This is a genomic window from Coprococcus sp. AM97-35, from assembly GCF_027697525.1.
Lineage (GTDB): Bacteria > Bacillota > Clostridia > Lachnospirales > Lachnospiraceae > Allocoprococcus > Allocoprococcus comes.
In genome coordinates, this window is record NZ_JAQESL010000009.1 from 1 (window position 1) to 88,986 (window position 88,986).

The 88,986-nt window shown below is 40.9% G+C and carries 79 protein-coding genes and 1 other annotated feature; of the genes, 8 read left to right on the top strand and 71 right to left on the bottom strand.

Translation table 11 applies throughout. The features are described 5' to 3' along the window. Positions 1–94 precede the first annotated feature (94 nt). From PG840_RS08650 to PG840_RS08695, 10 genes are all read right to left on the bottom strand, one after another. Complete coding sequence (locus PG840_RS08650) at positions 95–1,150, bottom strand: helix-turn-helix domain-containing protein (protein ID WP_055281939.1); 1,056 nt, start codon at positions 1,148–1,150, stop codon at positions 95–97. Positions 1,151–1,370: 220 nt separating this feature from the next. Further along, the gene (locus PG840_RS08655) at positions 1,371–1,958 is read right to left on the bottom strand and encodes a DUF2812 domain-containing protein (protein ID WP_055056226.1); all 588 of its coding nucleotides are present in this window, start codon (positions 1,956–1,958) and stop codon (positions 1,371–1,373) included. Next, positions 1,955–2,278: a PadR family transcriptional regulator gene (locus tag PG840_RS08660; RefSeq protein ID WP_055056227.1), complete on the bottom strand. Its 324-nt coding sequence runs from the start codon at positions 2,276–2,278 to the stop codon at positions 1,955–1,957. Before PG840_RS08660 ends, PG840_RS08655 begins: the two co-directional genes overlap by 4 nt. A gap of 132 nt (positions 2,279–2,410) precedes the next feature. Then, positions 2,411–2,785, bottom strand: a complete 375-nt coding sequence (locus tag PG840_RS08665; RefSeq protein ID WP_270613520.1) for a TnpV protein — start codon at positions 2,783–2,785, stop codon at positions 2,411–2,413. 4 nt (positions 2,786–2,789) lie between these two features. Further along, entirely contained in the window at positions 2,790–4,208 is a 1,419-nt protein-coding gene (locus tag PG840_RS08670; protein ID WP_117854834.1) for a plasmid recombination protein, read from the bottom strand. A 235-nt stretch (positions 4,209–4,443) separates the two neighbouring features. Continuing rightward, positions 4,444–4,671 (bottom strand): DUF5348 domain-containing protein, encoded by a 228-nt coding sequence (locus PG840_RS08675; protein ID WP_055258605.1) that lies wholly within the window; start codon positions 4,669–4,671, stop codon positions 4,444–4,446. 174 nt (positions 4,672–4,845) lie between these two features. Beyond that, positions 4,846–5,085 carry a hypothetical protein gene (locus PG840_RS08680; protein ID WP_055258607.1) on the bottom strand — a complete coding sequence of 80 codons (240 nt, stop codon included), beginning with the start codon at positions 5,083–5,085 and terminating at the stop codon, positions 4,846–4,848. 67 nt (positions 5,086–5,152) lie between these two features. Next, positions 5,153–6,229, bottom strand: a complete 1,077-nt coding sequence (locus tag PG840_RS08685) for an AAA family ATPase (protein WP_055258609.1) — start codon at positions 6,227–6,229, stop codon at positions 5,153–5,155. A gap of 169 nt (positions 6,230–6,398) precedes the next feature. Further along, positions 6,399–7,484 carry a tyrosine-type recombinase/integrase gene (locus PG840_RS08690; RefSeq protein ID WP_270613521.1) on the bottom strand — a complete coding sequence of 362 codons (1,086 nt, stop codon included), beginning with the start codon at positions 7,482–7,484 and terminating at the stop codon, positions 6,399–6,401. 11 nt (positions 7,485–7,495) lie between these two features. Next, positions 7,496–7,690 (bottom strand): hypothetical protein, encoded by a 195-nt coding sequence (locus tag PG840_RS08695; protein WP_055258613.1) that lies wholly within the window; start codon positions 7,688–7,690, stop codon positions 7,496–7,498. 232 nt (positions 7,691–7,922) lie between these two features. Between PG840_RS08695 and PG840_RS08700 the strand changes: the two genes are divergently transcribed. Next, positions 7,923–8,405 carry a helix-turn-helix domain-containing protein gene (locus PG840_RS08700; RefSeq protein ID WP_015541737.1) on the top strand — a complete coding sequence of 161 codons (483 nt, stop codon included), beginning with the start codon at positions 7,923–7,925 and terminating at the stop codon, positions 8,403–8,405. 258 nt (positions 8,406–8,663) lie between these two features. Here PG840_RS08700 and tuf read toward each other — a convergent pair whose 3' ends face one another. The 24 genes from tuf to PG840_RS08820 form a co-directional block, all read right to left on the bottom strand. Next, positions 8,664–9,857 (bottom strand): elongation factor Tu, encoded by a 1,194-nt coding sequence (gene tuf, locus PG840_RS08705; protein ID WP_044999124.1) that lies wholly within the window; start codon positions 9,855–9,857, stop codon positions 8,664–8,666. 118 nt (positions 9,858–9,975) lie between these two features. Continuing rightward, on the bottom strand, positions 9,976–12,093 hold the full coding sequence (gene fusA / locus PG840_RS08710; protein WP_044999122.1) for an elongation factor G: 2,118 nt from the start codon (positions 12,091–12,093) through the stop codon (positions 9,976–9,978). Between the two features lie 18 nt (positions 12,094–12,111). Beyond that, entirely contained in the window at positions 12,112–12,582 is a 471-nt protein-coding gene (gene rpsG, locus PG840_RS08715; RefSeq protein WP_207642082.1) for a 30S ribosomal protein S7, read from the bottom strand. Positions 12,583–12,793: 211 nt separating this feature from the next. Further along, complete coding sequence (gene rpsL, locus PG840_RS08720; protein ID WP_008373516.1) at positions 12,794–13,216, bottom strand: 30S ribosomal protein S12; 423 nt, start codon at positions 13,214–13,216, stop codon at positions 12,794–12,796. Between the two features lie 178 nt (positions 13,217–13,394). After that, positions 13,395–15,167, bottom strand: a complete 1,773-nt coding sequence (locus PG840_RS08725) for an LCP family protein (protein WP_270613522.1) — start codon at positions 15,165–15,167, stop codon at positions 13,395–13,397. A 273-nt stretch (positions 15,168–15,440) separates the two neighbouring features. Next, on the bottom strand, positions 15,441–16,415 hold the full coding sequence (locus tag PG840_RS08730) for an ABC transporter ATP-binding protein (RefSeq protein WP_008373513.1): 975 nt from the start codon (positions 16,413–16,415) through the stop codon (positions 15,441–15,443). Position 16,416: 1 nt separating this feature from the next. Continuing rightward, positions 16,417–17,439, bottom strand: coding sequence for an ABC transporter ATP-binding protein (locus PG840_RS08735; RefSeq protein ID WP_055155422.1), 1,023 nt, complete (start codon positions 17,437–17,439; stop codon positions 16,417–16,419). A 15-nt stretch (positions 17,440–17,454) separates the two neighbouring features. Then, complete coding sequence (locus tag PG840_RS08740; protein WP_008373509.1) at positions 17,455–18,378, bottom strand: ABC transporter permease; 924 nt, start codon at positions 18,376–18,378, stop codon at positions 17,455–17,457. Between the two features lie 10 nt (positions 18,379–18,388). Beyond that, positions 18,389–19,315, bottom strand: a complete 927-nt coding sequence (locus PG840_RS08745) for an ABC transporter permease (RefSeq protein WP_173689207.1) — start codon at positions 19,313–19,315, stop codon at positions 18,389–18,391. A gap of 173 nt (positions 19,316–19,488) precedes the next feature. Continuing rightward, positions 19,489–21,135 carry a peptide ABC transporter substrate-binding protein gene (locus tag PG840_RS08750; RefSeq protein WP_270613523.1) on the bottom strand — a complete coding sequence of 549 codons (1,647 nt, stop codon included), beginning with the start codon at positions 21,133–21,135 and terminating at the stop codon, positions 19,489–19,491. Between the two features lie 22 nt (positions 21,136–21,157). After that, positions 21,158–22,231, bottom strand: a complete 1,074-nt coding sequence (locus PG840_RS08755) for a M24 family metallopeptidase (RefSeq protein WP_117557420.1) — start codon at positions 22,229–22,231, stop codon at positions 21,158–21,160. 426 nt (positions 22,232–22,657) lie between these two features. Continuing rightward, the gene (locus PG840_RS08760; protein WP_117557418.1) at positions 22,658–23,236 is read right to left on the bottom strand and encodes a helix-turn-helix domain-containing protein; all 579 of its coding nucleotides are present in this window, start codon (positions 23,234–23,236) and stop codon (positions 22,658–22,660) included. A 187-nt stretch (positions 23,237–23,423) separates the two neighbouring features. Then, positions 23,424–27,116, bottom strand: coding sequence for a DNA-directed RNA polymerase subunit beta' (gene rpoC / locus PG840_RS08765; RefSeq protein ID WP_195502227.1), 3,693 nt, complete (start codon positions 27,114–27,116; stop codon positions 23,424–23,426). 13 nt (positions 27,117–27,129) lie between these two features. After that, positions 27,130–30,999 (bottom strand): DNA-directed RNA polymerase subunit beta, encoded by a 3,870-nt coding sequence (rpoB, locus tag PG840_RS08770; protein WP_117824610.1) that lies wholly within the window; start codon positions 30,997–30,999, stop codon positions 27,130–27,132. A gap of 347 nt (positions 31,000–31,346) precedes the next feature. After that, positions 31,347–31,721: a 50S ribosomal protein L7/L12 gene (rplL, locus tag PG840_RS08775; RefSeq protein ID WP_022220337.1), complete on the bottom strand. Its 375-nt coding sequence runs from the start codon at positions 31,719–31,721 to the stop codon at positions 31,347–31,349. 81 nt (positions 31,722–31,802) lie between these two features. Further along, the gene (rplJ, locus tag PG840_RS08780; protein WP_022220338.1) at positions 31,803–32,327 is read right to left on the bottom strand and encodes a 50S ribosomal protein L10; all 525 of its coding nucleotides are present in this window, start codon (positions 32,325–32,327) and stop codon (positions 31,803–31,805) included. A 75-nt stretch (positions 32,328–32,402) separates the two neighbouring features. Then, positions 32,403–32,539, bottom strand: a sequence feature (ribosomal protein L10 leader region). A gap of 66 nt (positions 32,540–32,605) precedes the next feature. Then, on the bottom strand, positions 32,606–33,550 hold the full coding sequence (locus PG840_RS08785) for an L-lactate dehydrogenase (RefSeq protein ID WP_008373488.1): 945 nt from the start codon (positions 33,548–33,550) through the stop codon (positions 32,606–32,608). A gap of 213 nt (positions 33,551–33,763) precedes the next feature. Continuing rightward, a complete protein-coding gene (gene rplA / locus PG840_RS08790) occupies positions 33,764–34,456 on the bottom strand; it encodes a 50S ribosomal protein L1 (RefSeq protein ID WP_008373486.1) in 693 nt (230 codons plus the stop codon). 84 nt (positions 34,457–34,540) lie between these two features. Continuing rightward, positions 34,541–34,969 carry a 50S ribosomal protein L11 gene (gene rplK, locus PG840_RS08795; RefSeq protein WP_055247516.1) on the bottom strand — a complete coding sequence of 143 codons (429 nt, stop codon included), beginning with the start codon at positions 34,967–34,969 and terminating at the stop codon, positions 34,541–34,543. A 70-nt stretch (positions 34,970–35,039) separates the two neighbouring features. Continuing rightward, positions 35,040–35,555, bottom strand: a complete 516-nt coding sequence (gene nusG, locus PG840_RS08800) for a transcription termination/antitermination protein NusG (RefSeq protein ID WP_008373482.1) — start codon at positions 35,553–35,555, stop codon at positions 35,040–35,042. 36 nt (positions 35,556–35,591) lie between these two features. Continuing rightward, positions 35,592–35,804 carry a preprotein translocase subunit SecE gene (gene secE, locus PG840_RS08805; RefSeq protein ID WP_008373480.1) on the bottom strand — a complete coding sequence of 71 codons (213 nt, stop codon included), beginning with the start codon at positions 35,802–35,804 and terminating at the stop codon, positions 35,592–35,594. Between the two features lie 22 nt (positions 35,805–35,826). Next, positions 35,827–35,976: a 50S ribosomal protein L33 gene (gene rpmG / locus PG840_RS08810; RefSeq protein ID WP_081445272.1), complete on the bottom strand. Its 150-nt coding sequence runs from the start codon at positions 35,974–35,976 to the stop codon at positions 35,827–35,829. A 300-nt stretch (positions 35,977–36,276) separates the two neighbouring features. Continuing rightward, the gene (locus tag PG840_RS08815; RefSeq protein ID WP_270613524.1) at positions 36,277–37,527 is read right to left on the bottom strand and encodes a threonine/serine ThrE exporter family protein; all 1,251 of its coding nucleotides are present in this window, start codon (positions 37,525–37,527) and stop codon (positions 36,277–36,279) included. 141 nt (positions 37,528–37,668) lie between these two features. After that, positions 37,669–38,577 carry an AraC family transcriptional regulator gene (locus tag PG840_RS08820; protein WP_270205389.1) on the bottom strand — a complete coding sequence of 303 codons (909 nt, stop codon included), beginning with the start codon at positions 38,575–38,577 and terminating at the stop codon, positions 37,669–37,671. Positions 38,578–38,684: 107 nt separating this feature from the next. Between PG840_RS08820 and PG840_RS08825 the strand changes: the two genes are divergently transcribed. After that, positions 38,685–39,866 carry an MFS transporter gene (locus tag PG840_RS08825; protein ID WP_270205390.1) on the top strand — a complete coding sequence of 394 codons (1,182 nt, stop codon included), beginning with the start codon at positions 38,685–38,687 and terminating at the stop codon, positions 39,864–39,866. Positions 39,867–40,077: 211 nt separating this feature from the next. On the opposite strand, the gene PG840_RS08830 is transcribed toward PG840_RS08825, so the two are convergent. The 24 genes from PG840_RS08830 to PG840_RS08945 form a co-directional block, all read right to left on the bottom strand. Beyond that, positions 40,078–40,431, bottom strand: a complete 354-nt coding sequence (locus PG840_RS08830; protein ID WP_270541035.1) for an arsenate reductase family protein — start codon at positions 40,429–40,431, stop codon at positions 40,078–40,080. Further along, positions 40,432–41,004: a DUF3841 domain-containing protein gene (locus PG840_RS08835; protein ID WP_270541036.1), complete on the bottom strand. Its 573-nt coding sequence runs from the start codon at positions 41,002–41,004 to the stop codon at positions 40,432–40,434. Continuing rightward, positions 40,980–41,537 (bottom strand): DUF3841 domain-containing protein, encoded by a 558-nt coding sequence (locus PG840_RS08840; protein WP_008373458.1) that lies wholly within the window; start codon positions 41,535–41,537, stop codon positions 40,980–40,982. The genes PG840_RS08835 and PG840_RS08840 overlap by 25 nt, the downstream gene beginning before the upstream one ends. Before the next feature lie 121 nt (positions 41,538–41,658). Further along, positions 41,659–42,801, bottom strand: a complete 1,143-nt coding sequence (locus PG840_RS08845) for a YkvI family membrane protein (protein WP_270613525.1) — start codon at positions 42,799–42,801, stop codon at positions 41,659–41,661. Then, entirely contained in the window at positions 42,791–43,903 is a 1,113-nt protein-coding gene (locus tag PG840_RS08850) for an iron-containing alcohol dehydrogenase family protein (RefSeq protein WP_055247576.1), read from the bottom strand. The genes PG840_RS08845 and PG840_RS08850 overlap by 11 nt, the downstream gene beginning before the upstream one ends. 165 nt (positions 43,904–44,068) lie before the next feature. Next, complete coding sequence (locus tag PG840_RS08855) at positions 44,069–45,649, bottom strand: glucose-6-phosphate isomerase (protein WP_008373449.1); 1,581 nt, start codon at positions 45,647–45,649, stop codon at positions 44,069–44,071. A 122-nt stretch (positions 45,650–45,771) separates the two neighbouring features. Next, positions 45,772–47,850 carry an efflux RND transporter permease subunit gene (locus PG840_RS08860; protein WP_270613526.1) on the bottom strand — a complete coding sequence of 693 codons (2,079 nt, stop codon included), beginning with the start codon at positions 47,848–47,850 and terminating at the stop codon, positions 45,772–45,774. Between the two features lie 230 nt (positions 47,851–48,080). Further along, positions 48,081–49,352, bottom strand: a complete 1,272-nt coding sequence (gene codB / locus PG840_RS08865; protein WP_195548864.1) for a cytosine permease — start codon at positions 49,350–49,352, stop codon at positions 48,081–48,083. Positions 49,353–49,396: 44 nt separating this feature from the next. Then, positions 49,397–50,485 carry a hypothetical protein gene (locus tag PG840_RS08870; RefSeq protein WP_270205393.1) on the bottom strand — a complete coding sequence of 363 codons (1,089 nt, stop codon included), beginning with the start codon at positions 50,483–50,485 and terminating at the stop codon, positions 49,397–49,399. 157 nt (positions 50,486–50,642) lie between these two features. Next, on the bottom strand, positions 50,643–52,001 hold the full coding sequence (locus PG840_RS08875; protein WP_117557398.1) for an ATP-binding protein: 1,359 nt from the start codon (positions 51,999–52,001) through the stop codon (positions 50,643–50,645). Positions 52,002–52,188: 187 nt separating this feature from the next. After that, on the bottom strand, positions 52,189–52,917 hold the full coding sequence (locus PG840_RS08880; protein ID WP_270613527.1) for a GntR family transcriptional regulator: 729 nt from the start codon (positions 52,915–52,917) through the stop codon (positions 52,189–52,191). A gap of 47 nt (positions 52,918–52,964) precedes the next feature. Next, the gene (locus PG840_RS08885; protein ID WP_022219924.1) at positions 52,965–53,684 is read right to left on the bottom strand and encodes a tryptophan synthase subunit alpha; all 720 of its coding nucleotides are present in this window, start codon (positions 53,682–53,684) and stop codon (positions 52,965–52,967) included. A gap of 2 nt (positions 53,685–53,686) precedes the next feature. After that, positions 53,687–54,835, bottom strand: a complete 1,149-nt coding sequence (locus PG840_RS08890) for an iron-containing alcohol dehydrogenase (protein ID WP_055247497.1) — start codon at positions 54,833–54,835, stop codon at positions 53,687–53,689. A 20-nt stretch (positions 54,836–54,855) separates the two neighbouring features. Next, positions 54,856–55,644: a BtpA/SgcQ family protein gene (locus tag PG840_RS08895; protein ID WP_022219925.1), complete on the bottom strand. Its 789-nt coding sequence runs from the start codon at positions 55,642–55,644 to the stop codon at positions 54,856–54,858. Next, positions 55,637–56,404 (bottom strand): nucleoside phosphorylase, encoded by a 768-nt coding sequence (locus PG840_RS08900; RefSeq protein ID WP_270205394.1) that lies wholly within the window; start codon positions 56,402–56,404, stop codon positions 55,637–55,639. The genes PG840_RS08895 and PG840_RS08900 overlap by 8 nt, the downstream gene beginning before the upstream one ends. Positions 56,405–56,418: 14 nt before the next feature. Beyond that, positions 56,419–57,357, bottom strand: a complete 939-nt coding sequence (locus tag PG840_RS08905) for a carbohydrate kinase family protein (protein WP_270205395.1) — start codon at positions 57,355–57,357, stop codon at positions 56,419–56,421. Between the two features lie 12 nt (positions 57,358–57,369). Further along, a complete protein-coding gene (locus PG840_RS08910; RefSeq protein ID WP_022219927.1) occupies positions 57,370–57,936 on the bottom strand; it encodes a cysteine hydrolase family protein in 567 nt (188 codons plus the stop codon). Positions 57,937–57,947: 11 nt separating this feature from the next. Continuing rightward, entirely contained in the window at positions 57,948–58,862 is a 915-nt protein-coding gene (locus tag PG840_RS08915) for an ABC transporter permease (protein ID WP_008373427.1), read from the bottom strand. Then, positions 58,862–59,926, bottom strand: a complete 1,065-nt coding sequence (locus PG840_RS08920; protein ID WP_181988907.1) for an ABC transporter permease — start codon at positions 59,924–59,926, stop codon at positions 58,862–58,864. The genes PG840_RS08915 and PG840_RS08920 overlap by 1 nt, the downstream gene beginning before the upstream one ends. Further along, positions 59,910–61,469 carry an ABC transporter ATP-binding protein gene (locus tag PG840_RS08925; protein ID WP_117824478.1) on the bottom strand — a complete coding sequence of 520 codons (1,560 nt, stop codon included), beginning with the start codon at positions 61,467–61,469 and terminating at the stop codon, positions 59,910–59,912. The genes PG840_RS08920 and PG840_RS08925 overlap by 17 nt, the downstream gene beginning before the upstream one ends. Before the next feature lie 27 nt (positions 61,470–61,496). Next, a complete protein-coding gene (locus PG840_RS08930) occupies positions 61,497–62,690 on the bottom strand; it encodes a BMP family lipoprotein (RefSeq protein WP_270205396.1) in 1,194 nt (397 codons plus the stop codon). A gap of 261 nt (positions 62,691–62,951) precedes the next feature. Beyond that, a complete protein-coding gene (locus PG840_RS08935; protein ID WP_195250532.1) occupies positions 62,952–63,884 on the bottom strand; it encodes an AEC family transporter in 933 nt (310 codons plus the stop codon). Positions 63,885–64,071: 187 nt separating this feature from the next. Further along, a complete protein-coding gene (locus PG840_RS08940) occupies positions 64,072–64,605 on the bottom strand; it encodes a hypothetical protein (RefSeq protein ID WP_270205397.1) in 534 nt (177 codons plus the stop codon). Positions 64,606–64,770: 165 nt separating this feature from the next. Further along, complete coding sequence (locus PG840_RS08945) at positions 64,771–65,181, bottom strand: peptide deformylase (RefSeq protein ID WP_270205398.1); 411 nt, start codon at positions 65,179–65,181, stop codon at positions 64,771–64,773. Positions 65,182–65,339: 158 nt separating this feature from the next. Here PG840_RS08945 and PG840_RS08950 point away from each other — a divergent pair, with 158 nt between their 5' ends. Further along, positions 65,340–65,900: a DUF1653 domain-containing protein gene (locus tag PG840_RS08950; protein ID WP_270205399.1), complete on the top strand. Its 561-nt coding sequence runs from the start codon at positions 65,340–65,342 to the stop codon at positions 65,898–65,900. A gap of 98 nt (positions 65,901–65,998) precedes the next feature. On the opposite strand, the gene PG840_RS08955 is transcribed toward PG840_RS08950, so the two are convergent. From PG840_RS08955 to PG840_RS08975, 5 genes are read right to left on the bottom strand one after another with little or no spacing between them, the layout of a single operon-like run. Then, complete coding sequence (locus PG840_RS08955; RefSeq protein WP_195488899.1) at positions 65,999–66,898, bottom strand: dihydrodipicolinate synthase family protein; 900 nt, start codon at positions 66,896–66,898, stop codon at positions 65,999–66,001. A 50-nt stretch (positions 66,899–66,948) separates the two neighbouring features. After that, positions 66,949–67,836, bottom strand: coding sequence for a fumarylacetoacetate hydrolase family protein (locus PG840_RS08960; RefSeq protein ID WP_270613528.1), 888 nt, complete (start codon positions 67,834–67,836; stop codon positions 66,949–66,951). Between the two features lie 17 nt (positions 67,837–67,853). After that, positions 67,854–69,026 carry a UxaA family hydrolase gene (locus PG840_RS08965; RefSeq protein ID WP_330412027.1) on the bottom strand — a complete coding sequence of 391 codons (1,173 nt, stop codon included), beginning with the start codon at positions 69,024–69,026 and terminating at the stop codon, positions 67,854–67,856. 35 nt (positions 69,027–69,061) lie between these two features. Then, positions 69,062–69,352, bottom strand: a complete 291-nt coding sequence (locus PG840_RS08970) for a UxaA family hydrolase (RefSeq protein ID WP_242999954.1) — start codon at positions 69,350–69,352, stop codon at positions 69,062–69,064. 48 nt (positions 69,353–69,400) lie between these two features. Next, positions 69,401–70,372 carry a 2-keto-3-deoxygluconate permease gene (locus tag PG840_RS08975; RefSeq protein ID WP_117834595.1) on the bottom strand — a complete coding sequence of 324 codons (972 nt, stop codon included), beginning with the start codon at positions 70,370–70,372 and terminating at the stop codon, positions 69,401–69,403. A 281-nt stretch (positions 70,373–70,653) separates the two neighbouring features. On the opposite strand from PG840_RS08975, the gene PG840_RS08980 reads away from it, so the two are divergent. Then, positions 70,654–71,427, top strand: a complete 774-nt coding sequence (locus PG840_RS08980; protein ID WP_117557356.1) for an IclR family transcriptional regulator — start codon at positions 70,654–70,656, stop codon at positions 71,425–71,427. Positions 71,428–71,477: 50 nt separating this feature from the next. Here PG840_RS08980 and PG840_RS08985 read toward each other — a convergent pair whose 3' ends face one another. From PG840_RS08985 to PG840_RS08995, 3 genes are all read right to left on the bottom strand, one after another. Beyond that, complete coding sequence (locus PG840_RS08985) at positions 71,478–72,875, bottom strand: alanine/glycine:cation symporter family protein (RefSeq protein WP_173825261.1); 1,398 nt, start codon at positions 72,873–72,875, stop codon at positions 71,478–71,480. Between the two features lie 144 nt (positions 72,876–73,019). After that, positions 73,020–74,951 carry a diguanylate cyclase domain-containing protein gene (locus tag PG840_RS08990; RefSeq protein WP_270613529.1) on the bottom strand — a complete coding sequence of 644 codons (1,932 nt, stop codon included), beginning with the start codon at positions 74,949–74,951 and terminating at the stop codon, positions 73,020–73,022. 222 nt (positions 74,952–75,173) lie between these two features. Further along, the gene (locus tag PG840_RS08995) at positions 75,174–77,297 is read right to left on the bottom strand and encodes a CocE/NonD family hydrolase (protein ID WP_270613530.1); all 2,124 of its coding nucleotides are present in this window, start codon (positions 77,295–77,297) and stop codon (positions 75,174–75,176) included. 258 nt (positions 77,298–77,555) lie between these two features. Here PG840_RS08995 and PG840_RS09000 point away from each other — a divergent pair, with 258 nt between their 5' ends. Further along, positions 77,556–78,656 (top strand): endonuclease/exonuclease/phosphatase family protein, encoded by a 1,101-nt coding sequence (locus tag PG840_RS09000; RefSeq protein ID WP_270613531.1) that lies wholly within the window; start codon positions 77,556–77,558, stop codon positions 78,654–78,656. A 201-nt stretch (positions 78,657–78,857) separates the two neighbouring features. Here PG840_RS09000 and PG840_RS09005 read toward each other — a convergent pair whose 3' ends face one another. From PG840_RS09005 to PG840_RS09025, 5 genes are all read right to left on the bottom strand, one after another. Further along, positions 78,858–80,048 carry a GntR family transcriptional regulator gene (locus PG840_RS09005; protein WP_082438228.1) on the bottom strand — a complete coding sequence of 397 codons (1,191 nt, stop codon included), beginning with the start codon at positions 80,046–80,048 and terminating at the stop codon, positions 78,858–78,860. Positions 80,049–80,101: 53 nt separating this feature from the next. Then, positions 80,102–81,073 (bottom strand): ABC transporter permease, encoded by a 972-nt coding sequence (locus PG840_RS09010; protein WP_117834589.1) that lies wholly within the window; start codon positions 81,071–81,073, stop codon positions 80,102–80,104. 10 nt (positions 81,074–81,083) lie between these two features. After that, positions 81,084–82,583 carry a sugar ABC transporter ATP-binding protein gene (locus PG840_RS09015; protein ID WP_008373376.1) on the bottom strand — a complete coding sequence of 500 codons (1,500 nt, stop codon included), beginning with the start codon at positions 82,581–82,583 and terminating at the stop codon, positions 81,084–81,086. Between the two features lie 19 nt (positions 82,584–82,602). Beyond that, on the bottom strand, positions 82,603–83,553 hold the full coding sequence (locus PG840_RS09020; protein WP_117834588.1) for an ABC transporter permease: 951 nt from the start codon (positions 83,551–83,553) through the stop codon (positions 82,603–82,605). Positions 83,554–83,655: 102 nt separating this feature from the next. Then, the gene (locus tag PG840_RS09025; protein ID WP_195250541.1) at positions 83,656–84,816 is read right to left on the bottom strand and encodes a sugar ABC transporter substrate-binding protein; all 1,161 of its coding nucleotides are present in this window, start codon (positions 84,814–84,816) and stop codon (positions 83,656–83,658) included. Positions 84,817–85,312: 496 nt separating this feature from the next. Here PG840_RS09025 and PG840_RS09030 point away from each other — a divergent pair, with 496 nt between their 5' ends. The 3 genes from PG840_RS09030 (at position 85,313) to PG840_RS09040 (ending at position 88,917) form a co-directional block, all read left to right on the top strand. Then, positions 85,313–85,774 (top strand): MarR family winged helix-turn-helix transcriptional regulator, encoded by a 462-nt coding sequence (locus PG840_RS09030; RefSeq protein WP_008373367.1) that lies wholly within the window; start codon positions 85,313–85,315, stop codon positions 85,772–85,774. Positions 85,775–85,777: 3 nt separating this feature from the next. After that, positions 85,778–87,109, top strand: coding sequence for an MATE family efflux transporter (locus PG840_RS09035; RefSeq protein WP_270613532.1), 1,332 nt, complete (start codon positions 85,778–85,780; stop codon positions 87,107–87,109). Between the two features lie 209 nt (positions 87,110–87,318). Then, positions 87,319–88,917 (top strand): aminotransferase class I/II-fold pyridoxal phosphate-dependent enzyme, encoded by a 1,599-nt coding sequence (locus PG840_RS09040; RefSeq protein ID WP_270613533.1) that lies wholly within the window; start codon positions 87,319–87,321, stop codon positions 88,915–88,917. The last annotated feature ends 69 nt before the right edge of the window (positions 88,918–88,986 follow it).

Below are 88,986 nucleotides of genomic sequence, written 5' to 3' on the forward strand. Positions count from 1 at the left end.
ACTCTTTTTCTATAATCATATTAGCACGCATCTGTGGAAATGTCAAAAATTTTCTTCTTTCTCAACTATATCTATTTCCATACATTTTTACAACCTATTTCAAGTGTTCCTCAAAAATTAATTCGAGTTCCTTATTCCCTCTCAAGAATTCATACTCTTTCTTATTTTCAATTTCCGAATACAATTCACGAACAAAATTTTTTCCAACTCCCGAAAAGGCTTTTCCCTGTGCAGTATCTTCATACCTGTAATACAAAGGGGATTGTGTCATATTCCAAGGCTTCTGTGATTCACTTAATAATTGCTTAATTAACTGAACACATTTTTCTACATCTTTTCGATATCCAGCAATCAGCAGATATGGCACTGTGTTGCCGTAATTCCATAGTCCAAACAACGATATCATGTGATCTGTAATCTCAGCAATTCTCTCTGCTTTATCATGATTTCCTGTTTCTTCTTCCATTTCAATTAACTTATACAAGTAGCTTTGAATATTGACAACTGCCTGTAGCAGTTTCCCTTCCAGGAATAACGCAGCAGTGTCTGTTCCTTCCTGATGTGCTAATACACTTGTTTTCATAATCGTTGCATCAATTACAGTATCAGGAATTTTTTTCAAAAGGGCATTTGCTTCTTCATATTTCTCCATTTGGACATATTTTGTTGCAAGTATAAAAACGCTTGAATTTCTCACTCTTTCATCCTGACTGTCTGCTGTTCGTTCCAGCCACTCAATAATAGCTGTATTATATTCCATTCGTTCTTCGCCATTAAGATCTGACAAAGTCAAAGATCCGTTCAAAACGGTTGCGATCGTATATATTAATAAGTCGCAATGAGGATACTCCTGTATTTTACGAGATGCCATCTCGAAAGCCTCTGTAAAGCTGTCCAATGAAACTTCCGAAAGTTCATTCACAAATTGTCCAATCTCTTTTTCGGTCAATTCTTCACGAAACGAAAACAATTCATTCATATCAATTTTCAATAATCGTGCCAAAGCTGGAAGTAATGAGATATCCGGATATGTATTTCCCTTTTCCCATTTATTTACCGCAGGAGTAGAAACACCCAGATAATTTGCCACCTGTTCTTGTGTTAATCCCTCAGTTTTTCGATAGTTTTTTATCTGCTCACCAATACGCATTGTTCGCACCTCCTGTCCTTATTTCCATTATAGCGTTCCCAATACATGTTTACAATTGAGCCTTTGTTTACTTATTACTTTCTTTTTTTAACTTTCAATTAATTTTCTCTAATATTTATATCATCAGCAACAAACTGCCCACAAATTTAAGAACGGGCTACTAACCCTCAAACGACAGTGCATTACATTGCATCAGCTAAACCAACCTTGTTATCCTGAATCACCACTCCTTCATCTTCGCTTCATGCCTATTTTTCATAATTTGCAACTGGTATATAATGACAGGGATTAGAAAAATCACAGCAACTATGCCTAAAATAACAGACCGATTTACGGTAGCAAATGCCACGAGCATAAGCATTAATAAAAGCCAGGGATTTCGCAAATTACTGTAATAATTTGCCCTATCTTCATAGGACGTATGAAGTTCAAAAGGTTTTCCATCATTTTCTTTTTCTACAATCAGCAATTCCCTGTTAAATGTTGTAGTGTTTGTTGCAATACGACCGCCAATTTCAGCCCACGGACGCCAGCGAACTTTACCAACAGAATAATTAAGATTGATATTTTTATAGAATACGGAATATCCCATTTCTTCCAAGAAATCATGGTAATCTTCAGCATTAGCTTTTGATTTTTGTCCTATAAACTCCACGCAATATTGAACTTGACCTGGCTTACATTTTTCAAATTCATAGAGTAATTTTCCCGTTCGAATAAGGCGATAACCTTTTTCAGCCATCTTATTCAGCCAGTTTTTCTGTACCGTCAATAGCCCGCCAAAAAAACGATAACACTTTTTGCTCATAATGTACCTCCTACAATTCCGCTTGCAATACCTACAAGTTCACGAAGTCTGATAAGTTCTTTTTCAGCTATCTCCTTTCCTTTTACAGTGATAAGATACTCTTTTTTTCTACCTTCACTATCTCCGAAAAGCTCAATCCATCCCTTTTCCTGCATTGAATTTAATGCACCATATAAAGTGCCTGCTCCCAATGAAAGCCGCCCACCTGTTTTTTCTTCAATGAACTGCATGACAGCATATCCGTGTTTAGGTGAATAGAGTGAAAGCAAAATATAGAATGTCACTTCTGTGAGTGCACCACTTTTCACATTATCCCTCATAGCATCCCCTCATTATTACGGTTACTGTAATAACTATATCAGTAACCGTAATAAAAATCAAGAGATGTGAAATAAATCTTAATAAGCCGGATAGTATTATACTTTTCCTGTTCAGTCCTTTACAACCAATACTTATATATAAAGTATTTCTCTCAACACCATTTCTTCTGCACTGGCTTTTATATTATTCATCAGCCTAACCCACTTCGTCTGGTTCTGTACCTTTAATTCTTCAGTTACACCCTGTTTTTCTGCCATCTGTTCCATAAGCATTTCCACCTGTTCTCTGCTCTCCTGATCAATCTGATTCAGGTGTTCCGTCAGCTTTCCAGTCAACAACAAATATTGATATTTTGCTAATCTGTGTTCCTTCAGAAACTGTTTTCGCAGCATTCCATATTTCCCATATATCGGTTTTTCTTCATTCAATACCAAATCCGGCAAATAATAATCTCCATGCAAAGTATAGCTTAATCCGTTCTTTTCATCATAAATGTGTGTTTCCATAATCTTATCTCTCCATTTCTCTGTTTTTTGATTTAGTTTTCTTACGCTGCTGATTCTCCATCTCGCTTTTTTTCATTCCCCATGCCAATCTTTCATGAATATTTCCCTTCGGCATTTGCTCCATCCGTCGCTTTTCTTCCAGGACTTTCTCGTTTTGAATATCCTGCTGTACTGCTGTATCTACAGTTTCTATTCCAAGAACACGCACAACACGATCATACCTATCAGAAACACCTTGTAATATATCTTTTTCTTCTGACAATTTCTGATTGTCTTTACGTATATCATCCAGTTCTCTCTGAATAGCATTATATTTCTGTTTCACCTTTTGATATTTTTTCTTCCACCCTTCCACCTCTTTCGTGAGTTCTTTAACCTGAGCCGCCATTACAGCAACCTTATTCTTTATTTGAAGAAACAGTGGTTTAATTTTTTTGTCTCGATAGGTTACTGCCCGTTCTAGCGTGCCCGCCTCCGGCAGTAACATTTTAACTGTTCCATATTCTTTGATTTCTTTGCTCACACTATCCATAATCGGTTGTAGCTGTTCTCTGCGATCTTCCAGGCTTTTTAGTTCTTTTTCTGCGCTCCCTGCCTTTTGTTCTGCTTCTTGCTTCGCCTTGATTGCCTGTTCCTTATCGTCTTTTAAATTCTGGATATCTGCTCTGGATTCTGCAATTTGTGCTGTTAATTCTTCTTTTTCAGCAGTTAGATGCTCTTTTTCCTGCTCCAATTCCTGTACTTCCTTTTTCCGTTCTTTTTTCTTGAAGTTATAGACATCCAGATGTTCCTCATGAGTACCTTTCTGTTCCCATTCAATTCCATACTGCCTTGCAATCTCTGCCAGTACTTCTTTTTCATGATTTATCCACTGATTCAGCTCCGTATCATGCTTATTTCCACCTTGAAATCCAAGACCTTTTAATGCCTGTTTCAGCGAAACTCTGGTATCCATTCCTTTTCCTTTCCAGCCCGTCACATAAGGAATAAAGTCAATATGAAGATGTGGAGTAGCCTCATCCTGATGCAAATAGCAACTAAATACCCGAAGTGTCGGATTCCGTTTCTGGAAATCTTTTACATACTCATCCAGTACGTTTACAGCCAGATTTCCTGCTTCTGTTCCAACAGCCATATCTTCTCGGTTTCCAATCTGGAAAATCACTTCATGGAACAACTTTTCCTGTTTTCCCTGCCGGATTTTTTCATAGTAATTTGTAATCTTCCGGTCTTTTCTTTTCCCGGTATTGTATCTCTCCACAGCATCATCAAATAACTCTTTGTAAACTTCTTTCAGATTTTCATTCTGGTAACAAATATTTAATTGTACTCTGTCTGGGTCTACATTCTCTGCGAAAAACTCTCTCCTGTTATGAGCCAGAGAACCTTTCCCAATCATACCGCTAATTGTTCGTTTTATCATAATGTTTCTCACCTCTTTTCTAATCAAGTGCTAGATATGGCACATAATTTTTATTCACGCCAGTAATAGCGATATTAAGAAACTTTCGCCGGATACGGCGGTTTTGTTACTTTTGTCAAAAGTAACGCAAAAGCACTTTCGACAGCCGTACCGTCCATCAAAAGTACCCTTGCGCCCTGCCGGGGGCTATTCCTCCCGTTGGTCGGTTCACTCCTGCGTTACTTGTATGGCTGAATTATCCCGGTATCCTTGCCCGGATATATTCCAGATCACCACAATACGGTGTTCCTACAAGATACCATTCTCTTGCAGGATTCATTTCCATTCTAGTCTGAACCCATTCATCATCAAGCAACACTTCCAGGCATTCTCCACAGTGAAATCCTGTATCAATCCATAGATCTGATGATAATAATCCATATCTTTTGTTATAACTGTTATATCCTAATCTTCCTTCTCGCATTATGCCATTCTCCTTTCATTTAGCCTTTCCGCAGGGACGCCCTGAATCAGGGCTCCCTTTTGAAAATTCTCTTCTCCACCAACAAACTCCCGGCTACATCTTACCAGCTTTCTACTTGTCTGCTATCTACAGGTGCGTGACACGCTCCTGTAATAAAGTAGTCAGAAAGAACCTTTACCATCGAAAGTTCTCCGGTATTCCCCGTCTGTCCAGATATTCCTGCCGGAACTTTTCCCTTTCTTCTTCCGTTGGTGCTGTTTTGGATTTGCTATACACTTCACGATTCACCATTGCATCCAGTTTTTTCTCCAATCCCAACCGGATTATTTCTTCGCCATCGTAGTTATCCATCAAAAAATATTGCAGGAGTTGAAAAAATAACTCGTATGGAATCTGTACATTTTTATTTTGCATCTGTTCTCCTTTCAAGGTGGCAAGATTCCCTCTTCTTAAGAAATGGTAATCTTGCCATCTTCCATTTTTATTCTGGCAGCATCCAATACCATTGCTTTCCACGTTTTACAGAATCAATTTCAAGTTCCCGTTTGGCATTCCATAACGTTTTACTTTTTATTCCTCTGGTTTCGGCTTCTTCTGCAATTTTCTTTTGAGTCATTCCTCCATTTGCCAGTATTTCAAGGAGAAATTCTTTTGCTTTCCGACTTTTCTGCCCTCTGCCGTCTCCATTAAGAAGTTCATCGGCACTGATATCATATTCTCCAATCCATTCAAAGCCATTATTCTTATCCAGTCTGAATGCAATGGACGTTCCTTCCGGTGCAAGAGAACTCTTCGTATGACATACCACTCTTACTTCTGGTTCATCTTTCACTCGCCCGACAATCAGGACACTTCTTGCAGCAGCCTGAAAATCAATGGAGCCAAGTCCTCGATAAGAAGATTTGCCGTTACTGTTTTTGTTCATATGACCGATTAAAATGACTGCACAGTGATATTTTTCTGCCAGCACTGCGACACGCTTCATCAATGGCCTGATCTCATTTGCCCTGTGCATGTCTACCTCTGCTCCCAGGAATCCCTGAATCGGATCAAGAACAACCATTTTGGCTTTTGTCTGCACGATTGCTTCTTCTAATCTGGCATCTGCCATTGTCAGTGGCTGGTCACTGTCATCAATCACCAGCACCCTCGAACAATCTGCACCTGCAGCAAGTAATCTGGGTTTGATAGTATCTCCTAGACCATCTTCCGCTGTCTGATAAATCACATTTACAGGTGACATAGAAGACTGTTCCTGAATATTATCTTTGGCATCTAGATCTTCATTCTCACTACCGACTTCATCACTTCGTTTTTCTTTTGTTGTATCAGTAACAGGAAGAATCGGCTCTCCTCTGGTCAGTTTTGCAATAATCTGAAGTACCATTGTTGTCTTTCCTTCTCCTGGATCTCCCTGTATAATGGTCACTTTTCCATAAGGAATAAACGGATAAAGCAGCCATTCTACCTGTTCCACCTCTACTGAATCCATATTGATCAGTTTCAGTTTTGGTTCTATTCTGCAATTCTTAATTTTGTTTTTTTCATTCATATTCATTCCATCATCTCCTCCTGCCCTTCCGGGCAAGTCTCTGATGAACAGATATTCGGGAATTGTCGTATTTCCCGATTCGTGATATACTGAATCTGCCAAGATGGTATATCAGTTAATCTGATTATCAGAGAACTTGCTCAGATTATTTATCTGGGCTTTTTCTTTTGCCTTTTCAACATTCATCTCTTTCTTCTCCCAATCCGGTAACTGCATTTTCATTATCCAGCAGATTTGCAATCTTCCTCTGCTGATTTGGATAAAGATGTCCATAAGTATTCAATGTGATACGAATATCTTTATGCCCCAATCTGTCCCGGATCAGTAACGGTTCTACACCTTTCTCAATGAGATAAGCCACATGACTGTGTCTGAGATCATGCACTCGGATTTTCTTTACTCCTGCCAGTTCAATCTGCCGTTTCATCTTATGCTGTACCGCTTCCTGAACAACTGGAAACAATCTTTCTGTATCCGGCATTCCGTAGTGACCATCTACAAATTCCTTAATTTCCTCTTTCAAAAATTCTGGAATTTCGATTGTTCGAAAGGACTGTTTTGTTTTTGGTTCTGTGATAATATCCTGCATTCCTGTTCGGTAATAAGTCTTATTGATACTAAGCTGATTCTTTTCAAAATTGATATCAGCTTTTGTAATCGCAAGCAGCTCCCCAATCCTGCACCCAGTCCAGAACAGCATCTCAAATATAAGATAATATCTTGTTCCCGGCTCCATTGTCTGTATAAACTGTTTGTACTCGTCCAGTGTCCAGAAGTTCAAACTTCTCGAATCCGAATTTCCCATTCGTTTCACTTTCTTGCATGGATTAACTGGCAAATCATATATTTTAGCTGCATGTGTAAACAGACTGGTCAACTGATTCTGAATCATTCTCAGATAAGAATCTGAATATCCTTTTTTCTGAATTTCATTCTGCCACTGAATAATCTGTGAAGCCTTGATCTCACTCATCATCTGATTTCCAAAGTATGGAACGATATGCTGTTGCATCATATATCTTTTATTTTTGATTGTCCGATCTTTTAGGTCATTCTGTTTGTCTGAAAAATAAATCTCAATAAAATCGCTCAGTTTCATATCCATACTTCGCTCAGTGCTCAACTTTTTACTTCGTTCAAACCCCAATGCTTCTCGCTTTGTTTCAAATCCACGCTTTCTGCGTTTTTTCTTCTCACCCATAACATTTGTCTCAAACCACTGGGCTGTCCATTTTTTTGTGTCTTTTTCTCTGTAAGCCATATTAATCCTCCTTAATTTCCTGCTATTTCATAGCCATACATCTTTTTTGCCCAAAACGCCTTTGGTATTCTTCCAGCCATCGTAATATATCCCTGTGCAGCCAGTTCCTTATTCATAGCTTTCACCAGTTTATAAGCATAAGATTTTGAGCAGTTTAATTCCTGTGCCACTTCATCAGCACTCATCATATAATTGTAGCTTGCCATACTGCATCCTCCTTTCCTCTCCAGATACAGAATACGGTTACTGTATTTCTATATCTGTACGATTTTCGTAAATTGATAATATCATGTATTTATTTCATTGTCAATATTTCGTAAACATATTTTTACGAATTTCGTATATTATTTTCTCTTTATTTTATTCCAGGTCTGTGCTATGATATTCTATAGATTTATGTTTTTCGTAATTTTGCAATATATGAAAAAGGAGGATTCTATGGGTGACGGTAAAAATTTAAAGAAATATCTTGATGAAAAAGGCACAAATGTCCGTAAAATTGCAAAGGCAACCGGAATCAGTGCCACAACCTTATATTCAATTATTCAAAAAGATTCCAATATTCGATTTGATTTTGCTTTAAGACTTGCAAATGAATTACAAATTGATGTGAATGAGATATGTTCTGCCAGTCCATTTTCTGGCACAATTAAGGAAGAAGAGATTTATCCTACACTTCCAGACGGTTTGAACGGAGCATTAGACGCAAGCCGTGTAAAGACTTATTTAAAAAATTCTATGTACCCGTTGATGTATCTTTTCGGTAAGAACAGTATGCCTGATGTAGATAATCTGCTCACATCGTTCTATCAGCTTGATGATGAAGCCAGACAGGAAGTTGTGGAAACGATCCGTCTGAAACTGCAATATCATCGTGATCCGGAACGTGCTGAACAGATCAAACAGATCAAAGGCTGGTAAAAAAATTACTCCTGTGAATAGCAAATATTCGCAGGAGTTTCTTTTTGGCACCGTTTTGGCACCGCTAGACTGATTTTTCAATTTTAAATTTATCCGTATTTCATCTTTCTGATAAACGTTTCACTGTTTCTAATCTGATAATTTTACAAACAATTCTTTTCTTAGAGTACAGAAAAACCCCAGAAACACAAGGTTTCTGGGGTATCTTACGTTTGGACACAAGTTATCTTGCGATAACAAATCTATATTCAGATTGTATTACTCGATGATTGTAGCAACACGTCCTGATCCAACAGTACGTCCACCTTCACGGATAGCGAAACGAAGTCCCTGTTCCATAGCTACTGGATGGATCAGTTCGATTGTCATTTCTACGTTATCACCAGGCATGCACATTTCTGTTCCTTCTGGAAGTTCGCAAACACCTGTTACGTCTGTTGTACGGAAGTAGAACTGTGGTCTGTAGTTGTTGAAGAATGGAGTATGACGTCCACCTTCATCTTTTGTAAGAACGTATACCTGTGCAGTAAACTTGTGGTGGCAAGTTACTGAACCTGGTTTACAAAGAACCTGTCCTCTTTCGATTTCGTCTCTCTGAACACCACGAAGAAGAGCACCGATGTTGTCACCAGCCTGAGCTTCATCAAGAAGTTTACGGAACATTTCAACACCTGTTACAACTACTTTACGTGTTTCTTCTTTAATACCAACGATTTCTACTTCATCAGATACGTGAAGTACACCACGTTCTACTCTACCAGTAGCAACTGTACCACGTCCTGTGATAGAGAATACGTCTTCTACAGGCATAAGGAATGGTTTGTCTGTATCACGTTCTGGATCCGGAATGTATGAATCAACTGCATCCATAAGTTCCATGATCTTGTCTCCCCATGGTCCGTTCGGATCTTCAAGAGCTTTAAGAGCTGATCCCTGGATGATTGGAGTATCATCTCCTGGGAATTCATACTCGTCAAGGAGTTCACGGATTTCCATTTCTACTAATTCAAGAAGTTCGTCATCGTCAACCATATCACATTTGTTCATGAATACAACGATGTACGGTACACCTACCTGACGAGAAAGCAGGATGTGCTCTCTTGTCTGAGCCATAACACCATCAGTAGCAGCTACAACAAGGATAGCACCATCCATCTGAGCAGCACCTGTAATCATGTTCTTTACGTAGTCAGCATGTCCTGGGCAGTCAACGTGTGCATAGTGACGTTTCTCTGTCTGGTACTCAACGTGAGCTGTAGAAATTGTGATACCACGTTCTCTCTCTTCTGGAGCTTTATCGATATCTTCAAAGTTCTCTGCTGTGTTTCCTGGTACTCTTGCTGCAAGTGTCTTTGTGATAGCAGCTGTAAGAGTTGTTTTACCGTGGTCAACGTGACCGATAGTACCGATATTACAATGCGGTTTTGTTCTTTCAAATTTAGCTTTAGCCATTTTGAATATCCTCCTTAAATATACCACCCAATAGGGCATTTTAGTTTACGATGTTTTAACTCGGCTAATACTGATTATATTTCATAAAGTACAGTTTTTCAAGCCTTTTTCGTATTTTTTATGCGTTTTTGTTAGATAAAATCTTTTCCTGTACAGACTTCGGAACTGGCTCATATTTTTCGAAGAACATTGAGTAGTTTCCACGTCCCTGAGTTCTGGAACGAAGGTCTGTAGAGTATCCGAACATTTCTGAAAGCGGAACATATCCTCTAACGATCTTTCCACCGCCGAGGTCATCCATACCTTCGATACGTCCACGACGAGAGTTGATATCACCGATAACATCTCCCATGTACTCTTCCGGCATAGTAACTTCAACTTTCATGATAGGCTCAAGGAGTACCGGGTCAGATTTCTTCATAGCATCTTTGAAAGCAAGAGAACCTGCAATGTGGAATGCCATTTCTGAAGAATCGACTTCATGGTAAGAACCATCATATACGGTTGCATGAATACCTACTACAGGGAATCCACCAAGGATACCAGCTTTCATGGCTTCTTCAATACCTTCGCCTACAGCCGGAATGTATTCCTTCGGAATTGCACCACCGACAACAGTAGAATCGAATTTATATGTTTCTTCACCATTGACATCCATTGGTTCAAATTTAACTTTACAGTGTCCGTACTGTCCACGTCCACCTGACTGTTTAGCATACTTGCTGTCAACATCAACTGCTTTTGTGAAGGACTCTTTGTATGCAACCTGCGGAGCACCTACGTTAGCTTCTACCTTGAATTCACGAAGAAGTCTGTCTACGATGATTTCAAGATGAAGTTCTCCCATTCCGGCGATGATTGTCTGACCTGTTTCCTGATCAGTATGAGCACGGAATGTCGGGTCTTCTTCTGCAAGTTTTGCAAGAGATTCACCAAGTTTACCCTGAGAAGCTTTTGTCTTAGGCTCGATAGCGAGCTCGATAACTGGTTCTGGGAATTCCATAGATTCAAGGATTACCGGATGCTGTTCATCACAGATTGTATCACCTGTAGTTGTGAACTTGAATCCGATCGCTGCTGCGATATCTCCTGAATATACTTTATCCAATTCCATTCTCTTGTTAGCATGCATCTGAAGGATACGTCCAACACGTTCTTTTTTATTCTTTGTAGCGTTCAATACATAAGAACCTGAATTCATAGTTCCTGAATATACACGGAAGTATGCAAGCTTACCTACGAACGGGTCTGTCATGATCTTGAATGCAAGTGCAGAGAAAGGTTCTTCATCTGAAGAATGTCTTACTACTTCATTACCATCTTCGTCAACACCCTGGATTGGCGGGATGTCTGTCGGAGCCGGCATATATTCAACGATTGCATCCAGAAGTTTCTGAACACCTTTGTTTCTGTAAGCAGATCCACAGCAAACCGGTACTGCTGTACATTCACAAGTAGCTTTTCTAAGAACTGCTTTGAGCTGATCTACTGTCGGGATTTCGTCCTCAAGATACATCATCATAAGTTCGTCATCCAATTCGCAAATCTTTTCGACCAGTTCTGTGTGGTAAAGCTCAGCATCTTCTTTCATGTCATCCGGGATTTCGCATACTGTGATGTCATCACCCTTGTCATCATTGTAGATGTAAGCTTCCATTTCCATAAGGTCGATGATTCCCTTGAAATCATCTTCTTTACCGATTGGTAACTGAAGAACGATAGCGTTCTTACCCAATCTTGTCTTAATCTGTTCTACAGCGTTGTAGAAGTTTGCACCTAAGATGTCCATCTTGTTGATGAAGGCCATTCTTGGTACGTTGTATGTGTCTGCCTGACGCCATACGTTTTCTGACTGAGGCTCAACACCACCCTTAGCACAGAATACACCTACAGCACCATCCAGTACACGAAGTGAACGTTCAACCTCTACAGTGAAGTCAACGTGTCCCGGAGTATCAATGATATTGATACGATGCTCAAGAGCACCTTTTTTCGGTTTTGTATGATCTTCAAGTGTCCAATGACATGTTGTAGCTGCTGAAGTGATCGTGATACCTCTTTCCTGCTCCTGTTCCATCCAGTCCATGGTAGCAGTTCCTTCATGAGTATCACCAATCTTATAGTTAACACCGGTATAGTATAAGATACGCTCTGTAAGAGTGGTCTTACCAGCATCAATATGCGCCATAATACCGATATTTCTGGTTCTCTCTAATGGATATTCTCTTCCAGCCAAGATTTTTTCCTCCTATAATTAGAAACGATAGTGAGCAAATGCTTTGTTTGCTTCTGCCATCTTGTGCATGTCTTCTTTCTTCTTTACAGATGCGCCAGTGTTGTTAGCCGCATCAAGAATTTCATTTGCAAGTCTTTCTTCCATTGTCTTCTCGCCTCTGTTACGAGAGTACAGTGTAAGCCAGCGAAGTGCAAGAGCCTGTCTTCTGTCTGCTCTTACCTCGATCGGTACCTGATAAGTAGCTCCACCGATACGTCTTGCCTTTACTTCAAGTACAGGCATGATGTTGTTCATTGCTTCTTCAAATACTTCGATAGCTGGTTTTTCAGCTTTCTCTGCGACTTTGTCAAATGCTCCGTATACAATTTTCTGAGCTACACCTTTCTTACCGTCAAGCATGATGTTGTTGATAAGCTTTGTAACTACCTTGTTGTTGTATAACGGATCCGCTAATACGTCTCTTTTCTGAGTATGTCCTTTACGTGCCACGGTTCTTCCCTCCTTATACATATTGGCAAAGCTTTGCTTTGCGTGAATAATTCATCGGTACTCACATGTGTCTTTCTATGTGTATCGTTGGCGGGACAATCTCCGATGCCTGCCACGTGGCAGGCGATATCTGAATTAAACCCGCAACCAACTATTCTCATAGTTCTGTTTGTGATACGATTTAGTTTCGTTTTACACTAAAATCAAGTGTTTATTTCTTTGCGTCTTTTGGTCTCTTTGCTCCGTATTTAGAACGAGCCTGACGTCTCTTTGCAACACCTGCTGTATCAAGTGTTCCACGAACGATATGGTATCTTGTACCCGGAAGGTCCTTTACTCTTCCTCCACGGATAAGAACAACGCTATGTTCCTGAAGGTTGTGACCTTCTCCTGGGATGTAGCTTGTTACTTCGATTCCGTTTGAAAGACGTACTCTGGCGATCTTTCTGAGAGCTGAGTTCGGTTTCTTCGGTGTAGCTGTCTTAACTGCTGTACACACACCTCTCTTCTGCGGTGCAGATGTGTCTGTAGCTCTTTTCTTCAAAGAATTGTATCCTTTCTGGAGAGCCGGTGCAGTAGATTTCTTTACAGCTGTCTGACGACCTTTTCTTACTAACTGGTTAAATGTTGGCATCTCTTTCACCTCCTATGAAGTAATAATTGGTTACGATTTTAAACAAGTTCTGTTTAAAATGCGCAGAAAAACAGTGCATCGTTTTTCGCACGCTTGTTTATTGTAGTATATCGCAAAAAAAAAGTCAAGGCATTCTGAAAAATATTTTCCAAATCATACCTTGACTTTTTCTTCATTTTTATTCTGTACTTACGGATCCTTCGATTGTTTCTCCGTCTTTTACTTTTTTGATCAGTTCACTGATCTCAGCCACTGAATTTTCATCCGGATACGTTACATAAAGCTCTTCATCTCCTGAAGAATAGCAGATATCTGTTCCCCCGGTTCCATCCGCTGCCACGGAATAAATATTCCATTTTGCATTGGTTCTGAGCTGAGTCTTGATCAGCGACTGGATCTGGCCGGAAGTAAAGTTCGTATCCACACCATCGCTGACACTGTCTATAATATCACTTGCCCCACGGAGCATTGCCGGTGACATCATCTTTTTAATGATTGCAGTGATAACTGCCTGCTGATGGACTCCTCTTCCGTTGTCCCCGTCTGGCAGTGCCTGACGTTCACGGCAAAAAGCAAGTGCACTAATACCGTCAAAATGATTCATTCCTTCATTTACATGAATCTCTGCACCTGACTCCCATCCTGTATCAAATTCGAGATCTGATTCAACATCCAGTCCACCAAGTGCATCAACCACACTGATCATAGATGTAAAATTAACTCTTCCGAAAAATTCGATATCTGTATCATAAAGTGCTTCCAGCGTCTGCATAGACACATCTACACCATAGATTCCTGCATGTGTCAGTTTGTCGTCCTGTCCTCCGGATACTCCCGGGATTGGTACATAATAATCTCTAGGGGTCGTAATCAGTAATACCTGATGGCTCGTCGGATTGACAACCGCTACGATATTGACATCGCTTCGTCCCTGTTCTGTGATATCACCATTTGTATCAATACCACTCAAATAAACCGCAAATGGCTTTGTAACGCTTTCATCAGATGTATCGCTTTCAATTTCAACAACAATATTGTGCTTATAAATAACCTTTGTATCCTTTGTAAAGGTTGAATACTGTTCCTTGATAATATTACTGTAAGCTGAGTTGTAGATAATCGCATCTACTTCTCCGTCATATAATGCCTGTGCTTCTTCTCCCAGATTACTGTATTCCTGAAGAGTAATGTTCTGTCCCAGTTCCTTTTCAATCTGTTTGACTGCCGACTTCGTCTGGTCTCCACCAGTCGCATACTGAACACCAAATGTATATCCGGCTGCTGCTGATAAAGTATCTGCATTATCATCCGCCTTTACCGCAACTACCATGGAACTTGTTTTCTTATTGCTTCCGGTAATCTTCTGGAATGCATTATTTACTTTTCCTATATAGAAAGAACCCACTCCCAGAATGATGCAGATCAGTATACAGAATATCTTTCCGCCAATTCCTTTTCCTTTTGCCGCTATCTGTGTCAGCAAGGTAATTCCAAGCAGGATCAGCAGTACTCCGATCAGTACCAGGAAATAAGTAGAAGTAAGTACATTGAACAGCATCACATTCACTGCAAGTACTACAGACAGGATAAACTGGATAATTGCAAGTATAATTCCAATCGTTCTGCTTACCCGATTTTTCTTTCTTCCTCTGCGCCGTTTATTTTTACGGTTCTTATTATTCTCCGGGTCAGACATCTTTCTTATATTCTGATAGTCTTCTTCCGGTCTTCTTTTCTTCTTATCATTCGAAGATGATTTCTTTTTTGGTCGTTCTCTGTAGTAATCTTCCTCATCATCATAATATCGGGCAGATCTTCGGTCTTCTTCATAAGCATACCGGTTCTTCCCCTTAGCCCGTCTGCTTACTTCTCTGCTGTTATTGATACTTCGCATATTTCTATTAGAAGTTCCATCAGGCGATCTTCTCCTTGCTGATTTTCTCTGTTCCATATACACTCACTTTCATTTGTTACATAACTATTACACGATATGACACTTTAATTACAATTACATCTCTATATAATATCGTTTTTACCTTATATTGTCAATATTTTCGTGTCAATCCGTATTTTGTGATTCTGCACAATTTTTCTGGAAATTTTTTAATCTGCCAAGGCATATAGTGTTTTTTCACAGAAAGTTCCATCGGAATTTCTCATAAAACAAAAAGAAAACGAAGAACTCTTCTTAAGTCCTTCGCCTTCTTTATTATATTACTACTTTTTATTTATCTTCTACAAGATGGCATGCCACCTTATGTCCAGGAGCAATCTCTTTCATCTGCGGCATTTCCTTAAAGCAGCGTTCTGTCGCATGCTGACATCTCTCAGCGAAACGACAGCAGTTCTTCGGATTGATCGGGCTTGGGATCTCACCCTTGATCGGAATACGCTGGTTCGCTTTTGCTTTATTCGGATCTGCTTCCGGGATTGCAGAAAGCAGTGCCTGTGTATATGGATGCATCGGATGAGCATAAAGTTCATCTGTCTCAGCAGTCTCGACCATTGTTCCGAGGTACATAACAACTACACGGTCAGAAATATATTTTACGACACTAAGGTCATGCGCGATAAACAGGTAAGTCAGTCCTCTTTCTTCCTGCAGTTCTTTCAGCATATTGATAACCTGTGCCTGGATAGACACATCAAGAGCTGAAATCGGCTCATCACAGATGATGAATTCCGGATCAACAGAAAGAGCACGTGCGATACCGATACGCTGTCTCTGTCCACCTGAGAATTCGTGTGGGAAACGTGACATATGATCTTTATTAAGACCAACTGTAGCAAGCAGCTGCTCTACTTTTGCATCTGCATCCTTTGTTGACATTCCATGCTGTTTCAGACCTTCTCCAACGATATCCTTAACAGTCATACGTGGATTCAGTGATGAATACGGGTTCTGAAAAATCATCTGTACCTTCTTACAGAATTCTTTCTGCTCTGCATGATTGTATTTGAAAATATCTTTTCCATCATAATATACATTTCCTGAAGTCGGATTGTATAACTTGATCATGGTACGTCCTGTTGTAGACTTACCACAGCCGGACTCACCTACCAGGCTGACTGTCTCACCTTTATAAATATCAAATGTAAGATCATCAACCGCTTTTAAGGTTTCTTTACGGCTGATTTCAAAATATTTACATAAGTTTTTCACCTGTACGAGAGGCTGTTTTTTTTCTGTATTTTCCATTTTACACCTCTCCTTTCTCAGTTACTTTTCTTCTCATGTCTGTATCCGGTGCATATTCATGCTGCAGCCAGCAACAGGTTTCATGTTCTTTTGAAAGCTCATAAGTCTGTGGCGGCATATCTTTACAGATTTCCATGCAGTATTCACATCTTGCTGCGAACGGACATCCTTTCGGAGGTGCAAACAGATCCGGAGGTGTTCCTTCGATTGGCTGCAATTTGTGGCCTTTTGCTGTATCCAGTTTGGCAATTGAATGCATAAGTCCTTTTGTATAAGGATGTGCTGTATCATAGAAAATCTCATCTACAGATCCACGTTCTACGATCTTTCCTCCATACATAACCAGTACACGATCGCAAAGCTTTGCGATAACACCAAGGTCATGTGTGATCAAGATAATAGATGTCCCAAGTGTTTTCTGAAGATTTTTCAGTACATCAAGAATCTGCGCTTCAATTGTAACATCCAAAGAAGTAGTCGGCTCATCGGCAATAACGATGCTCGGGCTTCCCACCAGAGCGATCGCGATCATAACACGCTGTTTCATACCACCTGAAAGTTCATGTGGATACTGTTTGTAACGGCGTTCTCCATCAGAGATACCTACCATTTTAAGGATTTCAAGTGCTTTTGCTTTTTTCTCAGCTGCACTCATACCTTTTCTTCCGACGAATACTTCTTCAATCTGTTTTCCGATACGCATTGTCGGGTTCAATGAGGTCATAGGATCCTGAAAAATATAACTGATCTCTTTTCCACGGAACTGACGAAGTTCTTTTTTGTTCATTTTCAGAACATCTTTTCCTTTATAAAGAATCTCTCCGCCTTCAAAGAATCCAGGCGGTTCCGGATTCAGTCTCATCAGACACTGAGAGGTAACACTCTTTCCACATCCGGATTCTCCAACTATACCAAGAATTTCTCCCGGACGGACTTCAAAGCTGACATCACGAACAGCTTTTACAACTCCACCGTATGTACGGAAAGAGAATTGCAGATTTTTTACTTCCAATAAATTTTCCATCTTCTATACTCCTTCCTACTCGGTTCCTCTAAGTTTCGGGTCAAATGCATCACGAAGCCCATCACCAAGAAGATTCAGCGCAAGCATTGTTGTACAAATCAGGAATGCCGGTACAAATACCTGGTACGGATGAATTCTCAGCTGTGCGATTCCGTCTTTTGCAAGTACACCCCAGCTGCAGTTCGGTGGTTTGATACCCAGACCGATATAGCTCAGGAATGCCTCCTGGAAAATAGCTCCCGGAATAGCCATTGTCAGGTTTGTAATGATAAGTCCCATGATATTCGGTAAAATATGTTTTACAATAATTACGATATCCGGCACACCAAGGATCTTGGCTGCAGATACGAAATCAGATTCTCTCAGTTTTAATACTTCACCACGAACGAAACGACATCCACCGATCCATCCGACGCAACACATAGCAAGAATCAAACAGTGTACACCGTTACCAACAACTACCATAAGAAGAATGGTAACGATCAAACTTGGGATTCCGTATAATACGTCAACAACACGCTGGATAACCATATCGATCTTGCCACCGTAGAATCCTGAGATACCACCCATGATAGATCCAACGATTGCATTGATGATGCTGGCTGCAAAACCAATTGTCAGAGATACTCTCGCACCAGACCATGCACGAACCCAGAGATCACGTCCAAGAGAGTCTGTTCCAAACCAATGTGCTTTTGAAAAGCTCTGGTTCATCTCTGCCACACTCTGTGTTGCAATGTCATATTTGCTGAACATTGGAACAAAGATCGCCATAAGTACATAAAGTCCAATCAGGCACAATGAGAAGAATGCAATCTTATTCTTGCGGATTCGTCTCCATGCATCCTGCCAGTAACCAATATTCGGACGGGAAATAGACTCCATTGTCTTTGTATTTTTTCCTACAACTTTAAACTGTTCTTTTGTAATTTCTGCCATTTCTCGTCACCTACCTTTTTTTACCACTCAGACGGATTCTCGGATCTACAATACCGTATAAGATATCTACAATCAGGATTGACACGATCAGGAATGCTCCGTAGAAGATCGTCATACCAAGAACCAGTGTATAATCTGCCATGTTAATACTGTCTACATAATGTTTTCCCATTCCAGGGATTGCGAAAAGGGCTTCGATTACGAATGTTCCTGTTAATACAGATGCAACTGTCGGTCCCATAATGGTAATGATCGGTGTGATCGCATTACGGATCTGATGTTTAAATGTAATTCGGAAATCCGATAAACCTTTCGCACGTGCTGTCTTTGTATAATCTGAAGATACAACTTCCAGCATACTGGAACGCATCAGACGGGAAATGGATGCCAGTGTATAGAATCCAACCGCGATTGACGGTAAAATTGTGTGCTTAAAGCTTGTGTACTGCGCAACCGGAAGAATCTGCCATTTGATTCCGAAGAAATACTGAAGTACAGATCCCATGATGAAGTCAGGAATCGATGTACCAATGATCGCAATCAAAATACAGACGAAGTCCAGTTTCTTTCCTCGATTCAGTGCTGCTACAATTCCAAGGATCAGTCCGAAGAACAGTGCAAAGCACAGTGAACGGATTCCCAGGTCTGCTGAGTATGGGAATGAGTCAGCAATAATACGGTTAACTGTCTGACTTTCATACTTCATAGAATACCCCAGATCACCATGAAGCACATTCTTCATATAAGTTATATACTGCTCTGCAAGCGGTTTATCCAAACCATAGTAAGCTTCCAGATTCGCTTTGATCTCCGGTGTCATCTTGTCACTTGAGAACGGATCTCCCGGCATCAGACGAACCAGGACGAATACAACACTTGTAAGTACCAAAAGTGTTACGATGGCTAATGCAACTCGTTTAGCTATATATTTTGCCATTCTTTTATCTCCCTTCATTTTTCTTTATTTGATAGCTTTGATTATTTCACATACTTCCTATTGGCTGATACATACCAAATCTACCCCTCGAAATAATCAAAACCCTCAAATAAGCAGCCGGTGCGGACCAGTAAGTCCGCGCCGACCGCAAGGTATGTTACCATCCAACTGTATTATTCGCTGATGTCTGCATATACCAAATCGAAGTCATATCCGACAAAGTATACATTGAAGTTAGAAATCTTCGGATTGATCAGATACTGGTCTCTACGTAACTGAAGCGGTACAAGAGCGGAATCTTCTCCAAGGAAGATCTGTTCTGCCTGGAACAGCATATCCTGTCTTGTCTTAGCATCTGTCTCTGTCTGAGAATCTTTAAGAAGCTTGTCGTATTCAGCGTTCGCATATCCAGAGTGGTTATACTGACCATCGCTGATCCACAGTTCCAGATAAGAGTATGCGTCAGAGTAGTCCGGAACCCATCCTGTTACTACCATATCGTAATCTTTTTCAGTTTCCATCTGAAGTCTCTGTTTGTAAGTTACCTGGTTGATTTCTACTGTAATACCAAGGTTCTTCTGATACTGTTCCTGAAGAACTTCAGCCTGCTTCTTAGCACCATCTGTATCAGTTGTAAGAAGAGTAATCTTGATGTCTGCCGGATTAGAAACGCCCATTTCTTTCATTGCTGCATCCAGATATTCTTTTGCTTTATCATTATCATTTTCTGCCGGGAATGGTGTATATGGATAAGCTTCTCCGTATGTCTGGTCATCTGCCGCCTGCACGTTTGGAAGTACAAGTCTCTGTGCAACGTCATATACGTCATTGTTAACCAGCTTGTTGTATTCTGTTCTGTTGATTGCATAGTTCAAAGCAAATCTCAGGTTCTTGTTAGCAAGCGGTCTGTCTTCTGACATGTTGAGCATGATGTAATCATCTGCACCTGTATAGTAGAATTCAGTATTTTCTGTATACTGATCTGTCATTTCAGTAGGTACAACTGTGATATCAACTTCGCCCTGTTCCCACATAGCAACCGCTGTCTTAGCATCTGCAACTGTCTTTACGCAGATTTCATCAAGCTTGATGCTGTCTGCATCCCAGTAATTTTCATTCTTAGAAAGGATCATTTCATCGCCATGTTTCCACTCTGTCATCTTGAACGGTCCGTTATAAACAGATTTTTCCGGATCAGCTGCATATTCTTTTCCGTATTTTTCTACATAATCTTTTCTTGTAGGACCGAATGTTGCCATAGCAGCCATACTAAGGAAGTATGTAGCCGGATGTGCAAGTTCGATAACAACTGTCTTGTCATCTGGTGCAGATACGCCAAGTTCATCGACAGGCACAGAACCTCTATTTACTTCTGCACCGTTTTTGAGGATATATCCGATGAATGCGTAATCGCTTGCCATTTCTGGATCCATAAGTCTCTGGATACCATAAACATAATCGCCTGCTTTTACATCTTCTCCGTCAGACCATTTCAGTCCATCACGAAGGTGGAATGTGTAAGTAAGTCCGTCATCTGAAACATCCCAGCTTTCAGCTGCATCTGGTTTGATTTCGCCTTCCACGTTACGTGTCAGCATCGCATAGGTGCAGATTTCTGCTGTTGCACATGAGATAGAGTTACTGTTCTGTGGATCCATAGAAGGAAGGTCTTCACGAAGTGTGTAAGTAATTCTCTTCTTTCCTGATGAAGCACTGCTGTCATCTTTCTTGGAATCTTTGGATCCCGGTGTACCACAGCCAGCAAACATTGTTACTGTCATTGCTGTAGCAAGTAAAGCTGCTAATAATTTCTTTTTCATAAATGTTGTCCTCCTTTTTCATTTATAATTCTATTAGCTCATGTGTAGCACTGATCAGGTTCTCATATCCGTCTTTTGTGATGATGCCCTGATCTTCGATTCGGACACCACCCCAGCCCGGAATATAAATTCCTGGTTCTACTGTCATTACACTGTTCTCCTGTAAGATATTCTCACAGTTCAGCCCGATAAACGGGAGTTCATGGACGAACAGCCCCACTCCATGACCAATACCTGTATAATTATACTTCAGATATTCAGTATCTTTGATTGCTTCCATGGAAGCTTCATAACAGGAGGTTCCTGTTACTCCTGGTTTTACGGATGCTTCTGTATCTTCTGTCATGCGACGGCACAGATCATAAACTTCTTTCTGTTTTGCATCTGCTTTGCCGACAACAACTGTTCTTGTCATATCGGAAAGATAACCTTTGTACTGACATCCAAAATCCATTAAAACAAAATCACCATATTCTATCGGTTTTTGGTCCGGAATACCATGGAGCAGTGAAGTCTTTGCTCCTGAAATAACAATTCCGCCATAAGGCTTTGTATCTGCGCCTTCCATTACCATGTAATGGGAAAGTCTGGATGCAATTTCCTTTTCTGTGATACCAACTCGGATATCCTTCAGAATTTTTTCAAAAGCTCTGCATGCAATATCACAGGAAATCGTAAGATTTTTAATTTCCTCTGGTGTTTTGATGGCGCGTAATCCTTCAATCGCATTCAGGGTTGGCACCATCTCTGCACTAATCTCAGCCTGCATTGCATTCCATTTTTCAAAGGTCAGATAATCCTGTTCAAATCCGATTGCCTTTACTCCGTCTTTTTCTGCGTATCCGGCAACAGCTTTCCCCATATTTCCGCCGAACCCGATTCTCCAGTTTACAATTTCATACTCCGGGCATTCATAGGATGCCTGCTCTGTATATCTGGCATCTGTAATAAAATATTGATTAGCCTTTGTAATGAAAAGGAATGAATCCTCTCCGGTATATCCACTGATGCAGCGTACGTTCGCCGGCTTTGCAACATAAAATCCATCCAGATTTTCCTTTTCCATGTACTCTCTTAATTTTGTTAATCGCTCCATTTTTTCTCCTCTCATGAACTATTGTTTTTGTGTCAAGGACTTTTCTTTTGTGAGTCCGTCCCTCTGCGACAATGTAATACTTTACTAGACCGCAGTCTAGTGGTGTAAACAAAAGAACGCCATGATTTGCATCATGACGTCCTTGTCTTCTTTCAAAGGTCATAGTTTCACGCTATGACGTCTATGTTTAATTATTAGATTGTCCGTATTGTATGTATAAAAATCTAATCTTTATACACTTTAGTAAATAACACTGTCTTCAGAGCTGCGTGAATTTCGAAGAAACCCTGTTTTAACAGTTCAATTTTGTAAATTCACTTAAATGAATATTTATTCATATGTGTAACTTTTTTTCTTATTATAGAACCATACTCTAAGATTGTCAAGAGGAATGCTATTTATTTCATTTATTTCACAATTTAATTTTCACCTTTTATTTTCATTTCTTCCAAACAGTCTTGGTACATCCCGGTGATATACCCATATACTCACACAAGGTTCTTTTCCAGGATTGGAAATACTATGACGCTCTCTGCTCTTTATATATATACTGTCTCCCGGATGTAAACTGCAAATTTTTCCTTCCATCTCTACATTCAGAGTTCCTTTTATCACCATACACATTTCCGAAAAGACATGACGATATTCTTCTTTTTTCGCAGATTCTCCCGGTTCAATCGTAATATATTCAAAAATCGATTCTCCCTGACCAAAGTCTGCAACCTCAACTGTCATATTTTCTTCCGGATAAAGATGCTTACTCATTTCTTCTCTGTGTATAATCGTCTTTCCCGGCATTTCCCCTTCCAGTGCATACTGGATATCAATATCCAGTGCTTCACAAATTCGCGCAAGGCTGTCCACATTCGGAGATGTCTTATTCTGTTCCAGCATACTCAGATAGCCCGCTGAAAGCCCTGTATATTCTCCCAAAACCCGGATTGTCATCATTTTCTTTTTTCTGCATTCTCTGATCCGTTCACCAATATGAGCTAAATCCAGCATATCACACCTCCTGATTTTCGACTGATTATTTATATGCTACTGTATTTTTTCATATTTTGCAACCCTTTATTTTTGTAAAGTGTTAAAGAATTGGAAATAATTTTTAAATATTTTTGTTTTTCATGTCTTTAAAGCAAGAAAAGCAGACACGCCATTCAACGTATCTGCCTCTCTTAGCATATAAAGCCTATTCTTCAACTGTAACTGTTTCGTCAGCATTTTCTTCGCTTTCAACAGTTTCTGCTGTCTCTGCCGGTGCTTCAGACTCAGTATCATCATCCATATCAAAATCATCAAAACTGATTTCGTCGTCCATATCCATACCAAGGCCTGTATCAAGCTTAACATCACGGTATTTTCTCATACCTGTTCCTGCCGGAATCAGTTTACCGATAATGACGTTCTCTTTCAGACCGATCAGGTGGTCAACCTTGCCTTTGATAGCAGCCTCAGTCAGAACCTTGGTTGTCTCCTGGAAGGATGCAGCTGACAGGAAGGAATCTGTTGCCAGGGATGCCTTAGTAATACCAAGCATGATCTGTTCTCCTGTTGCAGGCTCTTTACCTTCTGCTACCATCTGTTCATTTACATCGTTGAACTCAAGGACATCTACCATTGTTCCCGGAAGGAATTCAGTATCTCCTCTTTCTTCGATGCGAATCTTCTTCAGCATCTGACGAACGATAACTTCGATATGCTTATCGTTGATTTCTACACCCTGCAGACGGTATACTCTCTGTACTTCCTGAAGCATGTAGTCCTGTGCAGCACGAAGACCTTTGATCTTAAGAAGGTCATGCGGGTTCACGCTACCTTCTGTAAGCTCGTCACCGGCTTCCAGAACAGCTCCATCCTGTACTTTAATACGTGATCCATAAGGAATCAGATAAGTCTTTGTCTCACCTGTCTGCTGATTGGTAACAATGATTTCACGCTTCTTCTTTGTATCGTTCAGGTTTGCAACACCTGCGATTTCTGTGATGATAGCAAGACCTTTCGGCTTTCTTGCTTCAAAAAGTTCTTCGACACGAGGAAGACCCTGTGTGATATCTCCACCGGCTACACCACCACTATGGAAAGTACGCATGGTCAGCTGTGTACCAGGTTCACCGATTGACTGAGCTGCAATAATACCGACAGCTTCACCAACCTGTACAGGTTCACCTGTTGCCATATTGGCACCATAACATTTCGCACAGATACCAATGTGTGATTTACAGGTCAGGATTGTACGGACTTTCACTTTCTTAAGTGGTGAATTTCCATTTTCATCCACACCGTATTTCATGATCTTTTCTGCACGTTTTGGTGTGATCATGTGGTTTGCTTTTACAAGCACATTGCCATCTTTGTCACAAATTGTATAGCATGAATATCTTCCTGTAATACGTTCCTGAAGACTTTCGATTTCTTCATTTCCATCCATGAATGCATGCAGATACATTCCCGGAATTTCAGCATCTTTGCTTACACAGTCAACCTCACGGATGATCAGATCCTGTGATACGTCAACAAGACGTCTTGTCAGGTATCCTGAATCGGCTGTACGAAGGGCAGTATCTGACATACCTTTTCGAGCTCCATGCGCAGACATGAAGTATTCCAGTACGTCCAGACCTTCACGGAAGTTTGACTTGATAGGCAGCTCGATCGTATGACCGGTTGTATCAGCCATAAGTCCACGCATACCTGCAAGCTGTTTGATCTGTTTATCAGATCCACGGGCTCCGGAATCCGCCATCATGAAGATGTTGTTGTATTTATCAAGTCCTGTAAGAAGGGCTTCTGTAAGCTCATCATCTGTTTCTTTCCAGGTCTCTACAACTTCTTTGTAACGCTCTTCTTCTGTAATAAGACCACGCTTAAAGTTACGTGTGATCTTATCAACCGTTGCCTGTGCTCTTGCGATCAATTCCGGTTTCTGTGGCGGTACAGTCATATCTGAAATAGATACAGTCATAGCTGCTCTTGTAGAGAGCTTGTATCCCATTGATTTTACATGGTCAAGTACTTCAGCTGTAGCTGACGCACCATGTGTGTTAATAACTTTTTCAAGAATCTGTTTCAGCTGTTTCTTTCCTACATGGAAATCCACTTCAAGAACCAGTTCATTTCCTTCTTTTTCACGATCAACAAAACCAAGATCCTGCGGAATAATTTCGTTGAAAATGAAACGTCCAAGTGTAGACTCTACTGTACCGGTCTTCTTTGTTCCATCCGGCATCGTCTTTGTCACACGTACTTTGATTCTTGAGTGAAGAGTTACAACTCCGTTTTCATAAGCAAGAATTGCTTCATTCACACTCTTGAATACTTTTCCTTCTCCCTTGGCTCCCGGTCTTTCCTGTGTCAGATAGTAGATACCAAGAACCATATCCTGTGAAGGAACAGCTACCGGACCACCATCAGACGGTTTCAGAAGGTTGTTTGGTGAAAGCAGAAGGAAACGGCACTCAGCCTGAGCTTCTACAGAAAGCGGAAGATGAACCGCCATCTGGTCACCATCGAAATCGGCATTGAATGCGGTACATACCAGTGGATGAAGCTTAATTGCTTTACCTTCTACCAGAATCGGTTCAAATGCCTGGATACCAAGACGGTGAAGTGTAGGAGCACGGTTCAGCATAACCGGATGCTCTTTGATTACATCTTCAAGCACATCCCATACTTCCGGCTGAAGACGCTCTACCATTTTCTTAGCATTCTTAATATTGTGAGCAGCTCCGCTCTCAACAAGTTCTTTCATAACAAACGGCTTGAACAGCTCGATTGCCATTTCTTTCGGAAGACCGCACTGATAGATTTTCAGTTCCGGTCCTACAACGATAACGGAACGTCCTGAGTAGTCAACACGTTTTCCGAGCAGGTTCTGACGGAAACGTCCTGATTTACCTTTCAGCATATCAGAAAGGGATTTCAGTGCTCTGTTTCCAGGACCTGTTACCGGACGTCCACGACGTCCATTGTCGATCAGAGCATCTACAGCTTCCTGCAGCATTCTCTTTTCGTTTCTAACGATAATGTCCGGAGCTCCCAGTTCAAGGAGTCTTCTCAGACGGTTATTTCTGTTGATAATTCTTCTGTACAGATCATTCAGGTCAGATGTTGCAAAACGTCCACCATCCAGCTGTACCATCGGACGCAGATCCGGCGGAATTACCGGGATTGCAGTCATGATCATCCATTCCGGTTTATTTCCTGATTCGCGGAAAGCTTCTACTACTTCAAGTCTCTTAACGATTCTTGCTCTCTTCTGTCCGGTAGCACCCTCAAGTCCTGCCTGCAGTTCAGCATAATCTTTTTCAAGATCAATCGCTTCAAGAAGTTCTTTGATCGCTTCTGCTCCCATTCCTACGCGGAAGCCATTGCCCCAGTTTTCTCTTGCTTCCTGGTATTCAGCTTCTGAAAGAACCTGCTTGTAAGAGAGATCTGTCTCTCCCTTATCAAGTACGATATAAGAAGCGAAATACAGTACTTTTTCCAAAGTTCTCGGTGAAAGATCCAGGATCAGTCCCATACGGCTCGGAATACCTTTGAAATACCAGATATGAGAAACCGGTGCCGCAAGTGCGATGTGACCCATACGTTCACGTCGCACAGTTGCCTTTGTTACTTCTACACCACAGCGATCGCATACAACACCTTTATAACGGATCTTTTTGTATTTACCACAGTGGCATTCCCAGTCTTTGCTAGGTCCAAAGATTTTCTCACAGAACAGACCGTCTCTTTCCGGCTTCAGTGTTCTGTAGTTGATTGTCTCCGGTTTTGTAACTTCACCTCTTGACCATTCCAGAATCTTTTCCGGAGATGCCAGACCTATTTTAATCGCATCAAATGAAATCGGTTGATACGTTGGTTCTTTTTTTGTTTCTGTCATTCTCGGCATCCTCCTATTCTAAATCCATGTCGTCATCAAAATCATCGTTCATATCGCCATCAAAATCGTCGAAGCTGTCATCTTCCTCCGGCTCATCATTTACATCAACCAGTTCTCCTTCTGAGAATTCCTGCTTGCTGTATCCGTGTTTACCATAATCTTCATCGTTATTGTAGCGTCTGTCTCCTTCAATAATGTGATTCAGGTTTGTATCACCGTAATCTACACTTTCCATGATCTGAACTTCTTCATTGTTCTCATCCAGGACACGTACATCCAGACCGAGTGACTGAAGTTCTTTAAGAAGTACCTTGAAGGATTCCGGAATTCCCGGTTCAGGAATATTTTCACCTTTGATGATTGCTTCGTATGTCTTCACACGGCCAACCACATCATCGGATTTAACTGTCAGGATTTCCTGCAGAGTATAAGATGCACCGTAAGCTTCTAGTGCCCAAACCTCCATCTCTCCGAAACGCTGTCCACCGAACTGTGCTTTACCACCAAGTGGCTGCTGTGTTACCAGTGAGTAAGGACCGGTTGAACGTGCATGGATCTTATCATCAACCAGGTGATGCAGTTTCAGATAATGCATGTGTCCGATTGTTACCGGGCTGTCGAAATATTCTCCGGTACGACCGTCTCTCAGTCTTACTTTACCGTCTCTTGAAAGCGGAACGCCTTTCCACAGTGCTCTGTGGTCTCTGTTCTCATACAGATAATCCATAACTTCCGGAAGAAGTTCTTCTTTATGTCTTGCTTCAAATTCTTCCCAGGACAGGTTAACATAATCGTTCGCCAGATCCAGGGTATCCATAATATCAACCTCGTTTGCACCATCGAATACTGGTGTTGCAATGTTGAATCCAAGTGCTTTGGCAGCCAGAGAAAGGTGGATCTCCAGTACCTGTCCGATATTCATACGTGACGGTACACCCAGTGGGTTCAGCACGATGTCAAGCGGACGTCCGTTCGGAAGGAACGGCATATCTTCTACAGGAAGTACACGGGAAACAACACCCTTGTTACCATGACGTCCGGCCATCTTATCACCTACAGAGATCTTTCTCTTCTGTGCGATGTAGATACGGACTGCCTGATTAACTCCCGGTGAAAGTTCATCCCCATTTTCTCTTGTAAATACTTTTGCATCTACAACGATACCGTATTCACCATGAGGTACTTTCAGAGAAGTATCTCTTACTTCACGAGCTTTTTCTCCAAAAATTGCACGAAGAAGTCTTTCCTCTGCTGTCAGTTCTGTCTCTCCCTTCGGAGTAACTTTGCCGACAAGAATATCTCCTGCACGAACCTCAGCACCGATACGGATAATACCTCTCTCATCCAGATCTTTCAGTGCATCATCTCCTACGCCAGGAATATCGCGTGTGATTTCTTCTGGTCCGAGCTTTGTATCACGGGCTTCTGCTTCATATTCTTCGATATGAACAGATGTATAAACATCATTCTGTACAAGACGTTCACTAAGAAGTACAGCATCCTCGTAGTTGTAACCTTCCCAGGTCATAAATCCGATCAACGGGTTCTTACCAAGAGCCATCTCACCATTGGAGGTAGAAGGTCCGTCTGCGATTACCTGTCCCTTTTCAACTCTTTCACCTTTAACAACGATCGGTCTCTGGTTATAGCAGTTGCTCTGGTTGCTTCGCAGGAATTTAGTCAGCTTATAAGTCTTTTTTGTCTTGTCATCCTGTTTAATTGTGATTTCAGTAGATGTTGATCTTTCAACAATACCACCTTCTTCTGCAACGACACATACACCTGAGTCGACAGCAGATTTTACTTCCATACCTGTTCCGACTACCGGAGCTTCTGTAGTAAGAAGCGGTACGGCCTGACGCTGCATGTTGGACCCCATCAGCGCACGGTTCGCATCATCGTTCTGCAGGAACGGAATCAGTGCTGTAGCAACAGAGAACACCATCTTCGGAGATACGTCCATGTAATCAAACATTCTTTTCTCGTATTCCTGAGTCTCATCACGGTAACGACCAGATACATTCTTATGAATGAAATGTCCTTCCTCATCCAGAGGCTCATTCGCCTGTGCTACATGATAATTATCTTCTTCATCCGCAGTCATATACACTACCTCTTCGGTTACAACCGGATTCTGCGGATCTGTTTTGTCAATCTTACGGTACGGTGCTTCTATAAATCCGTACTCATTGATTCTTGCATAACATGCGAGAGAGTTGATCAGACCGATGTTCGGTCCTTCAGGTGTCTCGATCGGACACATTCTTCCGTAATGTGAGTAGTGAACGTCACGAACCTCGAATCCGGCACGGTCACGGGAAAGTCCACCTGGACCAAGTGCGGAAAGACGTCTCTTGTGAGTCAGCTCACCAAGCGGGTTATTCTGATCCATGAACTGTGACAGCTGTGATGATCCGAAGAACTCTTTAACAGCAGCAGTTACAGGCTTGATATTGATCAGTGACTGCGGAGAAATGCCCTCCAGATCCTGTGTTGTCATTCTTTCACGGACAACTCTTTCCAGTCTTGAAAGACCGATTCTGTACTGATTCTGGAGAAGTTCTCCAACCGCACGGATACGTCTGTTACCCAAGTGGTCAATATCATCATCTTTACCGATTCCATATTCAAGATGCATATTGTAATTGATAGACGCCATAATGTCTTCTTTTGTAATATGCTTCGGAATCAGTTCATGAATATTCTTATGAATTGCTTCTTTCAGCTCATCGATATCTCCGGCTGTCTCTTCCAGGAGTTCAGCAAGTACCGGATAGTATACCAGTTCAGTTACGCCAACTTCTTCCGGATCGATTCCACATACAGCTTTGAGATCTACCATCATATTAGAAAGTACTTTGATATTACGGTCACTTTCTTCTCTTGCGATCCACACATATGGAACAGCTGCATTCTGGATGGCATCTGCAAGTTCTCTGTCAACGACAGCTCCTGCTTCTGCAATTACTTCACCTGTCATCGGGCTTACTACGTCTTCAGCCAGCGTATGTCCTGTGATACGGTTCTTGAGCATAAGCTTCTTATTAAATTTATAACGTCCAACCTTTGCAAGGTCATAACGTCTCGGGTCAAAGAACATGCTGGTGATCAGACTTTCTGCACTGTCTACAGCAAGCGGTTCACCCGGACGGATCTTCTTATATAATTCGAGAAGACCTTCCTGATAGTTCTCTGAAGTATCCTTTGTGAAACTTGCGAGAATCTTTGGCTCTTCACCAAAAAGATCGATAATCTCAGCATTCGTTCCAATACCAAGTGCACGGATCAGGACTGTGATCGGCACCTTACGGGTTCTGTCCACACGGACATAGAAAACGTCATTGGAGTCCGTCTCATATTCAAGCCATGCACCCCTGTTCGGGATAACGGTGCAAGAGTATAATTCTTTACCAAGTTTATCATGCGCAATTCCATAATAAATACCAGGTGAACGCACCAGCTGGCTGACAATAACACGTTCCGCACCATTGATTACAAAGGTACCGGTTCTTGTCATAATCGGTAAATCACCCATAAAGATCTCATGTTCATTGATCTCATCTGTCTCTTTGTTGTGAAGTCTTACCTTCACTTTAAGCGGTGCAGCATAAGTAGCATCGCGTTCTTTACATTCCTCGATTGTGTACTTGGTTTCATCTGTGCACAATGTAAAGTCGACAAATTCCAGGCTCAGATGTCCGCTGTAATCGGTAATCGGAGAAATATCATCAAATACTTCTTTTAATCCTTCATCCAGGAACCATTTGTAAGAGTCGGTCTGAACTTCGATCAAATTAGGCATTTGGAGTACTTCTTTTTGCCGGGAATAGCTCATGCGCATACTTTTTCCGTTTGTGATGGGACGAATTCTGTTTTTCTCCATTTGACGTTTCACTCCTTATATGATAAATTTTCGGGTTATTTCCGCCTTATTCAGGGCGCACTTATGGCATACGTTTCCACAATAGCGCATTTTTTACTTTACCACAGGTTTTTCCCGATTGTCAAGTCTAACTTTTCAAAGAATTGTATTTTTATTGTATTTTATAATGTAAGTGGCAAAATTTACTTTCGGTCCCTTTGATACCAGATTGCTACGTGCTTTGCACTCTCGCAATCCTCATCATCATTGTATGCATACCGCAGAAAAGTATAAAAAATCAAAAGAGCGTATCACTGCAGGAAATCCTGCGCGATACGCTCTTGTCATTCACAGTGTGATAACCAAAATTACTTAAGGTTAACTTCTGCTCCTTCAGCTTCAAGTTTTGTTTTGATTTCTTCAGCTTCAGCTTTAGAAACGCCTTCTTTAACTACCTTCGGTGCTCCGTCAACTAATTCTTTAGCTTCTTTAAGTCCAAGTCCTGTGATTTCACGAACAACTTTGATAACTTTAACTTTAGATGCTCCAGCAGAAACAAGTTCTACGTCGAACTCATCTTTTTCTTCTGCTGCTGCTCCACCTTCTGCAGCTGCTGCTACTACAACACCTGCTGCTGCGGATACACCAAATTCTTCTTCACATGCTTTAACTAAGTCATTTAATTCAAGTACAGATAATTCTTTGATAGCTTCAATAAATTCTGCTGTTGTTAATTTTGCCATTTTATTTTCCTCCATTTGATTTTAATGATTGGCTCTTTCGCCTCTTACTGTTCCCACACTCGGATGGGATTCCGGTACAGCTTACTCTGCTGCCGGTGCTTCTGCTTCAGCTTCTGCCGGAGCATCACCCTGTTCTGCGATCTGATTAAGAACACGAGCAAGGTTTGTAATAGGTGACTGTAAGCTTCCAAGTAATTTGGACAGCAGTACTTCTCTTGACGGAATCTTAGAAAGTTCCTGAATACCAGCTGCGTCATATACTGAGCCTTCAACTACACCTGCTTTTACTTCAAGAGCTTCTGCTTTCTTAGCGAAATTGCAGATGATTCTTGCCGGTGCTGTTGCATCTTCTTTAGAAATTGCAATAGCGTTCGGTCCTTCCAGATATTCGTCAAGCTGTGCGAAATCTGTTCCTTCAAAAGCTCTCTTCATCATTGTGTTCTTGCAAACTTTGTAGATAACACCTGCTTCTCTCAGCTGTTTACGAAGTTCAGTATCCTGAGCTACTGTAAGTCCACAGTAGTTAACGATAACTGCTGACTGAGCATCTGTGAGATCTTCAACGATTGCCTGTACGATAGGTTGTTTTAATTCAACTTTTGCCACGAATGGTGCACCTCCTTGTAGTATTTTCAACTGCCAGAAAGTCTCGGTCCCAGCGGGGACTTTCATATCACGCAATCATGCGCTAAAAAACCTCCGCGCCAAAGCACAGAGGTTTACAAATTCAAATCTAATGAATCTTGTCTTCCTCGGTAGGCGTTTTGACCCTTATGCCTTACGGCACCTACTGTCTTCGGCAGTTACTTCGTAAATATAGCATACGTTTACCAGAAAGTCAAGTGTATTTTTTCAATTTTTTCAATTTCATCCAGTTTCTTCTATTATAAGTCCAAACCATCCAGAACTTCCTTCAATTCTTTTGCAGATGAAAGCAATTTTTCTTTTTCTTCATCGCTCAGTGGAATCTCAAGAACTTTTTCTGCACCTTTCTGCGAAACTATGGTCGGAACACTGATACAGAGTCCTTCCAGTCCGTATTCTCCCTCCATCAGACTCGTGACAGGAAGAACCGCATTTTCATTCATAACAATGCTTTCTGCAATTCTCGCAACCGCCATTGCCACACCATAATAGGTTGCACCCTTTTTCTGGATAATATCATAAGCACTGTCCCGCACGGTCTTATAAATTCTTTCCATAGATTCCTGATGCTGATAATGTCCGCGAAGTTCACAGAAATCATTGATTGGAATTCCCGCTACATTTGCCCCGCTCCATACAGCAAGCTCACTGTCTCCATGCTCTCCGATGATATTGGCATGTACGCTCCGGCTCGCAACCTGAAGATGTTCACTTAACAGATAGCGGAATCTTGCAGTATCCAGAACGGTTCCGCTTCCGAATACTCTTTCCTTCGGATATCCGGAAATCTTAAGTGCCGCATAAGTCAGAATATCCACTGGATTTGCTACAACAAGCAGGATTCCTTCAAATCCGCGTTTTGTGATTTCCGGAATAATCGATTTGAAAATTGCTACATTTTTGTGTACCAGATCCAGTCTTGTCTCTCCCGGTTTTTGATTTGCCCCAGCTGTAATGATGATTAGTGAACAATCACTGATATCATCATAAGATCCCGCATATATTTTCATCGGGTGCGCATATGGTCTACCGTGGCTTATGTCCATTGCCTCCCCTTCTGCTTTTTCTTTATTCGCATCGATCAGTACCAGTTCGGAAAAGATCCCTTTCTGAAGTAAGCTGAACGCAGAGGACGCTCCTACAAACCCACATCCGATAATTGCTGCCTTTTGAATATTAACCATGACAAAGTGCCTCCTTTTAATTGCTTGATATTTTTTTCACAGGCATAGGTTATCATTATTTTCCCCGATTTTCAATGTTTTCATGCATTGTTCGTCAAAAAATGCACAATGTATACAGAATACTGTTTGTTAGATTTCATGTTGCACAAAAAGACACCGTAACGGATCACTCCGCATACGGTGTCTCTATTATTTACATTTATTCAATACTGATTAAGCAAGCTTCATTGGGTTGATTTTTACACCAGGTCCCATTGTAGAAGTAAGTGTCACACTCTTAAGATACTGACCCTTTACTGCTGCCGGTTTAGCTTTGTTAATCGCATCGATAAGCGTCTGGAAGTTGTCAGCAAGCTGTTCTTCAGTGAAAGAAGCTTTTCCTACCGGTACATGGATGATATTTGTCTTGTCCAATCTGTACTCAATCTTACCAGCTTTGATTTCGTTGATAGCTTTTGTAACGTCCATTGTTACTGTACCAGCCTTCGGGTTTGGCATTAAACCTTTTGGTCCAAGTACACGTCCGAGACGTCCAACAACACCCATCATATCCGGTGTAGCTACAACTACATCGAATTCGAACCAGTTTTCATTCTGGATCTTCGGAATGAGTTCATCTCCACCTACGTAATCTGCTCCGGCAGCTTTAGCTTCTTCAGCTTTAGCGTCCTTAGCAAATACAAGGATACGAACCTTTTTACCAGTTCCGTGTGGAAGAACTACAGCGCCACGGATCTGCTGATCTGCATGACGTCCGTCACATCCTGTTCTGATATGAGCTTCGATTGTTTCGTCAAATTTAGCTGTCGCGCTCTTCTTAACAAGTGCGATTGCTTCATCTCTATCATAGAGAGTTGCTCTGTCGATTAACTTTGCAGCTTCTACGTATTTCTTTCCTCTTTTCATTCTAAATACCTCCTAGTGGTGATTACGGGAATTCCCTCCCACGTATTTTTTCAGTTTCCTTACATTCTGCTTATGCAGTCTGAATTAGTCCTCTACTACAGTTACACCCATGCTGCGGCATGTTCCTTCGATCATGCTCATAGCTGATTCTACGGATGCAGCGTTCAGGTCTGGCATCTTGAGTTCTGCGATTTCCTTTACCTGAGCTTTTGTAATCTTAGCAACTTTTGTCTTGTTCGGAACACCTGAACCAGATTTAAGGTTGCAGGCTTTCTTAATAAGAACTGCTGCCGGAGGAGTCTTTGTAACGAAGCTGAAACTTCTGTCACTGTAAACTGTAATTACTACAGGAATGATCAGATCTCCCTGATCAGCTGTCTTTGCGTTGAACTGTTTTGTAAATTCAACGATATTTACACCGTGCTGTCCAAGAGCAGGACCAACCGGTGGAGCCGGAGTAGCCTTTCCAGCTGGAATCTGTAATTTGATATAACCTGAAACTTTTTTTGCCATTTTAAAGTACCTCCTTGTGGTATTTGCGGGGATTTCCCTCCCACGTGTTCATTATGCACTGCGCATAAAGTTACATTTTTTTGACTTCTGCGAAACTGATTTCTACCGGCGTTTCGCGGCCGAATAAATCAACATTGATCGTCAGGCTCTGTTTAGCCATATTGATAGTCTGAATCATGCCGACTGTTCCTTCCCAGGCTCCGCCTGTTACTGTCACAGTATCTCCTTCTTCAAAATCTACCACGATGTCTTCTTTCTGGATACCAAGTGGTGCCATCTCTTCATCTGTAAGCGGAACCGGTTTGGATCCAGGACCTACAAATCCTGTAACACCTCTTGTGTTTCGTACCACATACCAGGTATCATCGTTCATGATCATGTGGATCAGAACATATCCCGGAAACATCTTTTTCTGAGACGCTTTCTGTACGCCGTTCTTCAATTCGACAACTTCCTGCATCGGAACACGGACCTCAAGGATCTCATCTTCCAGATGACGGTTCTCGATCGTTTTGTCAATGTTGGCTTTTACCTTGTTCTCATACCCTGAATAGGTATGCACAACATACCATTTTGCTTCTGCCATAAACTCACCTTTCCTGCATTACCATTTATCAGTATCTTATCTAACTAATAAATCTACCCCGAATTTTACCAGGATATCACAGATCGTGATAATCGCTCCTAAGATAACGGAAACAACTACGACCGCAGCTGTCTGTTTGGTAAGTGTGGTTTTGTCTGGCCAGATAATCTTATTAAACTCAGCTTTCAGACCTTTGAAGAAAGGAGTTTTCTTCTCTTTTGTCTTCGCTTTGTCTTTAGATTCGCCCATAACATTCACTTCCCTTCAACGACTATTTCGTCTCTTTGTGTAATGTGTGTGATTTGCAGAATCTACAGTATTTCTTTGTTTCCATGCGTTCCGGATGAGACTTCTTATCCTTTGTCATGTTGTAGTTACGATGCTTGCATTCTGTACATTCCAGTGTAATTCTTGTACGCACAACTTCCACCTCGCTTTTTATGTTCTAATTTTTAGTTGCATGACAGCTTGCGAGGCTGTCGTGAAAGCTTCACGCCTGAAACTTTCTTTGTTAAAAATAGGCATAAAAAAAAGACCTATACTTCCATTCGCTAGGTTAGTGTACCATACCGAAAGTATAAAGTCAAGAAATTAAATAATTTTTTACGAAAGCCTTCGGACTGTCCAGGTGCATCCGGAATCTGCTCTCATCCAGGCATATTCCCGGCACACAGGCTAAAATTTCAGCCGCAGAATGAAATCCGCGGCTGAAACTTTTTATTTATCTGTCACTTTTTCCAATGTGATATTCTACCTTCATACCACGCATGATAGTTCTTGATGCAATATCTACAAAGTTAAATCCAAATGCAATTGCAACGCAGGTTGCAAAAAGTGTGATCGTTTGTTCCAGGAGCATATGCATATTCCCGCTTACGCATGCGTACATTACATAGTACAGATTCGGTCCAGGAATCAGAGGGAATACAGACGCTGTCAGGAAAATTGTTGATGGTGCTTTATTTATCCGCGACATAATAAATGCATAGAATGCAACGAATGTCGCCGCAATTGTAGTTGCAAGGAAGTTACTTGGACGCGCCTCATAAACAAGTGCATAAATCAGCCATGTAAAAAATGCTCCGATTCCACAGTAAACCACCTGCATGCCCCGGATCTTAAACCACAGTGCAAATCCCACGCAGGCTGCGGTACAGGAAATCAGCTGTACGATCAGATTCGGGGTAAGGATAAATCCTTCCGCCTCTACACCGCCAAAAAGAATCATCGGTATCGCCGTACCAAATGCGATTCCGGAAGCACCAAGCATGGAATTCATGATATTGATCGTTCCGGAGATAAAGTCTTTCTGAAGCAGATCACGGATTCCGTTCGTCGTACTCAGTCCACTGATCAGGAGCATGACAATTCCGATCATGATCCGCTCCCCATGATCCGCAAATCCAAATTTAACAGATAACAGAATGATCATCTCTGCAATAAACGATAAGATCAGGTTATATGCCAGCAGGTTCTTCTCACGTTCGGCCAGCCAGTTCCCTGCTGCAACGATCACAATTGATACGATCACCGCAATGATCGCATCCCTTATATCACATCCAAAGAATACCGCGAATCCGGTACCACCTAAAATACCGGCCGCATAATGGGTGTACCACTTCTGTTCCGGTCTTCCCATCACCTCTTCAAACTGTCTTCTCATTTCTTTTGCATCCGGCTTTTCTTTACAGACTTTACGGCACAGATTATTCAGATAATCCAGTTTGTCAAAGTCACATTCCCCTATTTCTACCAGTCGGATCTGTGTAATAATCTGCCCTTCCGGTGTCTCTGCCGTAATCTGGATATTGCTTGGTATAACAAAAATATCATACTTTACAAATCCATAACTTCTGCAAATACGGTACAGACTGTCCTGCAGACGAAAGTTCTCCGCTCCACATCTAATCATAGCTTCCCCAATGTCCAGGATCCCCTGTACAATTCTCTCGTAATCGTATTTCACATTCATTTTCCTTTTCCCAAAACCTCTCTCTTTTGTTCTTCTTACAAAGCCAGTTGTTCCGCCCTCCCGAACACTTCAGCCATACGAAGTAATGATATCATGATGTATCAAAAAGTCAACTAAATTCGGAGAATTTCTTCTAATATGTTATTTTTCTCCAGCCTTTTTCAGTCCTTCTTCTTCCCGGAATGCTCCTGGTGTCATCCCATACATTTTCTTAAATATTCTTACAAAATAACTTGTATTATCTATTCCCACATCTGCGGCAACCCGAATAACCGTATCATTCGTCTTACACAATAATTCTTTTGCCCTCTCCAGCCTGTAATCGATCAAATATTTCACCGGAGTCGTCCCTATTCCACGCTTAAAGCATCGAAGGGCTTCACTTTTACTAATGTTCGCTTCCGCTGCCAGCCTTTCCAAAGAAATTCGTTCTTTATAATGGTTTTCTATAAACTGCATCATCTCTCTGAGCCGCGACTGTAAAAGGAGATTCTTATTCCGGGACTCTCTCTGTACAATATTCGGAACTTCTTCAAACAATTCATCCCATAATCTGCTGATCTTGTTCTGTATAATCAGTTCTTTTCTAAGCATTTCCTTTCCGGCATCTTTGTATATCTCATCCAGCAGACTTAATATACCACTATTTTTTTCTTTTTCCAAAATCACATATTCTTTACCATATGTAATTACAGGACTAACATATTTTTGATAAATTGCACTTTCCCGCGCAGCAAGCAGCTCTGGAGCGTGCAGGATATTTGGCATAAGCGCACCACCCGGTGTTTCAAAGCGGTGGATCACTCTGCTGTTTATAAAAATCCCCTCCCCCGCTTCAAGGATAATCTTTTCATTTCCAATCCTGCAGATTACTTTTCCAGATTCAACCCATGCCCATTCAATCTCATTATGCCAGTGCCATTCAACATAACCCTGACCAATTTCATCGATATCATCCAGATAATATTCAAAAGGAAACTCCGGCGTTCCGTGTTCACGTATTTCCCTCAGTGTTTCATCTGTTATTATCTCTGTTATTTGCATTTTCATTATACCTTTTGTGTTTTGAAGATATTGTACTATATTTATGCGATATTCGTCAAGACATCCACCCCTCCAATATGATATAGTGCTATTTTGAAAGGAGCTTTTAAGAAATGAAAAAAAACACAAATTGTATGCAGACCATCTACGCTTGTTTTATTGGTTACATCGTTCAGGCTATCGTAAATAATTTTGTTCCTCTTCTTTTTGTCACTTTCCAAAATAATTACTATATTTCACTAGAACGAATTACCTTTTTGATCACACTCAACTTTATCATTCAGCTGTTTGTCGATCTTCTATCCGCATTCTTCATCGACAGGATCGGATACCGCATTTCGATTTTAATTGCGCATATTCTTTCTGCGGCAGGACTGATATTACTCACCGTTCTTCCGGAAGTTTTTTCCTCCCCTTATACCGGACTTGTAATCGCAGTTATCATTTATGCGATCGGCGGTGGACTTCTCGAAGTACTGGTAAGCCCGATCATTGAAGCCTGCCCTACTGATAACAAAGAAAAAGCAATGAGTCTCCTGCATTCCTTTTACTGTTGGGGGCATGTGGGCGTTGTTCTGTTATCAACCGCATTTTTCTGGTTTTTCGGAATATCGCACTGGAAAATCCTCGCACTTATGTGGGCTGTCATCCCAATATTTAACACTTTCCTCTTCAGAAGTGCACCAATCTACTCCCTTCACGAAGAAGGTGAACAGGGACTTTCTCTCAGAGAATTGTGCACATCTAAAATCTTCTGGATGTTAATGCTTATGATGACCTGTGCCGGTGCCAGCGAACAGGCAGTCAGCCAATGGGCATCCACTTTTGCTGAGACAAGCCTGCACATTTCCAAAACACTCGGCGATCTTGCCGGTCCTCTTACCTTTGCAGCCTGTATGGGGGGGTCCCGGCTGCTTTACGGGAAATACGGAGACAGGATCCGGCTGGATCTGTTCATGAGAGGAAGCTGCATTCTTTGCATCCTTTCCTATTTATGTATTTCCATCCTTCCATTTCCTGCGCTGAACCTTTTGGGATGTGCGCTTTGCGGATTCTCCGTTGGAATTATGTGGCCGGGACTTTTCAGCACCGCATCCGTCTCTATTCCACGTGGCGGCACAACAATGTTTGCCCTCCTTGCACTTGCCGGAGATCTGGGATGTTCCGGTGGTCCGACGCTTGCAGGTCTAGTATCTTCCTACGCCGGCGGCAGTCTGAAAAGCGGGATTTTCGCAGCCATTACTTTTCCGGCCGTCCTGCTCCTTGGTCTAATAAAATCAAAAAAATCTGAATAAAAAATAACGGGTTCCTCTTTTCATTGAGTTACCCGTTATTTTTCTTTTTAGTTTATTGTTTTTTCAAATCGGTCCTCTTCCGGAGCCGTATCCTGTCCAAACCATTTCTTACTCAGTTTCGTAAGTGTTCCGTCTTCTTTCAATTCTTTTTACACATTCTTTACAGGCAGAATAAAAAGATGAGCACCTTTTACAGCACTCATCTTCCCCACTACTTCAACAATTTTTCTTCCCATTCTTTTTCTTTAAACCCGGTCAGTACAAATCCGTCCCCAACTACAAACGGTCTTTTCACCAACATACCATCTGTCGCCAGCAGCTTTATCTGCTCATCTTCCGTCATCGTCGGGAGCTTGTCTTTCAGCTGCATCTGCTTATAAAGCATCCCACTTGTATTAAAAAACTTTTTCAGCGGGACCCCACTCATCGCATGCCATTCCTTCAGCTCTTCATAGGTTGGATTTTCCTCCACGATTGCCCGTTCCTCAAATGCAATCTCATATGCCTTCAGCCATTTCAGCGCCTTCTGACAGGTACTGCATTTTCTGTATACCAATACTTTCATCTATCTGATCCACTCCTTTTTTATTCTCCAAAGTCCTGCTTGTACATCCCTTACAAGCTCTGTATTTCCATGTAACAATTCTTCATGATACCGTGTCAGACGTTGCCAGCTTTTCAGAATCTGCTGCTTCTGTAATGGATAAAAATTACTCAACACCGCATCCATCTCTTTGATCCCATACATCTCCAGCTGCTCCTGGAACTGCTTCTCATTTTTTTCATCTTCCCCAATATATTTGAGACAGAGAATCTTATTCCAGTCATACATATCAAAAAGCAGAACTTCATCCAATGGTACTTCCAGTGTCAGGAAGTTGCCGCCCATCGACTGATCCACATTATAGGCTTCACGGAATGCCCAGTACGGATACTCCGCACCATCCGGCTTCTTCACATATTTCTCCATCTCACGCACAAACCAGGAATAGGCTGTTGTGAAAATCTTTGCACTCTCCTGATATTTTTTCCGCACATACGCCTCTTTGGAAAAACACACGCCATTCCGCTCAATTGCTTCGATTACCGGGTCTGCCTGTGATGCATATAAGGTTATTGTATTACATTTTTCACCCATTCTCTTCGCACCTCCCAGATGTTTCCATAACATCCATCACTTCCGATCTGGATGTCATCATCAAAAAGCCTCTTCCAGCTCTCCCGGATCTCCCGTTTGATCTCCGGATAGAACTGCGACATATACGCCTGCGTGTCGCTGACTCCATAGGCTTCCAGAAGCTCTTTGTGCCGCTTTTCATCCGCCTTGTCTGCCGGAATATAGGAATAGTTGAGGATCATTCCCCATTTTGTGAAATTCACTCTGGTAATCAGGGATTCTTCGATCTCCAGTTCCAAGATCACTCTTCCTTTTTCCGGAAGCATCGTTGCATCCTGCCTGAAGGATACCCATACCGGAAATTCCACATCCGCCGGTTTATTCCCGTAGTCCGGTCCGTTCTTGACCAGCCATTCATAAGTATCCAGAACCAGCTCCGAATGTTCTTTGAGATCCTTTATGATATACTCTCGCTTTACCGTATATCGTCCGGTCTCCTGAAGAACTTTCCAGACATTTTCATGCTGCTTTGACCACACTGTAATCTTTGCCATTCCATCACCTCACTAATGGTAAAATATAAGTACTCCAAAGATAACTAACCGGCATCACCATACTTACATTTACTATAACACCGATTGGCATCTTTTGTCCTCTTTTCCCTTTATTCTCTCATTACTTCGTATCAAATCTGGTCACTGCCATGTGGATCAGATATGGAATAAGGATTACCGGAATCGCCAGATACGCCAGCACGCTATACGCCTTCTGGATCAGTGTCAGAAGTCCAAACTGTGCGATTCCAAAATCTACAACACAGCAGATAAATGCTGCCACAATTTCCTTTGTACCGATTTTTCTTTTCTCATCCGTTCCTGTCTCTTTTTTCATCTTATTAAGACCACTACAGATTCTCTTGACCATTGCAGCCACCATATTAACCGCCGTAGATACCGCTCCAAGAATGATCAAAATAGAAATCAGCGGCATCATAAATCCTTTTCCAACACCGCACTGCACCATAAAAAGTGTCGGGACGCTCGTCTCGCTCATCTCCGGCTTGGTACAAACAGTCATAATCCCAAGCACAACCATGATCATCATAAGTGCATTGATGATCCATCCGATTCCCATACTTTGCACCGCATCATCCGGCTTTTCAAAGCTCTTGGCATGCTGCACAAAAACAGCCACATTTGCCAGCTGGAATGTTCCGTAAATAAATGCTGAATAGAGTGCTTTCCCAAAGGATCCGCCATTTGCAGTCATCCGTGAAGCTGTATCTGCAATCTGCCCTGCACCTGCGATGATATTTGGAATATACACAATCAGAAGACCTGCGATAATGCAGACAGACAGGACAGAAGCCACCTTACGCACCAGGTCTGTTCCAAATACTGCCACAACGAAGATAAATATGCCGATAATCAACGTACACAGCAGATACGGAAGTCCGGTCAGGGTACTTAAGGTCGCTCCGCCTGTCGCAAATGCAACTGCGGGAGCCACGCACATCACACAAATATACAGTACTTCAAACAAATTGGAAAATACCGGCGCAAACTTCCCATAAAACGCATTGTTATAAGACCGGTAATCATATACCTCATGCTTTCTCGCAAACCGGAGGCAGTACGCGAAAAATACCGCATTATATCCCATGGCCAGAACCGGCATCAGAAGACACCAGATTCCATAACGCACATAATAACTGTAGATCTGCGCACCCGAGGCAAATCCACCTCCGAAATGTGTTGTAAACCAGACAAACGCTACCCCAAGAATCATAGAGGAAGTTGCGGATTTCTTATTCTTCATGGCTCTGATCCTTTCTGACTCTTTCTTTCAGTTTCTGCATTGCATCTTCCAGCATTTCCCGGGTTACCTTATATGGGTAATGTGCTACATCCGACATTTTCGGAATATGTCCCATACTTTCTTTCCATTCATCCTCTGTAATCTCAATTTCTTTCAAAGACACCGGAAGCCCTATCTCGCGATTCAGCTGATATATTTTCTCAAATTCTTCTTCCTGTCCATCTACAAGAAGTGCCAGAAGCACACCAAATCCAACTACTTCCCCGTGCAGATGCCGCTGCTCGATCACCGGATACTTCGTCAGAGCATAAAAAATTGCATGTGCAAGTCCACTGTTATAATCCGGTGTGAAATCTTTTGTAAGGAAAATGGATGCAATTCCGGTTGTCACAACGATCGCCAGAACCACCTGCTCTACATCATATGTACACAGTCCCTTTTTATGGTCTGCAAATGCCTTCGGTCCATATTCCAGAAGCGGATTCCTGCACATCAGACTGACTGCTACACCAAGTGAAGTGAAATGTTCCAGTCTTTCATCCCTTGATGAGATTGTTGCTTCATAGTATTTTGCATAGGTATCACCAATTCCTGCCCACATATACTGACTCGGTGCTTTTGCTATGATTTCTGTATCGATAAATGCATGCATGACCGGACGCACGAAGAAATTCGGTTTCAGAAATGTACCATCCTCGTTATACATGATCGACACCGATGTACATGCCGAACAGTTGGATGCGATTGTCGGGAAGCTGAACACCGGCTTATCATCTGTAATACACAGACATTTTACCGTATCCAGTGCTTTGCCCCCTCCTACTCCAAATACCATATCTGCTTTCTGATAAACCGACATCCGGCGAAGCTTTTCTACCGTCTGATAGGTACAGTCTTTCCCATAAAGTTCTTTTCCAATAATCTCCAGATTCGTCTGGTCGACCGCCGCTTTGATCTTATCAAAAGCCGCATCAAGTGCCCTTTTTCCGCCGATCACAAGTACCGTTTTTCCATAAGATTCACAGACCGGTCCGATTTTATCGTAAATTGCATCTCCGATGGAATAATTCGGGAGATGCACCTCGTAATTTTCTAATTTCATAGTCTTTCTCTTTTCCTGGTTTTATGTCTTTTTCCTAAAAAACAATCATTCAGCCGGAAATCCTGACAGAATATCCTGGTAGCTTCTCTTGCATATTTTCGTATCCAAAAAGCCGGTCCGAATCCTAAAATTCGCACCGACTCTGGTCTCTTTCATTAATTCTGATTAGATATCTAAAAGATCACTGTATACTTTCAGTGCTCCGTCTGTCTCATGGGCAAGTACACGTTTGGCAAGTACTTTTCCAAGCTGAACACCTTCCTGGTCGAAGCTGTTCACATTCCATACAAATCCCTGGAACATAACCTTATTCTCAAAATGTGCAAGAAGTGCACCGAGTGTCTCTGGTGTCAGTTCTTTACCGATGATAATACTTGACGGACGTCCACCTTCAAAATTCTTGTTGCGGTTCTCGTCTGATTTACCGCATGCAAATGCTACGATCTGTGCAGCTACGTTTGCGCAGAGCTTCTGCTGGCTTGTGCTGTCCTGGATCACAACATCGGTTCCGATCTGGCTGTTCTTGAAGCCGATGAACTGGAGCGGTATGATGTTGGTTCCCTGGTGGAGAAGCTGATAGAAGGAATGCTGTCCGTTTGTTCCTGGTTCTCCGAAGATCACCGGACCTGTCGGGTAATCTACCGGCTCGCCAAAGCGGTTAACTGATTTACCATTGGATTCCATATCCAGCTGCTGCAGATGTGCCGGGAAACGGCTCAGTGCCTGTGAATATGGGAGAACAGCTGTTGCCGGATATCCGAGTACATTACGCTCGTATACACCGATCATCGCATCCAGCATTGCCGGATTCTTCAATAAATCTTCATTCTTGGAAACTTCATCTACCTTTGCTGCTCCTGCAAGGAACTGTGCAAATACTTCCGGTCCGAATGCCAGCGAAAGTACGGCACCACCGACTGCTGAAGTAGATGAGTAACGTCCTCCGATATAATCATCCATGAAGAATGCTGCAAGATAATCATCGCTCTTTGCAAGTGGTGATGTCTCGCTTGTAACAGCGATCATATGCTTAGAAGCATCCAGACCTGCATTCTTCAGGGCATCTTTTACAAATGACTCATTGGTAAGAGTCTCAAGAGTTGTTCCTGACTTTGATACCAGAACAAAAATAGAATGTGCTACATCAATTGAATTCAGTACTGCTGCTGCATCATCCGGGTCAACATTGCTGATGAATTTGGCTTCCATCTTGAATGTGCCGTTCTTCTTAGCCCAGTTCTCAAGTGCAAGATACATTGCGCGAGGACCAAGGTCACTTCCACCGATACCGATCTGTACGACTGTTGTGAATTTCTCACCTGCTGCATTTGTAATCTCGCCGGCATGTACTTTATTGGCAAAATCTGCGATCCTCTGCTGCTGCTTAACATAGAATTCTCGCTTGTCTACTCCGTCAGCTTCTACTTTATCTCCAAGCTGTCCACGGGTGAGCTGATGAAGAACCAGTCTCTTTTCTCCTGTGTTGATCACTTCTCCATTGTAGAGTGCTGCGTACTTTTCTGTCAGCTGCGCTTCTTTTGCAAGCTTTGCAAGTGCTGCAAGTACTTTATCATCTACTGCTTTTGCAGCGTAATTGTAAGTAAGATCCTCTGTCATCGGAACGCTGTAATCCTTAACACGTTCTGCTCCGTTCTCACCGGACATCACTTCTGCAAGATTGACACGTTCTACTTCCGAAAGTTCTTTAAATGATGTAAGTGTATCCAAATTGTTCCAATTAATCATAGTGGATTCCTCCTTATTCCTTTTATGATAGCAAGATTGTATCAGCCCTTTTGATACGCACGGATCTTTTTCTCCGTTCCTTGTATCATATAATAATCCAAGAGAATTATACTATGATGTGGTTATGATTTCAAGCCTGACGGTCGGAAACCTTTGCTCGTCTTTACAATAATCTTGTCAAATACCATGAATAAGGACGGAAGGATCAGCACAACAACCACCATACTGATCAGTGCACCTCTCGCCATCAGAATACACAGCGAACTGATCATATCGATATTGGAATAAAGTCCGACACCGATCGTTGCAGCAAAGAAGCTGAGCGCACTGACGATGATCGACTGCGCAGAGAACTTATGTGCTGTTGTGATCGCGTCAAATTTGCCTGCGCCGCGGCTTCTCTCTCTCTGATATCTGGTGGTCATCAGGATCGCATAATCCACAGTCGCGCCAAGCTGGATCGTACCGATTACGATTGATGCCACAAACGGCAACTTTGTTCCAGTGTAAAACGGAATACCCATATTCACAAAGATCGCAAATTCGATCACACCGACCAGGATCACCGGAATAGTAACTGATTTGAACAGAAGCAGAATAATCACAAATACGATTCCAATAGACACTGCGCTTACGCGCTTAAAGTCCGTGTCTGTAATGTTAATCAGGTCTTTTGTAAGAGTTCCTTCTCCTACCAGCATTGCACCCTTATCATATTTATCCATGATCTTATCAATCTGCTCAATCTGTTTGTTTACTTTATCCGTTGCTACTTTGTAAGTAGAATTTACCATCAGCAGCTGGTACTTGTCATTTTTCAGCATACCGGTGACAGATTCCGGGAGCATATCTGCCGGAACACCGGAGCCGATCAGGTTATCCAGTCCAAGTACCCATTTAACACCATCTACTTTTTCAATCTCCTGTGACATCTTCTTGACATCAGAACCTGCAACCGAGCTGTCCACCAGGATCATATGTGTGGTATTCATATTGTAATCTTCTTTTAATTTCGTGTTCGCAATGACACTCGGAAGATCCTTTGGCAGCGATTCATCCAGATTGTAGTAAACACCTGTGTGATTGTTTCCGTAAATCGCCGGAAACAGAAGGATCACAAATGCTACTACATAAATCACGTAACGCTTTGTCACCTTATCCGAAATCCTTCCAATATCCGGAAGCAGCGGTTTGTGTTTTGTCTTCTCGATCAGCTTGTCACAGCACAGGATCATGGACGGAAGAACAGTTACACAGACCAGAACTCCGAAGATAACACCTTTTGCCATAACGATACCGATATCTTTTCCAAGAGTAAAGCTCATAAAGCAAAGTGCGATAAATCCGGCAACTGTCGTAACTGAACTTCCGATTACGGATGAAAAGGTCTGGGAAATCGCGTGTGCCATCGCCCGCTCTTTATCTCCGTTATAGCGCACCTGCTGCTCCTGATAACTGTGCATCAGGAAAATAGAATAGTCCATAGTGACACCGAGCTGAAGTACCGCTGCCAGTGCCTTCGTGATATAAGAAATCTCTCCAAAAAACACATTCGTTCCAAGATTATATACGATTGCGATTCCGATACTCAAAAGGAACAATACCGGAACAAAAATCGATTCCATCGTAATTGCCAGAACCAGTGCAGAAAGTGCGACTGCGATCAGTACATAAAGTGGTGTTTCCTTTTCGGCAAGCTCTTTGGTGTCCTCTACAATCGCAGACATTCCACTTAAAAAGCACTGCTCTCCGGTGATCTTACGGATCTCGGTAATTGCCTTCATGGTTTCATCGGATGAAGTTCCGTCTTTGAAAAATACCGCCATCATTGTTCCGTCTTCTGTGTTGTACTCATCATACAGCTTTGACGGAAGCACGCTCTGTGGAACCGAAATATCAGCCAGTGAATCATACCAGAGTACATTCTCTACTCCGTCTACCTTCTCTACCTTTTCTTTCAGCTTCACAATCTCTTTATCTTCCATGCCGTCTACCATCAGCATCGAAAATGCCCCGATCCCAAAATCATTCGTCATGATCTCTTGTCCCTGCATTGTCTCAATGTCTTCCGGAAGATAAGTCAGCACATCATAGTTGATCCTGGTGTTCACATACCCCCACACAGCCGGAATCAAAAGGATAATACTGAGTATCAGTATCGGTACTCTGAATTTAACAATCTTTTTGCCAACCTTTACCATACTTTATTCCTCTTTTCTTTTTATTCTTTCTCTCTTAATGACTGCCGGTCATTTATTTTACAAAACCAATATACAACAAAACTGACCATAAGTCAATTTGTTTATTGACTTATGGTCAGTTTTTTTAATAATATTGTTTAGACTGATAACCTTATGCGTAATCCTGCTCCATAATATAACAACGGGCAGACTCTGTCCCCCGAATCTGCCCGTTCATTTACGCTATTCATTTATGCATTTTCTGCCGCTTCTTCACGATTTTTGCAAACCACCTGTCCAGCCACATAGCAGACCGCTGCAACTGCCATACCATTGATCGAAGCAATTCCCCATGACACAAGATTTGCTACCACTGCACCTGCAATCACACCGATCACGGCAAACCAGTTCACAGTTTTGATTTCTACTTTATCACTGTCGTACTCCTTCTTATTTATGAAGTACGAGAGTACCAGGATAATCCCTACCGGCGGAAGGGTACAGTTCAGTACATTCAGCCAGTTACAGAAATTGTAATACAGCCATACAGAAAGAAGTGTTCCGATAATTCCTGAAATCAGAACCATCGGTTTCTTCTTCTGCCGGAAAATATTTGCCAGTCCAAGACCTGCTGAATACAGCGCATTGTCGTTGGTTGTCCAGATATTGAGTCCCAGAACCAGAATCGCCATATAGAACAGATTCAGACGGATCATAACCTCAAAGATATCATTTCCGCCAACGAAAATATAGGCAATCGCCCCAAAAAAGAACATCAGTGAATTCCCGATAAAGAATGCTACAACCGTTGCAATTGTACCTGATTTGGCATCCTTTGCAAATCTTGCAAAGTTCGGAGTTGCCGTTCCGCCTGATACGAAGGAACCGACTACCATACCCGCTCCACCGATCACGGTCACAGATCCACTGGATACTGCAAACTGGTCAACGATCGTTCCATTTCCCTGCCGAACTGCCATCACCATTGCTACCGTTCCAAGAATCGCAACGAGCGGAACTGCAATATAGCTTACCACCGTAAGGGAATCAATTCCGAAATATGCAGAAGCGGTCATACAGCCTCCTGCAACCAATACCAGAGCCCACATCGCAGCCTTACTTCCACCGAGAAGCTCTCCTGATACCGGGATTGCAAACATCGCAACACCTACACCGAACCATCCGATCTGAGTGAAGCTGATCATTGCAGAAGAAAGATAAGATCCTTTTTCTCCAAACGCTCTTTTTGCCAGAAGATCCATGCTAAGTCCGGTCTTTGCACCTACATATCCCAGAAGTCCTGTGTACACACCAAGGATCGCTCCTCCAAGGAGAAGGGACTTGATAAATCCCCAGAAATCAAGTCCTGCTGCCATCTGCTGCCCAACCCACATACTTGCCGAGAAAAATGTAAATCCCAGCATAATCATAAACATGGTCAGGAAACCTTTTCTGCCCTCTTTCGGGACTGCCTGGTCCGCATAGTCAATATCAACAGTTGTATCTTTCGTGTTTTTGCTCATTTTTTACCTCATTCCATTCTCTGTGATCAACAAGTTCATTCTTTTTATAGCATATATTTCTTCAAAGAATCGGTAAATTCGGTAATTCTCTGATCTGCCAGTTCTTTTAATGTAATATTTTTCATACTCTCGATATATCCCTGTTCCTGACGGTACAGCCACTTGGTGTCTGCCGGACGGATCTTCTCATAGTGGTTCTTCTCGATCCAGTCCTCATAACTGATCGGTGTCGGGTATCCAATCTTTTCATCAAGCAGTTTTTTAAAATCGATCTTATCTGCTCTCTCTTTGATTCCTTCCCAGAATTCCAGAACTTCCTCTACATGCTCATGAATCTCATAGCGTCTTGCCCCGCCATCGTAGATGATACATTTTTCAAAAAGCGGACTGCACATGGAAAGTGTCTCTCTTCTGAACTCCGGCGCGATGATTCCGTCCTTCCAGTAGAAGTCCACATCCGGAAGGTTGATTCCTGACACACCTTTATCCTGATAAGTACTGAAAATTCCTTCATAATACACGGTAATGAACCCTTCAAATTCCGGCCAGAACTCACGGATCTCTCTGGTAAGATTCTCAAGAATCTCAATTCCCTTTGTTCCACCAATTGTGAAAATGATAATATTGCGAAGCTTTGCTCCGTTCTTCCTGTAAAAATCTGTCACATAGCGCAGGCAGTGGATCAGAGTCTCCCCACTTGCAATGATATCTCCGATCATCAGTGTGCTGTCCGGAACCATGGTAAGCTTACTATATTTGATTTCAAGCCCTGCAATCTCTTCATCCGCAAATACACGCTCACTGGATAAGAAACTGATATCGTGTACACGGATGTGCTCTCTGTAGCAGCTTTCCTCCAACGGATAGTTCAACGCTCCTCTCAAGATAGAAAGAATATTTGCAGTTGTCACTTTCTTCTGTTCCTTAAAATAGTAAAGCATCTGAGATGTAGAAGGAATCAGGCAGTCATATACCTCATATCCGACGATCTCCGGTGTATTCAGAAGCTTTCTTGTCTCTGCTTCCGATACAACATAATATTCATTTACATAGTTTCCACCGGCCAGTTTATAACAAGCTACACCCTGTTCATTAAATTCCGGCACCAGCTTAACCTGATTCCAATTTTTCATCTGTGATTTTCCCCTTTTCTGTAAGTCCATTTTTCATTGACAATAAACATTCTACAAAATGGTATGATGAAAGTGGGGGAATGTCAAGTGGAAAATGAGTAGTGAAAAATAAGCAGATGTAAAAAATACCCTTTTTGCATCAAAGAGCACTCTCTTTTTATAACAATCCCGACAAATCCACTTCATATTTATATTCTTTTGGTTCTTTATTCACCTGGTAAAACATTGCCAGATACCACGGAAGATATTCCATTCCTTCTTCTTCCTCTACATTTCCGGAACAGAATATGATTTTTCTTCCAAACTCCCAGTTTTCTACTGCCGACACTTTTGATAATGCAAAATGTTTTTTGTAATCTTTTCCGGATTTTATTTCCAGCAAATCTACTTCCATTCCGTTTTGAATCACAAAATCTAATTCTCCATATTTTTTCGATTCAAAATAATTCAAACTAAAACCGTTGCTTTTAATAATCTGTGCAAATACATTTTCCAAAATGCTTCCCATGTTCACTTCCATATTACCATTCAACAGCGCAAATTGAATATTTTCCATACATGCTGCACACAGAAGCCCTGTATCTCCCATAAATAGTTTAAACAGATTTCTTTTTTCATTCAGACGCAATGGCGGCTGAGGTTCTTCAATATTGTAAGAAGGAAGTGCAACTCCTGCATCACTCAGCCATAAAAATGCATTTTCATAACGGTTCATCCTTCCTTTATCATCTATTTTATTTAAAATAAATCTCCGATTTTTGCTGTTAAGCTGTGCCGGAATACTGTCAAAAATTGCCCTGATTTTAATTTTGTCTGACCCTTCTGCATATTTTCCAATATCCAGACGATACAATTCTAAAATCTCTCTCTGAAGTGCAACGACTTTTCCTATATCATGCGTATTCACATAAATCTGGACAACTGCAGGCATTCCTCCGACAACAATATACGTGTAAAATAATTTCAACATAGTCTGATGAACCACTTCCGGGACCTCACTGTGTTCAGAATAACATGTTTTCAATAATTCAATTGTAGAGTCCTGAACTCCATTTGCTCTTATATATTCCTCAAAATCCATCGGATACATATAGCAGATTTCTTCATAGCCAACTGCATAAGATGGTACTTCTTTGTATCGTACTCCTAAAAGCGATCCTGATTCAATATAATCAAATCTTCCATCCTCAACCAGAAACTTAATTGCACATCTGGCATTTGGACATTCCTGAATCTCATCTAAAAAAATCAAAGTTTTTCCAGGTACAAATTCCTGCATTTTAAACGCAGTCAGATTCGTAATGATTGTATCTGCATCCAAATTACCATCAAATATTTTCCCCGCCTCTTTATCTAAGATAAAATTAACTTCAACATAATGCTCATAATTTTTCTTTGCAAATTCTCTTATAATGGTAGTTTTCCCTATCTGTCTGGCTCCAATAATGCACAGTGCTTTTTTATCTGATGTCCGCTTCCACTCATCTAATTTTCTGTATATCTTTCTTTCCAGCATGCTTTTGCACCTCCATTATTAGTATTGTAACATTTTTCCATCTATATTCACACCTGTTTGCCACTTTTTTCTTTGTTTTTTGTATTAGATTTGTAACATTTTTCCAAAAATTGAAAAGTCGCCAACATTTCTGCTGACGACTTTTCGAAGAGCTCGATGTGCTCAATTTTACTATTTCCCTGATTTTTTATCTCACCTGATCAATATAAAATTTAAATTTATCTGTTCGATAATAGCATTTAAAATTCTCGATCGGAATTTCTCTTCCATTCACAATACCATATGTAATACAACGGAACAGAATAATAGGTATCCCTTCCTCGATATCCAGATACTCAGCAATTTCGTCCTGCGCACCAATCGCTTCAATCGTTCTTCTGGCCTTCGTTATCTTAACACCATAAACTTCTGTTATAATCCGATAAAGAGATTCCTCTTTCAAATCATACTTTGATAATCCCGGAAAAATCTTCTCTGGCACAAAAGTCAGTGTATAGTTTAAAGGTTCCTTATCTGCATATAAGATTCTTCCTATCATATAAACATTATCACTGCTTGTAATCTCAAGTGCTTTTGCTCTCTTTACATTTGCATTGACCAACTCTGAAACAACAACTTTTTTACTTGGTATCATCCCCAGTTTTAATACATCCTCTGTACAACTCGTAATTGAAAAAAGATTGTTACTTCCTTCATCCGTCTTTACATAGGTTCCTTTTCCCTGGACTTTGTACAAATATCCTTCTGTGACCAATTCATCAATCGCTTTCCGGATCGTAATTCTGCTGACCTGATAAGTCTCCATCAATTCTCTTTCGCTCGGAATCGGCTCCTTTGAATCGTAAACTTCATTATCAATATTCTCTACGATTGCCTTCTTCACAAGATAATATTTAGGTAACTTTTCGTCGAACATCTCCTTCACCCCATCTCACCTTTTTTGATCACAGAATATTCCAAGTGTTAACACATAGCTTTAAATTCCCTGATCTTTTCTTTCATTGCAGGAATATTTTCATGAAGTTTTAGAATTGTACTGCCAACGAACGCTGCATCCCCGCCTGCCTCTCTTACTAGTCTTACATCTTCTGGTGCATGAACGCCTACCCCACAATAAATAGGTCTTTCAATTCCACAGCTTCTTAAATACTCTACACAATCTTTTAATGTAGGATATTCCTCATTTTTTTGCTGTGTATCATACGGCTTCGCCTGTAAATATACAAATCCATTTGATTGTTTTGCCATTTCCACTTCTTCTTTCGGTAAATGGAACTGTACATAACAAGATACCTGAAGCCCCGCTGCAATTATCTTATTTTTAATAATATCATCTTTTAAGCCAACAAGCAAAATATCTTTTAAATTATTTGTCAGGCAGAACTCAATAAATCTGTCTACACCAATCTCTTCAACTGTATTTTCATATGCCAGAACCAGAATCTTCACATCTGGAAGTCTCTTCTGAATGGCAACAATTGAATCCATATATTTTTCATAATCATCGCAAGCCTCCAGTGCTTTTTTCATTCTTCCTGCAATATAATCACTCTCCAGGTATGGATTTCTGGATGGAAAATCCACTTCCATCATTCTGCATCCTGCATCTGCATATTCTACTGCCATATTATAACTTGCTTCAATTGTAGGATATCCATTTGATAAATAACAAATAATCTCCATTTTTATTCTCCTCTGTACACCTTGATAAATAATTCTTTAAATTCGTCAATTTCCGGAATAACCGGATTTGTTTTTGTGCATCCATCAGCTTTTGCAAGCGGAGCCATCTCATCCAGTTTTGCCATATATTTTTCTTCATCCGGAATGATCTCTTTAAAGCATTTTGGAATATTTAACTTTTCATTTAACGCTTCTACTGCTTCATGAAGATTTTCTGCTCCGATTCTCTTTGCAAATTTTGCATAAACTTCTTTCGCAGTTTCATTCTGCTCATTATATCTGATGATGTACGGCAAAATAATGGCGTCTGCCAGACCATGTGATACATGGAAAATACCACCGATTGTATGCGCCATAGAATGTACAATTCCAAGCGATACATTGGTAAATGCAATTCCAGCTACCATAGATGCCTGTACCATAGTCTCTCTTGCTTTTATATCATTGCCATTCTCATATGCAGTCGGTAAAGTTTCCATAATATCCTGGGCTGCCTGGCTTGCAAGAATATCTGACAGATAATTTGCACGGTTTGAAGCAAGTGCTTCCAGTGCATGGGTAAGCGCATCCATTCCTGTCTCTGCGGTAATCTTAGCCGGCATAGACATTGTTACTTCCGGATCACAGATTGCGATATCCGGCATCATTTCCATATTTCCAACACCATGCTTTAATCCTTTTTCATTATCTGAAATTACGATAGAACGTGAAACTTCACTTGCTGTTCCACTTGTTGAAGGAATACAACACATTCTTGCTTTACCACGTAATTTTGGAAATTCATTCGGCGGAAGAATATCTTCCATCTGAGTCAGTTCCGGATGTTCATAAAAGATCCACATTGCTTTTGCAGCATCCATTGCTGATCCACCGCCAAGTCCGACAATCAGATCTGGTTCAAATTCCAGCATTTCATTTCTTCCTCTGAGTACAGTTTCAAAAGACGGATCTGGTTCTACGCCTCTGATAACCATTGTTTCAGCACCGGTTTCTTTAAAATATCCTTCTACCTTTGCCAGCATTCCACTCTTTTCCATGCTATGTCCGCCAATAACAATACTGACTTTTTTTGCTTTAATTGTCTTAATATATGCAAGACTTCCTTCTCCAAACATCAATTCTGATCCTGCAAGTTTCATTGGTCGCATCATTTTTATCTTCCTGCCTTTCTCTATTTCAATCCGTCTAATACTTTCTTAACCAGTTCATAAGAGATTGGATTTGTTAAAATTCCTCCCTCTTTCAAGCTGGAACCGATAATCGCACCATCTGCTGTCTGAAGCTGATCATGAATATTTTCTGCATTTACACCACTTCCTGCAAACACCGGAAGATTTACAACATTTTTCACTCTCTTAATCAGATCCAGTGGTGTCTCTTCTCCAACCTGTGTACCTGTAACAATAATTCCGTCTGCTCCGTTTGATGCAGCATCTTTTGCTGACTGCTCAATCGTAATATGTTCTCTTAACATATGCGCATGTTTTACCTGCACATCGGCAAGAATTTTAACATTTTCCTGTCCCATCATCTTGCGATATTCCATACATTTCTTTGCACATGGCTGAATAATTCCATCTGTAAACAATACTGTATCCACAAATACTGGAACTCTGATAAAGGATGCTCCTACCATTGCAGCAATCGCAATATCTGCTTCACAGTCATTAAACGCTGCGTCAAGTCCTACTGGAATCTGAACTGCCTGTTTCACAGCATATGCTGCAGCTGTAAGCGCCGCTACCTGTGCTTTATTTAAAAAAGCGGAAAAAGGTGTATCCCCCATATTTTCTACAATAACAGCATCTACCCCTGCTTTTTCAAGCGTAACTGCATCCTGAACTGCACGATCAATAATTCGCTGATAATCTCCATCAAATCCTGCTGTCGTCGGAAGAGGAAGACAATGTACCATTCCGATTACTGTCTGTGAATTTAAGGTAAGTATTTCTTTACTCATTTTTACCATCCTCTCTTTTTATATGATAATTATAAATTCCTTCCAATGCTGTTCTGCAAAGCAGATCCTCTGCATCCACCCGATCCTGTCCTTTTAAAGTTTTCTTCAAATTTTCAAGCACTGTAACAACTGTTAAAATACAGGTCTTAACTCCCATCAAACGTCCCAGCGTCAAAATACAGGAGGATTCCATGTCAATTCCTGTTACTCCAAGTTTCTTAACCTCTTCAAATGTCTTTGACATATCCCGTCCACATTCCAGAGAAAACTTGGAATCATGCATGCAACTGTAGAAACCATCCATCGTACAGTTCAATCCATTCAGATAACGTTTTCCCATCTGCTGAACTGTTTCATTCATCACATTAACAAGCTCAACATCTGCGACTGCAGGATAACTCAAATCTACATAACTCTGACTGGTTCCTTCTCGCCTCATTGCGGCAATCGGAATCATAAAATGTCCCAGCATATCATCCTGCATAGACATTACTGTCCCCATTCTTACAGCGACCTGCATTCCAGACTCATACATCTCTTCCATCGCAATCGCTGCGGACGGTGCCCCGATTCCCGTCGACGTTACTGTAATCTCTACTCCTTTATAGGTTCCTGTATATGTATTGAACTCTCTCATGAATGCAACTTTTTTGGGGTTATCCAAATACTTTTTTACAACTTCTACTCTCCATGGATCTCCCGAAAAAAGTACATATTTCGCAACCGTTTCTTCGCTTGCTCCCATATATAATGTACTCATCTGCATTTCCCCTTTCAGCGTAATGTTTCAAATTTCTGTAATAATTCCTGTTCTGTTGGCGCATTTGTACAGCACCCTTCTGCCTGTAAAACAAAGTAAGATAATACACTTCCAAGCCTACAGCAGTCTGCCGGAGAATATCCATGTAAATATCCATAAACAAATCCTGCCATGTAAGCATCTCCCGATCCAGTTGCATCTATTACCTGTTCCACTTGACAAATTCCAATCTCTTCTTTCCGTATTTTTCCGTCTTCCCGCACATAACAAATGCTTCCGTCTTTTCCCAGAGTTGTCACAATAATATCTGCTTTTCCAATTTTAAACAGCTCTGTAATCGTATTTAGTCCGAAAAGCTTTTCAATAATTTCACATTCTACTTCATTTGTGAAAATGATTTTGCTTTCTGTTAACAACTGTTTCAAAAATGGTTCTGGAAATGCATCAAAATCATCTTTCATTCCAAAAACTACCGGTACATGATGCTTTTTACATTTTGCAAAAAACTCTTCATTGTCTGGTCTTGATGCAACGGTTATCACTCCCAGCTTTGCCGTTTCAAACAAGCTGTCTTTCATTTTCTGTGCATATCTTCCATCCATTGCTCCAGGATAAAATATGGTAATATGATCGTTATTATTATCCTGTAACAAATAACATACACTAGTTGCTTCCTCTGCTATTTGTGTAATCCCATCCTGTGGTACATTTCCTTCTTCCAGAAACTTTTTAAAACCATTACTTTCATAATCTCCGCCTACTCTTAAAACTGGCATTGCCTTCATTCCAAGCCGGCAAAGTGCATAGGCAATATTTACAGAACAGCCTCCGTAAAAAATTTTTGAATTGGATTTATTTGTAACCAGTGATGTAAATCCCACTTTGGCAGGTGTTGCTATTTTTATAATGTGATCCATACTTACATAGCCGCTTGTCAAAACATCTACTTTCATTATCCGTGCCTCCTACAACTGTCCCTCTTCCAGCATCTTGCTGAATGTATTCATATCGATGACTTTTCCCAGATACTTATCAATATCTGTCAGATGAACTTCATTAACTGTTTCTGAATTCGTTGCCACACATTCCCGGATAACATATGGGTTGTAATTCAGATAAAATGCATCTGTCACCGTTGCCCGAATGCAGCAGTTTGTTTTCGTTCCAACAACGACTACATTTTCCACTTCATTTTCCCGCAATACCAGATCCAGGTCTGTGCCGAAGAATCCACTGTACCTTCTCTTTCGGATGACATAATCTTTCTTTTCATCAACTTCCAACATTGGATCAATTTCAATTCCAAAAGTCCCTTCTATACAATTTGGTCTCATGGACTGTGCTTTTTTATCTACTTTATCTTTTCTGTTACAGTGCTGTAAAAAAACAATCAGCAGTTCATGTTTCCGGCTTTCATCCAGAACCTTTTTAATCCGTGGAAGAATCTTTTGATTCTCAGGATAAAATACCAGACCTTCCGGATCCGTAAAATCGCGAACCATGTCCACAATAATCAATGCTGTCTTTGCCATTTTCCTCCCCCTTAGTCGAACTTGTATCCTCTTACCTTAACATCCTTAAATTTCATAAATGAAACAACTGCAAGCACCGCTACCATGATGATATATGGAATTGTATCAAACATTCCTGCTGCCGGTCCTGCATATACACTTAAATTGACTGCAAGTGATCTTGCAACACCGAATAAGATTGCATAGAGTGAAGACTGTACCGGTTTCCCCTGTCCACAATAAATTGCTGCAATTGCGATAAAGCCTCGTCCTGCTGTCATATCACTTGTAAACATTGCCATTCTCTCCATTGATAAATTGATTCCGGCTAATGCACAGCAAAATGCTCCAATCAGAACAGCAATATATTTGTATTTCTGTGTTTTCAGTCCAAGACTGATCGCTGAATCTTCATTTTCACCAACAACTCTGACATAGATTCCAAATTTTGTTTTGTACATCAGAATAGCTGCTGCCGCAATTCCAATAAATGCCAGATATGTAATGACCGGATGACCACTTACGATTCCACCAATCAGCGGAATACTCTTGATGCCCGGTATATTGATCTTAAAATCTGCAACTCCTACATCTTGAAGACTGATATTAGCAAGCTCCATAACTTTCAGTACAAATTTTGCAATCGCTGGAACAATCAAGTTAATTCCAAGACCGATAACAATAACATTACCATTACAAGTAATTCCTAAGAATGAAAATACAAGTCCCCACAATAAAGTCGTTACGATTGCGGCAATCACTGCCAGAGCCACACTTCCTGTCAGATACTCGACTAACACTGAAATAAATGCTCCATTCAGCATCATTCCTTCCAGTGCGATATTCAATACATTTGCTTTATATGCAAATATTCCACCGATCACGCATAGAATAATAGGAGCACTATGGTATACTGTGTCATACAAAATACTATTTAATAATTCCATTATGCATCCTCCTTTTTCGCCTTTTTAAAACGACCAAATACGCTTGTTTTATCACCAATAAACTTAACTGCCAGGAACAGAATGATCATTCCCTGAATAATTGCAACGATTTCTTTCGGAACTGCAGTATACATATTGATGCTGTCACTACCGGTTTTTAATGCAGCATAAAAGATTGCCGCGATCAAAATTCCAATTGGCGAATGTCCACCGAGCAGAGCAATCAACATACCATCCCATCCAAGGCCAGGATTTGCAGAAAATGTCAGCGTATATTTAAACTGATCACTTAACATCCATCCTGCTCCTGCTATACCGGAAAGTGCGCCACTGATCAGCATCATGATAATGATTTTCTTGCCGACATTCATACCTGTTGCTTCTGCGAATTCCGGATTTTTTCCGATTGCTGTAATTTCATATCCCAGTTTTGATTTTTTCATAACAAAATACATAATCACCAGAATAATCATTGCAATTACAAAAAACATAGTCATTCTTGATGCTCCGAATCTTTTGAACATTACATCCTCTTTAATCGTTGGTGTAGCCACATACCCTGCACTCTTATCTTTGAATACACCGGTGGTTAAAAATTCCAAAGTCTTTGAAACTGCATAGTTTAACATCAAAGTTACAACCATCTCATTTACATTACATTTTGCTTTCAAAATTGCCGGAATCAATGCAAATAACATTCCACAAATAATTGCAACTAAAAAGCAAATCAGTTTACTTATAAATGGATTGGAAATGTTAAGATATGCTCCAGTGATTCCTGCAAAGAATCCTCCCAAAAGCATTTGTCCTTCTACACCCATGTTGTACAGATTAGCTTTGAATGTAATTGCAATCGCAAGTCCTGTCAAAATAAGCGGCGATGCATAATGCAGCGTATTCATAAAGCCTTTTTCTGTCAAAAGTGATTTCCTGATCAATACCCCGTAAGTTTCCAGTGGACTTTCTCCGATCGCTGCAATAACAATTGCTCCAAATGCAAATGCAAGAATTACCGGAAGTACAGAATTGACGATTCCTTTTATAATACTATCTTTCTTTTTCATGATCCTGTTCCTCCTTTCCAATTCCAGCCATCAAAAGTCCCATGGCAGCCATAGACACTTCTTTCGGTGATACTTCACCTGAAATCTTACCTTTATACATAACAATTACCCGATCAGATAAACTCATAATTTCTGACAGCTCACTTGAAATAAGGATAACAGTATTTCCTGCATCCCTGAATTTCAGAATCTGTTTATGTATGAATTCAATAGATCCGATATCAACGCCTCGCGTTGGCTGGCAGGCAATCAGAAGTTTGGGATTTGCAGAAAGCTCTCTTGCAATGATAACTTTCTGTGCATTTCCTCCTGACAAATTGCCTATATTGCCATTCACATCACCAAGACGGATATCAAATTCTTTAATATATTTATCTCTTTTGGCATTGATTATTTTCTTATTAAAAAGTCCGTGTTTACAAACATCTTTTTCTCCGTGATATCCTGCTATACAGTTATCGGAAACCGTCATTTCCCGGCACAATCCCTGTGCATATCTGTCCTCAGGAATAATTCCAATTCCTGCTTTTCTTAATTTTTCCGGCCACCAGTTTGTAATATCTTTACCGTCAAAAAATACTGTTCCTCTCGTCGATTCCATCAAACCAGTCATAAGCTTTACAAGCTCTGACTGTCCGTTTCCTTCAACACCGGCTATTCCAAGGATCTCACCTTTATGCACTTCAAATGACATATCTGATACAACTTCTTTTCCATAGTCATTCACAGTCGTAAGATTTTCTGCTTTGTACATAATCTCTGATTCAACTTGTTGTTTTCGTTCATTATTTACAGTAAGAACAACATCTCTTCCGACCATCATCTGTGCCAGTTCTCGTTCACTTGTGTCCTTCTTTAATACATTTCCAACAACTTTTCCCTGTTTTATTACAGTAATACTGTCTGCCAGTTCCATTACTTCCCTTAATTTGTGTGTAATAACAATGATTGTTTTTCCTTGCTCTTTTAGATTTTTGAGCGTTGCAATCAATTCATCAACTTCCTGTGGTGTAAGTACGGCTGTCGGCTCATCCAGAATCAATATGTCTACATTTCTGTATAACATCTTCAGAATTTCTACTCTCTGACGTCCACCGACAGATATATCTTCAATCTTATCTGTTGCATTTAATTCCAGATGATTTTCCTGAATCAGTTTCTCAACTCTTTTAATTTCCTCTTTCTGATCGATAAACGGAGTTTTCATTCCGCCTTTTTTCTGTGTAATTTCCGCACCCAACAGTATATTTTCATATACGGTAAGAGACGGCACCAGCTTAAAATGCTGGTGCACCATCCCTATCCCGTTTGCAATCGCATCAACCGGGCTGTTCAGTGTAACTTCTTTCCCCCGGATCAGGATTTTTCCGCTTGTTGGCTGCAGCAATCCGTAGAGCATATTCATCATTGTAGATTTTCCTGCACCGTTTTCACCTACAATACATTTAATCTCCTGTTCTTTTACATCCAGATTAATATGATCATTTGCGACAAAATCGTTAAACTTTTTGGTCAGATCAACCGTCTGTATCATGCTGTTCATATTGCTGCTTCCTTTCTGTCAAAACAACTATTTTACTGTAACATTCGGGCATTTAGAAGCATCGAATTCTTCTCCACTCTGCGCATCCGTTACTACAATTGTTCCATCTGAAATCTTGTCTTCTATATCTTTGATTTCAGTTTTGATTTCTTCCCATTTGTCTTTTCCGCTATCCTGTATATGTTTGCTGATTTCTGAAAGATCTGTAATAGAAGCTGCGCCTGATGCTAATGAATATGTCTGTGCACGATCCATCTTATCAATCTTTCCATTTACTGCTTCTTTTACAATGTCATATACAGGTACTTCTGTATTTTTAATAACACTTGTCAGAACATATCCTGGCTGCTGATCATCTTTGTTAGCATCTACCTGAATTGCAAGCTTTCCTTCTTCTTTTGCCTTTGATGCAACACCATCACCTACAGAACCAGCTACTGAGAATACAATATTTGCTCCCTGATTATAATATGTTCCTGCTACTGTACTTCCTGTTGCAGAATCAGCAAATCCTGCATCATATTTTGCATAGTAATCATAATTTACACCCAGCTTTTCAGCTTCATAGTTGATACCTTCGATATATCCATAAGAGAATACCGTGATACCATTTGAATTAGTTCCTCCGATAAATCCTACGGATCGTCCGCCATTATCTGCAGGTGTGAAATTATAACCATCTGTACCAAATAAAGTTTCTGCATTTTCATTTACCAATGTAGTAAGTGCACCTGCTACGAAAGATGCCTGATGTACATCAAACAATACACTGATTACGTTATCATGGATTGTCTTTCCATCTTTATCCTGGTTTGGATTATCATTTACACATACAAATGTTGTATCTGGATACATCTCTGCAATTGGCTGTGCTCCACCTGTTCCCTGAATCAACGCTTCAAAATCATATTCCAGATTGAAAATTACATTGTATCCATCATCAGCCAGTGATTCCAGCGCCTGTGGTACACCTGTTGTAGGCTCGACAACCTTATATTCAATTCCAAATTCATCGGCAGCTTTTTTTGCTCCTTCCACAGCAGACTGATTATATCCATTATCATTCTGTCCGGCAGCCGAACAAATAATTGCAACCTTTACATCGCTTCCTTCCTTTTTTTCCGCTTTTTTCTCAGATTTTCCTCCACATGCTGTCAGGCTTCCTGCTACCATTGTCATTGCAAGTAAGCATCCCAATGCCTGTACTACTCTTTTTTTCATTTTTCTTCCTCCTTTGTTATGATGTCATGTCGTCATGACCAGTTCCTTTTTCTATAATATACAACCTTGCCTATGAAATGTAAATACTATTATTTATTTTTGTTGTATTTAGCAATTTTCCCTTTATTTTTTTGTGCATTTATCACAAAGTCTCTTGTATTATATTCAGCAAAAGGTTTTCTACATTTTCTACTAATAACTATTTCCTGACACAAAAAAAGAACGCCCCTGTTTCCAAGAACATTCTTTTCTCTTCTCTATTTACATCACCATCTGGAACACCAGTACCATCAACGGCATCGTCACAATCGCTCCAAGTGTAGTCAGCACACTGATCGCACTGGCATATCTGGAATCATTGTCATATACCTGACACATTTGTGTAACAGTTGAAGCAACCGGCGAAATTACCGCCATAAATACGATCAAAAGGATTTCTTCTCCTTCTTTATTCCATCCCACAAGACCACTTACCTTCAGGATAAGCAACGCAATAAGCGGAATCACGATCAGTCGCATAAACGAAATAAAATATGCTTTCTTATTCGTCAATACTTTCTTTAAATCCATTCCACCGATCAGCATCCCAATTACAAACATACTTGCCGGTCCAATCATTGCTCCGACTGAACTAAGCGTTCCTGTAATGATTTCCGGCAGACGTATTTTTGCAAAAAACAAAGTAATCGCAATGATAATCGTAATGATATTGATATTAAAGAATATTTTCTTCAGATTAAATCCTTTTTCATGACTAAGTACTTTTTTACAGTGTGTCCAGAAAAAGATAGTCTGAAGTCCCATAAATACACACGCATAAAATACCCATTTATCTCCAAGCATAAATGCCACAAGTGGTACGATCAGATTCCCTGAATTGGAATAATAAATGGACATCGTTTCTACTTCATTCAGTTTGAGAACTTTCCCGATCAGATTCACAACCGGAAGTAAAATAAAAAGGAGCAATAACGATGCGATACAGGCAAGCTCAAGTCCACTCACTTTTTCCGGTGTGTAATCCACCTGAAACGCATTCAAAATCACACACGGTACGATCAGATACAGTACCAGTGTTGACAGTACCTTACTGTCTTCATCTTTCAGCAATCCCATTTTGACTACCACATATCCCATAAAAATCATAATAAACAGTTTTGCAATCTGTTCCATCAAAAGTATACTTAGTTCCATTTTTATCCTCTTTTCCTTTTAACACAAGAGAAGCGGATTGTCCGACACAACCCGCTTCTTATTATTTCATTTCTTTTTCTGTCGGTTCATTTTTGTCTGTCAGATATTTCCATCTTTTAAACAATACCAAATCCCCTGTTTTCTGTCAAGAAATCCCTTAAGCCATAAACCTCTTTATCCTTCTATACTATACCTGTTCCAAAAGCCTTCTGCACTTCTGATTCATCGCCCCCAGTTCCAGTACAACCGGAAACAGATCCTCTTTACTCATTCCATAGCTGATCATGCAGAGTGCCTTGTAGAAAAATTCGTTCACTTCTGCATCCATTTTCCCCATAACGACCGCCGGGTAAATAATGGCTGCCATCTCGCGGATTCCGAAAAGGATCGCGGTCTCCACGCCACGCACGTCTGCTTCATGCTTCCAGATATTGCTCACATCATATTCGGAGGTATTGCCACACGGTGCTGCACAGACTGCGCAATCCGGTGCGACGGTATTTTTCTCTTCTCTTACTTTTTCAATCATCGCTTTTAAAGCTGCTACACCAATGTTACTGTTCGTGATTGTATGCACAAGACCTTCAATGATGATCTCATCTGTATTTTCTGTCTTCGTATTATTACCACAGGATCTGACAAGACCGATCAGGGCACCGGTCAGTTCATCCTGGAGTGCTAAAATCTCCTGTCCCTGCAAAATCGTCGCTGTATTACTCATATTTTCATTCCTCATACCTTCTTTTTTTGTATGGATAAGTATACGGTTTCTGGATTTTCATTTCTGTTGTAATAACAACATTATTCCGATTTATCTGTTCCAATCAGGACTTTCTTTCCATAAAACGCGAAACCATAATGCCAGACCTTTGATTTTGGGATACCATCAAATAATAATCCCATTCAGATGATCGCACTCATGCTGAATAATCTGCGCCGTCCATCCGCTGTATTTCTGTCTCTGCCGTTTAAAATTGATATCTTCATATTCTACTTCGATTTCCTGATAGCGCACACATTTTCTTACACCATCCAGAGACAGGCATCCTTCTTCTGTCTCATACTTTCCGTTTCTCTTTACAATCTTCGGATTGAACATCGCAACATTCATAAATCCCATATTGACTGCAATGATTGCTTTATTTACCCCGATCATATTTGCAGCCATTCCCACACAGCCATCCTCATGTGCTTTTAGGGTATCCAGTAAATCTATCGCAGTCTGCCGGTCTCCTTTCGTTGCTTTTTCTGCCCTCTGGCGCAGAAAAAAGAGATCTCTCATAATCGGTTTTACCATTTTACTTCTCCCCTTTCCGTAGTACTTTCCAGTATACACGATTTACACTATTATGGATACTTTCTTTCTATATTTTGATATGATAAAATAATTCCATACAATTCGCGGGAAAACTTTCCCTATCACCAATTTTCAAACCAAACAGGAGTGTACTATCTATGGATAAAATCAAAATCATAAAAAAGAACGATGAATATTCTTCCGAATATCAGATTGGAGATACTTTTGAAATTGAAGGCACCTGGTACGGTGGTGTCCATATTATCGGAAAGACCGGCGCACCGGTTTCTCTTGATAAAGATGAATATATTTATCTGGATGCCAATCCGGAAAATAAAGCAGCTTCTACGTCTGTAATTTCCCACCCGGAATCGTCTGCCTCAACACAAACCAGTACGGTTATCCCAGAAGCACAGTCTGCTCTTACGCTTTCTGCCGACACCAGAAAAAATGACACAGAACCTCTCCGTGAAATCCATGTCGGAGATATTGTGCGCCATTTCAAAAGAGAATGGGTATCAGAAGAGAGCACCAAATACCTCTACAAGGTACTGGCTTTTGCTGAACATACCGAAACAGGTGAAAAGCTGGTTGTATACCAGGCCATGTATGCACCATTCAAAATCTGTGCAAGACCATATGATATGTTTATGAGCGAAGTCGATCACCAGAAATATCCAGGTGTCAGACAGCACTGGCGTTTTGAAGTAAATGAATAAATCATGATTAAATAAAAATGGAGAATCTCTCCCAGTCCCCGGCTGATACCGGAGCGGATGATTCTCCATTTCAGAATGTCTGCTTTGTTTGTTTCTTCTTATTTCAGGTTCTGATACTCCTCAATCACCTTATCCATCAAGCTTTCTGCTTTTTTATACACTTCTTCATCCATCTGATTGTATGGGAAAATTGCACGATCCGAAACTTCTACTCCTCTATGTTGCATTAGTTTTTTGAACAAGAGCGAGAAATTTGAATCCATGTCATAGAGTGGCATCAGTTCATGTGTCAGTGCTGATAACTTCATAACTCTGTCAAAATCTTTTTCCTTTGTTGATTTTACAAGATCACTCCAGATTTCAGGCACAATATTAGAAAGCGCTCCTATGCATCCTACTCCTCCGGATGTAAGATTATAAAGGAACTGATCGTCAAATCCTGAGAACATCTCAAACTCATGTCCTTCTACAGCCAACATCAGTTCATTTGTATGATTTGGTTCTGACACGGAGTCCTTTAAACCTTTAATATTAGCATTATTTTCCACCAGCTTTTTCAAGGTTTCCGGAGCGATGGAATGTCCACTTCTTGCCGGGAAATTATAGATATAAAGATTTCCTTTTATTGACTTTGCAAGCGTATCATAATATACAAAAATCTTTTCCTGATCCAGTGCATAATAACATGGTCCGATAACCATTGCTCCTTCATAGCCCATTTCATTCACTTCATTTGACAACGCCACCGTATCTTCAAAATTAAGGCTTCCGGTTCCAGCATAAAGCTTTGTGCGCCCTGCAGTATAATCTGCATAGAATTTGAAGAAATCATGTTTCTCCTGTTTCGTAAGTCCTGTAAATTCACCGGACGATCCCAACACAAGAATTCCATCAACGCCTCCTTCAATCAGGAAATCAATTACCTTTTTATTCCCTTCATAATCCGGTTTTTCATTTTCATCAAAAACTGTAACAACTGGTGTAACGATTTTACACATATTTTCTACCTCTCTTCCTATCTTTATCCTAATTCACTTTCTTGTAAAAATCAGACAATATAATTCGTCAGCTGACCAATCCTGTCTATTTCACATGTAACTTTATCACCTTTCTTTAGAAACCTTGGTGGCGTAAATCCCATTCCAACACCTGCTGGTGTACCGGTTGCAATAATGTCACCAGCCTCCAGAGTAATTCCTTTGGACAATTCTGCAATCAGCCCCGGAATTTTTTTAATCAGATATTTTGTATTTGAATTCTGTCTGAGTTCACCATTCACATAACTCTTAATATCCAGTTCTAACGGCATCGGAAGCTCTGTACGATCTACGATCACAGGTCCCATGATCGTATAATTATCCAGACTTTTTCCCATCAGCCACTGTCCATGTCTGGTCTGAAGATCTCTTGAAGAAAGATCATTAAATACGGAATATCCAAATACATATTCTTCTGCTCTTTCTTCCGTGATTCCTTTTCCTTCTTTTCCTATAATGACCGCTAATTCTGTTTCATAATCCACTTTTTCATCGATATCAAATCGTCCCTGGATCTCTTCATTTGCCCCAAGAATACGGTTTGTTCTTTTTGCAAAATACACGGTACCGGATACTTCATCCGACACAGCTCCTGCCAGATGTTCCTTTGTCTCTTCCAGATGATCTGTGTAATTGACTCCGACACAGAGGATATCGTGAACCGTATGTTCAATCGGTGTCAACATCTCCTGCTCTTCCATTCTATGTACCGATCCATCTGCAGCACAGATCATCTGTGCTGCTTTTTGCGGATCACCATTTACCATATGAATAAAATCTATCAACGTTTTCCCTTTTAATTCCGGGAATAATTCATCCAGAAAAAACACGGTTTCTTCCTTTTCGAAAGCTGCTAGATGAATTTCTCCATTTTTATCTTTTACTCTGGTATAGCGCAATTTTTTCACCTCATTTTTTACATATAGTTACAAACTCTCGCAATTGCCATTTCTGTATATCCAAGAGCTTCTGCTTTTGTCAGCTTGCCATCCGCAACTTCCTTGATTTCTTTCATCAGCTCATCACCAAGTTCTGTCATCGTCTTGGTTCCGTAAATATACGGGCTTGCATCAATATCAATATTATCGGACATATTTGCAAAAGTAACTTTATTACCGGTGATCTTAATTACCGGTGCAAGCGGATTTCCTGTCGGTGTACCACGTCCGGTAGAAAATACGACAATCTGACATCCACCGGCTACCATTGCCGCTACTGATGATGGGTCATTTCCCGGAGTATCCATAATAACAAGTCCCTGTTTTGATTCTACCTGTTTTGCATAATCATATACTGCTGTTACTTCTGAATGACCACCTTTATGGATACATCCCAATGATTTTTCTTCCAATGTTGTAAGTCCTCCTTCTTTGTTTCCAGGAGAAGGATTTCCTTCACGGATATCATGTCCTACCAACTTAATCGCATGCTCATAGTCATGAACGATCTGGTAAATTCTGTCACTGATTTCTTTTGTCTTTCCACGTCGTGCCAGAATATGTTCTGCGCCAATAAATTCTGTTGTCTCAGAAAGAATCGAAGTACCTCCAAGTTCTACCATACGGTCACTCATCTCTCCGATCAGGACATTTGCTGCAAGTCCTGAAGTCGGATCCGAACCTCCACATTCTGTTCCGATGATCAGCTCAGAAAAATCAAATTCTTCTTTCTGCAGAAGAGAAGCTTCCTGTGCCATCTCTTTTGCTGCACGGACAGCTTTTTCTACTGTAGAAATCGTTCCTCCGTTTTCCTGGATAATGAAATGGCGGATTGGTTTATTCGTTCTCTCTTTAATTGCATCTAACACAAGATCCATCTGACAGTTTTCACATCCAAGTGATACAACAACCGTTCCATATACGTTCGGGTTTGCTGCATATCCTGCCATTACATCCATCGTGAACTGCTGATCTGACGGAACTTGGGAACATCCATTCTGGTTATTGAATGTAACTGCAGATTCTACCTGGGACGCGATAATTCTTGTTGTATCTGATGCACAGACACTTGCCGGTAAAATTAAAATTTTATTTCTGATTCCAACTCTTCCATCTGGTCTTCTATATCCCCAAAAAGTCATTTTTTCCATTTTAAACTTCCTCCTGTCTTCTTATATTCCGTATTTTAAAGATTTTCTCTGTGATTCTGAACATTATGTACATGTACATGCTCTCCGACATGGATATCACAGGCAGCAAGACCAATATGTTCCCCATATTTTACTACTTCTGTTCCTTTTGGCATTTCTTTGATCGCTACTTTATGGTACATTGGTACATCTGTTATAGCTTTAATCTTCTGTACATCTCCATTTCTATCTCTCCAGATCACTTCATCTCCTGCATTGATCTTTTCAATTGCTACAACGACGGTATCTTTTTCATCAATAATTGCTGCATTAACTGTTACTGCCATTTTGCTCATCTCCTGTTTTCATTTTTTAATATGTGATATTTACAAATACTACTTTGTTGCTGCTTTCTTATCCTCAAGTGGGAACTTCGGACATCCGTATTTATGTGCCCACCAGTTTGTAACAATTGGGACAATAATCGCTGTGATAACTACGGATGCTGCTACCTGAGCAGTTGCCTGTGGTACATATGCTTCCAGACTCTTATCTGCCAGTCCTACAACTGCCGGTACAGCTACTGCATTTCCTGCTGTTGTCGCTACTGCCCATCCGGCATAACCCGGTCGTTTTGAAATCTTCCGATCACATAATACAATAAATGCTCCACCAATAAAAGTAGTCATAAATCCAAGCAGAACTCCTGACGGTCCTCCCTTTATAACTGCGGAAAGATCAATTCCTGCTCCAAGTGTAAGTCCTACAAAAGGAATTAAAATCGGTCCTGCCGGTGCAAGGAAATCAGAAAATGATTTATCAAGATTTCCAAGGATCATACCAACAATGATCGGTGTAATTGCTGCAAGGATTGAAAGAATCGGAATATTTGCAAGTCCTGAAGCTCCCATTGCGACCAGTGTAAAAAATGGACCATCATTCAATGAGAGTAATGCCATTGCGCCACTATCCACTTCATCACCATAAGACTGCATCAAGGAAAGATATACGGAACCATTGCTGTTTGTTACCGCACAGATAATTGCTAATGCAGATAATCCAAGAAATCCATCTGTACCGAACACTTTACCAACAACAATACCAATTACTGCTCCAGCCACAAATTTGGAAATCAAAAGGACTCCGCCCCTTTTTAACACACTTCCGAGTTCATTAAATCTTAACGTTGTTCCAAGACATACCAGCTGAATTCCCATCGCTGTTGCCGCACCTGCATTTGAAAAAGTTGCTGTTGTAAGTGAACCTACCTGAAGTATCGACGAACAGAACGTATTTAAAATTGCTCCAATCAAAAGCGGAACAATCATCATCCCAGCCGGTACTTTCTTCAAAAAGTTCATAATCATAGTTTTTTGCCTCCTCTTTACCTTTTACTTTTCACTTGTTCGTATATACGTACTTCGTATCTATTTACATACTTTATGTTCTTAAAATAGCACTCGTACACTTTATTGTCAATATATCATCAAATAAATTCATTATTTTTATCATTTTGCACAATTTTTTTAGGTAAATTTCTACATATACAACACGCAACTCTGGAATTCTATACGATTATCTGATATAATTTTTATATATTTGATTGAAATTTGAATAATTTCAATGTTAATAAAGGAGATTTAAATCAATGGCAACAACTGAACATCGCCCTACTGAGCGGGTACTTGATATACTGGAGCTTCTTTCAAACTCAGAAGATGGAATGACCCTCACTGAGCTTTCCAAAGCACTGAACGCTCCAAAAAGCAGCATTATGCCGCTTGTTCATACGATGACTGCCCGGAATTTTATTTATATGCAAAAGAATACTCTGCGCTATTTTATTGGTGTAGCAACTTATTCTGTAGGAATTACATATAATAACCGTAAGACTTCCCTACAATTCATTCAGCAGGAAATGAGTAATATCACAACACAAACCAACGAAACTTGTCAGCTTGGCATCCAGTCCCGAAACATGGTACTTTATATTGCAAAAAAAGAAGCACCTCAGCCAATCCGTCTGATGTCTTCTGTAGGAAAACAACTTCCTCTGTATTGTACTGGTCTCGGAAGAGCACTTCTGGCTTACAAATCCGAAGAAGAAATACGCAGTTTATTTCCGGAAGTTCTTACCGCATACACCCCGCATACACTTGCTACCGTCGATGATCTGATAAAAGAACTGGAGCTTACCCGACAGCGCGGATACGCATTAGAGCATGAAGAAACTAATTTAATGGTGAACTGCATTGCCGTTTCTCTGGATTACAATAACGCGCCAATCGCAGCTTTAAGTGTATCCATACCAACTTTCCGTATTTCTGGGGAAAAAGAAAAAGAAGTTGTTCAGATTTTATGGGAAGCCAAACACCGAATTGAAGCCCACTTTCAAGTGTATGGTGTTGATTTTGGAAATTAAAAAAACCTGGCAGAAAGAAAAATTCACTTTCTGCCAGGTATTTCATTTTTCTATACGCCTTTCCCTTCCCCTGCAAAATATTCTTTTACATGCTTTACCACAACTCCTGATAACAGGAATACTGCAATTAAGTTCGGGATTGCCATCAGTCCGTTAAATGTCTCTGCAATATTCCACATCAGTCCAAGATCCATCGTTGCTCCGACGATCGCAACCAGTGAATACAGCACCATAAACGGTTTGTTGATCTTCGTTCCAAATAAAAATTCAATACATCTGGTTCCATAAAGTCCCCATCCGATAATCGTTGAAAATGCAAAGCAGCACATTGCAACCGCGGTAAAGATCGATACCCAGCTCCCATATGTAGAAGTAAATCCAAGAATCGTAAGCTCCGCACCTGCTGCCTCCCCGTAACCAATCGGAACTCCGCTGCACAGGATTACCAGTGCGGTCAGTGTACAGATTACGATCGTATCTATAAATACCTCAAAGATTCCGAAGAATCCCTGTTTCACCGGTTTTTTTGTATCTGCACATGCATGTGCAATCGATCCGGTACCAAGACCTGCCTCATTAGAGAAAATTCCTCTGGACACACCTTTTTTCATACTGATAAAGAAGCTTCCGACTGCCCCTCCGGTAACAGATGTCGGTGTAAATGCACCTTCAAAAATTGAAACAAATACATGTGGTATATTTTTTAAATTCAACAGAACCACTCCGGCAGCTAACAGAACATAGATAACCGCCATGAACGGTACAAGCTTTTCCGTTACCTGTCCGATTCTCTTGATTCCACCGAGAAGGATCAGTGCAATCAACACCGCAAGCACAATTCCGATCACAAGATTGACCGTCTTTGCTGCATCCACTCCAATCACCCCGTAATTGAATAATGCGGAATCAATTGCTGTCGTAATCGTATTGACCTGTGTCGCATTTCCAGTTCCAAATACTGTCAGCACACCGAATGCAGCAAACAAATATGCAAGCCAGTGCCAGTTTTTATTCAGACCATTCTTAATATAATACATTGGCCCACCGACCAGATCCCCTTCTGCATTCTTTTCACGGAAATGTACGGCAAGTGTTACTTCTGAAAATTTAGTACACATTCCAAGAAGTGCGGAGATCCACATCCAGAAGACTGCTCCCGGTCCGCCGATTGCGATCGCTCCTGCAACTCCTGCAATATTCCCGGTTCCAACCGTCGCCGCAAGCGCGGTACAGACCGCCTGAAATGGTGTCATTGCACCATCTGTGGCATCTTTTTTCCGAAGCATGCGCCCAATCGTCACCTTCATAGCGTATGGAAATTTTCTGATCTGGATAAATCCGGTTCTGACACTGAGCAGAAGTCCTACTCCGATGATACAGATCATTGCCGGCACACCCCAGATAAAATTATTGACTACATTATTGACCGACTCAATTGTAGATAACATCCCTTATTCCCCTCCAGAATTGAAAGATTTTCCTCTTCATCTTTCATTTTCTTATTTTTGGTATATAAAATGAATATTTTATTTATTATACACAATTCGTCAGGGAAATACAACTGCTTTTTCGTAGCGGACGTTTCTTCTTTTTTATGCCTCGTAACGTATTTCTTCTTTTATTTTATCCTGGATTTCCACAAGAACTTCCATTAAAAGCGGATTGAACGCTCCGCACTCTCCGTTCAGGATCATCTTCATCGCCTGTTCATGTGAATACGCATCTTTATATACACGCTTACTCACCAGTGCATCATAAACATCTGCCACAGATACAACCTGTGCCGCAATTGGAATCTGTTCTCCGGTCAGACCATCCGGATACCCTTTACCATCATAACGTTCATGATGCCATCTGCAGATCTGGTACGCGATCTTGATCATCTTCTCATCCTTATAATGCTCCAGCTTATCCAGCATAGAAGCACCAATCAGCGTATGCTTTTTCATGGTCTCAAATTCTTCTTCAGTCAGCTTTCCAGGCTTATTCAGAATCGACTCATCAATTCCAACCTTACCGATATCATGAAACGCGGATGCTGTTGAAATCAGATAGCAGTCATCCGGCGTCAAATTATATGCATCCGTATTCTCAACAAGTCTTTCCAGAAAAAGTCTCGTCAATGTATTGATGTGGACAACATGAAGGCCGCTCTCTCCATTACGAAATTCCATAATCTGGCTTAGAACTTCTACCATCATCTGATTGTTCTTTTCCTTTTCATGCATCTGATCGGATACCATGGAAATCAGCCTTCTCTGTTTTGCATACAGCTTGATCGTATTAAATACACGCTGGTATACAACCTTGCTGTCAAAAGGTCTGCTGATGTAATCGGATACTCCAAACTTGAACGCTTTCCGGATATAGTTCTCAGATTCCTCGCTGGATATCATAATTACCGGCACATCTTCAATCCAGTGATTCCGGTTCATATACATCAGAATTTCAAAACCGTCCATAACCGGCATCACGATATCAAGCAGTACCAGTGATATCTCTTTCCCGTATTGTTCTATTAGCGAAACGCATTCCTGTCCGTTCGTTGCTTCAATGATCTCAAAATCATCTTTCAGCATCTCACAGAGAATCGCACGGTTCATCTCTGAATCATCGACAACCAGAATCCGCTGTTTAATCTGGTTATGCTTCTCGTACTGCTCTCTTTCATCTTTCTGTGTAACCACTTTATTCTTCGTAGCCTTCGCCTGATACATCAGCTTGTCCGCTCTGTTCACGGCTTCCTCAATACTGTTTCCTTCCGTCAGCACGCCACCGGCACTGATAGAAAGCCGCAAATTCAGGTATCCCGGAACATTTGCATTATAGATACGCTCCTGTATCAATTGCAGTTTCTGGCTAAAAACTTCTTCCGTAACTTCCGGCATCACAAGAAGGAATTCATCCCCGCCAAAACGGATCAGCTTATCCGTCTTACGGATATTTTTCCGGATAATATCTACAACCGTATAGAGTGCCATATCCCCTGCCTGATGTCCGTAGGTATCATTATGCAGTTTAAAATCATCTAGATCGATCAGTGCAACCCCGGCATTTTTCTTCTTGTTCTTCATCTCATCCTCATAATACCGCCGGTTGTATGCATCTGTCACTGCATCTCTGTATAACCTGTCATTGTAATGTACAAACATATCTATCAAACGCTCATGATTGATCTCTCCAATCGACCAGTCACCATCCAGGCAACGGATCAGCTCGAGCACATATGGCTTCTCATCCACTTCTATATAACGTGCTATCACTTGATAAATTCTGCCATTTACAATCTCCAGCTTTCCTTTTTCTTCTTTCGTGGTCGCTGCACGCATCACTACACAGTTATCACAGGGTGTTTCCCGTTTCCAATAATGATAGCATCTCTGCCGCTCATTGATTTTTCTCCATTCTTCATCGATATCTGATATATTTCCAATCGGGAAAAGACGGATCTCCTGAAAGATCTTCCGAAAATGTCGGATTTCTTCTTCTAATTGTTCTTTTGTCATTCGTTCTTCCGCGTTCATGTCTTTTCCTCCAGACTTCTACTACGCAGTTTCCTGTTATTTTCATTTCTAATTATTTTACAATATTTACCAAAAAATAAAAAGAATTATCCCGATATATCTTAAAATTTTTTTCTGAAGCATAGAATACATCTGCATTACTGTAAAAAAGGACCACCAAAGCCTGTTTCCAGGAATGGTGATCCTTCATGAAATACTTATATAACTATTCTTTTATGTAATTTATTTTCTCGTCATCACACGATTTTCTACCGCTTCAGTCATCGGAACTTCCGCTGTCACTGATGCATTCTCGATTTCCACAGAATAGGTTTTGTGGATCAGACAGTTGATCGGATCTTCTGTCGTGATGACCAGTGCCAGACTATGTCCAGGCTCTACCGTATATCTTGTCGCATTCAGATAAATATGGTAATCATGGTATTCACCCTTTTTCAGTTCGATACTGTTCTGTGCTGTCTCCGGTTCATATCCTGCTTCCGGATTGCACAGATCTGCAAATGCCCGTGTGATCACACGGTATTTCTTATGTACAGTAGCAAACTCCGCTTCATTCCATGCCGGAACCTCTCCTCCGCTAATAATTCCGCCTTCTTTTACCACATTGACCGGAATTGTATTTCTCTGCGGATCTACAGACTGAATGCTGTCAAATTCTTCATCGCACACGTCACAAAGAAGAAGAGTAAGCTTCACATCATCCATACGTCCTGACATTTCATGCATTCCAAGCTTCATCGTCAGAGTATCTGCATCATTACTGTTTACCGGATTGAAATCTGCTTCTGCATCTCCATCTTTTAACGCTGCTCTTAATCTTACGCAAGTTGTTCCCTGTAATGTCACTGCCTCTTTAAACGGATCCGTCACATAACGCTGTGCCATATTGCTTGATCTCACACCCATCACATCATCGAAGTTCTCTGCACTGACACCCGCTGCTTCCCAGTCTGTATCGATTACAGTTGTTCCCTGTTCTTCGCATGTAAGAGTCATCTTATATGCTGTCTCCCAGGAATCTGCTGTCTCCCATTTTCTCTGGTCATAGTTCATCTGCACCAGGATTGCCGGTCTGTTCTCTGCACCATTTTCAACTCCGTATAAATAATGAGAAATCCATTCATTGATAATATCATCATAGAATTTACCATCCACAAGGATTCCATATCGTTTCGGCATAGTTGGTGTGATATGTGCACCCTGATGAAGGATTGCTTTTACATTCTTTCCTGCCTTCTGGAAAGATTTGTACATCATCTCATACTGCTTGGTAGACACGTTCTCGTCATTCAATCCCTGTACGATGAGCGCACTGCATTTGATCTGGTCTGCATGAAGGCGATAATTTCCCATACCCCAGAATTCCGGATTATAGTCAAATCCACCCTTGATCTGCTGAAGGCTCATCTCATGATGGAACGCTCTCATGTCATCCCGCTGCTTCTCGGTTAATGTCTCATCATTGTAACGGCTGGAACAAAAATAAGCAAGGAAGCTGTTCAGCATTTCTTTCGGCCAGTACCGCTGTGCGCCCTGCATGTTCTGCTGGCTGTACCAGTCCGCGATTCCTGCGATCGGTACGATTGTCTCCAGTCCTTCTACTCCTGTTGTTGCCACTGCAAACGGCATGGTTCCGGCGTAAGATCTTCCTGTCATGGCAACCTTTCCATTGGACCAGTCCGCCTTTGTCTCAACTGTTCCTTCGCGGTCTGCATATCCGATACGGTCTCCATGCAGCCATTCTACAATTGCTTTGAAAGCGTCTCTTTCATAGTCTGAACCAACATAGTTGAATCCGTCAGATCCTTTTGAACCAAATCCTGCACTTAAAACAACTGCAAATCCACGTACAAGATAATAATCAAAGGTGTCGATATTTTCAAAAACCATAACGTTATTATTTCCTTTATCCGGATAATACCAGTCTGCCGGATCTGCTTTTAAAGAAAGATCCATTGCACTGATACATCCCTGCGGAACATGCGCATCCACTTTTTTGTCAAGATCTGCAAAATTAACCGGATGATATTCTTTTTCTGCCACTTCTTTCATATGCGGATATCCATCTTCCTGGACTCCCGCCGCATATGGACGTGCCTCATATAAAGTTGCAGCCTTATAATTCCCCTCTACTGCACTTCTTGGTACCTGGACAACAGCTTTCACAAGATCTCTTTTTCCATCTCCGTCCACATCGTAATCCGTTTCCACATAAACACAATATCTTACGATACTGGATGTTGCCGGATCATACTTTTCTCCTGTCTTTCCATCTGTAAGTGGAAATACCGGCTGTGCAAGTCCGTTCTCAAATACTGGTACTTTGCTGTAATTCTTTTCGTTCATGGTAAACCTCCCAAACATTAAATAAATACTCGGATCTAATCACATATTATTTCCCCAATATTATTGTGATTTCATTTCTCCATTTCCTATTATAACGAGATGCAAGAAGAACTTCAATGAGATATTTCGCTTTATTTTATAGTTTACTATACCTGTTTTCTTTTCTCAATTCTATAGAAATAATCTTTTAGACATGCTATAGTAAACTTATATTTTACATAGATTTATCTATAATTTAACAAACAAAAAGGGGATATTATGAAAAAGAACATAAAAAAGATATTAAAAGTTCTCGGAATCTTCCTGCTTATCATTCTGGTTGCGCTGATTGCATATCTGATCTATCTCTTTGCAAGCTATCACCGCATTCCGGATAATCAGGCTTTGAAGATCGAGAAAACTTCCGATGGAACAGCCGCAGCTGACACACTGACAACCGAGAAAGAATATTCCGCTCTGACCTACAATGTTGGTTTCGGAGCCTACACGCCGGACTTCAGCTTCTTTATGGACGGCGGAAAATCTTCCTGGGCAAAAAGTAAGGAGAGTGTCGAATCTGATATTCAGGGTGCCGGAGAACTGGTTGCTTCCAAAGATCCGGATTTCGCACTGATCCAGGAAGTTGATCTGAACTCTACACGAAGCTACCATGTAGATGAATATTCAATTTTAAAGGATACGATTCCAAGTTACAATACGGTATTTGCACAGAATTACGATTCCGCATTCCTTTTTTATCCATTCACACAGCCGCATGGCCGCAGCCGTTCCGGACTTGCTCTTTTCTCCAAATATCCGGTTACGGATTCTCTGAGAAGAAGCTTTCCGATATCGACAAGCTTCAGCAAGTTCTTTGACCTTGACCGCTGTTACAGCATTTCCAAAGTTCCCGTAGATAACGGGAAGGAACTGGTTATCTTCCTGCTTCACATGTCTGCTTACGGCAACAGTGATGCGATTCGCGAAGCACAGATCCGTATGCTGAGTGCAGATATGGAAAAGGAATACGAAGCCGGTAATTATGTACTTTGCGGTGGTGATTTCAACCATGACCTTAAAGCATCCGAAAAAGATGCAGAAAATTGTGAGTCCTGGGCTTATCCATTCCCACGCGAAGAGCTTCCGGAACACTTTTCATTCTGCCTGGACAATCTTTCTGACAGTGAAAAGGATGCTCTCTGGGACAGTGCACGGAATGCAGATATGGAATATGTACCTGGTGTGACCTACACGGTAACGCTGGACGGATTTATTACTTCCGATAATATTGAATGCACAGAATATGAAAATGTAAATACCGGATATAGCTACTCGGATCATGATCCGGTGTATATGAAATTCAAATTATTAGATCATTAATGTAAAAAAACTGATTTTGAAGATATCACAAATGTCATGATGTTGGAGTCAAAAGGTATTTTGACCCCTTTGATACCAGATTGCTACGTGCTTTGCACTCTCGCAATCCTCATGTCATATCTTTAAAATCAGTTTTCTTTTACTCATCACTTTTATGCACTTAGGGATATATCATCCTTCGTCATCTACATTTCACTCTTTCTATATTTTCCGCACTGAATTTCCATCTCTAATCTTTACAGGAAACCGGTACGAATAATTTTTCTGCTGCCATTCTGGATCCTCCATCATCCGCAGAAGATGTTTTGCTGTGATACGTCCGAGCTGATACTTTGGATGCACCGCTGTCACCAGCTGGATACTGGTACTCGAATCCTGAAGCTCTGCATCATCAAAAGATACCAGCGAAATGTCCTCCGGCACATGCAGCCCTCTCTCTTCCAGGAACTCCATGTAATAATCCGCCACCTCATCATTGTAGACCATCATCGCCGTACAATCCTTCGTCCGTCTGTACATCCTAAGCAGTCCCTTTTTGCTCAGTTTCTCCTCCATATCCTTCGTCGAATACCAACGAATACAGTCATCATCAAATTTCACGCCGTAATCTGACAGGCACTGAACAAATCCTTTGTACCGCTCAATCCCCTGCCTGTCATCATACTTGAAGATTCCGCCAATCCTTCGGTGCCCGTTCTCGATCAGAATCCTGGTCAACTCGTAAGCTGATCTGGAATCCGACATTTCTACACTGTCAAATGGCATATTTTCATAATGATTGTGGATAAACAGTGTCGGAATATTTCTTCTTTTGATTTCTTTATAAAGACGAATGTTTGGATTTGGAAATGCCGATCTCGATCCTTCAATGATCAGACCACTGACATTTCCTTTGAGCAGACCTTCCAGATAAATCGCCTCATCATTCAGGCGGTTCTTCGTTACCGCAACCTCAATTCCATATCCTTTTTCTGTCAGCGAAGCTTCAATCCCATCGTATACCCGCGGAAACAGATAATCAGAATAATAGCTCAAAAGAAGACCTATTTGTGGTCTTTCTCCATTTACTCCACTGCTGTCATAAGAAACATAGGTTCCGCTTCCCCTCACACGGGTAATCAGACCTTCTTCCTCCAATTGCCGTAATGCAGTCCTTACCGTCTGCCTGGAATATCCAAACTTCTTCTGAAGGCTTGTCTCTGACGGAAATTTATCCATATTTTTAATCACACCACTGGTGATCAGTGTGTGTGCCCAATTATATAATTTTTGGTATTTAAGTCCTTCCTGTTCTGTCTTATGCATAAACTCTCCATTTCTGCCACATAGACCAAAAATCAGGATCCGCAATCTTATTTGGACTGCAAATCCTGACTTTCGATCTGTATACATCCGGAAAATTCTTCTCGTAAACGAGAGCTGTCAGTTCCCCAATATGTAAATTATTATTTGATTACCTGGATAGATTCTCTGTCTGCGAATACTGCCACGAAGATCAGGAATACAATACCCTGAATGAGCTGCATCATCTGTGTTGTGAATCCCATCATTGTCAGTCCACTGTTCAGTACGATGTACAGTAAAGATCCAACAACAATATTTTCAAAACGAACCTTTGCGCCACCGGAAATCGGCATACCACCTAATACCAGCGCGATCAGAATCTGTGTTTCCAGCTGGTTACCACCTGAAGATGTAACCGATCCGACTTTGATTACATTGATAAATGCCGCAAATCCTGTAATTGCACCTGCAAGTACATAGATGAGGAATTTCATCTTATCTGTACGGATACCAGAGAACATTGCTGCTTTTTCACCGGCTCCGATTGCTTTCAGATAAGTTCCGAACTTTGTATAACGGAATGCAATGAATCCAATAATCAAAATAACTACCGTACATGCAACCTTAAGTCCTGTACTGTCATAGTTGATCAGTTTTGCAGAACCTGCAACAGGTGCATTTGTTGTAAGGTATTTGATAAATCCACGGAATAAGAACATGGTACAAATTGTAACAATGAAGGATTTAATCTTACGGAATACATAGAAGTAACCATTCAGAGCTCCAATTGCCGCACCAGATGCAATGCCACCGATAATTGCGAGTGGAATGCTTTTCTGTGAAAGAATACATACAACGATGGATGAAATACCGAGGATAGATCCCTGAGAGAAATCCAGACCTCCCATTGTCATAATGAAGAAAACACCCATAGCTGCAATCATAGTTACATATACCTGTGAAAGTACCAGTGACATATTTCCCATCATACGGAAATCTGTCAGGACATTGAATAACAGGAAAATAACAACCAATCCTACGATTGGCAGGAGCGAACGAATTAAGGCCATTTTAGATGCCTTTTTCAGCTGCTGCTCTTTATCATTTGTTTTTGCACTTACTTGACTTCCCATAGCTGCCTCCTTATACCATCATAGAAATAAGACCGTTTTCATCAAGGTTCTTATCTCTATCCAGCTGACCACTGATTTTTCCATCTTTCATAATTACGATACGGTCGCACATACCAATCAGCTCCATCAGCTCTTCCGAAATCATGATAATGGATTTTCCATTCTTTCTCATCTGATTCATTAACTGGTAAATATCCTGTTTAACTTTGATATCAATACCACGTGTCGGGCTGTCCAGTACAACAATGTCAGAATCTTTTCCGATCCATCTTGCAAGAACGACTTTCTGTTTGTTACCACCTGAAAGATTTGATACAAACTGGTTTACATCTACCATCTTTACAGACATCTGTTTTGCATATTTGTCTGCAAATTCTTTACGCTTCTTATCACTTAAAAGATGTGACTTTCCTGCCAGTTCATCCAGTGATGGGAGGCAGATATTGTCTCCGATACTCTGATTCAGAACAACAGATTCATTATCACGGTCTTTTGATGTGTACGCAATGCTGTGTTTGATCGCAGTCGGAATATCATTAATCTGTGTTCCATCTGCCAGTGTTACGCTACCTGTACGGTCATAAGATGCACCGAAAATAGCTTTTCCGATTTCATGCATACCAGATTCTGAAAGTCCACCGAATCCAAGGATTTCACCTTTATGAAGATCAAATGTTACATCTTCGATCAATCCAGGAACAGTAACATTCTTTACTGATAATACAACTTCGTCAGATACTTTTTCACCATAATCTGCACGATAATAATCACCTGTTACTTCACGTCCTACCATCAGCTTCTTCAGATCATCTTCTGTTACATCTTTACTCTTAACGGTATCGATGTAAACACCATCCCGAAGAATTGTGATTGTATCAGACTTGTCAAGAATTTCCGGAAGGTCATGAGAAATGAAAATAACTGTATTTCCACTCTTTTTGATTCTTTCCATATGTTTGTAAAGCTCTTCACGTCCTTCCTGTGAAAGAGCAGTTGTTGTCTCATCAATAACAACAATCTTCGGATCAAAGTATGTAGCCTTTACAATCTCAACCAGCTTACGGTCTTCAAAATTGTAATGATCGATCATATCAGCTGCTTTGATTCTGTCAAAACCATATTTCTTTAAAAGCTCTGTTGCTTTCTTGTTCATAGCATTTGTATTTTTAATTCCAAAATGTACGAACTGATCCTCATGTCCAAGGAAAATATTCTCTGCAACTGTAAGCCCTGACAGAGTTCCAAGTTCCTGTACGATGATAGATACACCTTCATTATTTGCTTCTACCTGATTCTTCGGATGGATTTCTTTTCCGTCCAGAATGAACTGTCCGCTTCCAATGCTGTAGATACCGGTCAGCATGTTGGTCAGAGTGGATTTACCAGAACCATTTTCTCCGATCAGTGCATGAACCTCTCCTTTATTTACATTGAAGGATACATTCTGAACTGCTTTTGTAATACCGAAGTTTTTACAAAGATTTTTTACCTGTAATCTTACTTCACTCATTGCTGTCTTCCTCCCTTCATTACTTGACGATTTCGCCCTTAGTAGCCTTTGTTGTCACAGTAATGATAATAAGCAGTGCAAGTCCTGTGATAACATCCTGAATTGCAGTCGGTGCTCCGAGAGCAATGAAACCAAAGAAAATGATGTTGATTACGAACTCACCGATGATGATTGCCGGAAGCGGCATTCCGTATTTCTTAAATGCAAGGCCGAAGAAACATCCCATGGTCGGAACGAAGTTTCGGCTCATAGATGCCATTCCGGTAACAGCTACCATAGATGAACCATAGCTGATTGTCAGGATTGCCATAACCCCAAGGAACGCACCACTTAAGATAAATGCAAGTACTTTATATTTATTTACGTTAATACCCATATTCTTTGCAACGAATTCATCACTTCCGATTGCATAGGTATAAGTTCCGATTTTAGTGTAGTTTAAGAATATGTAAGCTACTGCACAAGCCGCTAATGCAAGGATGATATCCCATGGCATCTGACCAAATGCACGAATGTTTGCCGGAAGTGTCTGCTCAACACCGCCTGCAATATAGTTTGCGATTGACTCATAAATAAGAGCCAGACCGGTTGTTACGATCATTGATGGAATACGAAGCTTTACATAGAAGATACCGTTCAGTATTCCAACGATTGCGCCTGTAAGAACGCATCCAATAATAAGTCCCAAATAGCCCATGTTGAATCTGGTTGCAAATACACATCCAACGATTGCGGAAAGCATGATGTTTGCACCAATTGAGAAATCGAACATTCCCATTACCATTACAAAATAAAAACCAACTGCACCTACGGTAGCAATCAGGCTCGCCTGAAAGTAATTGAGCATATTGGAAAAGGAACCGAAGTTATGTGGTGTCAAGATTTTAAAGATCAGCCAGGAAAGTACGACCAGACCGATTAAGATCAGATATCCCATCACTTTCCCTGAAAGTTTTTTACTAGTGCCCATATTATCTACCTCTTCATAATTGTCATTTCTGATTTAGAAAAGGTGGCATCGCCTTTGCGACGTCACCCTTTCTGAGTTAATAGTCGTTACTATTTGTCTATCCTAGTTACCTGCACGTGATGCTGCATCTTCAATAGATAACTTAGCAGCTGTTGCCTTTAAGTCTTCCATGCTGAGTTTAGACATATCAACCAGTTCTTCATCTGTGTATGGAAGCTGGTCTACGAAATATTTCTCATATGCTTTGTAGTCATCTGGTGATGATACATACAGATATGGGAATGGAACATCTTCGAATTTGCCACCGAAGTCTTTGTAGTTTCCTTTGATTGCATTGTAAACCATCATGAAGGAAATCAGCGGGTCACAGTAATGTCCGCCAGATTCACCAGCCATGGATCCATTTTCAAGTCTTTCTCCAAGGTCTGGGAGGAAGTCTGTAGAAACGATATCAATATCACTTGTCTTGCCTGCACGTTCAACTGCTGCGATTGCTCCCTGAAGTGGATCTCCACCACCACCAGCTGGGATCAGTGCATCAAGATCTGGATCTGCTGCCATTAAAGCTTCTGCTGCTTTTGATCCACCTTCTGAAGTTGTACCTGCATACTGTGGTTCAGAAAGAGTTGCCTTATCGTTCGGGTTTTCTTTATTCCATTTTTCAACGCCTGCTTTGTAACCTTCCCATCTTCCAAGCCATGTAGCATCTCCCTGCTCCCAGCCAATAAGACCGATGTTACGATCTCCTTTTTCAAGAAGGATGTTTACAAGTTCTTCACCGTTTGCCGGTTCATCTTCATGTACAGCTCCGATGTAGTAATCAGAATCTTTAGCTGCCTGATAAATATCTGCGCTGTTCTTTTCACTGATTACACGGAAGAACTGTGCAAGATAAACTTTGTTGTCATTACATGTCTTGATAGCAGATGTCATTTCTGTATCAGATGAGTTACAGATGATGATTCCCTGGCATCCTGCTGCTGCAAGCTGTTCTACAGATGCTGTAACTTTTTCAGAAACATGTCCCTGGTCAACATACTGTACTTCGACATCAAGAGCTTTTGCTGCTTCATCAAGGATCTTCTTACACTGTGATCCAAGTACGTCTGTTGAAGACCAAATAGAAACACCAATTTTGATCTTGCCTGATTTTGAAGCACTCTTGTCAGAAGCTCCACTTCCGCTGCCACCACATGCAGCAAGTCCGACTACCATTGTAGCTGCCATTGTAGCTGCTGTTACTTTTTTGAAAACTTTTTTCATATCTTCTCCTCCATCTCCGTTTTCTTGATGATTTGATTATATTATTTGAGTCTGTGCTTTTCAAGAAAATACAAGAAAGTTTTTGTTCAAAGTTGTATTTTAAACGTGTATTTTATCCACCAAAAATGTAATGTTTTTATTCATTTTGTGCATTATGTCCTTATAGTGATCGTTTTTTTTCAGTGAAAACTAGATTTTTGTGCGTTATGTGTAAAATTTTCATGAACTGACAATACAACTTTCATTTTCTCTATACTTGTATTGTAAATGTATACAAATCACATGATTACATACCTTTTTTCTTTTTTGATATTATACATACACAGCCTTAATCCTTCCTTAAAAATTTATAGATTTTATGCATTATGCACAGCTTATTTCTTTTTATTATCCGCTTGACATAAGTCCGAATTCAGACTACAATATATCGAGTACGATTTCAGACTTACTATCATCTGATTTCGAAATCTACATAATTATTTAAATGAGGTGAACCATGAGCACGGATTCTACTGTACTTATCAGCAAATATTTAAAAGAATACAATCACATATATAAAGAAGCAAATGAAATTTACCACGAAGCTGCCCGCAGACTGCATCTGTCAGACAGCGCTTTTGAGATTTTCTATACAATTTTTGAAATGGGCGATAACTGCCTGCAACGTGATATCTGCAAAGCTTCCTGCATGCCAAAGCAGACGGTTAATTCATCTATACGAAAACTGCAGACCGACGGTTATCTTACCCTCTCACCCGGAAAAGGACGAAGTATGCATATCCATCTTACAGCTTCCGGCAAGAAGCTTATTCAGGAAAAGCTGCTTCCTCTCATCCAGATTGAAAATGATACTTTAGCTTCTTTCAGTCCCGAAGAATGTGAACAGCTTCTGCGCCTGAATGCCAAATATAATCAGACCTTACGTTCTAGACTTTCTAACCTTGAGGAGGATCTATAAACTATGAAAATTCAATTATCCGAACACTTTACTTATAAAAAACTTCTGCAATTTGTGTTTCCTTCTATTATAATGATGATCTTCACATCCATTTACAGTGTGGTTGACGGACTTTTTGTCTCCAACTTTGTTGGAAAAAGCGCTTTTGCAGCGGTTAATCTGATCATGCCTTTCCTGATGGGCATCAGCGCTCTTGGCTTCATGATCGGAACCGGCGGTAGTGCCATTGTTGCAAAGACGCTTGGTGAAGGAAAGATTGAAAATGCCAATGAGTATTTTTCCATGCTCGTCTATATCACTGCTATCGGAGGAATCATTATCGCAATCCTGAGTATGTTCCTTGTAAAACCGGTTGCCATTTTATTCGGTGCAAGCGGTACTCTTCTTGACAACTGCATTTTATATGGACGCATTCTTTGCATTTCGCTGCCTGCTTTTATGCTGCAGAATGTATTTCAGAGCTTTTTTGTAACTGCCGAAAAGCCACATCTGGGACTTCGCGTGATCGTGATCGCCGGTGTGACCAATATGGTTCTCGACTTTTTATTTGTAGCTGTACTCCACCTCGGACTTCCAGGTGCCGGGTTTGCGACTGTATGCGGAGAGTTTATCGGAGGGCTTTTCCCGTTATTCTACTTTGGGCGGAAAAATTCCAGCTTATTAAAGCTTGGAAAAACACATTTTCATGGCAGAATCTTATTAAAGACCTGTACCAATGGCTCGTCCGAGCTTATGACCAATCTTTCCAGCTCTGTTGTAAATGCTCTTTATAATATGCAGCTCATGAAATTTGCCGGTGAAGACGGCGTTGCAGCTTACGGAACGATCATGTATGTCAATTTTATCTTTGTTTCGATCTTCTTTGGTTATGCGATTGGAAGTGCCCCGATCGTCAGCTATCACTACGGTGCCAACAATCAGGATGAACTAAAGAATCTTTTCCACAAGAGTATCAGGCTGATTGGAACCTGGGCTGTTTCCTTATTTATCATCGCGCAGCTCATCGCAACACCACTCGCCACATTGTTTGTCGGTTATGACCATGGACTTTTTGCGCTCACACGCAATGGTTTCCGCCTGTACAGCTTTGCATTCCTGATCAACGGGTTCAATATTTATGGCTCTGCATTTTTTACCGCATTGAACAACGGTCTGCTCTCTGCGCTGATCTCGTTTCTCAGAACACTGGTCTTCCAGATGGCAGTAGTTCTGCTACTTCCACTGCTTCTCGGGATCAACGGAGTCTGGTGCTCGGTTGCAATTGCTGAACTTTTAACTTTATGCGTTACCGGAACTTTTATCGTCCTGGAACGTAATACTTATCATTATTTGTGAACTACTCGGCAACTAAGTTACCAGAGCATCTGAATTTTGGCGGGATACCGCCTTTTTTCATGGTGCCGTTGCTAGAATCAAACTTTTTTGAACCAAAAATAATATTTGTTATTGAACCAAATCATTCGAAGTGCTATAATCAATTTAAGTTTTGAACTTCACTGTTTTATTTTTAAATTGAACTTTTTAGTTTGAAAGGAGATTTTCAAATGACAACTTTCTCAGATAGACTTAAAGAGGCGATGTATGCACAGAACCTGAAACAGATTGATCTGGTTCATATCGCCGCAGAAAATAATGTAAAATTAGGTAAAAGCCATGTAAGCCAGTACGTGAGCGGAAAAACTGTTCCGAGAAATGATATCCTCCATTTTCTGGCAGATACACTTCACGTAGATGCCGATTGGCTGCTCGGTGACAGTCAGGAAAACTTTACTGCTCGGGAAAACAACTCCGTTGCCCCAAAAGCTCCGTCTACCACTAAGACTTCTGGTTCTGTCGGAACTTCAAACTCTTCAAAAAGGGGAACTACACCGATGAAAAAGGCAATAACCGACAAAAATGATAACAATAATGCAGGAAGTTCTGCCATGCATATATTCAAAAAATCATCAAAACTCGATAATGTATTATACGATGTCCGTGGACCGGTTGTTGAAGAAGCTGCCCGTATGGAAGAACGCGGTACCCACGTACTGAAGCTCAATATCGGTAATCCGGCTCCATTTGGTTTCCGCACACCGGACGAAGTCATCTATGATATGAGTCAGCAGCTTTCCGACTGTGAAGGATACTCTCCTTCTCAGGGACTTTTCTCTGCACGGAAGGCAATCATGCAGTACTCCCAGATCAAAAAGCTGCCGAATGTCACAATCAATGATATTTATACCGGAAATGGTGTCAGCGAACTGATCAACCTGTGTATGTCAGCTCTTCTTGACAACGGAGATGAAATCCTGATTCCGTCACCAGACTATCCTCTGTGGACTGCCTGTGCCACACTTGCCGGCGGCAAAGCCGTTCATTATATCTGCGATGAACAGTCTGACTGGTATCCGGACATCGAAGATATGCGCCGTAAGATTACAGACCGTACCAAAGCTCTTGTAATCATCAATCCGAACAACCCGACCGGAGCACTTTATCCGAAAGAGGTTCTGCAGAAGATTGTTGATCTCGCAAGGGAACATCACCTGATCATTTTCTCAGATGAAATTTATGACCGCCTTGTTATGGACGGAAAAGAACATATTTCCATTGCTTCACTGGCACCGGATCTGTTCTGCGTCACCTTCAGCGGCCTTTCAAAATCCCATATGATCGCCGGATTCCGTATTGGCTGGATGGTTCTCAGCGGAAATAAAGCAATCGCAAAAGATTATATCGAAGGAATCAAGATGCTTTCCAATATGCGTCTCTGCTCCAATGTTCCGGCACAGTCTGTCGTTCAGACCGCTCTCTGGGGCAATCAGAGCGTCAACGACTACCTCGTTCCGGGCGGACGTATTTACGAACAGCGCGAATATATTTACAAAGCACTAACTGACATTCCGGGAATCACTGCCATTAAACCGCAGGCTGCATTTTATATGTTCCCGAAGATCGATGTGAAGAAGTTCAACATTATAAATGATGAAAAGTTTGCACTGGATCTGTTGCAGGATAAGAAAATCCTGATCGTACAGGGAAGTGGATTTAACTGGAAACAGCCGGATCATTTCCGGGTAGTATATCTGCCACGAATTGAAGTTCTGAAAGAAGCAGTGGGAAAAATTTCTGATTTCCTGAGTTATTATAGACAGGGGTAGTAAAATGACAGGCACCACCTGAAAAGAAACATAGGGTACGGGTTCCGTTGCACTGGGCATTCCGATGAG

What these genes read in the sequence shown, in the direction of transcription:
- PG840_RS08895 (WP_022219925.1), bottom strand. Translation starts at nt 55,644, where the DNA reads ATGAGTAAAGAAATACTTACCTTAAATTCACAGACAGTAATCGGAATG.
- PG840_RS08985 (WP_173825261.1), bottom strand. Translation starts at nt 72,875, where the DNA reads ATGTTATCTACAATTGAGTCGGTCAATAATGTAGTCAATAATTTTATC.
- PG840_RS09025 (WP_195250541.1), bottom strand. Translation starts at nt 84,816, where the DNA reads ATGAAAAAAGTTTTCAAAAAAGTAACAGCAGCTACAATGGCAGCTACA.
- PG840_RS08905 (WP_270205395.1), bottom strand. Translation starts at nt 57,357, where the DNA reads ATGAAAGTAGATGTTTTGACAAGCGGCTATGTAAGTATGGATCACATT.
- PG840_RS08785 (WP_008373488.1), bottom strand. Translation starts at nt 33,550, where the DNA reads ATGGTTAATATTCAAAAGGCAGCAATTATCGGATGTGGGTTTGTAGGA.
- PG840_RS08930 (WP_270205396.1), bottom strand. Translation starts at nt 62,690, where the DNA reads ATGAAAAAAAGAGTAGTACAGGCATTGGGATGCTTACTTGCAATGACA.
- PG840_RS09010 (WP_117834589.1), bottom strand. Translation starts at nt 81,073, where the DNA reads ATGGGAAGTCAAGTAAGTGCAAAAACAAATGATAAAGAGCAGCAGCTG.
- PG840_RS08820 (WP_270205389.1), bottom strand. Translation starts at nt 38,577, where the DNA reads ATGAAAATGCAAATAACAGAGATAATAACAGATGAAACACTGAGGGAA.
- rpoC (WP_195502227.1), bottom strand. Translation starts at nt 27,116, where the DNA reads ATGACAGAAACAAAAAAAGAACCAACGTATCAACCGATTTCATTTGAT.
- PG840_RS08735 (WP_055155422.1), bottom strand. Translation starts at nt 17,439, where the DNA reads ATGGAAAATTTATTGGAAGTAAAAAATCTGCAATTCTCTTTCCGTACA.
- PG840_RS08675 (WP_055258605.1), bottom strand. Translation starts at nt 4,671, where the DNA reads ATGCGAGAAGGAAGATTAGGATATAACAGTTATAACAAAAGATATGGA.
- PG840_RS08855 (WP_008373449.1), bottom strand. Translation starts at nt 45,649, where the DNA reads ATGATTAATTGGAACAATTTGGATACACTTACATCATTTAAAGAACTT.
- PG840_RS08760 (WP_117557418.1), bottom strand. Translation starts at nt 23,236, where the DNA reads ATGCTGGATTTAGCTCATATTGGTGAACGGATCAGAGAATGCAGAAAA.
- PG840_RS08850 (WP_055247576.1), bottom strand. Translation starts at nt 43,903, where the DNA reads ATGAAATTAGAAAATTACGAGGTGCATCTCCCGAATTATTCCATCGGA.
- PG840_RS08840 (WP_008373458.1), bottom strand. Translation starts at nt 41,537, where the DNA reads ATGGCAAAGATTACAGTGTGGTCAAAGCAGCATGAAAATGTCTGGAAA.
- PG840_RS08835 (WP_270541036.1), bottom strand. Translation starts at nt 41,004, where the DNA reads ATGGGTGAAAAATGTAATACAATAACCTTATATGCATCACAGGCAGAC.
- rplA (WP_008373486.1), bottom strand. Translation starts at nt 34,456, where the DNA reads ATGAAAAGAGGAAAGAAATACGTAGAAGCTGCAAAGTTAATCGACAGA.
- PG840_RS08695 (WP_055258613.1), bottom strand. Translation starts at nt 7,690, where the DNA reads ATGGCAAGCTACAATTATATGATGAGTGCTGATGAAGTGGCACAGGAA.
- PG840_RS08870 (WP_270205393.1), bottom strand. Translation starts at nt 50,485, where the DNA reads ATGAAAAATTGGAATCAGGTTAAGCTGGTGCCGGAATTTAATGAACAG.
- PG840_RS08670 (WP_117854834.1), bottom strand. Translation starts at nt 4,208, where the DNA reads ATGATAAAACGAACAATTAGCGGTATGATTGGGAAAGGTTCTCTGGCT.
- PG840_RS08725 (WP_270613522.1), bottom strand. Translation starts at nt 15,167, where the DNA reads ATGGAACAGAGAAAATCAGCAAGGAGAAGATCGCCTGATGGAACTTCT.
- PG840_RS08750 (WP_270613523.1), bottom strand. Translation starts at nt 21,135, where the DNA reads ATGAAAAAGAAATTATTAGCAGCTTTACTTGCTACAGCAATGACAGTA.
- PG840_RS08845 (WP_270613525.1), bottom strand. Translation starts at nt 42,801, where the DNA reads ATGAAGAATAAGAAATCCGCAACTTCCTCTATGATTCTTGGGGTAGCG.
- rpsL (WP_008373516.1), bottom strand. Translation starts at nt 13,216, where the DNA reads ATGCCAACATTTAACCAGTTAGTAAGAAAAGGTCGTCAGACAGCTGTA.
- PG840_RS08915 (WP_008373427.1), bottom strand. Translation starts at nt 58,862, where the DNA reads ATGGAATTATTAAATAGTATTTTGTATGACACAGTATACCATAGTGCT.
- PG840_RS08975 (WP_117834595.1), bottom strand. Translation starts at nt 70,372, where the DNA reads ATGATTATGAACTTTTTGAAGAAAGTACCGGCTGGGATGATGATTGTT.
- PG840_RS08935 (WP_195250532.1), bottom strand. Translation starts at nt 63,884, where the DNA reads ATGGAACTAAGTATACTTTTGATGGAACAGATTGCAAAACTGTTTATT.
- PG840_RS08690 (WP_270613521.1), bottom strand. Translation starts at nt 7,484, where the DNA reads ATGGCTTACAGAGAAAAAGACACAAAAAAATGGACAGCCCAGTGGTTT.
- tuf (WP_044999124.1), bottom strand. Translation starts at nt 9,857, where the DNA reads ATGGCTAAAGCTAAATTTGAAAGAACAAAACCGCATTGTAATATCGGT.
- PG840_RS08885 (WP_022219924.1), bottom strand. Translation starts at nt 53,684, where the DNA reads ATGGAGATTATTTGTTATTTATCAAATGGATATCCTACAATTGAAGCA.
- secE (WP_008373480.1), bottom strand. Translation starts at nt 35,804, where the DNA reads ATGGGCGAATCTAAAGACAAAGCGAAGACAAAAGAGAAGAAAACTCCT.
- PG840_RS08740 (WP_008373509.1), bottom strand. Translation starts at nt 18,378, where the DNA reads ATGGCAGAAATTACAAAAGAACAGTTTAAAGTTGTAGGAAAAAATACA.
- PG840_RS08825 (WP_270205390.1), top strand. Translation starts at nt 38,685, where the DNA reads ATGAAAAAAAACACAAATTGTATGCAGACCATCTACGCTTGTTTTATT.
- PG840_RS09000 (WP_270613531.1), top strand. Translation starts at nt 77,556, where the DNA reads ATGAAAAAGAACATAAAAAAGATATTAAAAGTTCTCGGAATCTTCCTG.
- rplK (WP_055247516.1), bottom strand. Translation starts at nt 34,969, where the DNA reads ATGGCAAAAAAAGTTTCAGGTTATATCAAATTACAGATTCCAGCTGGA.
- PG840_RS08880 (WP_270613527.1), bottom strand. Translation starts at nt 52,917, where the DNA reads ATGTTCGACGAAAAGTTACCTAAATATTATCTTGTGAAGAAGGCAATC.
- PG840_RS08665 (WP_270613520.1), bottom strand. Translation starts at nt 2,785, where the DNA reads ATGGAAACACACATTTATGATGAAAAGAACGGATTAAGCTATACTTTG.
- PG840_RS08830 (WP_270541035.1), bottom strand. Translation starts at nt 40,431, where the DNA reads ATGAAAGTATTGGTATACAGAAAATGCAGTACCTGTCAGAAGGCGCTG.
- PG840_RS08815 (WP_270613524.1), bottom strand. Translation starts at nt 37,527, where the DNA reads ATGAATGTGAAATACGATTACGAGAGAATTGTACAGGGGATCCTGGAC.
- PG840_RS08650 (WP_055281939.1), bottom strand. Translation starts at nt 1,150, where the DNA reads ATGCGTATTGGTGAGCAGATAAAAAACTATCGAAAAACTGAGGGATTA.
- PG840_RS08995 (WP_270613530.1), bottom strand. Translation starts at nt 77,297, where the DNA reads ATGAACGAAAAGAATTACAGCAAAGTACCAGTATTTGAGAACGGACTT.
- PG840_RS08730 (WP_008373513.1), bottom strand. Translation starts at nt 16,415, where the DNA reads ATGGAAAATACAGAAAAAAAACAGCCTCTCGTACAGGTGAAAAACTTA.
- PG840_RS08940 (WP_270205397.1), bottom strand. Translation starts at nt 64,605, where the DNA reads ATGAGTAATACAGCGACGATTTTGCAGGGACAGGAGATTTTAGCACTC.
- PG840_RS08980 (WP_117557356.1), top strand. Translation starts at nt 70,654, where the DNA reads ATGGCAACAACTGAACATCGCCCTACTGAGCGGGTACTTGATATACTG.
- PG840_RS08685 (WP_055258609.1), bottom strand. Translation starts at nt 6,229, where the DNA reads ATGAATATGAATGAAAAAAACAAAATTAAGAATTGCAGAATAGAACCA.
- codB (WP_195548864.1), bottom strand. Translation starts at nt 49,352, where the DNA reads ATGAGCAAAAACACGAAAGATACAACTGTTGATATTGACTATGCGGAC.
- PG840_RS09035 (WP_270613532.1), top strand. Translation starts at nt 85,778, where the DNA reads ATGAAAATTCAATTATCCGAACACTTTACTTATAAAAAACTTCTGCAA.
- PG840_RS08900 (WP_270205394.1), bottom strand. Translation starts at nt 56,404, where the DNA reads ATGAGTACATTATATATGGGAGCAAGCGAAGAAACGGTTGCGAAATAT.
- PG840_RS08945 (WP_270205398.1), bottom strand. Translation starts at nt 65,181, where the DNA reads ATGGTAAAACCGATTATGAGAGATCTCTTTTTTCTGCGCCAGAGGGCA.
- nusG (WP_008373482.1), bottom strand. Translation starts at nt 35,555, where the DNA reads ATGGCAGAAGCAAAATGGTATGTTGTGCATACCTATTCAGGGTATGAG.
- PG840_RS08755 (WP_117557420.1), bottom strand. Translation starts at nt 22,231, where the DNA reads ATGGAGCGATTAACAAAATTAAGAGAGTACATGGAAAAGGAAAATCTG.
- PG840_RS08920 (WP_181988907.1), bottom strand. Translation starts at nt 59,926, where the DNA reads ATGAAAAAGAAAGATAGTATTATAAAAGGAATCGTCAATTCTGTACTT.
- PG840_RS08950 (WP_270205399.1), top strand. Translation starts at nt 65,340, where the DNA reads ATGGATAAAATCAAAATCATAAAAAAGAACGATGAATATTCTTCCGAA.
- PG840_RS09015 (WP_008373376.1), bottom strand. Translation starts at nt 82,583, where the DNA reads ATGAGTGAAGTAAGATTACAGGTAAAAAATCTTTGTAAAAACTTCGGT.
- PG840_RS08910 (WP_022219927.1), bottom strand. Translation starts at nt 57,936, where the DNA reads ATGGCAAAGACAGCATTGATTATTGTGGACATGGTTCGCGATTTTACG.
- PG840_RS08860 (WP_270613526.1), bottom strand. Translation starts at nt 47,850, where the DNA reads ATGGTAAAGGTTGGCAAAAAGATTGTTAAATTCAGAGTACCGATACTG.
- PG840_RS09020 (WP_117834588.1), bottom strand. Translation starts at nt 83,553, where the DNA reads ATGGGCACTAGTAAAAAACTTTCAGGGAAAGTGATGGGATATCTGATC.
- rplL (WP_022220337.1), bottom strand. Translation starts at nt 31,721, where the DNA reads ATGGCAAAATTAACAACAGCAGAATTTATTGAAGCTATCAAAGAATTA.
- rpoB (WP_117824610.1), bottom strand. Translation starts at nt 30,999, where the DNA reads ATGGAGAAAAACAGAATTCGTCCCATCACAAACGGAAAAAGTATGCGC.
- PG840_RS08875 (WP_117557398.1), bottom strand. Translation starts at nt 52,001, where the DNA reads ATGCTGGAAAGAAAGATATACAGAAAATTAGATGAGTGGAAGCGGACA.
- PG840_RS08655 (WP_055056226.1), bottom strand. Translation starts at nt 1,958, where the DNA reads ATGAGCAAAAAGTGTTATCGTTTTTTTGGCGGGCTATTGACGGTACAG.
- PG840_RS09030 (WP_008373367.1), top strand. Translation starts at nt 85,313, where the DNA reads ATGAGCACGGATTCTACTGTACTTATCAGCAAATATTTAAAAGAATAC.
- PG840_RS09040 (WP_270613533.1), top strand. Translation starts at nt 87,319, where the DNA reads ATGACAACTTTCTCAGATAGACTTAAAGAGGCGATGTATGCACAGAAC.
- PG840_RS08965 (WP_330412027.1), bottom strand. Translation starts at nt 69,026, where the DNA reads ATGGAAAAAATGACTTTTTGGGGATATAGAAGACCAGATGGAAGAGTT.
- PG840_RS08970 (WP_242999954.1), bottom strand. Translation starts at nt 69,352, where the DNA reads ATGGCAGTAACAGTTAATGCAGCAATTATTGATGAAAAAGATACCGTC.
- PG840_RS08925 (WP_117824478.1), bottom strand. Translation starts at nt 61,469, where the DNA reads ATGAACAGCATGATACAGACGGTTGATCTGACCAAAAAGTTTAACGAT.
- PG840_RS08660 (WP_055056227.1), bottom strand. Translation starts at nt 2,278, where the DNA reads ATGAGGGATAATGTGAAAAGTGGTGCACTCACAGAAGTGACATTCTAT.
- PG840_RS08745 (WP_173689207.1), bottom strand. Translation starts at nt 19,315, where the DNA reads ATGGCAAAATATATAGCTAAACGAGTTGCATTAGCCATCGTAACACTT.
- PG840_RS08990 (WP_270613529.1), bottom strand. Translation starts at nt 74,951, where the DNA reads ATGAACGCGGAAGAACGAATGACAAAAGAACAATTAGAAGAAGAAATC.
- PG840_RS08680 (WP_055258607.1), bottom strand. Translation starts at nt 5,085, where the DNA reads ATGCAAAATAAAAATGTACAGATTCCATACGAGTTATTTTTTCAACTC.
- PG840_RS08890 (WP_055247497.1), bottom strand. Translation starts at nt 54,835, where the DNA reads ATGATGCGACCAATGAAACTTGCAGGATCAGAATTGATGTTTGGAGAA.
- PG840_RS09005 (WP_082438228.1), bottom strand. Translation starts at nt 80,048, where the DNA reads ATGTATACAGATCGAAAGTCAGGATTTGCAGTCCAAATAAGATTGCGG.
- PG840_RS08955 (WP_195488899.1), bottom strand. Translation starts at nt 66,898, where the DNA reads ATGTGTAAAATCGTTACACCAGTTGTTACAGTTTTTGATGAAAATGAA.
- PG840_RS08700 (WP_015541737.1), top strand. Translation starts at nt 7,923, where the DNA reads ATGGGTGACGGTAAAAATTTAAAGAAATATCTTGATGAAAAAGGCACA.